The sequence below is a fragment of the Rhizobium sp. P43 genome (assembly GCF_056730705.1).
Genome location: NZ_CM161539.1, coordinates 58,713 through 173,730 on the forward strand (window position 1 = coordinate 58,713; position 115,018 = coordinate 173,730).

Genomic DNA, 115,018 nt, shown 5'->3' on the forward strand with positions numbered 1-115,018 from the left:
AACTGAACCCGTTCGCCAATCTCGATGTGGCCGGTAATGTCCTGCTCGGGCGCGAGTTGCGCCGCAGGCCCTTCGGATTCATCGATCAGGCGGGGATGGTGAAGCGTGTTCAACCGCTGCTCGACATGCTCGGTGCTCGCTTCCAGCCATCGACGCCTGCCTCTGAGCTCTCGCTGGCGGACCAGCAATTGATGGAGATCGCAAAAGCGCTGTCGGTCAATGTCCGGCTGTTGATCCTGGACGAGCCGACCTCAAGCCTGACGCTTGCGGAAACCCAGCGGCTGCTGGAGGTTATTCGGCGCTTGCGTTCGGAGGGAGTAGCGATCCTCTTTATCACCCACCGCCTCACCGAAGTCGAAGAGGTCGCCGACCGGGTGGTAGGACTTCGGGACGGGTGCAATGCCGGCGAGCTGGGCCGAAGCGACATCAATCGCGACGCCATGGTGCGCCTGATGATCGGGCGCGACGTTACGCAATTCTACACACCGCGAGACATTGAGCCCGGTGATGTCGTCCTCAGGACGACGGGCTTGCGCACACAGGCCAATCCCGATGCCGTGGTCGATCTGGAGGTCCGTCGTGGCGAGATTGTCGGACTTGCCGGGCTCGTTGGGGCGGGGCGCACGGAATTGGCCCGGGCCCTGTTCGGGATCGATCCCGTTCAGGACGGAGATGTCGAGATGGCCGGTCTCAGGCTCCAGTCTGGATCGGTTCCGGCGGCGATTGCGGCCGGCATCTGCCTCGTACCGGAGGATCGCAAATCCGAGGGCCTGTTCCTCGACTTTTCGCTGGCTGAGAATGTCGTCATGCCGAACCTCTCAGCCATTGCGCGGGCCGGCTTCGTCGATCGCAAGGCGGAGACGGCAGTTGCCGATCGCTTCCGCCAGCGGCTTTCGATCCGCGCAAGGCGGCTCGATCGGGCTGTCAGCGAACTGTCGGGAGGCAACCAGCAGAAGGTGGTTCTGGCGAAATGGCTCGGTCTCGGCCCGAAGCTGATCATTCTCGATGAGCCGACGCGCGGCATCGATGTCGGTGCCAAGGCGGAGGTCTATCGTTTGATGCGGGACCTGGCGGAAAGCGGTGCTGCCATCCTGATGATCTCCTCCGACATGGAGGAGGTGATCGGCGTCTCGACACGCGTCGCCGTCATGCGTCAGGGCGCAATTGCCGGGGTGCTGTCGCGTGCCGAGGTGACAGAAGAGGCGATCCTCAGGCTGGCAGTTGGATAGGAGATTTCCATGCACAAGAAAGACATCGGACTTGCCGTCCTGGTTCTGGTCGTCGCTGCGATAGTCACGATGGTCAATCCGCGCTTCATTTCACCCATCAACCTTGCCAATACGGCCAATCTGATCGGCCTGTTCGGTTTGTTTTCGATTGCCGAAGCTTTCGTCATCGTGACGGCAGGGATCGAGCTTTCCATCGGTTCGGTGATTGCCCTGCTCGGTGTAATCTTCATCGACCTGATCGCCTCCCATGGTGTGCCCTGGCCTGTCGCGCTCGGCATCGTCATGGTGCTGTCGGTGGTGATCGGATTGCTGCATGGCTGGCTGATCACGCGGCTGAAGCTGCAGCCCTTTGTGGTCACGCTGTGCGGTCTGCTGATTTACCGGGGCATTGCGCGCTTCTATACGCGGGACGGAACCGCAGGCTTTACCTTCGGCACCGATCTGCCGACACTCGAATTCGTGTTTGCGGGCCGCACGGCTGGCGTTCCGCATTCAGTCATCGCCTTTGCGATCTTCGCCATCCTGGCCTGGTTCCTGCTCCATCGGACTGTCTTTGGCCGACATCTGCTGGCCGTGGGTAAGAACGAGGAAGCGGCACGCTATTCCGGCATCGATACCAAACGCGTGATCGTGAGCGCTTATGTGCTCTGTACCTTCCTAACAGGCATCTCGGCGGTATTTTTCGCCATGTATACGAAGTCCGTCCAGCCGTCTTCGCATGGTAACTTCTATGAGCTTTATGCCATTGCGGCGGCCGTCTTGGGCGGATTTTCCTTGAGGGGTGGCGAGGGATCGATCATCGGCGTGGTGCTCGGGGTGATCTTGCTGCAGATGCTACAGAACCTGGTCAACCTGCTCGGCATTCCCTCGTCGCTCAACTTCGCGGTCATGGGTGCGGTGATCCTGATCGGCGTGATTGCCGATACCCAGTTTCAGGCCTATCGACAGAAGCGACATCACTCTGCCACTCGTTCTTCATTCGTGGAAGCTTCGCGGATGCCGTCGCCAAACTCATGATGGCTGTAAGGAATTCTTGATCGACGATGATGACTGCATCAGAGACGCCAGCTGCAATCAAGGGTTCTCTTCGGCAGAATCAATCAGGCGTCTTGCCTGTTTGAGATGCGGTGCGTCGATCATACGACCGGCATATTGGATCGCTCCCTTGCCGGGGTCGGCCGCGAAGGCGTCGATGATGGCTTGCGCTTGTGCCAGTTCCTCCTCGGTCGGCGTGAAGGCCTGGTTGATCACGGGAATTTGGGTGGGATGGATTGCCATCATGCCGCTGAAGCCGTCGAAGCGGGCGCGCTTGGCATAGGCTGTCAAACCATCTGAGTTGCCGATGTCGGGAAAGACCGTGTCGATGGCGGGTATCCCCGCCGCATGGGCGCCGAACAGGGTCAGCGAGCGGGCGAGTTCGTAAGGGGCGGTATAGTGGCCCGTCTCATCGCGTGCGCCAAGCCCGCCGATAGCGGCGGGCAGATCTTCTGCGCCCCAGGTCAGGCCGAGAAGCTGATGCTTGACCGATGCATAGGAGCCCAGTTGGAAGATCGCAGCCGGCGTCTCGGTGGCGATCGGCAGGATGGGGATGCCGGGCGCTTTTGCGCTCAGGGCCTCGACGCTTGAGGCACCCTCCGCTTTCGGGAGCACCAGCCCCTCCGGCGGCACTTCGAGGATCGCTGCGAGATCGTCATCCAGGAGGTCGCTGTCGAGCGGGTTGATGCGGACGAGAAGCGGGATCCTGCCTCTGGCCTGACGGAGGAAATTGGCCGTCGCCAGCCGAGCCGCCGGCTTGGCGTCAGATGTCACGGAATCCTCAAGGTCAAGGATCAGGGCATCGGCGCCGTAGCTTAGCGCCTTTTCCATGCGATCGGGTCTGTCGCCCGGGACAAACAGCAGGGAGCGCAGTCTCATTACGGCCTCCGCGAAACAAGTGCGGAGCGCAGGCAGTGGCAGACCAGTTCGTTGCGCTGATTGAAGAGTTCATGTCTGAAGGTGACGATGCCGGCGGCCGGGCGCGATCTGCTTTCCCGCAAGTCTGCAATTTCTGTTTCGGCCCGCATCGTATCGCCGATGAACACAGGTTTCGGCATGGCGAGTTTGTCATAACCGAGATTGGCGACTAGCGTGCCGAGGGTGGTATCGCCCACCGAAAGGCCCACCATCAGCGAAAAGGTGAAGGTGCCGTTGACGAGGATCTGGCCGAATTCGCTCGCCTTCGCCGCTTCGACATCGAGATGCAGCGGTTGCGGGTTGTGGGTCATCAGCGTGAACAGGAGGTTGTCCGTTTCGGTGACCGTGCGCCGGATCTCGTGAGAGATCCTGTCACCCACTGTCCAGTCGTCAAAATAGCGTCCTGCCATCATACATCTCCTTCGATCCTGACGAGCAGGCTGCCTTCGACCACCTGGTTGCCAAGGCAGGCTTTCAGGTCTGCCACTGTGCCATCGAACGGTGCATGGAGCACCTGTTCCATTTTCATGGCTTCGATGGCGACCAGCGGCTGACCGCGCTTGACCAGGTCACCCTTCGCAACGGATACGGCGATGATGATGCCCGGCATCGGCGCGATGACGGCGCCGTCGCCGGAGCCTCCACCATGACCAGCTTGCCCGGCGCGTGGTGCTGCGAACTCCCAGGCGACGCCATCATGGAAAGCGACGCCGTTTTCCGTTCGGACGGTCGGCTGCGCCGAGTTCACCTGAACCAGATAGGGCCGCTTTCCCACGTCGACGGCTATCTGTCGGTCGACTTCGGCATTGAGGCGAAATCCCGTCAGCATGGTCCAGACCTCCTGCGATTGTTTCGGCAACAGGGCCCTGGCAGCGGCTTGCAAAACCACTTCAGCTGGTTCGTCCGGAGGTACCAGGTCTTTGGCATGTCGCTCGATGAAGCCTGTGTCGACGGCACCAGCCAGGAAGTCCGGATGGCGGAGCGTGCGGGCGAGGAAACCGGCATTGCTGTGCACCGGCCAGATCTCGACCTGGCCGACGGCTTCGCCAACCTTGCGGGCTGCCTCTTGCCGGCTGGCGCCGTGGCTGATGAGTTTGGCCAGCATCGGGTCGTAATGCGCGGTGACCTCGTCGCCCTGTTCGACGCCGCTGTCGATGCGCAGTGTCTCCGGCAGTTGCAGATGGTCGAGACGGCCGATCGACGGCAGGAAACCGGTTGCGGGATTTTCCGCATAAAGCCGGGCTTCCATGGCCCAGCCATGGATCGCGAGCTGATCCTGTTGCAAGGGCAGAGGCTCGCCCGAGGCAATGCGCAATTGCCACTCGACCAGATCCTGTCCGGTAATCGCCTCGGTCACGGGATGCTCGACCTGGAGACGCGTGTTCATTTCCATGAACCAGATGCGGTCAGCGCGCAGGCCCTCGGAGGCGTCGGCGATGAACTCGATCGTACCTGCGCCGACATAATCGACCGCGCGGGCCGCCTTGACGGCCGCCTGGCAGACCGCATCCCGGGTTACGGCATCCATGCCGGGCGCGGGTGCTTCCTCGATCACCTTCTGGTGCCGGCGTTGCAGCGAGCAGTCGCGTTCGAAGAGATGCACGACATTGCCTTTGGTGTCACCGAATACCTGCACTTCGATATGACGCGGCGAGAGGATGTATTTCTCGATCAGTACGCGGTCATCACCGAAGGAAGATGCTGCTTCGCGCCGGCAACTGGCGAGGGCTGTCGCAAAATCCTCCGCCCGCTCGAGGCGACGCATGCCCTTGCCGCCGCCGCCGGCCACCGCCTTGATCAGCACCGGATAGCCGATGGCATCGGCCTCGCGCTGCAGTCGTTCCGGGCTCTGGTCTTCCCCGAGATAACCGGGTGTTACCGGCACGCCGGCTGCGATCATCCGTTGTTTGGCGGCATCTTTCAGGCCCATGGCCCTGATGGCCGCCGGTGGCGCCCCAACCCAGACGAGGCCCTCGGCCATCACGGCTTCGGCAAACTCGGCATTTTCCGACAGGAAGCCATAACCCGGATGGATGGCCCTGGCGCCGCTTTTCTTCGCGGCTTCCAGGATGCGGTCCTGACGCAGATAGCTGTCGCGTGCGGGCGCCGGACCGATCGGCAGCGCCTCATCTGCCTCGCGCACGAAGGCCATGCCGGCATCGACGTCCGAATGGACCGCAATCGTTCGGACGCCGAGCCGCCTTGCCGTGCGAATGATCCGCCGGGCGATTTCACCACGATTGGCGATCAACAAGCTTTCGATCATCCTCGCCTCACATCCGGAAAATGCCGAACTGCGCCCGCTCGGGGATCGGGGCGTTCAGCGTTGCGGAAAAGGCAAGGCCAAGCACGTCACGGGTCTGGGCGGGGTCGATGATGCCGTCATCCCACATCCGGGCTGTCGCGTAATAGGGGTTGCCTTCGTCCTCGTATTTCTGGCGGATCGGCGCCTTGAAGGCTTCGGCCTCCTCAGCCGTCCAACTTTCGGCGTCGCGATGGACGGTCGCCAGGACAGAGGCGGCCTGCTCCCCTCCCATGACGGAGATGCGGGCATTCGGCCAGCTGAACAGGAAGCGTGGCTGAAAGGCGCGACCGCACATGCCGTAATTGCCGGCCCCGAAACTGCCGCCGATCAGCACGGTGATCTTCGGCACCTGCGCGCAGGAGACCGCCGTCACCAGCTTGGCGCCATGCTTGGCGATGCCTTCCGCCTCGTATTTCCCGCCGACCATGAAGCCGGAAATATTTTGCAGGAAAAGCAGAGGGATCCGCCTCTGGCAGGCGAGTTCGATGAAATGGGCACCCTTCAGGGCACTCTCGGAAAACAGGACGCCATTGTTGGCGAGGATGGCAATCGGAATGCCCCAGAGATGGGCGAAACCGCAGACAAGCGTGGTTCCGTAAAGCGGCTTGAACTCCTGCAGTTCGGAACCATCCACGAGACGGGCGATCACCTCGCGCACGTCATAGGGTGTGCGCAGGTCCTGCGGGATCACGCCGTAGAGTTCACTCGGGTCGAACAGGGGGGGGCGCGGCTTGGCCAGCTCGATGTCCACCGTTTTCGGCCGGTTCAGTGTCGCGACAATGTCGCGCACGATCAGAAGCGCGTGTTCGTCGTTCTCGGCCACATGGTCGACCAGGCCGGACTTGCGGCCATGCACATCAGCCCCGCCCAACTCCTCTGCCGAGATCACCTCGCCGGTTGCGGCCTTGACCAGGGGTGGGCCGGCGAGAAAGATGGTGCCCTGATTGCGGACGATCACCGTTTCGTCGGACATAGCCGGCACATAGGCGCCGCCTGCCGTGCAGCTTCCCATGACGCAGGCGATCTGTGGAATACCGGCGGCAGACATCTGCGCCTGATTGTAGAAGATCCGGCCAAAATGATCGCGGTCGGGGAAGACCTCGGCCTGGTGCGGCAGGTTGGCGCCGCCGGAATCCACCAGATAGATGCAGGGCAGGCGGTTTTCCCAAGCGATTTCCTGGGCTCTCAGATGCTTCTTTACCGTCATCGGGAAATAGGCGCCGCCCTTCACCGTCGGATCATGGGCGATGATCATGCATTCGCGACCGGAGACGCGCCCGATGCCGGTGATCATGCCGGCGCCCGGGGCCTCGTCGCCATACATGCCACCGGCGGCCAGTTGCCCGATCTCCAGGAAGGGAGAGCTGGGATCGAGGAGCCGCAACACCCGATCCCGGGGAAGAAGCTTGCCGCGCGCGACATGACGCTGGCGATGGCTTTCAGCCCCGCCGAGTGCTGCGGTTGATACCTTGGACCGCAGTTCCTCGACCAGGGCGCGGTTGCGGGTCGCATTGGCGTTGAAACCTTCGCTGTCGCGGTCGAGTAGGGTCGAGAGTATCGGCATTAGCTTATCCCTCCCGCGCCAATCACTTCCCGGCCGATCAGCATCCGGCGTACCTCGTTGGTGCCCGCGCCGATATCGAGGAGCTTTGCATCGCGCCAGTAGCGCTCGACGGGCCAATCCTTGGTGTAACCCGCACCGCCCAGGGCCTGGATCGCCTGTTCGGCCACCTTCACGGCGCTTTCCGAGGCATAGAGAATTGTGCCGGCCGCATCCTGGCGTGTCGTCTGGCCGGCATCACAGGCCCGCGCCACGGCATAGACATAGGCGCGGGCGGAGTTCAGTGCCACGACCATGTCGGCGATCTTGGCCTGCATCAGCTGGAAGCTGCCGATCGGTTTGCCGAATTGTTTGCGCTCCCTGACATAAGGCAGGACGACGTCGAGGCAGGCCTGCATGATGCCGAGCTGGATTCCCGAAAGCACGACCCGCTCGTAGTCGAGGCCGGACATCAGGACCTTCGCCCCGCCGTTCAGCGGACCCATGACGTTTTCGTGCGGGACAAAGCAGTCCTGGAAAACGAGTTCGGCCGTGGGCGAGCCGCGCATTCCAACCTTGTCGATCTTCTGACCGATCGAGAAGCCGGAGAAATCCTTTTCGACGAGAAAGGCCGTGATGCCTTTCGACCCAGCCTCCGGCTCCGTCTTTGCATAGACCACGAGCGTTTGGGCATAGGGGGCATTGGTGATCCAAAATTTGGTGCCGTTCAGGCGAAAACCGCCCTCGACCCTGTCGGCGCGCAGGCGCATGGAGACGACGTCGGATCCGGCGCCGGCTTCGGACATGGCAAGGCTGCCGACATGGTCTCCAGACATCAGTCCTGGCAGATATTTCGCCTTCTGCTCATGCGAACCCCAGCGTGCGATCTGGTTGATGCACAGATTGGAATGGGCGCCATAGGACAGGCCGACCGAGGCCGAGGCACGGCTGATTTCCTCGCAGGCAACGACATGGTCGAGATAGCCAAGGCCGAGACCGCCGTCCGCTTCCGCAACCGTGATGCCATGCAGGCCAAGCGCGCCCATGGCCGGCCAGAGTTCGACCGGGAAACGATCATGCTTATCGACGTCCGCAGCGATCGGTGCGATGCGCTCGCGGGCAAAACGCGCCGTCGTGTCGCGGATCATCTCCGCCGTTTCGCCAAGCCTGAAGTCCAATTCGTTCATGGGGCTTCCTCTGCGATTTCAGATCATGCGAACCGGAAGGCCGGTCAGATATGCAGTGCGTGGCCCAGCGCCTTGAGCGCTGCCTCCTGCAAGGCTTCGCCGCGTGTGGGATGCGCATGAATGGTCGCAGCGATATCCTCCAGCCGCGCACCCATTTCGATGGCGATGGCGAAGGTCGAGGCAAATTCCGAGACACCCGCACCGACCGCCTGCAGGCCGAGCACGGCATGCGTATCCGCCCGCGCCACGACACGCACGAACCCATGTTCATCCTCCACCGTCATCGCCCGTCCGTTGGCGGTGAAGGGGAACTGGCCGATCTTGACATCGAAGCCGTGGCCACGGGCTTCCTCCGGCAGTAGACCGGCGCTGACGATTTCCGGATCGGTGAAGCAGATGGCCGGGATGCAACGCTTGTCCCAGGCGCGCTTGCGCCCGGCGACGATCTCCGCAACCATTTCGCCCTGCGCCATGGCCCGATGCGCCAGCATCGGTTCGCCGGTCACGTCGCCGATCGCGTAGACCCCGCGCATGGATGTGTGGCAGCGGTCATCGACCTGCAGGAACGAGCCGATCCGGTCGAGATCGAGTTCTTCGAGGCCAGAACCCGTGGTGCGCGGCCGGCGACCGACGGCCACCAGAATGCGATCTGCCGGCAGTTCGCGCCGTCCTTGGGCGGTCTCGACGACCAGCGCCTCGCCCGTTTCGGAAAGCCCAACGGCTCGCGCATCCGTCAGCACCTTGATGCCGCGTTCGCTCAACCTGCGCAGAACCGGTTTGACCAGATCGGCGTCGTAGAGCGGCAGGATCTGCGATGTCGCCTCGACCACGGTGACCTCGGACCCCATTCTGGCGAAGGCGGTACCGAGTTCGAGCCCGATATAGCCGCCGCCGACAACAACTAGGCGCTTGGGCAGCTCCGTCAGGGACAGGGCCTCGGTGGAGGAAATGACCTTGCCGCCGAAAGGTAGGGCCGGAAGCTCCACGGGATCGGAACCCGTGGCGATGACCACGGTCTCCGTCCGGATGACCTGCAGGCCGGTCTCTGTCTCAACCTCCACCGTCTTGCCGTCGCGGAAGTGCGCGTGGCCGTGAACGATCTTCACCCGCGCCTTCTGCAGGAGGCCGGAGACGCCGCCGGTCAGGCGGCCGACGATGGCGTCCTTCCAGGCCATGGTTTTGGACAGATCGATCGAGGCGCCCTCGACGCGAATGCCAAGAGCGTTCTCGCCGGAGGACAGCGCACGGGCCTTGTCGAAGGTCTCTGCCGCATGAATGAGCGCCTTGGACGGGATGCAGCCGATCGTCAGGCAGGTGCCGCCAGGACGGCCCTGTTCCACGATGACGGTATCGATGCCGAGCTGTCCCGCCTTGATGGCGCAGACATAGCCGCCGGGGCCAGCACCGATGATGAGAAGTTTGCAGGAAATCTCTTTCATGGCTCAGCCTTCGATAAAGATCAGCGCCGGCGTCTCCATCAGCACCCGCAGGCGCTGGACGAAGGTGGCGGCGTTCCAGCCATCGACGATGCGGTGATCGAAGCTGGAGGACAGGTTCATCATCTTGCGCGGCACAAACTGCGTGCCATCCCAGATCGGTCGGACGGCAATCTTGTTGACGCCGACGATGGCGACTTCCGGGTGGTTGATCACGGGGGTCGAGACGATGCCACCCAGCGCGCCGAGCGAGGTGATGGTGATGGTCGAGCCGGTGAGTTCGTCTCGTGTCGCCGTGCCGGCGCGGGTGGCTTCGGCGAGCCGGTTCATTTCGGTCGCGCAATCCCAGATGCCGCGTGCCTCGGCGTGTTTGACCACTGGCACCGCCAGACCCGCTGCTGTCTGGGTGGCGATGCCAATATGCACCGCGCCGAAACGGGTGAGCATGCCGGCGTCGTCGTCGAAGGTCGCGTTGACATCCGGTTGCTCGACGACCGCCTTGACCATGGCGCGCATCAGGAAGGGCAGGATCGTGAGCTTGGGCTGGTCGGGCCGGCGTTCGGCATTCATTTTGGCGCGCAGTTCTTCAAGCGCCGTGACGTCCACTTCCTCCACATAGGTGATGTGGGGAATGCGCGAGGTGGAGACGACCATTTTCTCGGCGATCCGGCGCCGAAGGCCGGTCAGCTTGATCTCCTCGCGGGAGGTTTTCTTGGCGAGGCCGGAGACCGCAGGGGCTGGATCGGCACCCCGGGCGAGATAGTGCTCGACATCCTCGCGCAGGATGCGTCCGGCCGGTCCGGTTCCCCGCAACAGGCGCAGGTCGATGCCATTCTCGCGCGCCAGCAGGCGGACCGAGGGTGCGGCGAGCGGCTTGTCGAATTCGGGCGAGGGCTGGCGTGCTGGAGGTGCGGTTGGTGCTGCCGGTTGGACAGACTTGGCCGGCATGCGCGGCGGTTCGGCTGTCGTGATCTCCTGCGGTGGAGGCGTCGGGATGTCTAACGTCTCCGGTGCCGCCGGCTCCTCGCCTGCACCATCCGTCGCAATCCGGATCAGGGGCGCCTTGACCGCGATCGTGTCTCCCACGTCGCCGCCAAGCCAGAGGACGGTGCCGCTGACGGGCGTTGGAATTTCCACTGTCGCCTTGTCGGTCATGACAGCGGCGACCATCATGTCTTCGCGCACATGATCGCCGATCTTCACCATCCATTCGACAAGCTCGGCCTCTGCCACGCCTTCGCCGACATCGGGCATCTTGATCGTGAACTCGCCCATGGCTCAGGCCTCCATGACGTCGATGAGAGCGCGGCCGACCCGAGCAGGTCCTGGGAAATAGTCCCATTCCTGGGCATGCGGATAGGGCGTGTCCCAACCGGCGACGCGCATGACGGGCGCTTCCAGATGGTAGAAGCAATGCTCCTGCACCAGAGCCACGATCTCGCCGCCGAAACCGGAGGTCAGTGTCGCCTCATGCACCACGACGCAGCGACCGGTCTTGGCGACGGATTTGACGATGGCATCGACATCCAGCGGCATCAGGCTTCTGAGATCGATCACTTCGGCGTCGATGCCGGTCTCCTCAGCCGCGGCCAGCGCCACATGCACCATCGTGCCGTAGGTGATCACGGTCACGGCGGAACCTTCGCGGCGGATATCCGCCTTGCCGATCGGGATGATGTAATAGCCTTCCGGCACCTCGCCCAGGTCATGGCGGGACCAGGGCGTCACCGGCCGGTCGTGATGGCCGTCGAAGGGGCCGTTATAGAGGCGCTTGGGCTCCAGAAAGATGACCGGATCCGGATCAGCGATCGCCGCAGTCAGCAGTCCCTTGGCATCATAGGGATTGGACGGGACAACCACTTTGAGACCGCAGACATGGGTGAACAGGGCTTCCGGGCTCTGGCTGTGGGTCTGCCCGCCGAAAATGCCGCCGCCGGTTGGCATGCGCACCACGATCGGGCAGGTGAAGTCACCATTCGACCGATAGCGGATGCGGGCCGCCTCCTGGGTCAGCTGGTCATAGGCGGGATACATGTAGTCGGCGAACTGGATTTCGACGCAGGGCTTCAGGCCGTAGGCCGCCATGCCGATCGCGGCGCCCACGATGCCGGATTCGTTGATCGGCGTGTCGAAGCAGCGGGTCTTTCCATATTTTGTCTGCAGCCCTTGTGTGCAGCGGAACACGCCGCCGAAATAACCGACGTCCTCGCCAAACACGACCACGTCGTCGTCGCGCTCCATGGACACGTCCATGGCGCTGCGCACCGCTTCGATCATCGTCATTCTGGCCATATCAGTATCCTGCCTGCTGGCGCTGGCGGCGCAGGTGCGGTGGCATTTCGGCATAGACGCCCTCGAAGATGTCCCGCACAGAAGGTTTTCCGCCGGCATGCAGCGTGCCGTTTTCCTCGGCCTTGCGCTGGGCGGTGATCACCTCGTCCATGATTTCGGCTTCGGCCTGGACATGCCGTTCTTCCGACCAGGCGCCTCTGTTGATCAGGTGTTTCTTCAGGCGCAGAACCGGATCGCCGAGAGGCCAGGCTTCCGATTCCGTTTTCGGGCGGTATGCGCTGGGATCGTCGGATGTCGAATGCGCGCCGACACGGTAGGTCACATATTCGACCAGCGTCGGCCCGAGATTGCGTCGTGCTCGCTCTGCGGCCCAGCAGGCGACCGCATAGACGGCGAGATAGTCGTTTCCATCGACCCTGAGCGCCGGGATGCCAAAGCCCAGACCACGGGCGGCAAAGGTGCCCGAGCCGCCCCGGGCAATGCCCTGAAAGGTGGAGATCGCCCACTGATTGTTGACGACATTGAGGACGACGGGTGCGCGATAGGTCGAGGCGAAAACCAGAGCCGAGTGAAAATCCGACTCGGCTGTCGAACCGTCACCGATCCACGCGGCGGCAATGCGGCTGTCGTTCTTGATCGCCGATGCCATGGCCCAGCCCACAGCCTGGACATACTGGGTGGCGAGATTACCGGAAATGGTGAAGAAGCCATGTTCCCTAGAGGAATACATGATCGGCAATTGCCGTCCGCGCAGAGGATCGGCCTCGTTCGAGAAGATCTGGTTCATCATCTCGACCATCGGATAGTCATCGGCGATCAGAAGCCCGGCCTGCCGATAGGTCGGGAAGTTCATGTCGCCCTTTTTGAGCGCCTTGCGAAAGGCGCAGCTGACGGCTTCCTCGCCGAGATGCTGCATGTAGAAGGAGGTCTTGCCCTGCCGTTGTGCCATCAGCATCCGGGCGTCGAAGGCCCTGAGCGTCATCATGTGGCGCAGGCCGGTTCGCAGTTCGTCGTCCGTCAGCAGGCCAGCCCAGGGGCCGACGGCCTCACCGTCGCGGTTCAGAACGCGAATGATCGAATAGGCGAGGTCCCGGATATCCTCGGCGGCTGCATCGACCGGAGGCCTCGGCACTGATCCGGCCTTGGCAATCTTGACGTTGGAAAAATCGGGCTGGCCGCCCGGCCGAACGGCAGGTTCGGGGACATGCAGGCTCAGATGCGCTGGTTGCACCATCAGTCTCCTCCCGTGAAACCCGCTCCTCTCCCCAGGAGCAGATCAATCGAGGCGAATGGTAAGCGTCTTGCGAGTGGCAAGCCATGACAAAACTGCGTCCAATTCTTTGGCCAGTTTTGCCATATGTGTTCTGGGACAGCCGATGCCGGCTTTTGCCGTCTAAAGAGATCTGGAACTCTTGCGGAAAGCCTCGGGGCTCACACCCATCCATTTCTTGAAGGCCCGATAGAAGGCGCTCGGCTCCGAATACCCCAGGCGGGCGGCAATATCGCTAATCGTATCCTGCGTGTTCATCAGCATGTCCCGGGCCAGGTCACGGCGGATGTCGTCCTTGATGCCGGCATAGCTTTGTCCTTCGTCATGCAGGCGGTGGCGCAGCGTCGAAGATGACATGCGCATATCGCGGGCCAGATCTGCGAAGCTGCCCCAGTCTGCAGGTCCCTTCTGGTTCAATCGACGCCTGACGGCGGCAGCCGTGCCGGCGTCATAGCGATAGCGGATCAGGATATTGGCGGGCGCTCCCCGAAGGAATTGCCGCAAGGCCTGCTCGTTGCGCGCGATCGGCAAGGCCAGCATGGAGGCATCAAAGCCGAGGCGGCTTACCGGTTGCGAAAAACGAATGGGAGCGCCGAAGAACAGCCGGTGCTCGGCGCTGAGCTTCGGTTCGCTGCAGCGAAAATCCACGAGGCGGATCGGAATGCGTCTGCCCACAAGCCAGCAGGTCAATCCATGCAGGATGATCCAGTAGCTGCGATAGGCGAAGGCGGAGCGGGGTTTTCCGGTTTCGCAAAGCTCGATCACTGCCGTGCCGTCGCGCACCTCAAGCCGACCTGTCGGCTCGCCCAGCACAACATTGAGGAAACGCAAGGCTCGTCGCAAGGCCCGCTCAAGTGTTGGCGCGTGGAGCACGCAATGGCAGAGAAGCGTGAAACTACCACGTGGCATCGGCCTTTCGCCGAGACCGAAACACTCGTCATTCAGCTCCTCGGCAATTGCAAGCCACAGGCGCCCAAAGGTCTGGGTCGAAACCGGCTGGTCGACGACCGGCGGAAGGCCGATCCGGGAGAGGAGCGGTTCAGTCGGCCTGCCGGCGCGTCTCAGGCTGTCGAGTGCCTCCTCGACGAAACCCGTCGAGATCATGTGTCGTTCGGTCTCAGCCATGGTCCTCGTTCGACCTCAAGCGCATCAGTTGCAAAAGTGGCCTCAAGAATGGATCAGTTTCGTCATCGGTTGCAACTGTGAAACGCAGTAGTGTTGATGCCATCGGCAGCTTCAGGCGAGGGCTGAAGGGGAGGAGGGTCGATGCGCATCGAGAATGGCTGTTTCATCGTGACCGGCGGTTGCTCCGGGCTTGGCGCTGCGACGGTGCGCATGATCGCCGAGGCCGGCGGGTGTGTGTTGATTGCTGATCGTGATCGCGATCGAGGCCCATCGCTTGCGCGGGAGCTTGGCGAAAACGTTGCGTTTCTTGAAACGGACGTCACCCGTGCTGAGGATGGCGCCGCGGCAATCGAGGCTGCGACAAAAGTCTTTGGCCCTGTGCGGGGATTGATCAATTGCGCGGGTGTTGCGCCTGCGGAGAAGGTGGTCGGTCGCGAGGGGCCGCATGGGCTGGAGAGTTTCGAACGGACGGTCGGGATCAACCTTGTCGGCACCTTCAACATGATCCGGCTCGCCGCCGCCGCGATCCAGAGAAACGAACCCGATGCCGAGGGTGAACGTGGCGTCATCGTCAATACCGCCTCCGTGGCCGCCTTTGACGGCCAGATAGGTCAGGCGGCCTATGCTGCGTCCAAAGGTGGGATCGCCGCCATGACCCTGCCGATCGCCCGTGAACTCGCACGGTTCGGGATTCGCGTCATGGCGATTGCGCCCGGTGTGTTCCAGACTCCGATGATGGCCGGGATGCCGGAGCAGGTGCGCGAAGGTCTGGCGTCCAGCGTGCCCTTTCCGCCCCGCCTCGGCAGGCCGGCCGAATTCGCATCCCTTGTCCGCCACATCCTTGAAAACACGATGCTCAACGGGGAGGTCATCCGCCTCGATGGAGCCATCCGCATGGGCGCGCGCTGATTGCTGCTTCAGGAGGAGAGATGCGAGTTCAGGATCCAATTGTCATCGTCGGTTCTGCCCGAACCCCGATCGGGAGCTTTCAGGGCGAGCTTAAAGAGATGACCGCAGCTGCCCTGGGCGCCGCCGCCATCCGGGCGGCGCTCGACCGCAGCGGGCTTCCAGCCGAGGCCGTCGAAGAGATCCTGTTCGGCTGTGTTCTGCCGGCTGGCCAGGGCCAGGCGCCGGCACGGCAGGCGGCAATCGCGGCAGGCCTGCCATTCTCGGCCGGTGCTACGACCGTCAACAAGATGTGCGGCTCGGGCATGAAGGCGGCCATGCTCGCCCATGACTTGCTGGTTGCCGGAAGCGCCTCCGTCGCCGTGGCAGGCGGCATGGAGAGCATGACGAATGCGCCCTATCTGCTGGATCGTGCCCGCGCCGGCTATCGGCTCGGTCATGGGCGTGTGCTCGATCACATGTTTCTCGACGGGCTTGAGGATGCCTATGACAAAGGCCGGCTGATGGGCACCTTCGCGGAAGATTGCGCCGAGGCCTACCAGTTTACGCGCGAGGCACAGGATGCCTATGCCGTCGCCTCGCTGACGCGGGCAACAAAGGCTATCGCCGATGGCAGCTTCGAGCGCGAAGTCGTGCCGGTGGTCGCCAAAACCGGCAAGGCGGAACAGGTGATCAGCCGCGACGAGCAGCCGGGAAAGGCAAAGCCGGAGAAGATCCCGACGCTGAAGCCCGCCTTCCGAGACGGCGGTACGGTGACGGCTGCCAATTCCAGCTCGATCTCCGATGGTGCCGCAGCGCTGGTTCTGATGCGGCGCTCGCAAGCCGAGCGTCGGGGGCTTGCACCGCTCGCCACGATCCTCGGGCATGCCACCCATTCGCAGGCGCCTAGCCTCTTTGCCACCGCGCCGATCGGTGCCCTGCAGAAGCTTTCCGATCGCATTGGCCTGCGGCTATCAGAGGTCGACCTGTTCGAAATCAACGAAGCCTTTGCCGTCGTCGCCATGGCTGCGATGCGCGATCTCGATCTGCCGCATGACAAGGTCAACGTACACGGCGGTGCCTGTGCGCTCGGTCATCCGATCGGTGCCTCGGGCGCGCGGATCCTGGTGACGCTGATCGCCGCACTCGAACGCTACGATCTGAAACGCGGCATGGCGGCTCTCTGCATCGGTGGTGGCGAAGCCACGGCGATTGCCATCGAGCGGGCGTGATTGGAGGAGACCCATGATCCTTTCGGAGCTTCAACAGCAGATATTGAACATGACCCGCAGCTTCGCCCGCGAGCGCCTTGCCCCAGGTGCTGCCGAGCGCGACCGCCAGCACCGCTTTCCCCGCGAGGAACTGACCGAAATGGGTGAGCTCGGGCTGCTTGGCATGCTGGTGCCGGAAGCCTATGGCGGCTCGGACACCGGTATGCTGGCCTATGCGATCGCGGTCGAAGAAATTGCCGCCGGCGATGGCGCCTGCTCGACGATCATGAGCGTCCACAGCTCGGTGGGGTGCGTGCCGATCCTGAAGTTCGGGACGGAAGAGCAGCAGCAGCGCTTCCTGCCGAAACTGGCCTCGGGCGAATGGATCGGCGGCTTCGCCCTGACGGAGCCGCAGGCCGGATCGGACGCCTCCAACCTCAAAACCCGGGCACGGCGCGAGGGTGACCATTACGTCATCGACGGTGCCAAGCAGTTCATCACCTCGGGCAAGAACGGCCATGTCATCATCGTGTTTGCCGTGACCGATCCCGGTGCGGGCAAGAATGGGATCACGGCCTTCATCGTGCCGACGGATACACCGGGCTACGAGGTCCTGCGTGTCGAGGAGAAGCTTGGTCTCAACGCATCTGACACCTGCCAGATTGCCTTCAACGGGATGAAAATTCCCGTCGAGAACAGGCTTGGTGAGGAAGGGCAAGGCTACCGCATCGCGCTTTCCAATCTGGAGGGAGGGCGCATTGGCATCGCCGCACAGGCGGTCGGCATGGCGCAGGCGGCCTTCGAGGCGGCGCGGGATTATGCCGGCGAGCGAAAGGCTTTCGGTAAGGCAATTGCCGAGCATCAGGCGGTTGCCTTCCGTCTCGCCGATATGGCGACGCAGATCGAGGCAGCAAGACAGCTCGTCTGGCATGCGGCCTCGCTGCGGGAGGCGGGCATTCCCTGCATTTCACAAGCCTCGATGGCGAAGCTCTTCGCGTCCGAGATGGTCGAGCGGGTCTGCTCGGATGCGATCCAGATCCATGGTGGCTACGGCTATATGCGGGATTATCCGGTTGAGCGGATCTACCGGGATGCCCGCATCTGCCAGATCTATGAGGGTACCAGTGACGTGCAGCGGATGGTGATTGCGCGGAACCTCTAGGACGAGTGACCGGCAAGGGTAACCTCCCGGTCAGGCTCGATCTCAGCGAAAGGATGAAACGGCATGTTCGAGACGATAGCCTTCATTGGTCTTGGCAATATGGGTGGGCCGATGGCTGCCAATCTCGTCAAGGCGGGATATCCGGTGCGCGGGTTTGATCTTTCGGAAGCGGCGAAGGTGGCCGCGAGAGAAAGCGGCATCACGCTCTGCGATACGGCGGCAGAAACCCTGATAGGCGCTACGATCGTCATCACCATGCTGCCTGCCGGTCATCATGTCCTGTCGGTCTGGAGCGAACTCGTCGCGGTCGTCGATCAGGGGACACTGATGATCGACTGCTCGACGATCGACGTGGACAGCGCCCGAAAATGCCATGCGCTTGCCGATGGAGCCGGCTGCCTGTCGCTCGACGCGCCGGTCTCCGGTGGAACGGCCGGGGCAAGTGCTGGCACCCTGACCTTCATGGTCGGCGGGGAGGCGGATGCTTTGGACCGGGGCCGCCCTATGCTGGAAGCCATGGGACGAAGGGTCGTCCAGTGCGGTTCGGCCGGTGCCGGCCAGGCGGCCAAGATCTGCAACAACATGATCCTCGGCATCACCATGGCCGGTGTCTGCGAAGCCTTCGTGCTTGGCGAGAAGCTCGGGCTGTCGCATCAGGCCCTGTTTGACGTGGCCTCGACATCATCGGGCCAATGCTGGGCGATCAGCACGAACTGCCCGGTGGCCGGACCCGTTCCGACATCGCCGGCAAACAGGGACTACAAGCCGGGTTTCGCCGCAGCCTTGATGCTCAAGGACATGCGGCTTTCTCAGGACGCGGCAAAATCAACCGGCACGGTGACGGCGCTCGGCGCCCAGGCCACCGAGCTTTACGATCTGTTCGAAAAGCTGGGGCGCGGGAACGAAGACTTTTCGTCACTGATCAACTATCTTCGCGACCAGTCCGCCTGAAATCCTGCCTGGCGATGGTTCTGATACCAGTACGGTCGATACAGCTGCTGTTGCCGAAGGGGTCCTATCAGAGCCAAGGCCATGTTGTGGCGGTTCGGTTTGGTTCTTCGCGCTCCTGCCCGCTGCGGAGCCAAATTGCATAATCAGGCCATTTTCGTTTAGATCGGAGACATGATTGTCTCCGCCCCCACGACCCAACGCTATGGTTTCGTGCTGATGCCGAATTTCGCGTTGATGTCCTTTGCCTCGGCGACGGAACCGCTGAGAGCTGCCAATCTGATCGCGCAGACGCCGCTTTACGAGGTCAGGTCGCTGTCGGCAGGTGGTCTGCCTGTGCAATCGTCTTCCGGATTTGCCGTTCCGTGTGACGATCTCGCCCGTGAGGGTGTCTCGTGCCATAGCGTGTTCGTGGTTGCCGGTGGCAATCCGGAGGACTGGGCGGAAACCTCTGCCCTCTTGCCGCTGCTGCGCCGGCTGGCCCGGCAGGGGGTGCGCATCGGCGGTATTTCCAGCGGCTCCTTCATTCTGGCCGCTGCCGGTTTGCTGGATGGCCGCGACTTCACCATCCACTGGGAGCATGCTCCGGCTCTGCGGGAAGCCTTTCCGCAGCTTTCCCCGCGCCAGGCACGATACGTTATCGATGGCGACCGGGTGACCTGCGGTGGCGGGGTGGCTCCGCTCGACCTGATGCATGCCGTGATCGGCAGCCGCATGGGGTCGGCTTTCGCCCGTCGCGTCAGCGACTGGTATCTGCATACGGCTGTTGCCGAGCCGACCGCGCCGCAGCGGGGCTCGTCGAGCGAACGCTATGGAACCCATCATCCGGCCCTGATCACTGTGCTCGAGAAGATGGAGACGTCGATCGAACAGCCGCTTGATCGGCTGAGCATGGCGCGTCTTGCAGGTGTGAGCCCCCGCCATCTCGATCGATTGTTTGCAGAGCATCTCGGGGTCAGTTTCCTTCTCTGTTATCGCAAGATCCGGCTCGATCATGCCCGGCGACTGCTGGAGCAAAGCCCGCTCTCGCTCTCTGAACTTGCCTTCGCCACGGGATTTTCGAGCGCATCGCATTTTTCCCGCGCGTTCAAAGAGCAGTTTGGCGTGACGCCAAAATCCGCTAGAGCAAGCAAACGAGCACGCTAGAGACGTGACGAGACGAGGAGGACGCGAAACCATGGCAAAACGCGGGAAAGAACTGGCGAACCCTGCCAAGCCGGTGCTGGTCCAGGATCCCCATGCCGTGCGTGAGCCGCGTGCCAACAACCTGGAAATGGCGATCGGCCATGAGGTGAGGACCTATCGCAAAAAGCTTGGCATCACTGTCGCAGACATGGCAGCGGCCACCGGCATGTCCGTCGGCATGCTCTCGAAGATCGAAAACGGCAATATCTCGCCGTCGCTGACCACCCTGCAAGCGCTCTCCAAGGCGCTCGGCGTGCCGATCACCGCCTTCTTCCGGGGCTTCGAGGAGCCGCGCAGTGCAAGCTTCGTCAAGGCGGGCGAGGGGGTCAATCTCGAGCGTCGCGGAACCCGTGCCGGGCATCATTACAGTCTGCTCGGCCATATCGAAAACAACACGTCGGGCGTGACCGTCGAGCCATATCTGATCACGCTGAATGCCTCCTCGGATGTCTTCCCAACCTTCCAGCACGAGGGCATGGAGTTCCTCTACATGCTGGAAGGCGAGGTCGTTTATCGCCACGGCGACAGCCTCTACCGGATGGAAGCCGGCGACAGTCTGTTCTTCGACGCGGATGCGCCACATGGGCCGGAGGAACTGGTCAAGCTGCCGGCACGCTATCTCTCCATCATCTCCTACCCACAACAACGATAGTTGCTCTCGGAGAAAAATTTATTCCCTGAAATTGATTTTTGCCGCTGCGCCTGTTAGCTCTGTCTCCAGCAAAACTGGAGACCTCGGCCATGTGCGGCATTGTTGGCTTATTCCTCAAGGACAAGCGCCTGGAACCCCGGCTTGGGGATCTGCTGTCGGATATGTTGATCACCATGACCGATCGCGGGCCGGATTCGGCCGGCATCGCGATCTATGGCGGTGCGGCTGCCGGTAAGGCCAAGGTTACAATCCAGTCAGCCGACCCGGCGACCGATTTTGCGGGCCTTGATGTAGATCTGGCGAAAGCCGGTCTCGACGCCATTGTTACGATCAAAAGCACCCATGCTGTGGTCGAAATCGCAACCTCCAGATTGGGCGATGTCAGGGCGATCCTGGCAGAGATACGCCCGCATGTTCGCATCATGGGGTCGGGCGAAAGCGTTGAGATCTTCAAGGAAATCGGCCTGCCGAAGGATGTCGTCTCGCGCTTCGACGTGCGTTCTATGGGCGGCACGCATGGCATCGGCCACACTCGCATGGCTACCGAAAGCGCGGTCACCACGCTCGGCGCGCACCCATTCTCGACGGGTGCGGACCAGTGCCTCGTGCACAATGGCTCGCTGTCCAACCACAACAATCTGCGCCGCGAGCTGGTGCGCGAGGGCATGAGCTTCGAAACCCAGAACGACAGTGAAGTGGCCGCTGCCTATCTGACCGCCGAGATGGCCAAGGGCAAGGATCTTGGTCAGGCGCTGACCGGCGCGCTCGATGATCTCGACGGCTTCTTCACCTTCGTCGTCGGCACCAAGTCCGGCTTCGGCGTCGTTCGCGATCCGATCGCCTGCAAGCCCGCCGTCATGGCCGAGACCGACCAGTATGTCGCCTTTGGTTCCGAGTACCGCGCGCTGGTCAACCTCCCAGGCATCGAGACCGCTCGCGTCTGGGAGCCGGAACCGGCAACCGTCTACTTCTGGGATCACGAAAAAGCCGCCTGACGTCCGGCCCTCACGATACGAAAGCTGTCACCATGCCCGTCTTCGATCTCTCCCAAACCCCCTTGCGGGAGCTCAACAGCGCCCTGCACACACTCGGCGCCGGCGCAAACGATACCGCGTTCGAAGTCGTCAATCCGCGCGGTCACCATGCCGTTGCGGTCGGTATCGATGCTCCTGTCACCGTCGAGGTGCGGGGCTCGGTCGGCTACTACTGCGCCGGCATGAATGACGGCGGCACCGTCACCATCCATGGCTCTGCCGGTCCGGGTGTGGCCGAAAACATGATGTCCGGGACCGTCATCATCGAGGGCGATGCGTCGCAATATGCCGGGGCCACCGGGCGCGGCGGCCTGCTCGTCATCAAGGGCAATGCCGCCTCGCGCTGCGGCATTTCGATGAAGGGCATCGATATCGTCGTCAGAGGATCGATCGGGCATATGTCCGCCTTCATGGGGCAATCCGGCCATCTGGTTGTCTGCGGCGATGCGGGGGAAGCGCTGGGCGACAGCATCTACGAAGCCAAACTCTTCGTCCGCGGTACGGTGAAGAGCCTCGGCGCCGATTGCATCGAAAAGGAAATGCGTCCCGAACATCTCGCAAAACTCGCGGAGCTGTTGGGTAAGGCGGGGATTACCGACATCAAGCCGGAAGAGTTCAAACGCTATGGTTCGGCCCGCAAGCTCTACAACTTCAACATCGACAATGCCGACGCGTATTGAGGCGAGGAAAAGCCATGAGCTACCACAACCCGTTTACCCCGCCGCGCAAGTCCGCGACCTTTGATGACCATACGCTGGCAGAAATCCGCCGCGCGGCGGCAACCGGCATCTACGATATCCGGGGCGGCGGCACGAAGCGCAAGGTCCCGCATTTCGACGACCTGCTCTTCCTCGGCGCCTCGATCTCCCGCTATCCGCTCGAAGGTTATCGCGAGAAGTGCGACACATCCGTCGTTCTGGGCACGCGCTTTGCCAAGAAGCCAATCGAGCTGAAGATCCCGATCACCATCGCCGGCATGAGCTTTGGCGCGCTCTCCGGCAACGCCAAGGAGGCGCTGGGGCGGGGTGCGACGCTTGCCGGCACCTCGACCACGACAGGCGACGGTGGCATGACGGACGAGGAACGCGGCCATTCCGAAAAGCTCGTCTACCAGTATCTTCCCTCCCGCTATGGCATGAACCCGAGGGATCTGCGTCGTGCCGATGCTATCGAAGTGGTTGTGGGCCAAGGGGCGAAGCCCGGCGGCGGCGGCATGCTGCTCGGCCAGAAGATCTCCGATCGTGTCGCCCAGATGCGCAATCTGCCGATGGGCATCGACCAGCGCTCCGCCTGCCGCCACCCCGACTGGACAGGCCCCGATGATCTCGAAATCAAGATCCTCGAACTGCGGGAGATCACCGACTGGGAGAAACCGATCTATGTAAAGGTCGGCGGTGCTCGCCCCTATTACGATACGGCACTTGCCGTGAAAGCGGGTGCCGATGTGGTGGTTCTCGACGGCATGCAGGGCGGAACGGCTGCGACCCAGGACGTCTTCATCGAACATGTCGGCATGCCGACACTCGCCTGTATCAGACCTGCCGTCCAGGCCCTGCAGGACCTCGGTATGCATCGCAAGGTCCAGTTGGTGATCTCGGGCGGTATCCGCTCCGGCGCCGATGTGGCGAAGGCCCTGGCACTCGGTGCCGATGCGGTGGCGATCGGTACGGCAGCCCTCGTTGCGATCGGCGACAACGACCCGAAATGGGAACAGGAATACCAGAAGCTCGGGACGACGGCTGGGGCCTATGACGACTGGCATGAGGGCAAGGATCCGGCGGGTATCACGACACAGGATCCGGAACTCGCCGCCCGCCTTGATCCGGTCGCCGCCGGTCGCCGTCTCGCCAACTATCTCAAGGTCATGACGCTGGAGGCGCAGACCATCGCCCGCGCCTGCGGCAAGAACAAGCTCACCAATCTTGAACCGGAGGATCTCTGCGCGCTGACGATGGAGGCGGCCGCCATGGCGCAAGTGCCGCTCGCCGGCACCAGCTGGTACCCCGGCAAAGGAGGCTTCTAAAACCTGATGGCCGCATCCGACTCCCACGGATGCGGCCATTTCCTTTCAACCAATGTGTCTCAATCCATAAAAACAGGGGAACGACGTGACACAGGACCTTGCAAGCTTCGCTGCCGAGCGCGGCATCAAATACTTCATGATCAGCTTTACCGATCTCTTCGGCGCCCAGCGCGCCAAGCTGGTGCCGGCAGAAGCGATCGCCGACATGCAGAAGGATGGCGCAGGCTTTGCCGGCTTCGCCACCTGGCTCGACCTGACGCCGGCTCATCCCGACCTCTTCGCCATTCCCGATGCCTCCTCAGTCATCCAGCTGCCCTGGAAGAAGGACGTTGCCTGGGTCGCGGCTGATTGCGTGATGGACGACAAACCGGTCGAGCAGGCGCCGCGCGTGGTCCTGAAGGCGCTGGTCGCGGAGGCTGCCGCGCATGGTCTGCGGGTCAAGACAGGTGTCGAGCCTGAATTCTTCCTGATTTCGGCTGATGGCGAAAAGATCTCGGATGAATTCGATACGGCCGAAAAGCCCTGCTACGACCAGCAGGCCCTGATGCGCCGCTACGACGTCATCGCTGAAATCTGCGATTACATGCTGGAACTCGGCTGGAAGCCCTATCAGAACGACCACGAGGATGCGAACGGCCAGTTCGAGATGAACTGGGAGTATGACGACGCGCTCAAAACCGCTGACAAGCATTCCTTCTTCAAGTTCATGGTGAAGTCCGTTGCGGAGAAGCATGGCCTTCGCGCCACCTTCATGCCGAAGCCCTTCAAGGGGCTGACCGGCAATGGCTGCCATGCGCATATCTCGGTCTGGGATCTCGACGGCAAGGTGAACGCCTTTGCTGACAAGGAAATGCCGTTCGGCCTTTCGGCCAAAGGCAAGACCTTCCTTGGCGGCATCATGAAACATGCCTCCGCGCTGGCCGCGATTACCAATCCCACCGTCAACTCCTACAAGCGCATCAACGCCCCGCGCACCGTCTCCGGCGCCACCTGGGCACCGAACACGGTGACCTGGACCGGCAACAACCGCACCCATATGGTGCGCGTCCCAGGCCCCGGCCGTTTCGAGCTTCGTCTGCCGGATGGGGCCGTGAACCCATACTTGTTGCAGGCAATCATCATCGCGGCGGGTCTGAGTGGCCTGAAAAGCAATGCTGATCCGGGCCCGCATCACGACATCGACATGTACCGCGATGGCCACCTGGTGAAGGATGCCCCACGTCTGCCACTCAACCTGCTCGATGCGCTGCGTGCCTACGAGAAGGACGAGGATTTGCAGGCCGCCTTGGGACACGCCTTTTCTGCCGCCTATCTCAAGCTCAAGCACGGTGAATGGACCAGCTATTGCTCGCAGTTCACGGCCTGGGAGCATCAGACGACTTTGGACGTGTAAACGTCAGCCGAGAGTGGAGGTGGATGTGGTATTCCGTTGACAGTCTCGACTTGCCGAGGTCGCTAAATCTTCGTACTCCGTGAGGCCTATGCCGCAGGAAAGCCGGAGATGACAGCCAGTATCAGGACGATAGCGAAGGTTGCCGAAACATCGGTCTCTTCCGTGTCACGCGTTCTGAACAACAGTGGCTATGTCTCTCCGGAGGTGCGCCAAAGGGTAGAGACGGCGATCCGGGATCTCAACTATGCGCCGAGCAAGGGCGCCCGGATGTTGCGTGGGGAAGCCAGCCGGATGATCGGCCTGATGCTGCCATCCATAGACGTGCCCTTCTTCGGTATCCTCGCCAACACCATCGAACGCGAGCTTTTCGAGCGCGGCTATCACACCCTGATCTGCAGTTCCGCCGAGAACGAAGAGCACGAGGCACGCTATGTCGCGATGCTCAGAGCGCAGCGCGTCGAAGGCGTGATCGTCGCGAGCGCCTATGGCGGGACCGCGCATCTCAAGCCCCTGGCGGATTCCGGCATTCCGATCATCGCGATCGACCGTGAGCTTGAAGACATATCAGATGACGCCATCATGGCTGACCATGTGGAGGGTGGGTGCATCATGGCCCAGCACCTCATCGATCTTGGTCACCGAAAGGTGGCCGTGGTCGGAGCGCCCGGTCACAGCCAACCGATCCAGCTCCGACTGCAGGGCATTCGGCAGGTCTTGCATCGCCATGGCCTCTCGCCCGTCACAGAGGCGATCGGCGAGGATCACAGTTTCGCGGCCATCTATGCGCTTGCTCGGAAGGTTCTGGACGATCATGGCGACATCACAGCAATCATCGGAACGACGGATATCGCGGCCATTGCGGTCATCCATGCTGTCCGAGACAGTGGCCGCAGCGTGCCACAGAACTGCTCGGTGATCGGTTTCGACGATCTGCCGGAAGCGGCCTACGTTTTACCGAGACTGACGACGGTGGCGCAGCCGATCCGTGATGTCGCGCTGGAGGCCACCCGAAGGCTGGAGGAGCGTCTTGGGGATCGTCAGCAGTCGCTTGATCATCGACCCGCATCAGTGACGCGCCTGCCCGTTGAATTGATTGTCAGGGAATCCACCGCACCTGCTTCGGTCAAGGGCTGAGACCGTCCGACCGCCGCCAGTTATGCAGTTGTCGAAAAGTCCTGGCCAATTTCAGCCAGCAGGACGGACATGTCGGGTATGCCATCCGTCGCGGTTGTGCCACCGAGACAATGAACCGCTGCACGGTGGGCGACGATCGATGTGGTTTCGATCGGCCAGCCCTCATGCAGCCCGTAAAGGACAGCCGCGCAAAAGGCATCGCCGGCACCCACGGGGCTGACGATCTTCGCCGGATCCACGGGGAAGGCGGGGGTCACAACGGGGGCTTGTCGTGGCGTGAGCCAGATGGAGAGCTCCGGTGCATGGATGACGACGCCTCTGGCGACGCCGCCATCCAGAAGCCTCTGACCGGCCGCCTCCAGCGCCGACATCAACAGCCCGCCCGCCTCATCGCGAACGGTCATCCCGGTTGCGCGCCCGGCTTCGGTCTCGTTGACGATCACGTAGTCGCAATGGGGCAGGGCGGCAGCGACTTGCGCGGCAAAGGCGGGATCCTCGCTCGAAACGAAATCGACGCAGGTGACGAGGCCTGCTTCGCGCGCCGCTTTCAGCAGACGGGCCGCTCCAGAGGAGCCGGCGTCATCCAGGCGGTCCAGGGCCGGTAGCAGCATCAGGTAGCCCAGATAGAACATCCGATGACCGCTTGCGGCATAGGCTCTGGGATCGATCGCATCCTCGGACAGGAGATCATTGGAGCCACCGTGATAGAAGAAAGTTCGGCTCTGTCCCGGCACATTCATGACATGGGTATGTGCCGTTGCGTGACCCTTCAGCGTCCTCAGGCCCGTCATGTCGATGCCGAGCGAGGCGTGGCGATCGCGTACATAGTCGCCGTCCCTGTCCTCACCCACGGCGCCTGCGACCGAAAGCCGACCCTTGAAGCCGAACGAGGCTAGGTCGGTCACCACATTGGCTGCGCCACCGCCGACGCCGAGGTCCTGATGCAGGATATGGGCAAGGCTTCCCTGTTCCGGCCAGTATGACAGCGTGTGGATGCGATCGACGATGAAATTGCCGACGCAGACGATGCCGCCCTTCTCTCCGGTTTCCCGTCCGTTTCGAACCTCCTCCCCGGCTCTCATCAGACACTCCCTTCGTTCCAGAGCGGTCGGAGCGGAGGCTCGTCCTCTTCGATCTCGGCGAAACGACCGATGGGTTCGAGGAAATAGTTGTCCGTCCGGTCGTCGTTGACCTCACTGACTTCGCCGACCAGAACGGGCCCCTTTCCTGTCGCCCCGTAGAAGCGGTGATAGAGCCCGGTCGGAATGGTCACGCTTTGGCCGGGATGCAGCACCAGGGGCTCCCAGGTGCGCAGGTGCCGGGCAAGGCCATCGACCAGCACCTGAACATCGGCATCGGTGGTCTTTCCCGTCTGATCGGCGGCGCAGAATTCGATGACGAGATCACCACCGGCGCGGTTGATGATATCCTCCTGCTTGGCCTTGTGCAGATGTGCAGGTGTCAGCTGGCCTTCCTGGATGAAGAGCAGTTTTTCCGCATAGCTGCGTTCGCCTTCCACGCCGAGGATACCGTTGCGCAGGCAGAAGAGCACGAGCCCCTGGTCGGCAAAACGGCCCGAGCCGAAGTCTGTGACATCCCAGCCGAGCTGGCGGCTGCGAAGATATTGTGAGGCCTCGGGATTGGCGGCGAAGTCTGCCAATGTCCATTTTCCCCACACTGGCAGCGACCAGCGCCAGGTCTCGAGCATTTCGATCGCAAAGCGCAATGCTGCGTTGATCTCCGAGCGTTTCATGGCCGTGCCTCAATCGTAGTCGACGGTGACGACGCGGTTTTCGAGACCAGACCTTAGCGCTGCGGTCAGCACCGCATGATGGTCTGCAGCTTCGGCAGGGCTTGCGCAAGGGAAGCCGTTTGCCCTCCCGCCGGCCAGTTCGTCCATGAAGGCCGCCCACATCTGTTGGATCGCATCGGCAAAGCCGAATTCGAAGATCTTGCCGGTAATGGCTGGAAATACCGAGCCATAGCCAAGGTCTTCCGTATTCCACGACTGCGTCGTGCCCTGGTAGTCCATCCATTGCCACTGGCGAGGGTTTTTCGTCGAGAAGAAGGCGCTCTTCTGCATGCCGAGAATGCGGATGTACCAGGTGTTGGACTCGCCGGGTGCAATGCGCCAGGTCTTGAGGACCATCGGGAACTCCTGATCCGCGGTCACTACGCGGCTGCTGATCGTCGCATTGTCCCAGGTGGTGCAGGGAACCCGGTTGCCCTTGCCGTCCGGCCGCTCGGTCACCCGCTTCACGAGATTGGCGTGCAAGGTCTCGGGCCGCCAGCCAAGGCGCAGCGGCACATGCAGGACATGCATTCCGAGATCCCCCATGCAGCCATAGGCCCCGTTGACATGCTCCATGCGCTTCCAGTTGATCGGCTTGTTCGTGTCGATGTCGGAGGAGTGCAGAAAGCCGGCCTCGACTTCCAGGATGTCGCCCATCTCGCCGCTTTCCGCCATGGCGATGACTTTCTGCGCACCTGGGAAGTAGGGCATCTCCGATGAACAACGGACGATCAGTTCCGGGTGCTTTGCAAGCTCCGCCATGATGGCCTGGTTCTGCTCCCGGTCCATGCCGAAGGGCTTTTCGCCCAGCAGGTGTTTTCCGGCCTTAAGGATCTCCACATAGAACTCCGCATGCAGAGCATGCGGTACGGCGCAATAGATTGCGTCGACCTCCGGGTTGGCGAGCAGTTCGCGGTAATCGGTGGTGGTTTGCCGCACCGACGGGAGGTGCGTCGTGAACCATGCCATCAGGTCCGGATTGGTGTCGCAGACAGCGATGATTTCCGGCCGTGCCTTTGCATCGCTCAGATGCATCCAGCGCGCGGCAGCACTGGCAAATTCTCGCCCCATCAGGCCGCAGCCGATGACGCCGAAACGAAATGTCTTCATGATCTTCCTCCTCCCGTCGCGCAACCTCAGGCGAGGTGGCGTGACGCCTCTTCCGCCGCTGCAGCGTCATGGACAATCGCCATCAGCGCACGCGTCATGCCGCCGGGATTGGCGTGCTGGATGACATTGCGTCCATAGACGATGCCTCGGGCTCCCTGCTCCATCAGGGCCTTGGTGCGCGAGAGGATCTCCTGATCGGAGACCTTGCCACCGCCGCGCACCAGAACCGGCAAACCTTGAGCGATTTCGATGACGCGGTGGTATTCGGTCACGTCGTCGCAAGGGTCAGCCTTGATGATGTCCGCGCCGAGTTCTGCAGCCTGGCGGACCAGCGGCAGGATCTTGTCGATGGCGCCATCGACCATGTAGGCGCCCTTGGAATTGTCCTGCATCACCAGCGGCTCGACCATCAGCGGCATGCCGTAGATCTCGCATTCGCGTTTCAGGCTGTTCACGTTGCGCACGCAGGCGCGATAGACCTCGGGCTGGTTTGGCAGCATCAGCAGGTTGACGACGACACAGGCGGCATCAAGGGCAATCGCCTGTTCGACCGGGCGGTCGATGATTTCGGAAAACAGCGCGCTCGGAAGCGGGTTGCCGTAGATGTTGGCGACGTCGGTGCGCAGCACCAGGGCGGGGCGGGCCTTGCCGGGAATGGACTGCAGCATGGGCGCCGTACCCGGCGGCAACTGGATCGCGTCGGGTCCTGCAGCGGCGATCACGTCTATCGCCGAGCGCATGTTCTCGATGCCGGCGAGGAAGGTCCGTTCGTTGAACATGCCATGGTCGATCGCCACGTCGAAGCAGTTTCCGGACGTGCCAAAGAGGCGGTTGAGCCGCGCAAGTTTCATCGATTTCCTCCCGATGTGGTAACGTTTCCACAAAGGCTATTGCGACCGTCAAACGCTGTCAATAAGTGAAGCAGTCACGAGACCGCGCAAGGTCGTGGACATGTGTCGATGGGATCGATCCTGCCCGGGACTATCGAGAGCAGCGGAAAACGATATTGGGCAGGGCGACAAGGCCTTGCTGTGCGAGATCGGGACGGTGAGATTTCTTCCGTCTCGCTGCCGAAGGATAATGCGGTAAGGGGTGTCGTCCATCGCTTGGGTCAAAGCGGGGTCTGCCAGCAAATGCAGCCAGGAACTGTCTCCCTGTCCCGCCCTGGAGCATATAACCCCCAAGATGAGCCCGCGTTAACTCATTCTCTACCATGTCGATTAGATCAGGTTTAGGAATTCGATCATCTGTCTATGTCGAAATGATGAATTAAAGGACCTTAAAATCCATTGTAAATCAATGTATTATGTGTTTTGCAGATGGCTCGGCGGCGGGCTTAAACGGCTTTTCCACCCCTCGCGCTCTTAGCAATTTGCTAAGAAGTCACCCCCTAATTCTCAGGCGTTCCTGTTAGGGGGATCGCCGCAGATGAAGCTGCGGGCGAATGAGAAATGGGGTTCTGCACATGACGTGCGCTGCGTTGCCTGCAATCATTGCGGGCCTTTTTGGTGTGTTTCTGCTGTGGCTGCCGATCAGCCTCCAGGCGCAACTGGTGCTCAGCCTGACCATTCTGGCGCTGATGCTCCTGTTCATGATGCGTCCGCAGAACAAGACATTTCGCGTGATGACTTTCGTGTTCTCGGCCGTGCTCGCCCTGCGCTATGCGTTCTGGCGCACGACGGAGACACTTCCTGATATCAACGAGCCCTGGAACTTCATTCCGGGCATCATTCTCTATGCGGCGGAAATGTATTGCCTGGTGATGCTGGCGATCAATTTCTTCATCGTCGCCGACCCGCTGGACCGCAAGCCAGCGCCGCGTCTTGCCGATGACGACAAGCCGACCGTCGACGTCTTTGTCCCGTCCTACAATGAGTCCGCCGACCTGCTGGCGCTGACGCTGGCTGCGGCCAAATCGATGAACTATCCGGCGGACAAGCTGACCGTCTATCTGCTCGATGACGGCGCCACCGATGCCAAATGCAACCAGTCCGATCCGCGCGCCGCCATCGCTGCCCGCCGCCGCCGCGAGGAGCTGCAGGCGCTGTCGACAGCGCTTGGCGTCCGCTATCACGCCCGTGCCGAAAACAGCCATGCCAAGGCCGGCAATCTGAACGCAGGTCTCGCAATTTCGACCAGCGAGCTTGTGGTCGTCTTCGATGCCGACCATGCGCCTGTGCGCGAATTCCTCAACGAGACGGTGGGCCACTTCAAGAACAACGAAAAGCTCTTCCTCGTTCAGACACCGCACTACTTCCTCAATCCTGATCCGCTGGAGAAGAACCTGCAGACCTTCGGCAAGATGCCGTCGGAAAACGAGATGTTCTATTCCGTCGTCCAGCGCGGCCTCGACAAGTGGAATGCCTCCTTCTTCTGCGGCTCCGCTGCGGTCCTGCGCCGCAAGGCGCTGAAGGAGACCGGCGGCTTCTCGGGTCAGTCGATCACCGAAGACTGCGAAAGCGCGCTGGCCCTTCATTGCCGCGGCTGGCACAGCCTCTATGTCGACAAGCCGCTGATCGCCGGACTGCAGCCGGAAACGCTTGTCTCCTTCATCGGACAGCGCGTTCGCTGGGCCCAGGGCATGCTGCAGATCCTGACACTGAACCGTCCCTTCCTGCAGCGCGGTCTCTCCGCCGCACAGCGCATCTGCTATGCCGGAACCAACCTCTTCTGGCTCTTCCCGCTGACGCGGCTGACTTTCATGTTCTCGCCGCTCCTCTACATCTTCTTTACGCTGCAGATCTTCGAAGCCAACATCACCGAATTCATCTGCTATTCGGTGACCTATCTCATCTCGTCCTTTGCCATGCAGAGCTACCTTTTCGGGCGCGTCCGCTGGCCCTGGGTCTCCGAGCTCTATGAATATGTGCAGTCGGTGATGCTGTTCGGCGCGATCCTGAGTGTCGTGAAGAACCCGCGCAAGCCGACCTTCAACGTCACGTCGAAGGGCCAGACGCTGGATGAAAGCAAACTCTCGCCGCTGGCGCGCCCCTACTTTCTGATCTTCTTCCTGCTCTTTGCTGCCAGCTGCTATGCGATCTGGCGTTACACAACGGAAGCCATGCCCTCCGAACTGCTGCTGATTGTCGCCGGCTGGAACATCATCAACATGGGTATTGCCGGTGCTGCCCTCGGCTCCGTCTCGGAACGGCGCGAGCGTCGACGCAACCAGCGCCTCAGCGTTCGCCGTCATGCGATCCTGCACTCCGGCGGCACAAGCCACGCCGTCATCATCGCGGACGTGTCGAGCGGTGGCCTTGCGCTGCAGTTCATCGACGGACAGCCGGTAAACGGTCTCGAGAAGGGCGAGGAGGCTGTCATCGAGATCCGCCGCCACGGCCGCGGCATGCGTATTCCGCTGGTCTGCCGCAGCGTGCTGCGCCGGCAGGACGAGACGAGCTTCGGCTTTGCCTTTGCCGAGCGCACGCCCGAAACCTTCATCGCGATCGCCGAGATGATGTATTGCGAACAGCAGCCGCTGCAGGATCGCTGGAACCGTGTCCAGAAGCACAAGGGCTTCTTTACCGGCACCTTCCGCTTTGCGCTCTGGACGATCACCGAGACGCTGCGCGGCTTTACCTACGCCCTGCGTCTGGTCCGCGAAACGACGGAAATCTCGCATCCTGACGCGCCGCTGATCATCAAGGCATCAAGCGCGGCGTCGGACCCGGGCGCGACCTATCCTGCAGCTTTGAAAGGGTCGGCCTATGCATAACCTGGAAATCCTGCGCCGATTGTCTGCAGCCGCGATCCTCGTGTGTCTGTCGGCAAACGCTTCTCGCGCCGGCGATTTCGTCCCGGCAGACCTTGGTGCGGCAAGTGTCCAGAGCACGGTTCAGGCCGGTTCGGATATTCCCCGCCAGATGGTCGCCTTCCGCCAGTCGGCAACAGCCATGCGTCTGGAAGGCGAAGATGCGCCGAGAGAACTCACCTTCTATCTCTCGCCGGATCAGGTGACGACAGCCGGCATCCTCAGACTGAGCTACACCAATGCCGTCTCGGTCATGCCTGACGATGCCGTGCTGGATGTCGAGTTGAACGGCAAGCCTCTCGCAGCCTTGCCGATCCGATCGCCCAACGGGCCGGCGACCCATGATATTCCGGTTGCGGCCAAGGATCTGACCGTCGGCTGGAACCAGATCCGTCTGCGTGCGAAACAGCACCACCGCATCGATTGCAGCGTTCAGGCGACGTACGAACTGTGGACGCAGATCGATCCGCTGGTCAGTGGCTTCCTGACCAGCGCACGTCCGAAGGATGGCGATTTCGCCAGCCTTCTGTCGGTCGGCCGAAATGGCGACGGGGCCACGGAAATCCGCGTGATTGCCGGACAGGATGCTCCCCAGACGACACTTCGCGACAGCCTGTCGCTCGTGCAGACCCTGGCACTGGTGCTCGGCCGTGAGGATCTGAGTGTCAGCGTCGGCGATGTCGGAGGCAGCGGACCGGGCATAGACCTCTATCTCGGCGACCCCCTGGACGCGAAACTGCCGCAACCCGCACGCGACGCCCTTGCCGCCGCACCGCGCGGTCTCTTCGTCCGACAGGGCGAAAACGGTCGCTACGTCGTGACCATGCGCGGTTCAAACAAGAGCGAGTTCCAGTCGCTGCTGCTTGCCGCTGTCAACGGCCCGCTGCTTCCGCTGATCCGCACAAACAAGCTCGCCATGGCGCAGACGCGGATCGATGGCGAGAGCCCGGGCACTCACTCGCTGTCGAGCATCGGCTATCAGACGACACCTTTTGCCGGTCGTCTTTTCCAAACGAGCTTCGATGTCGTTATGCCCGCCGATTTCTATCCGGGCGACTATGCGACGGTCGATCTCAATCTGAATGCTGCCACCGCGCCGGGGCTCGCCCCCGGAACGCAACTGCTCGTGCGTGTCAATGAGCGTGCAGTAGCCAGCCTGGTGCTCTACGATCCCGAGGGCACGACGCTCAAGGACAAGCCGCTGGAACTTCCGCTGCGCGCCTTCCATCCCGGTGTGAACCATGTTCGCGTTCTGGCCGAGTTGCCGCTTGCCTCCGACCTCGCCTGCGATCCGGCTCAGCGCGAGGAAGCGCGGTCTCGCTTCCTGCTGCTCGAAGAAACCACGGTGACGATACCGCCCCTGGCCCGCGCCGGTCGTCTTCCAGACCTTGCAGCCTTTGCCGGGACGTCTTTCCCCCTGAAGGGCTCTGCTGCCTTCGATCTCTATGTCGATACGGCGACACCCGCACGGCTTGGGTCTGCGCTGACCCTTCTGACGCGGCTCGCCCTGTCGGCAGGTCATCCCCTGCCGGCCGAACTGAAGATCGGCCGCCCGGATCCGCGCCAGTCGACGAATGCCCTGATTGTCGGCGCCGGTGATGAGCCGCTGGAACTTGCCGAACTCGCCGGGCAGAAGGGCGATCGCCTACCGTTCTCTGCAACCGATGATCTGGTCACGGCTTCGGTTACGGCGGGCGACCAATTGTCGGACTCGCAGGCCCTTCTCGACGCTTTCCAGGTGGAAACGCGGCTTCAGCATGGTCAGCTGTCGTTGAAGAGCCGCGTCTCCGACTGGGTGGCAACGGCCTCGACAACCATCAATCGTTGGCTGGCCTACAAGGATATCGGACGCGAAGACGTCAAGGTCGATCCCCGGGACAAGCTGATCAGCGTGAGACAGGTGGCTTCCTCTGAGAGTTCGGCCGTCTGGACCTATGTCAACGCGACCGATGAAACCCTGCTCCAGCAAGGCGTCGCAGCGCTGACGAAGCCGGCAACCTGGACGGCCCTCGAAGGAGAGGAAGCGGTGATCCGCCGCTCGGACCTCGAACTCGTGAACCGCTATCCCGAAAGTTACAGCTTCTTCCCGATCACCGATACGAGCCCCGCCAATCTGAGACGCCTCGCGGCTGCCTGGCTCTCCGACAACTTCATCATCTATGTCGGCCTTGTTCTGGCGCTGGTGGGCGGCTTCGGCTGGTGGGTTGGTTATGTCGTGCCGCGCAAGGGCGTGAGGACAGTCGAATGAAGAAGACAATCAATACGAGGCTGTTGGCCGGCACCATCCTCGCCACGCTGTTCGTCGCATTGCCGGCCAGCGCGACGTCGCTTCTGGTCCCCGAAGCGACCACCGCCATGGCACAGCCTTCGAACGGCACAGAAACCGGCGAAGCGAATGCGCAGACGACGCCAGCGCCCGACACGGTCGATCTGGCCGCGCTCTATTACTATGCCCGCAATGGCGAGGCGGAGCGTGTCGAAGCCGAGACCCGGCGCCTGGAACTCAAGTTTCCCGGCTTCATGCCCCCGGCGGACCTCTATGCTCCGGATGCTGGCGACCACGTCGATGAGACCACGCTCTGGCAGCTCTACGAGCGCGATGACTATGCCGGCATCGAGCAGGAGATCAGCCGTATCGCCGCAAGCCATCCGGGCTGGGAGCCGTCGGAGGATTTCCGCAGCAAGCTCGAGCGGCGGAAACTGAGATTTGCCATGACGCGGGCCAACGAGGCGAAGGACTTCGTGACCGTCATTCGCCTTGGTGCAAAGCTCGACCCTGCGCAGGAAACCGAGATCGACCTGCTCTGGATGATGCTCGATGCTTTCAGGGCAAACGAGATGCAGGAGGGGCTGACGACGGTCTATCGCGGGATACTCTTCCGCGCGCCGGAGAAGGCGTTTTCCGATGAGCTGGTGCTCACCACCCTGCAAAAGGCGATGGAGGACATTCCGGCAGCCGATTTGCGCGAGGCGATCCGGGTGCTCTCTGCTGATCCAGAACTGGCCCTCTCCATGCGGTCGCTGAGCCTCGATCTGATGCGCCGCGAACTGGGCGACTTCGCCTCCGGTGTTGCGGGCGCGCCTCAACCGGGCCCCGAGGTGATTGCCGCCGTGAGGACGGCCGCCGACACGGAGCAAGCACCGGAAGACCTCGCTCTGATGGGCTGGTACATGCTGAAAATCGAGCAGCCGGACCAGGCGGCAAACTTCTTCCAGCGCATGCTGCAGAAGAAGACGACGCCGGAAGCCGTCCGCGGCATGGCGCTCAGTCTTTCCCACCAGTCGAAGGACGAGGAAGCCTACGCCCTTGTGACAGCGCAGCTCGACCTGCTTGACGGTGAGGATGCCTTCCTGCTCGATCAGCTTTCTTTCCCCTTCAAGGGTGAGGGCAAGACCGACATCGATGAGCGCGTCGTGAGCCGCTATTCGGAAGCGATCCAGAAGACGGAATCCTCCGATCACGCCCGCCTCATCGGCTGGTATGCCTATAACTCGCGCCAGTTCGAGCCGGCCCACGCCTGGTTTGCAAAGGCCTTCGAATGGAAGGCCGAGGCCGACAGCCTGAAGGGGTTGGCCCTCACACTGACGCGCCTAGGCGAAAAGAAGGCCCTTGCCGAGCTGCGGGAACAGCATGGCGAGACCTATCAAACGGTTTTCGCCGAGCTGAAATCAGCAGCGGAACCGCGCGAGCGGGCCGGGAAATCGGTCTCGGCACCCGCAGGCGTTCAGGCCGGCTATCTCTCGCGGCTGCAGAAAAAGGACTATGGTGGCTGCGTTGCCGAGTTGCGGCGGCTTGAAGCAAAGACGGCTTTGCGGCCGGATGCGCAGGTGGCCAAGGGCTGGTGTCTTCTGGGTCTCAACCATCTGGCCGAAGCGCGTCAGGCGTTTACGGCCGGTCTCGCGGGCGGTGGCGGCAAGGCGGATGATGCCGCCTATGGCCTTGGCCTCACCTTGCTTCGCGCCAATCTGACCGATGATGCCGAGGCCCTGCTGATGCAGCGCGGTCTGACGCCGCTGCGCGACCGGGAACTGCGCGCCGAGCTTCTCTGGCAGCGGGCGCGCGCCGCCTTCGATCGCAAGCAATACCGCGTCACCCTCGAAGCGCTGAACGCCCGCCTGCAGATCATGCCGGAGCCGGTGGGTATCAGCCAGATGCGCGCCTGGAGCCATTACCACCTTGGCAATCTCTCACAGTCGCGCGCGATCTTCGCCCAGCTCAACCAGGTCATGGCCGACCCGGCGAATGCCAGGGGCATCGCCGCCATCAACGAACGCATGGGGATCAACCAGTGAAGCGAAACATGTTTGCGGTCCTGGTACTGCTTGGCCTCAACGGCTGCACGACCGTCGACGATCCGCTCCTTGAGGGGATGACCGGCAGCATGCCTGTATCGACCGGCAACCGCGAGCTCCCGGTGCATCTGGCATCCGCCTCCCTGACCGGGCTCGGCGAGGCACCTTTGAGCCTTCGGCAGACCACTCTTGATGGCGTGACGACACAGGTCCTCGTCTACAGCAACATGACCACCATTTCCGGCGAAAACGCTCTCACCGTATCAACCCGGTCATCGTCGAAGGCTTCCTTCGGGAAGGGGCCGGATCGCCGCGAGATCACGGATACTCTGAGGCGCGACTTTCCCGGTGTTGCCATGGCCATCGATCCCGTGATTCGTCGCAATGCCTATGGTTCCTATGGCGTCGCCACGGGGAAACTGGGCGCCGAAGGCGGCTGCGTTTCTGCCTGGCAGATGATTGGTCAGGACCGCGATGCGGGGCGAGATGAGCCCTTGCAGGTTCGCCTTCGCTATTGCCATCCGAGCCTGGCCCCGGATGTGCTCGCCGACCTCTTGGTCGGATTGACGCTGCGAGGTTCGGCTTCAACCCCGCCTCCGCCCTTAAGCTATGCCTATTCCACGCCGAGCCTTGCAGCTGCTTCAGCCACAAGGGCGTCGACTGTCGCCATCACCCCTCAGGTGAATGAGAGCAAAGACGCAGCCTCTGAGCCTTTGCAGGCCGATAGAGACGAGCCGTCGGGTCCGGCTGTCAGCATCCCGATGCCTGGATGAACCGTGCATCCACAGGGCGCTCGCCAATCTATGCGCCTGCCCGGACCAGGACGAAATCGTGCTTCACCTCCCAGAATTCCTCGGTGAAGCCGTAGTCGGCAGCGCGTTTTGAATCCCTTCCACGGCAGGCGCGTGCTCGCTGGATCTATTCCAGAGCCCCGATCTTTGCCTTCCGTTGGATGCGCCGGCGGTCGCGAAGAAAACACTCGCTGGGTAGATAGCCGGTCGGATCCAAGCGTTTCTTCTCTGCAACATCTGAGAGAAAATGCGGGTCGTGGGACGTAGTGATGATTGGTGAGACGCAGAGACTTGGTCCGCTTCGACTTACCCTGTTACGCAGTGTGAACCGGTAATGGGGAGCATGCACTATGAAGAAGTTACTGCTGGTTAGCAGTTTTGCCTCACTTTTTTTGGCTGGTGGCACACTGGCGGCTGACGCCGTGTCAGAGGCACCGTCTTTGCCGTCTCTGGCACAGGTGCAGCCTTTGGGAAAATCGCCACGACTTTTCAACAACATCAGGTTTTCATCTGAAGGCATTTTTACGTGGATAGACCAGAAGGCTGGTCAGCCTGCGCGCCTCAACCAGCAGGGTAAAGGTGTACGTCTCGGTCTTAGCACCGATATTGGCGACGCCGGATTTGCGGAAATCAGCGGACGTTTTTCAAGCGAAGAATGGAATTCCCGCGTGGTGTCATTTCCGCTTGATCTTAACGGCGACGGGCAGACACGCGGAGTTGACGGTATGATCGGCTTCAAGCCGATGGAACATCTGCGCATTGGTGTCATCGGAGGTGTGGGCGATGGCGATTTGGGCTACAGCTTTGCCGTTGCACCTTCACGAAATCCAAGTTCGAGCTTTGGGAGCTATCTCGGCGCCTTTGCTGGCGGTTCGCATGAACTCGGCGACCTCGGCCTTCATGTGGATTTGAGTTATCTGAACGCCAAAAACAAACAGACTTACGCTCCCACAAACTCGGTCCAGGAGGCGCGCTGGAATGCCGAGTTCATGGCACTGCAATTCGGTGCCAGTTACAATCTGACTCCAAAGCTGAAGATTGCCGGCTCGTTAGCGCTGCATCACGTCCTCTCGCAGACGGTAGCGCCAGCGGAGACACCGCTTGATACATCCTGGGGCTCTGCCCAGCTGCGAATGGGCTATATGCTCACCGACCAGCTTGAGCTTAACGCCAAGGGGGTGACCTGGTTTGAAAACAGCAAATACGACTACCGGCGTGTATCGCTCGGCATGTCCTATCGGTTTTGAGGAGGCCTGACATGATCCGGAAATTGATGATGCGCCATTCGGCATGGCCGCTCATTGTCGCCCTTACAGGCGCCTCGCTCTCACCAGCGTCGGCATTTGGGCAGTCCTCTTCTCCGCCCGCCACTAGCGCCACGGGTTCGGCGGTGCCGGGCGGGGCAGCTGGAGCGGGCGCAGGCAGTGGCGTGGGGAATGCCGCCGCCGCAGTCGGTGTCAGCGCAGCACAACCTGTTGTCGTTACCGGTGTCACCGACGATGAGCCGAACCAATCAAGTCGGAATCCCTCGTCGTCTCCGTCTTCCCGCCCTCCTGGCGCAGCGAGCGGTTCTGCAGCCGGTAGCGGTTCTGCCGCCGGGGTCGGTGCAGCCGGTGTAAGCCTCGGGTCATTGACAACAGTGGGGGTCGTCGGAGCGGTAGCTGCAAGCGGCGTGATCGCTACTTCGGCGTCGGGCAGCGACGAATATCCAGAACTGTCCCCACAGCAGCGCTCCGAAAGACTGGAGCTTTACAACAAACGGACATCCCAGATTCCCGATAGCAGCAAGGTTCTACAAGCTTCGATCGAGAACCTGATCAAGGACCAGGTCCAGTTTGCCCAGTTCCTCACGGACGATGCGTTCGCCAGATTGTGGATCACGAAGAACATCCCGCAGCCGATCCAGGCTGGCGGCGGTACAACCACGCCGCCCAGCTCGGTGGTGCCGGGCAGCGGCAGCACGATCGTGCTGCCCGTCAGTGGCGGTGGACCGGTGGTGGTGGGAGGCGGCGCGCAACTTCCAGGGCTTGGCGGTAGCGTGCTACCGGGCAGCGGCGGCAATCCGCCCGCCAACGGCGGCGGCGCAATCAAACCAGGAGACGATTGGGACAAGATCAACGATCCGGTGGTTATGCCCCCAATCCCCGTATTCCTGCCGGGTCTCGGCAGCTGATCGGTCCTGATCGGCGCCAACAGTGCAAAAGCCCCCGGAAGCATCCGCCTCCGGGGGCTTGTGTTCGTGGGGTCAGGTCAAGCGCTCCCTGGCTCCAGCCCAAGCCAGCGGGCCTCTTCAGTGCCTTTCGTGTTGTGACGAGCGACATCAATCTGCAGAACTTTGCTGCTAGTCCATTGTTCGCTCTCCTGAAGCGAGCCGTCCGCTGGACCCGTTGCGAAACAAAGGTGGTGCCAAAAACTATGGCTAGTCCAGCCCGATCGGGATGCGTTTAACTATTGTCGCAGCCACCTGGAAGGTTCCTGGCACTATGCCTTCCAAGCGGTCTGAGCATTCACAATCGGTCACCAGACGTGTTTCTGCGACCCACAAGCACGAAATCGTGCTTCACCTCCCAGAACTCTTCCGTAAAGCCGTACTCCGCAGCCCGGGCCGCATCCTTGCGACGATCGAACCTTGCGAGCAGGCTCTCCTTCACGCCGAAGACCGCATCCGAATGGATGTAGGGATCATCCGGATCGAAGATGTGGGTGACGAGCGTCTCAAAACCCTCGGCCTTGATGATGTAGTGCAGATGCGCCGGGCGATAGGGATGGCGGCCAAGCTTGCCGAGGAGCTGCCCAACCGGGCCGTCATCGGGGATCGGGTAGAATTTCGGCTTTACAGCGCGGAACCAGTAGTGGCCATCCGGCCCTGTACGAAAGACGCCGCGCAGGTTGAAATCGGGCTGGATGCCTTTCTGCTGGACGTCGTAAAAGCCCTCGTCATTGGCCTGCCAGACATCGATCACGGCATCTGCGATCGGCTTGCCCTCCGTGTCGAGAATATGGCCTTCGATGACCATATCCTCGCCCTTGCTGTCCAGGCAGATATTGGCGCCCATCGGCAGTTCAGGGGCATCGGCCACGTGGAAGGGGCCCAGCACCGTGCTTTCCGAGGCGCCCGAGGGTTTGCGGTTGTTGACCGCATCGACCAGCATCGAGACGCCAAGCACGTCTGACAGCAGGATGAATTCCTGGCGCCATTCGTTGCACATCTGGCCAGTGCGGGTCAGGAAGAGGATCGCCTCCATCCATTCGTCCTGCGTCGGTTCCAGTTCCTTGACCGCCTCGTGCAGCTTGCGGGTGATGACCTCCATCACCTGCTTCAGCCGCTCGTCTTTGGCGTTGGCGTTGCGGCCGGTGACGACCTCGACGGAGGTCTCCTCAGTGAAGTAGCCCTTTTCATGCGCGTCCATGATGTCTCCTCACCGTGCCAGAATGGTTTTCAGGACGCGCCGCAGCTCGCCTTCGGGGTCCTTGACGGCGGCTTCCGCCCGCCAGGCGACGTGGTGATCCGGGCGGACAAGAAGTGCGCCGGAATCGCGGATTTCACGGGCGCGGGCCCAGTCGCCGGAGAAGTCCTGCCAGGTCTGGCGGGGGCCGATCTTGTGGACCGCGATAGGCAGACCGAATTCCTTCGACAATGATTTTGCGGCAGATACCCAGCCATCGCCGCCGATGCCGGTAAGAACAGTGAAGACGCCATGGCCGGTCAGGTCGAGGCTTGAGACCTTTTCACCTTCTGGGCCGAAGAGCCAGGCATGCGGCAGGCGGGCGCCGGGCCAGCTGGTCGGCTGGTGATGCAGCTCGGCGTCCTTCTCAAAGGCCGGTTCCGGCTGGCCGTCGGTGACGATGGCGCTGGACTTGTAGCGCTGGTTCATCTCCACGCCATGGGCGTCGAACTCATAGACCTTGGCGGCGATCGCCTGGCGGATCGCCTCACGCTGCTTTTCCGCATCTGATGTGTCGTTGCAGCGCGCATCCATGTTTTCCTGCATCTTCACGGGGTCGACGGAATCGAGCAGGCCGAGCGCCTTGAAGATCGGGCCGAATTCCTCGATCGACTTGTTGGCACGGGTGACGATCTGCTTGGCGACCGGGGCGCGCTCGGCTTGGTAGCTGTCGAGCAGGCCCATGCCGGCCTGGCCGCGGATGACGGCGGCGAGCTTCCAGGCAAGATTGAAGGCATCCTGGATCGAGGTGTTGGATCCGAGACCGTTCGACGGCGGATGGCGGTGGGTGGCGTCGCCCATGCAGAAGACGCGCCCGCTCGACATCGTGGTGGCGTACATGTTGTTGACGGTCCAGGTGGAGACCGACTTGATCTTCGGCTGCAGGTCCTGGACGCCGACGAGATCGCGCACGACCTTGGTTGCGAAGGCATCATCGACCGCCGGTGCCGGCTGGTTGATGTCGTAGCCCCAGACGATCAGCCACTCGTTCCAGGGGCGGACCATGCGCACGAGGCCCATGCCGATGCCGCCGACATCGGCGCCCGGCTGCAGCACCCAGTAGAGCACCGAGGGGCGGTGGGCGACGTAGCGCGAGAGATCGCATTCGAAGAGGATGTTCATCGAGCCTGCGACGCCCATCTTGCCTTCGAAGGTGAGGCCGGCATGTTCGGCAACCTTGGAGTTGCCGCCGTCTGCCCCGACCAGGAATTTCGAGCGGATCGTGATGTCCTTGCCCGTCAGTCGATCACGGCAGGTGGTGGTGACGCCGTCTGCATCCTGCATATGGCTCACATATTCTGTCGACATGCGCGACTGCGCGCCGCGCGAGCAGGCTGTCTTGAAGAGCAGGGGCTCCATATAGGTCTGCGGTAGGTCGTTCATGCGGCCGGGCGAGGACAGGAGATGTTCGGCGCGCGACAGCGGATGGTTGCCCCAGCTCTGCATGCGGCCGATTTCTTCGCCGGCGACCGCCGTGCAGAAAACGTTCTGGCCCATCAGGTCCTGTTCGGTCGCGAACATGTAGGCCTCGTCCTCGACGTCGCGGCCGAGATCGCGCAGAACCTCCATCGTGCGCTGGTTGGTGATGTGGGCGCGCGGCGTGTTGGCGAGCCAGCGGTAACGGTTGATGACCATGGGCTCAAGGCCATAGCTCGCGAGCAAGGCGGCGGTTGCCGAGCCGGCCGGCCCGGTGCCGATGATCAGGACGTCGGTGGTGATGTCAGCCATTTGGCCCTCCCTTTGTCGTTTGTTCAAGCGATCCACCCCTCAAGGTGCGGCGGACCGGAAAGAGTTCGATGCCGGTGCGGTCGGTGATCAGGCCCCATATCCCGCGTGGCGCAAACAGCATGGTGATGATGGCGATGGCGCCGAGCAGCAGCAGGTACCAGGACCCGTAGCTCGACAGCGCATTCTGCATCAGGAAGAAGATGATGACGCCGAGGATTGGCCCTTCGATGGTGCCAATGCCGCCGATGATGACGATGAACAGCACATAGGCCGTCCAGTCGGTGAGCGAGAAGGCGGCATCCGGAGAGATGCGGGCCTTCTGCAGGTAGATGAGCGCGCCGACGACGCCGGTGATGAAGGCGGTCGAGAGGTAGATGATGAGCTTCAGCCTGCGGGCATCGACGCCGAGGGCCCGGGCCGCCGTCTCGTTGTCGCGCACGGCGGCAAGGCCAAGACCCTGCTTGGAGCGCAGAAGGCGGTAGACGAACCAGATGGTCAGGACGAGGACCACCAGCGCCAGCCAGAAGGCGATGGCGTCGGCTGCTGCTGCGGTCCGCATACCGAACCAGTCTTCGAGCAACGACACACCAAACATCTCGCGCGTCGCGTCACGTGGAAGTGAGGTGCCTGTGCCGCCGCCAAGCGCTTTCCATTGGGCAAACAACAGGCGGCCCACTTCGGCGATAACCCAGGTGCCGATGGCGAAATAGGGGCCGTAGAGGCGGAAGGCGAAGAAGGCCGTCGGTATGGACACGAGGACGGCAAAAAGGCCGGCGAGGGGGATGGCCAGGATCGGATCGACACCGAGCAGGATGACGAAGCCGAACAGCGCATAGGCGCCACAGCCGACATAGAGCTGCTGGCCGACAGAGATCAGGCCTGCGTATCCAGCGAGCAGGTTCCAGCTCTGGGCGAGCGCAAGCATGGTGAGGATGAAGAAGAGGTCCTGCACCACGCCGCGCGAGACGACGAAGGGGGCCGCTGCCAAGAGCAGCACGAAGAGGATGGCTGCAAGCGCGAACAGCGAGGAAAGCCGGGTGCGCGTCTCGACCCGCCAGGATGGCGTCGGGCGCATGACCTTAGACAGGGTTTCTCTGTTGGCGTTCATCGTCACCTCAATCGACAGCGCGGGGGAAGAGACCCCGCGGGCGGAACAGCAGGACCAGCAGGAAGGCGATGTGGCCCGAGAGGATCTGCCATTCCGGGTTGATGGCGGCTCCGAGCGTTTGTGCGACACCCAAAATGATGCCGCCGGCAAGCGTGCCCCAAAGTGAGCCGAGCCCGCCGATGATGACCGCCTCGAAGGCATAGATCAGGCGCGCCGGTCCTGCGGTTGGATCGAAATTTGCCCGGGTGCCGAGATAGAGGGCGGCGATCGTGACGATCACCATGGCAAGGCCGGTGGCGATGGCAAAGATCTGGTTGGGACGAATGCCCATTAGGCCTGCCGTCACCACGTCGTCGGAGGTTGCGCGGAAGGCGCGGCCCAGCGCCGTCCTGTAGATCAGCTGGTTGAGGCCGACGATGACCAGGATGGCAGAGGCGAAGGTGAGCAGCGGCATGACGCCGGCATTGATGCCGCCGAGTGAGAGCGATGCCTGTTCCAGCGCGCCTGCCGGGATCCGCTGGCTGTCGGCGGTGAAGGCCTCGAGCAAACCGTTCTGGATGACGATCGACAGGCCGAAGGTGACGAGCAGCGGCGGCAGGATGTCCTTGCCGAGCGTCCGGTTCAGCAGATGATATTGCAGCAGGTAGCCGATCCCGAACATGAGAGGGCCGGCGATCAGGGCCGCGACGAAGGGATTGAGCCCCAGCGTGGAGACCAGCAACAGGATCAGGAAGGCCGAGAAAACGATCAGGTCGCCATGGGCAAGATTGACGAGCCGCATGATGCCGAAGACGAGCGACAGGCCTGCGGCGAAGAGGGCATAGAGCCCACCGAGCAGGATGCCCTGGAGAATTGTATCAAGCCAGTTCATGGGGTTCCGCTCCGAAATAGGCCGCGTGGATATCGGCGCGGTCGAGATCTTCGGGACGCCCTTCAAGGGTGACCCGACCTTCCATCATGCAATAGACGCGGTCCGCGACCTTGAGCGCCTGGGCGATGTCCTGCTCGACGATGACGATCGCCGCACCCGTTTCCCGGATGCGCGGGAAGGCGGCATAGATGTCCTTGATGACCACGGGTGCGAGGCCGAGGCTGAGCTCGTCGCAGAGCAGCACTTCCGGATTGGACATCAGCGCCCGGCCGATTGCGACCATCTGCTGCTGCCCGCCGGAAAGCGCCGTCGAGGGATTGCGGCGCCGCTCCTTGAGGATCGGGAAAAGCTCGTAAACTGTTTCGAGCGACCAGGGCCCGTCGATTTTACGGCCGTGGCGACCGACGAGCAGGTTTTCCTCGACCGTCAGCGAGGGGAACAGCCGGCGTCCTTCGGGAACGAGCGCGATGCCGCGGGCCATGACGTCGGGTGCGGCGAGCGCGCCGATCGGCTGGCCACGATGCAGGATGGTTGTGGGTTCGTTGCGCAACACGCCTGCTATCGAGCGCATCAGCGTCGACTTGCCTGCACCGTTCGCGCCGATGACGGCGATTGTTTCGCCGGGATTGAGGATAAGATCCACGCCGAACAGGGCCTGGAAATCGCCATAGAAGGCGGTGAGGTTCTTCGTTTCGATGAGGCTCATGGTTCAGACCTCCATGCCCAGATAGATTTCGCGCACTTCGCGTGAATTCATGATGGTCTGCGGATCGCCATGGCCGATGACCCGCCCAAAGTTCAGGACGAGGATCTTCTCGGCGACTGCGTTCAGCGCATGCAGCACATGCTCGATCCAGATGATCGTCATGCCGCGCTGGTGCACGCGTTTGATCGTGGCAACCAGCTGCCGGCACTCGCCTTCGGTCAGCCCGCCGGCGATCTCGTCGAGCAGGAGAAGCTTCGGCCTTGTGGCAAGGGCGCGGGCGAGCTCCAGCCGCTTGCGCTCCAGCAGAGTGAGGCTGCCGGCGGGGCGGTTGGCCTTGGCGATCAGGCCCGTTTCGACCAGGATCTCGGCGCAGAACTCGGCGACGTCGGTCTCGCTGCTTTCGCTGCCGAAGGCGCCGGCGACGAGCAGGTTTTCATAGACAGTCAGCCGCTCGAAAGGCTGGGGGATCTGGAAGGTGCGGCCCATGCCGGCAAAGCAGCGCTGCATCGGCTGTACATTCGTCACGTCTCGGCCATCGAAATGAACCCTGCCCTTGGCGACGGAGAGGTTGCCGGTGATCAGGTTGAACAGCGTCGACTTACCGGCGCCGTTCGGTCCGATGATACCCAGCGCCTCGCCGGGCTCGACAGAAAAGCCGATATCCTCGGCGACCACGAGGGCCCCGAAGGATTTCGACACACCATTCAATTCCAGGATCGGCATTGTTCAGTCCCTTCAGACTCTGACGCACTCATGCGGGGCACCCCCCTCTGTCCTGCCGGACATCTCCCCCTCAAGGGGGGAGATTGGATCGCCGCACCGACTTCTTTTCTTCTCGAGGTCCGCCGGTCTCGACGTCTGTTGGCATGGCGAAGGTCCAGCCTCCCGGTGATCTCCCCCCTTGAGGGGGAGATGGTCGGCAGACCAGAGGGGGGTATCCACGGCAGACCAAAATCAGTCTGCTGCAATCAGCCCAACGCCTCCATCTTGCCGCCGAGCGGGATGTTCGGTGCCTGGCCGTTCTCGACGACGACCAGATCGTAACCGCCACCGGATTTCAGCCGCCACTGGCCACCGACGAGCGGGGTCTTGGCGACATTCTTCTGGGCGAAGGGCGGCAGGTTGGCGTTGTTCCAGGCGATCGGGCCGACCAGCGTGTCGAGCTTGGTCTCGCCGATTGCCTTGGCCACGGCATCGCCATCCGTCACGTCTTCCGCACGCTTCATGACGTCGACCGCCAGTTCGAACAGCGCATGGGCAAAGCCGATCGGCTGTGTCCATGGGCGGCCGGTCGCTGCGGTGAAAGCGGTCGCAACGTCGGCAGCCGTCTCGCCTGTCAGCGATGACTTGAAGGGATGAGACGGCGTCCACCAGACTTCGGTCGAGAGGTTGTGGCCGGCATCACCAAGAGCTTCCACGGTCTGCGGGAAGAGCAGCGCCTTGCCGATCGAGGCGATCTTGGGTTTGAGGCCCTGCTGCTTGGCCTGGTTCCAGAAGGTCGTGAGGTCTGGCGGGATCATCACGCCGGTCAGGATCTCGGTCTCGGCCTGCTTGAAGGCGTTGATCTGGGCGGAGAAATCGTCCGTCAGGTTCTGGTAGCGGCCGGTATCGGTCAGGCCATAGCCGAGCTTTTCGAGCACCGGCGGGAAGCCGACGACCTTGTCGCCCCAGGCATTGCCGTCGCCGTCGTTTGGGAAAAGACCGCCAACCTTCTTGTTGGTCTCGACCTGGCCCCACATGCCGGTGAAGACGGCGATGATGTCCTCAAGCCCCCAGAAGAAGTGGTAGGCGTAGTTGAAGGGCTTCCAGCTGGCGGGGTCGCCGGGATTGCCCTGCTGGCCGATAAACCAGGGCTGCCAGGGGGCAACCGTCGACAGGCAGGGGATCTGCTCGGCTTCGCAGGTGGTGGAGACCGGATTGGTGGTTTCCGGGGTCGAGGAGACGAGCATCAGGTTGATCTCATCGTCTACGATCAGTTCCTTGGCGACTTCGGCAGCGCGGTTCGGATTGGACTGGCTGTCTTTGACGATAACTTCGTAGTTCAGGCCCATCTTCTTCGTCGTGGCGAGGAAGCTGTCGATGACGAACTTGTCGGCCTCACCGAAGGCAGCAAGTGGCCCGGTCTGCGGGCTGACATAGCCAAGCTTGACCGCCGCTGACTGCGCAATCGCCGGGGCCGCAAGGCCCGAGGTCGCCAGCACGGCGCCGCCGGCTGCCGTCGTCTGCAGGAATTTGCGTCGCGTGAACATGTTTCCTCCCATCATCATCTCTCCTCCCAAAGAGCGCGCAGCGCGCGAAATGTCGTCTCGGTTAGTCGGGCCTGACGCCCTCCCAGGCCTGTTGCAGAAGTGTGCGGATCGACGCACGGTCGATCGGACGCGGGTTCCAGTAGGGATTTTCCGTGGCGATATCGGCAGCACGATCGAGATCGGCTTCATCAAGCCCGAAATCCCGAAGCGACAACGGCGCGCCGATCGACTTGGCAAAGTCCCAGAGACCGCCGCCGATCGAGCCGCCGAAGAGTTGGGCGGCTGCCGCAAGTTCCGCTTGCGCCGCCTCGGCGTTGAAGGCGGCCGTATGCGGCAGCATGACCGCGTGTGTTTCGGCATGCGGCGTGTCGAACGAGCCGCCCAGCGTGTGGCAGATCTTGTGGTGCAGCGCCATGCCGACGGTGCCAAGCACGGTGCCGCACAGCCAGGCGCCATAGAGCGCTTCTGCCCGCGCATCTGGGTCATGAGGGCTCTTCACCAGAACCGGAAGGCTATCCCTGAAGGCGCGTAATCCGTCGAGCGCCATCAGCGTCGAAACCGGGTTGCGATCCTGGGCATAGAGGCCCTCGACCGCATGGGCCATGGCGTTGAGGCCACTCGTGACGCTCATGCCGATGGGTAGGCCGAGGGTCAGGTCCGGATCGTAGATGACCACTTCCGGCAGGATGCTGGCGTGCCGGACGGTGGTCTTGCGACCGCCCTCGGTCTGGCCAAGGATCGGGGTGACTTCTGAGCCGGCATAGGTCGTAGGAATGACAACCTGCGGCAGATCGGTGCGATAGGCAATCGCCTTGCCAAGCCCCGTGGTGGAGCCGCCGCCGAGTGAGACGACACAGTCGGCTTCTGTTTGCTTGACGACCTTCAGTGCAGTCTCCGTCACATCAACGGGCGTGTGCATGACTGCGCCGGAGAAGATGCCAACGGAGAGGGCTCCGAGCCGATCGGACAGGGCTTCGGCATCCGCCTTCTGGTGGGGTGTCGAGAGGACCAGCGCACGGCGGCAGCCGAGGGATTCGACGGCGCTATTGACCTCTGCGCTGCAGCCGGAGCCGAAGAGGATTTTGGCCGGGCTGCCGGCATAGGTGAAGCTCTTCATTTGCCCCTCCCGGGTCGTGCGCGGACCATGACGAACCTGATGCTGATGCGCGAGGCGGGTTTTCCGTCGATCACCGTGTGCTCGAAGGGATGCACCAGTTCCGGTCGGACGCCGAACAGCGCATCTTCGCCGAGCCTCGGATCCTCCGCGTCGTAGATATGTGTGGTGATCGTCTCGAAACCCGGTGCGCGCACGACGAAATGCAGATGCGCGGGACGGTGCAGCGGATAGCCCGCCTGGGCGAAGAGCCGTCCGACCGGCCCGTCACCGGGAACGCCGTATCCGGCCGGACGGACCGTGCGATAGTGGAACTTGCCGTCCTGATCGGGGCGGAACAGGCCTCGCAGATTAAATTCCGGCTGTAGATCCGGCTGCTGGTTTTCGTAGTAACCTTCCGCGTTCGCCTGCCAGGTGATGATCTCGGCCGTGGTGACCGGCAGGCCGTCCAGATCCTCGACCCGGCCCTCGACCAGCAGCGGGTCGCCTTCGCCGTCGAGCGAGATCGAGCTTCCCAGCGTGCGCTCCGGGGTATCAGTCCGGAAGAACGGGCCGCGGATGGTATTGGGCGTGGCGCCGGACGGGCGGCGGGAATTGATCTCTTCAACAAGCGCGGAGGCGCCAACGAGATCGGAGAACAGCACCCATTCCTGGCGGCGCTCGTCCGAGGCGTGGCCGACTTCGGTCAGAAAGTCGAGAACCTTGCGCCATTGCTCCGGTGTCGGGCGGAATTCCTTGATGAGATCGTGGACATGGCAGACCACGGCAGAGAGCAGGCGCGCGGTTGCATCATCTGTAGTGCCGAAGCGGCTTGTGAAGGCGTCCTTGGACGTCGCTTCGTCGAAGGCGATGAGGTCTGCGGCCCGCGACATGCATCTCCTCCCAAATCCGCATTACTGGTCGAGAGGAAGCTATCAGGGCTCAGATGCATGATTGATGATTTGTTTCGGAGACAATATAACAATCCGTTATGAAGTTCGACGAGCGACATCTCATCCAGCTGGCTGCCGTGGTCAAAACAGGTGGCGTGACCGAAGGTGCTGCCCTCCTGGGGCTCGCGCAGCCGGCGGTATCGCGCACCCTTTCGATGCTGGAAAAGCGTGTCGGCGAACCGCTTTTCATCAAGGGTCGGCGCCCGCTGCAACCCACGCCGCTCGGGATTGCGCTGGCCGAACATGGGCTTGCCATGCTCGCGGCGTCGCGCAAGGCCTCCGACCTGATGGAAAGCTTCCGGGTCGGCAAGAGCGGCGTGGTGCGTGTCGGCGGCAGTCCGTTCTTCATGGATTCGCTGATTGCCGGCATGTGCGCCGAGTTCCAGGCGACTCATCCTGATGTGCGGATCGACCAATCCTATGGCTATTTCCCGGACCTACGCGCGGCGCTTAAAGCCGATCAGATCGATCTGGCGATCTGCCCGATCGACATTCTCGACGAGGGCTCGGGACTTGCCTTCCAGCAGATCCTTCCGGGTCGTAACGTCATTGCCTGCCGCGTAACCCATCCGCTCCTATTGAAACGCCGTGTGCAGCCGTCCCATCTCCTCGACTATTCCTGGGTGGCGCCGCCGCCGGGCAGTCCTCTGTTGGCCGACCTCAGAGCACTGCTCCTCTCCTTCGGTGCAACGGAAATCCGCATCCGCTATTCCGGCGGGTCGCTGGCGAGCGTCGTCAATTATCTGAAGGGTGCCGATGCGCTGACCGTGATGCCGCATAGCGTGGTCTTTGCACAGCGCAAGGAAAAGACGATCACGGCGCTGCCGATCAACATTCCGCATCCGGAGCGTGCGCTGGCGATCCTCAGGCGTGTTGATGCGCCGCGGTCTCCGGCGGTCGAGCAGTTTTCATCCTTCGTGCGGTCGAGCTTCGAAAACCTGCGCCACCTGATCAAGCGTCATGAAGAGGCGGTCGTCTGGGGAAGCTGACGGGCCCGCTCGAGCGGGCCCGCCTAGGTCGTGTCCTCAGGCCAGCGCTTCCATCTTGCCGGCGGTCGGGATGTTCGGTGCCGTCTTGTTGTCGACGATGATGAGGTCGAAGGTGCCATCGTCCTTGCGCCGCCACTGACCGCCGACCAGCGGCGTCTTGGTGACGTTTTTCGCCGCAAAGGGCGGCACACCCTGGCCGTTCCACTCAACGCGACCGACGATCGTGTCGACGTTGGAGGAGGCGATCGCGGCAGCCACAGCTTCGGCATCCGTCACGTCGTCGACGCGACCCATGACATTGGTTGCCATCTCGAAGAGCGAGTGGATGAAGCCGATCGGCTGTGTCCAGGGGCGACCGGTCTTGGCGGTGAAGTCGGCGGCAAGTTCGCCGGCGCTCTGGCCCGTCAGCGATGACTTGAACGGATGCTGCGCCGACCACCAGACTTCAGAGGAGAGGTTGTGGCCGACCGGGCCCAGAGTCTCGACCGATTGCGGGAAGAGGATCGCCTTGGCGACGGTAACCGCCTTCGGATTGAAGCCCTGCTGCTTGGCCTGGTTCCAGAAGGTGGTGAAGTCCGGCGGAATGACGACACCGGTGATGATGTCGCATTGGCCGTCCTTGAAGGCATTCACCTGGGCGGTAAAGTCGTCGGTCAGGTTCTGGTAGCGACCGGGGTCGAGCAGATCGAAGCCGGCCTGGGCAAGGCCCGGTTTCAGGCCGACATTCGGATCACCCCAGGCATTGCCATCGGCATCATTGGGGAAGAGGCCGCCGACTTTCTTGTTCGTGTCGAGCTGGGCCCACATGTTGGTGAAGACCGCGATGACGTCTTCCAGGCCCCAGAAGTAATGGTAAGCGAAGTCGAACGGTTTCCAGCTTGCTGGATCGCCGGGATTGCCCTGCTGGCCAATGAACCAGGGCTGCCAAGGCGCCTTGGTGGAGATGCAGGGAATGCCTTCGGCCTCGCAGGTGGTGGCGACCGGATTGGTGTTTTCCGGGGTCGAGGCGACGAGCATCAGGTTGATCTCGTCGGAGAGGATGAGCTCCTTCGCCACATCCGCTGCCCGGTTCGGGTTCGACTGGCTGTCCTTGACGATGATCTCAAAGTTCTTGCCCGCCTCGGTCGCAAGAAAGGACGCGATGTTGTAGGCGTCACTCTCGCCGAAGCTTGCCAGCGGCCCGGTCTGCGGGCTGACATAGCCGAGCTTGATCTTAGCTCCTTGGGCGATCGCCGGTGCGGCAAGGCCCCCGAAACCATAGGCGAGACCGGTGGCGGCCCCTGCCTTCAGCAGTTTTCTGCGCGTAATCATGCTGTCCTCCTCCCAGTTGTTCGTTCAAAACTAGGCCGCGACGCGGCGAAATGGTCGACTGCCCTCCGCTAGATCCCGAAGCATGGCTTCGAGCGCTTTGACTTCCATGTCCGAGGCCTGATGTGTGCGGCCCGGAAACAATTCGCAGCGAAGCCTCGCTCGCGCCCTCCCAAGCGCTTCCGAGGCTTCGGCAAAGGCGGAGACCGGGATCCAGGGATCCTGATCGGAGCCGGTGAGATAGACGGGCATGCCGTCGAGATCGCGCGTCGAGCGCTCATCCTGCGCCTGGCCGACGCGGCAGCCGGTGAGATTGACCATGGCACCGTTCCAGGGACCAAAAGCCATGGCATATTCAAGCGACAGGCAGGCGCCCTGGCTGAAGCCGCCGATGAGCAACGGCTTTTCTCGGCCGCCAGCCTGTCGCAGGGCTCCCACCAGCCCATCGAGATAGTCGAGAGATGCTTTCAGTTCGCCTCGGGTGGTCTCGGTCAGTGCATCCGTGGCACGAGACGCGTACCATGTGTTGCCGGTTGCCCGCGGCAGGCAGAAGGAGACGCCCGGTACGGCAAGCCGCCCGACGACCTGCTCAATCATGTCCTCGGGCGATTGGGTTCGCCCGTGGATGAATACGCAGAGCACATCAGCCTGCGCCGGAGCTGAGCCCGCGGTCAGCGGCTCGCCGTGAATGGCCATGATCGCCTCCGGATCAGAAGTTGGCGGGTTCCAGACCGGCGATCAGTTCCTCGCGGCGATCCTCGAACCATGGCGGGAAGACCAGCGTGGTGCCGATGGCGTCGGCTGGCTCGTCCAATGCCCATCCTCCCTCAACCGACCACGCGATCTCGAAGAGCGCACCGCCCGGCGAGCGAACATAGCAGGACTTGAAATAGTTGCGGTCCTTCTGGTCGGAGACGTCGGTAAAGCCGAGACCTTCAATATGAGCCTTGAGCTTTAGCTGGTTCTCTTCATTGCCAGTGTTGAGCGCGAGGTGGTGAATGGTGCCGCCCGACAGTGTCCAGGTCCCTTGCGGTCCGGTTGGCTGGTGCAGGACCTCGACCATGCTCGCGGGGCCGCCATTGTTCGGCACCGAGAACATCAGCCCTTCGTCGCTGTCGGCCTCTTTCTTCATGCCCATGCCGATCGTCAGGAAGTCGTCCATCGATGTGCGGTCGAAGACCGCGACGGCCGCGCCATAGATGCCACGGATGCCGTGAGCGGCGCCTACGCCATTTGCCTCGCTCGTGATGGGCGTTCGGGTGTCGGCCGGGCTCTCGACCAGTTCGTGGTCGATGCCGCAGGGGTGAGCGAGCGCCACGCGGGTGATGCCGAAGCGGCTGGTCTTGGTTGCGGGAATGCCGCGCGCGTTCAGCCTGTCGATCCAGAAGTCGGCGGAGCCGACCGGGATTGCGAGCTGGATGATCTTCGACTGGTTGGTGCCACGCTTGCCGTAAATGCCGGGCTTCTTGAAGGGGAAGGTGGTGACGATGGTCGAAGGGTCGCCGTTCTTGGCGCCGTAATAGAGATGGTAGACCGGGATCGTGCCGTCGAAGAGCACAGTGCGCTTGATGGAATGGAGCCCAAGCGTCTTGGTGTAAAAATCATAGTCCTCCTGAGCACCGTCGGTGCTCAGCGTGAGGTGATGGTAACCCGAGATGAACGACATTCTTATCTTCCTCCAGATGCTGCGCGGGCAGGCATGGAGCCGATCTCGAACGCACGGGGCCTCCTGTGGCGATGGACGCCACACCCGTCATGCCTCAGCCCGATCGGATCCTCCCAATGTGCTGACTATAGAGCGGCACGCGCCGTCTGTTGATAAAATTGCTTATGTTCGATATAGCAGATTGCTATGAAGATCGATGAGCGCCATCTGGTCCAGCTTGCGGCGGTTGCCGAAACCGGCGGCGTGACCGAAGGCGCTGCGCTGCTTGGCATGACGCAGCCGGCGGTTTCGCGCACGCTTTCGATGCTGGAGCGTCGCGTTGGCGAGCCCCTCTTCATCGCAGGCAAGCGGCCACTGCAACTGACGCCGCTCGGCCAGCAGCTCGCGATCCAGGGACGTTCGATCCTCGCAGCCTCCCGCAAGGCGGTCGAAATCGTCCGAAGCTTCCAGTCGGGTACGGCCGGTCGCATCAAGGTGGGCGGGGTTCCCTTCTTCATGGACGCCGTGATCTCGCAGATGATCGCCAGCTTCCAGGTTCGTGAACGCGATATCCTGGTCGAACAGTCCTATGGAAATCTGCCGGATCTGCTGACAGAACTCGACTCCAGCCAGATCGATATGGCGATCACACCGATCGGCAGCACGGACCTGAAGAGCGATTTCGAGTTCCAGCCGATCCTGCCGGGGCGCAATGTGTTGACGTGTTCGGTGGGGCACCCCTTGCTGAGAAAACGGCGGCTCAGCATCGAAGACATCATGACCTATCCTTGGGTGGCGCCGCTTCCCGGTTCGCCGCTGGTTCTCGACCTGCACAATATCCTGATCACGCTCGGGATCAGCGAGCTTCCAGGTGCGTTATTCCGGCGGCTCGTTGCTGTCGGTCGTGAACTACATTGCCTCGACCGATGCGCTGGCGATCCTGCCACATTCGGTCGTCTTTTCCTTCAAGGGCGAGAACAAGATCTCGATTGTGCCCGTCGATATCCCGCAGCCGGAGAGGACGCTCGGCATCATCACCAAACGCAAGACCTATCCCAACCCGGCCTGCCGCAAGTTTCAGGATCACATCGTTCGGGAGTTTACGGATCTCAAGAAGGTCATCGAGCGGCACGAGCGATCGATTGTCTGGGGCGAGGGGCCCTTCCTTCCGGAGCGGGATCGCTGATCGACTGTCGCTCCCATCCTCGGTGCCCCGCAAAAAAATGTTCTGGAGACTGTAATGAAACGCAGTCTGAGCCGTCTAATCCATGAAACCCTATCGAATCAGCGGGACGATGAATGAGCAGCAAAGACCAAAGGCCTGAAACGACGGGTGCGCAATGGACGAAGCCGCGGCGCTTCGATCGCAACCTGATCGTTATCGGCGCCGGATCTGCCGGGCTCGTATCCGCCTATATCGCGGCTGCCGCCAAGGCGAAGGTGACGCTGGTCGAGGCGCACAAGATGGGCGGCGACTGCCTCAACTTCGGCTGCGTTCCATCCAAGGCTCTGATCAAAAGTGCCAAGGTGGCACATCAGATGCGTCATGCCGATCACTATGGCCTCGAGGCGGTCGAGCCAAAAGTTCCATTCTCTGCCGTCATGGAGCGGATCCACAAGGTGATCGCGGAGATCGAACCGCATGACAGTGTCGAGCGCTATACGGGGCTCGGCGTTGAGGTGCTTGAGGGCTATGCGAGGTTGATCGATCCCTGGACGGTCGAGATCGCGCTCAACGACGGCGGCATGCAGCGGCTGACGACGCGGGCGATCATCATCGCGACCGGGGCGCAACCCTTCGTTCCACCGATTCCGGGTTTGGCCGAGATCGGCTATCTTACTTCGGATACCCTCTGGGAACGTCTTCGGGATCGATCGTCCGTGCCTCAGCGGCTCGTGGTTCTCGGTGGCGGGCCGATCGGCTGTGAGCTCGCGCAGAGTTTTGCCCGGCTCGGGTCAGAAGTCACGCAGATCGAGATGGCGCCGCGTTTGATGATGCGCGAGGACGAGGATGCCGCCGCCTTGGTCGAGGCGTCGCTGAAGGGTGACGGGGTGAATGTCCTGACCCGGCACAAGGCCGTGGCCTGCGGAACGGATGCCGGCGGCAAGTGGATCGAGGTCGAGCATAACGGCGCGGTTCGCCGCATCGGTTTCGACGAGATCATCGTCGCCGTCGGGCGGGCGCCGCGGCTCAAGGGGTTCGGGCTGGAAGAACTCGGCATCAAGGTCGATCGGGTCGTCGAGACCAACGATTATCTGCAGACGATCGTTCCCAACATACTCGCCGCCGGTGATGTGGCGGGGCCCTATCAGTTCACCCATGTCGCCGGGCATCAGGCCTGGTTCGCGGCGATCAATGCGCTGTTCGGCGATCTCAAGCGCTTCAAGGCCGATTATTCAGTCATCCCCTGGGCGACCTTCACCGATCCCGAAGTCGCTCGTGTCGGATTGTCGGAGGCCGAGGCGAAGGAGAAGAAGATCCCGCACGAGGTTACGCGCTTCGGCATCGACGATCTGGACCGGGCGATTGCCGACAGCTCGGCGCATGGCTTCGTCAAGGTGCTGACCGTGCCTGGCAAGGACAGGATCCTAGGCGCCACGATCGTTGGCGAGCATGCGGGCGATCTGCTTGCCGAGTTCGTCTTCGCCATGAAGCATGGCCATGGGCTCGGAAAGATCCTCGGCACGATCCACATCTATCCGACGCTGGCAGAGGCCAACAAGATGGTGGCCGGGCAGTGGCGGCGCGCCCATATCAATGGTTTCATGCTGTCGTTGCTTGAACGCTTCCAGACCTGGAGGCGTGGATGATCGATGCCAAGCTTTTGCCACTGCAAAAGGCGGTACTGCAGCCCGTTGCGGCCTTTCTGGCGCATCGCGGGGTTCGGGCGGACCAGATCAGCATTGTCGGCTTTTTCGCCGGGCTCTTCGCCTTCGTGGCGCTCTGCTTCGGATCCTTTCTGGCGGCACTTCTGCTGATCCTGCTCAATCGGGCGCTTGACGGTCTCGATGGTGCCGTGGCCCGGATCCAGGGACCAACGGATCGCGGTGCCTATCTCGATATCGCCTTCGACATGGTCTTTTATGCGCTGATCCCGCTTGGATTCGCGATCGCCTATCCGGCCGAAAACGCCCTGCCGGCTGCAGTTCTGATCGTCTCCTTCGTCGGTACCGGGTCCTCTTTCCTCGCCTTCTCAGCGGTTGCCGCAAAGCTCGGGCGCCAGGCGCCGGAATTTCCGACCAAGGGCATATACTATGCCGGTGGTCTAGCCGAAGGCTTCGAGACCATCGCTGTTTTCGTTGCCATGTGTCTTTTGCCTGGTAGTTTCCCGGTCATTGCCTATGGTTTTGCTGCGCTGTGCGGGCTCACGACCGTCATTCGCTGGCGCCAGGGATGGGTCGCCTTCTCAAAGGAGACGCGATGATCGCCCAATCCGCCGGTTCAATTGACCTCATGCAAACGGTAGAGTGTGTTGCGAATGGTCAGTCGAGCCCGATGCAGGAGCATGCGCCTATGGCCTTCGACGACGTTGAACAGGGCGCAGACCTCTGCTGGATCAAGCTCTTGCTGGCCCCGAAGGATCAGGACCGCACTTTGCGCCGGCGGCACAGTCTCGATCACCTCTGCGATACGCCGCTCCCTGCCTATGCCCGGCGGTCATTCGCGAAACAATCGCCTATAAAGTCCAGCCGCATTCTACCCCTTCAAGCCATAGTGACCATGCAATATCGGTCGCTTGCCACCCTTGGGTCTCACGGTGCGACTCATCACGTGCCCGGAGGTATTTATGATTGATCGTAAGTCTTCACGTCCGGGCGTTTCTTTATCGGATTCGAATGGTGCCGATGCCGCAGCCGTACCGCGCCGCAACCCGGTTTTGCGATTTGCGCCGGTGCTTGTCGTTTTGGCCGGCCTCGGTCTTGGATATGCCCTGGGTTTTCAGGACTATCTCAGCCTCGGCTTTCTCGCTGAACAAAGACAGGCTCTCAGGGCCTATGTGGATAGCAACGCCTTGTGGTCGGCGATGCTTTTCCTTGGCGTCTACATTGCGGCTGTCGCTTTCTCCTTTCCCGCAGCGTCGGTCTTGACCATCTTTGGCGGCTTTCTATTCGGCTGGATGATCGGCGGTGCCCTGGTTGCCGTCGGCGCCACGATCGGGGCGTCTATCCTGTTTCTTGCGACCCGCTCGGCCTTTGGTGGATTTCTGCGGCATCGCGTCGATGGCGTCGTGAAGAAACTCGCGGACGGCTTCCGCGAAAATGCCTTCGGCTACCTTTTCGTCATCCGTCTGGCGCCGGTTTTTCCTTTCTTCGTGGTCAATATCGCGGCCGCTCTCTTCGACATAAGCCTCGGTCGCTTCATTGCGGCCACCTTCTTCGGCATCCTGCCGGGTACATTCGCCTATGCCTATCTCGGGCAGGGGGTCGATAGTGTGCTCGTTGCCGCACAGGAGAGCGGCCAGGAGGCCAGGATTTCCGATCTCGTGACCCCTGAGATCACGCTTGCCTTCTTCGCACTGGCGCTTGTGGCGCTGATCCCCACTGTCGTCCGGCAGTTCCGAAAGCGCGGTCCTCAATGATGACCGCTCAAGGCAACCGGCTGGAAAGGGAGTGAGCGATGCGTCGGGGATACCGGGCCTTCATCGAGCAAATGCGGATCACAGTTCAGCTCACTGAGAAAGCCGGAGGCGAAGAGGACGTCTCGCCTCACGATGAAATTCTCGCCGCTTTCGTCACAAGCCAATCCAAGTATGCAAGTCCATGGTGAAATCCATTTGCGCTCGAAAGCGTAGCCTAGACAAAGCAAACCACATCACTGAGTTCATCACCGTCGATTCAAGGGAGAAGCGCAAATCATGCGATTGATGACAGGAATTTTCGCTGCAAGCCTCATGGTTGCCGCAAGTGTTCCGGCGAAGGCTGTCGGTCCCAATCTTGCCGATTGGGCGGCAATCGAGAAGGCCGCTTCTGGCCAGACGGTCTATTTCAACGCGTGGGGCGGATCGGAGAACATCAACGCCTATCTCGAATGGGTTGGCGCCGAGATGCAGTCGCGCTACGGCGTGACCGTCGTGCAGGTGAAGCTCGATGATACGGCAAGCGCCGTCGCTAAGGTGATCGCCGAGAAAGCAGCCGGCAAGGACGAGGGCGGTTCCGTCGATCTGATCTGGATTAACGGCGAGAACTTCGTGTCGATGAAGCAGCAGGATCTGCTGCTCAGCCCGGGCTGGGCGACCGCCCTGCCGAACTGGCGCTATGTGGACTTCGAAAACCAGCCGACCATCCTGACGGACTTCACGGAGCCTACGGACGGGCTGGAAAGTCCCTGGGGTGGGGCGAAGATGGTGTTTTTCTACGACAGCGCCCGCACTGACGCTGCGGCCCTGCCTGATAATGCGGCGCAGTTACTCGACTGGGCCAAGAAGAATCCGGGGCGTTTCTCCTATCCGGCGCCTCTGGATTTCATTGGCTCGTCGTTCCTCAAGCAGGTCCTCAGTGAGGTCATCGCTGATCCCGCGAAACTCGCAAAGCCGGTCGACGAAGCGACATTCGAGCGCGATGTGGAGCCGCTGTTTGCCTATCTCGACCAGTTGCACCCGGTCGCCTGGCGACAGGGCAAGGCGTTCCCGCAGAACTATCCGGACATGAAGCAGAAGCTGGCAGATGGCGAACTCGACATCATCTTCGCCTTCAACCCTTCAGAGGCCTCGGCGGGCATCAAGGCCGGAGAGCTGCCGGACACGGTCCGTTCCTTCACCTTCTCCGGTGGCACTCTTGGCAACACACATTTCGTGGCGATACCCTACAATGCCAATGCGAAAGAGGGTGCACTTCTGACAGCGAATTTTCTGATTTCGCCTGAAGCACAGCTGCGCAAGCAGGACCCGACCTATTGGGGAGACCCCACCGTTCTTTCGATGACAAAGCTGGCGGAAGCCGATCGGGCAGCCTTCGCCGCGCTCGATCTCGGAGCCGCCACGCTTCCGCCCGATCAGCTCGGACCCGTGATTGCCGAGCCGCATGCCAGCTGGATGGAGCGCATCGAAGTTGAATGGCGCAGGCGTTATGCCAGCGGCAATTGAGGCGTAATGCGTTCCGCGAATTCCTCCAGTCTGGCTGACCGAGCGACCGCGCTTTTTTCTCGAAGCGCGGTCTTCCTCACTCTTGGCCTATTGTTGCTGCCAATCACCTTCGGCATTCTTGGCACCGTTCTGCCGGCCTTCGGTTATCTGCCGGCGCTTGGAGGTCTGGGGCTCAGCCTTGACCCTTTCCACGCTCTTTTTGCGATGCCGGGGCTTTTTACTGCAGCGCTGCTCAGCCTGGCCACTGGCCTTGCCGCGACGGCTCTCTCCCTTGTCATCGTGCTCGTCTTCATCGCTGGTTTCGCAGGAACCTCCGTTCTCGCGCGGATCCAGCATCTCCTGTCGCCGCTGCTTGCGGTTCCCCATGCCGCTGCTGCGTTCGGTCTTGCCTTTCTCCTCGCACCCTCCGGCTTCCTCATCCGGCTGGTTGCGCCAGTGTTCGGGATTGATCGGCCGCCGGATGTCCTGATCCCGCATGATCCCTGGGGGCTGGCCATGATTGCGGGTCTCGTGATCAAGGAAACGCCGTTCCTGTTTCTGGTCCTGTTGGCCGCGTTGCCGCAGGTTGATCTTCATGCCGCCCGTCGTCTCGCTGCCTCTTTCGGCTATGGGCGGATCGCGGGCTTTGTCTATCTGCTCTGGCCGGCGCTCTATCGGCAAATCCGTTTTGCCGTCTATGCCGTTATCGCCTACTCCTCCTCTGTCGTGGATGTCGCGGTCATACTCGGACCAAATCTGCCAGGCACGCTTGCCACCCGGCTGGTGCAGTGGATGAATGATCCTGACCTTTCGGTGCGCTTCCTCGCCTCGGCGGGTGCCGTGCTGCAGCTTGCGGTAACGCTTGCGGCGCTGTTGATCTGGTTCGGTCTGGAAAGATCGGGCTCCGTGCTGCTACGGCTTTTGTGCGAGCGGGGGCATCGTTTTGTGCGCGATCGCCTCGTTCGTCTCTTGTCGGTCGTCGCAGTGGGCATCATTGCAGCCAGTGTGTTTGCCGGGCTTGTCATTCTGGCAGTCTGGTCATTTGCCGGTCTCTGGCAGTTTCCGGATCTGCTGCCGCAGGACTTCACATTGCGGAGCTGGATGTCAGCGATGCCGCGGATTATCGATCCTCTGGTCACGACGCTTGTGATCGGCGTCGCATCGACCCTGATTGCAGTGGCTCTGTGCATCGGCTGTCTGGAGCGGGAGATCCAGACCGGGCGAAATGGTGGCGACCGAAGCCTGCTGTTTCTTTATCTGCCGCTCATGGTGCCTCAGATCGCCTTTGTCTTCGGTCTGCAACTCCTGTTCATTGGCAGCGGCAGTCGATACAGGCTCATGGCCCTCATCCTGGTTCACTTGGTGTTTGTGCTGCCTTATGTTTTTCTGTCTCTGGCGGACCCTTGGCGCGCCATGGATCGCCGCTACGAGATTATTGCCACCGCGCTTGGACGGTCACGGATCTCGGTTCTCCTCTCGATCCGGTTGCCGATGCTGATCCGGCCAATTCTTACCGCTCTTGCCGTAGGCTTTGCCGTCTCGGTCGGCCAGTATTTGCCGACGCTTCTGATTGGTGAGGGGCGACTGGCGACCATCACCACCGAGGCTGTTGCGCTCGCCTCCGGCAACAATCGTCGCGTCATAGGAGTCTACGCCCTGCTGCAGACCATCTTGCCCTTTGTCGCCTTTGCGCTGGCGGCGCTCTTGCCGGCAGTCCTTCATCGCAACCGCCTTGAGATGAGGGTCTGACGATGGTGCCGTTCCAAGCCGCGAGGGGCCTTTACCTCGGAAACATCATCATCAGCCTTGGCGAAAGCCCCCTGATCTCGGTGACAGCGACCGTCCCGCCGGGGTCCATTTTCACGGTGATGGGCCCTTCCGGTTCGGGGAAATCGACACTCTTGTCCTTTATCGGCGGCTTTCTGGATCCCGCCTTTCGCGCCCAGGGGACCGTTTCGGTTGATGGCGTCGACCTTCTGGCACTACCTCCAGAGCAGCGAAGAGCAGGTGTTCTGTTCCAGGATCCGCTGCTATTTCCGCATATGTCTGTCGGCTCGAATATCGCCTTTGCAATTCCCGCAGAGATTTCCGATCGAAAGCTCAGAAGACGGATGGCTGCCGAGATCCTGAAGGAGATGGAACTTCCCGGTTTCGAAGATCGCGATCCTGCGACGCTTTCGGGCGGTCAGAAGGCCCGCGTGGCGCTTGCCCGTGTTCTCGTGTCCCAACCTCGGCTGCTGCTTCTCGACGAGCCCTTTTCAAAGCTAGATATGGCGCTTCGGAGCCAGATGCGTGCGCTCGTCTTTGCACGCGCCCGCAGTGCTGGCCTCCCGGTGATCCTCGTGACACATGACGAGGCGGATGCAGAGGCCGCAGGCGGCGCCGTGCATCGGCTCGGCGGAGAGGATCCTGACGATGGTTGATGGCGGCAAACCCACAAGCGATATTCTGCTCCTCGGCGGTGGCCATACGCATGTTGAAGTGATCCGGCGGTTGGGGCTGCTGCAGCTCGGTGCCAGGATCACGCTGGTTTCTCCCGGCAGATATGCCCCTTACTCCGGCATGCTGCCGGGATACATCGCCGGGGTGTACGGCTTTCATGACTTTCATATCGATCTTGCCGCGCTCTGCGCCCGCTTTGGTGTCGCCTTTCAGGAAACTGCGGCGACGCACATCGATCCCGATCGTCGGGTGGTGCGGCTCGCAGATGGATCAGACCTTTCCTATCGGCAGCTTTCGATCGATATCGGGTCAACGCCCTCACTGCCATCCGGGGTAACCGGTGGCATTTCTGTCAAGCCGATCGCCAGCTTTACCGATCGTCTTGAACGTCTTGATCGCCTGGTTGAGGATGGTCGCCCCCTGAGGCTTGTGGTTGTCGGGCAGGGCGTGGCCGGGGTCGAGGTCGCCTTTGCCTTGAGACAGCGATTTGCCGGTAGTGCTGTCCAGATTGCACTTGTTGGCCGATCCATCGAGCCCTTGCGTGAGCGAAGCGTCCTGGCCCGAAGGCTGATACGGCGGCAGATGAGGCTGGCAGGCATCGAGCATCATGGCGGCTTCGACGTCGTCGGATTGGTCGACGGCGCGTTGGTTGCTCGTGACGGCCGGCGGCTCGGCGCCGACGAGGTCATCTGGACGACCTCGAGTGGCTCTCAAGGCTTTCTGCGTGAGAGCGGTTTATTGCTCGATGAGGCAGGTTTCATTCGGGTCGATGAGAGATTGCGTTCTCTGTCGCATCCCGATGTTTTTGCAGCTGGAGATGTCGCTTCGCTGGCTGACCCGCGCCCAAAGGCCGGCGTCTTCGCTGTTCGCCAGGGGCCCATCCTGGCGGAGAATATTCGGCGCAGCTTGCAGGGAGAGCCACTTCTGGCCTACCGCCCGCAGCGATCCTGGCTGGCCCTGATATCCTTGCCGGACGGGCGTGCCATCGCCGACAAATGGGGCCTTGCCGTATCAGGCCGCTGGGTTGCCCGATGGAAGGACCGGATCGATCGGCGCTTCATGGAGCGTTACCGGACAAATACCCTTTCATAGCCATGAGCCCTGCGACGGTATGGATGAGACGGAACCCGGTCCTGTCGCTCCAATTTTCTGGTCGTGATTGACATCCTGTATACAATGTGGCTTTGTTGTCCCGATCAGGAGGAGCTGTCATGTCCAAACCCACTTTCCCGTTGAACGCCTGGTATGCTGCGGCTTACGATGTCGAATTGAAGCGGGCTTTGCTGCCGCGGACGATCTGTAACAAGCCAGTTGTCCTGTATCGCAAGGAAAATGGCACGCCCGTAGCGCTTGCCGATGCCTGTTGGCACAGGCTCGTGCCGCTGTCGCTGGGGCGGCTCGAAGGTGACAATGTCATCTGCGGCTATCACGGTCTCGAATTCGACGAAACCGGGCGCTGTGTATACATGCCGTCGCAAGACACCATCAATCCGTCGGCTTGCGTCAAGTCTTATCCGATTGCCGAAAAGCATCGCTTCATCTGGATCTGGCCGGGCGATCCGGCACTTGCCGATCCGGCACTCATTCCCGACATGCATTGGAACCAGGATCCGAACTGGGCGGCGGACGGCAAGCTTATCGAGGTGAAGTGCGATTATCGCCTCGTTGTCGATAATCTGATGGACCTGACGCACGAGACTTTCGTGCATGGCTCGTCGATCGGAAATCGCGCGGTCGCCGAGGCGCCGTTCGAAGCCAGCCATTCGGATCGATTCGCATACATCACCCGCTGGATGGAAGACATCGACCCGCCGCCGTTCTGGCGCAAGCAGTATGGCCGGCCGGGCAAGGTCGATCGTTGGCAGATCATCCGCTTCGAGGCGCCTTGCACCGTGACGATCGATGTTGGTGTTGCTGAAGCAGGTACAGGTGCAAAGCAAGGTGACCGCTCGAAGGGCGTCAACGGCTATGTGCTCAATACGATCACCCCATCGACGGACAAGACCTGTCTCTATTTCTGGGCCTTCGCTCGGAACTACGACCTTGGAAATCAGGCACGCACACACGAGTTGCGCGAAGGTGTCGCCGGCGTCTTCCGGGAGGACGAAGAGGTTCTGGAGGCCCAGCAGCGGGCGATTGATGCCAATCCCGATCACCAGTTCTACAATCTCAACATTGACGCCGGATCGATGTGGGCGCGCAAGCTGATTGATCGGATGATCGATGCCGAACTGAAGCCGCAGGCCGGGCCGCATGCGGTGGCTGCGGAGTGATGGCATGACGGCTGACAGCGAACACGCTCCCAAACAGCAGACGGCAAAGGCGCTCTCTGGGCTCCGAGATCTGATCCTGGCAGGTGAGGTTCAGCCCGGGGAACGCTTGTCAGAGGTTGCTCTCGCCGAGCGCCTGTCGGTCTCGCGCACCCCACTTCGGGCAGCTCTGCAGCGGCTTGAGCAGGAGGGCCTTGTCGCCCTCATCCCCTCGGGCGGCTACGCCGTGCGTTCCTTCAGCCGGCAGGAGGTGATCGACGCCATCGAGCTCCGGGGCGTGCTGGAAGGCACTGCTGCGCGTCTGGCTGCTGAGCGTGCGACAACGCCCGAACGGATGAGCGCCATTCGTGACGTTGTCGCTGATCTCGATACGGTGCTTGCGGCTGAACCGTCCGCCATGGACTTCGAGCGGTACGAAGCTCTGAATGGCATGTTCCATCGCCTGCTCTGGGATCTCGCCGGCAGCGATCTCTTGCGACGGGAGATCGAGCGCATGACCAGCCTGCCATTTGCCAGCCCAAATGCCTTCGTCAACACCGAGTCCGATGTGCCTGCCTTTTACAGGTCACTGGTCGTCGCGCAGGCGCAGCATAAGGCGATCATTTCCGCAATCGAGTTGCGCGAGGGTGCGCGGGCCGAGGCGCTGGCGCGGGAGCATGCGCGGCTCGCTCGGCAGAACCTCGACTTCGTGCTGGAGGAGCAGCCCGATTTGCGCCGGAAAGTCCTGGCGCTTGCCCTCATGGCGGGCTGATCGGGTCATTAATAAGATATCTGGGAGGACTTCATGCGTTCCAAGCTGGAATGGCGCCCTGCGCGCGTCACATCAATTGAAACTCCGGCAGAGGATGTCCGGGCAGTGACCTTCGCGGTCGAAGGCCTGCGGCAGATGTTTGATCCCGGGTCGCATACCAACATCAAGGTCATCATTCGCGGCGAGCCGGCGATCCGCACCTATACGGTGCTGCCAAGTGCGCCCGGTACGTTGAAGATCGCGGTCAAGCTGCATCCCAACAGCAGGGGTGGATCGGCTTTCGTCTGGAACATGGCCGTTGGTGATCTGACGGAGATGACCGAGCCGGAGAACCGTTTCGAGCTGTCCTGGCGCGCCTCGCGCTATCTGTTGATTGCCGGCGGCATCGGGATCACGCCGATCTACGGGATGGCGAAGGCGCTGGTGGCGCGCGGGCATTCGGTGCGGCTGATCTATGGCGCCAAGAGCCGAGTGCAGATGGCCTTCGTCGATGAGCTTCGGGCCTTGCTCGGCGATGGTCTGCAAACCTTCATCCAGGATGATGGTCAGGCCTTCGACCTTGCAGCGGAGTTTGCAGCTCTGCCGGTGGATGGGGAGGCCTATATCTGCGGGCCGCATGGACTTCTTGAAGCAGCACGCAACACCTGGCGCGAGAGCGGTCGGTCGATGAGCCGGTTGCGTTTCGAGGTTTTCGGTGACAGCGGGCGTTTCGCGGAGCAGCCTTTCTCGGTCGCGGTTCCCAATTACGGCCGAACCGTCGAGGTGCGCGCCGACCAGACCTTGCTGGACGCGCTGATGGAGGCCGGGATCGATATGGTTTATGACTGTCGCCGGGGCGAATGTGGGCTTTGCGCGGTCAGCATCGTTGATGCGTCCACGCCCATCGATCACCGCGACGTTTTCTTCTCCCCGGAAGAACGGCACGAGGGTGAGAAGATGTGCGCCTGCGTCTCGCGCGCCGTGGGAGGCACAATCACCATCGACACCGGTTATCGGCAGGAGGCGCTGCGCGCCTGACGGATGTCGATTGCTGTTTACGTCGCGACAATATGGTAAAATCGACGTATTGCGATTTCGCGTTGGCATGATGCTTGCTAAGCTGGTGACGAGTTGGCGGCTAGGGTTCCGGCGCTTTATGCGTGTCTGGTCCGAGAGCTGCCGCTGACAGGGAGAGAAATCCCGTCAGGCGCACGGCGGGACAAAAGCCCGGGAGACCTCGTAAGCCAAGGGATTGGCATGCGCGAGTGTCGCCGTCCCTCAGTGAGGGATACATGTCGTCATCGATCGGTTCTTCTGAACCCATTCTTTCCATTCGCGCCCTGCAGGTTCGTTTGAGCCGTGATCGGCAGACGAAGACTGTCCTGGATGGCATTGATCTGGATGTGGCTGCAGGTGAAGTCATCGCCTTGGTGGGCGAGAGCGGGTCGGGCAAATCGACGATCGGCTTGACCTTACAGGGATTGCTTCCGGCCGAAGCTCGACCTGAATTGTCCGGCAGCGTCCGTCTCGTCGGCCGCGAAATCATTGGCGCCAGTCCGACCGAAATGCGGGAGATCCGGCGTCAGCTGGTGCGCTCGGTGCCGCAGGATCCGATGGGTGCGCTCAATCCCACCATGACCATCGGGCAGCAGCTGCGGGAAACCGGATTGTCCGCTGAGGCTATTCTCGAATGGCTCACGCGCACCGGTTTGCGCGATGCCGAACGAATAGCCGCTGATCTGCCCCATCGTCTTTCGGGCGGGCAGCGTCAGAGAGTACTGATCGCCATGAGCATGGCTGCGCAACCGCGCCTGCTCATCGCTGATGAACCGACCACCGCTCTTGATGTCACCGTGCAGGCACAGATCCTCACTCTGCTGAAGGACATGGCGCGAGACAACAATACGGCAATCCTCTTCATCACTCACGATCTGGCCGTTGCCGCTGAACTGGCTGATCGTATTCTGGTTCTCTTCGGTGGACGCGTGGTGGAAGTGGGCGATACGCGGGATTTGATAGCGGCACCCGCACATCCCTATTCGGCCGGTCTTCTGTCAGCGCGTTTTGATCTCGGGACGCCGCGTGATCGACAACTGAAGGCTCTGGCAACGGAAGCGGTTGGCATGCCGCCAACGGGTCCTCATTGTGGCTACGTCCTCCGTTGTCCATTGGCGGAACCTGACTGTGCGCAGACGCGTCCAAGACTTGAGCATCAGGAAAACCGTAGGCTGGTTGCCTGCCTAAGGCCGGACAAGGTGCCCGATCTTCTTCAGCAGGTGCGCAGCGCACCGGCCTGGCCAGAGGGGCGGTCTGGTTCGCGCTATGCACTTGAATTGTGCGGCATCGAGAAGAGTTTTGCCTCGAAACGAGGCGTCTTCGGCATGGGCCAGCAAACGCAGGTCCTGGCGGGGATAGACCTGCAGATCCGGGAGGGGGAATGTGTCGCTCTCGTTGGGGAGAGCGGATCCGGGAAATCAACGCTGCTCCGGATCGCCTCAGGGCTCGTCAAGCCGGACGCGGGCTCAGTGATCTGGTTGGACGATCGCTCTCCCCAGGTTGTTTTTCAGGATGCTGTCGCCGCGCTGACCCCCTGGCTGTCGGTGGGTGAGCAGATTGGCGACCGCCTGCGCAATCAGGGCCTTTCTCATGTGGAGCGGCAATGGCGGGTGGATGAAGCATTGAAGCTTGTAGGTGTCGATCCCGCGCTCGCCTCGGCTCTGCCCAGCGAATTGTCCGGTGGTCAGTGCCAACGTGTCACGGTGGCCCGGGCCATTGTCGAGCCGCCGCGTCTCCTGCTGTGTGACGAACCCATCAGCGCCATGGATGTCTCGCTGGCAGCCCAGACACTGAACCTTCTCGGCAGTCTTCGCCGCAGCATGGGAATGGGCATGCTCTTCGTCACGCATGATCTTGCAGCCGCGCGCCTGATTGCCGATCGCATCGCGGTTCTCGAAAAGGGGCGTCTTGTCGAAATCGGTGAGCCCGAGCAGATCATCACCACCCCCCAGGCGCCCTATACCAAGACCCTTGTCGGCGCAGTGCCGCGCATCGTGATTTGAGCGAGATCGACATGTTTTCATCCGCCTCGACCTCCAAACATGCTTCGTTCAAGCTATGGAGCTTGCTTGCCAGGATGGGCCGCGTCGAACGGATTGGGCTGCTTGGTGTGGCCTTGATTACGCTGATTGCGGTGTTTGGCCCGCTGCTTGCGCCCCATGATCCGATGTTGCGCGTCGCCGAAGCCTATCGTTCGCCGGATACACTCTATTGGTTCGGCACGGACGAAATCGGTCGTGATCTCTTTTCGCGGGTGATCCTGGGTATCCGCTACACTTGGCTCCCTGGTCTCTTAATCATCGCAATCGCCTTGCTGATCGGGACCGTGGTCGGTGTCTTCGCCGGTATGGTCGGCGGTTGGGTCGATCTGCTGTTCCAGCGTATCATAGAACTCTTCATCGTTTTGCCCTCGACGTTGATTGCGCTGGCGGTGGTGGCGGCCCTCGGTCCGGGGCTCGTGAACACCATGATCGCCATTACGATTTTCTGGTGGCCCTGGTATGCGCGGCTGGCACGCGACGAGGTGCGTCGCATCCGGTCTCGCGCCCATGTCGAAGCGGCTATGCTTTCGGGCGTCAGCGGACCTCGGCTGATGTTCCGGTATCTGCTGCCCGGAGCCTTTCCGGCCCTTGCGGTGTCTGCGACGCTCGATGTCGCCAACATTATCCTGACCCTGTCGGTCATCTCGTTTCTGGGCCTGGGGCTGCCGGCCCCAGCGCCGGAACTGGGCGCGATGACCGCCCGGTCCATCGACAGCCTCACCACCCATTGGTGGCTTCCGATCCTTCCGGCGCTGGTCATCTTCATCATGTCAATGTCTTCAAACCTCGCCGGCGATGGCCTGCGGTCGGCGTTGCGAGGGAGCTGAACATGTTTGTCTACCTCACGAAGCGCCTTTGTGGTCTGGCGATTGTGCTGGCTGTGATGAGTTTTACGATCTTCTGCCTGCAGGCCATTATCCCGGCTGATCCTGCACGCGCCCTGGCCGGTCCCTCGGCTCCGGCCGAGACGGTGGCGCAGCTGCGGACGACGCTCGGGCTCGATCAGCCCCTGCTGGTGCAGTATGCTGATTTTGTCGGTCGGCTGCTTAAGGGTGATCTCGGCACTTCCATCCGCACCCGTCAGCCGATCACCGAAGATGTGCTGAAATATGGGCCGGCGTCGCTTGAGCTGATCTTTGCAGCACTGTTTTTGGGTGTCGCGATGGCCTTCCTGCTCGCCTATGTGCAAGCGACCTTCAAGAGGTCTGGCATGGTGAGGCTCGGCATGCTGGCTGCCGGCTCGCTGCCGATCTTCCTGACCGCACTGCTGCTCACCTATCTGTTCTGGTTCCAGCTGGACTGGTTCCCGGGCAATGGTCGTCTCGATATCCGCCGCTTTTCCGGTCCAACCGGTTTCTTCGTGCTCGACGGGATTTTGCTTGGGCGTCCGGAAGTGTCTCTCAATGCGCTCTGGCATCTCGCCTTGCCGGCTTTCACCCTGGCGATCCCGATTGCGATTGCCGTCGGTCGAGCGCTCAATTCATCGCTGGTCGATGTGATGCGCCAGCCTTACATACGCACGGCCCGGGGAAAGGGGCTCAGCGAAAGTCGGATTTTCCTGCGCCATGGTCTGCGCAATGCAGCCTCCGCACCGTTGACGATGCTCGGGCTCCAGGTCGGCCTGATCTACGGCAATTTGCTGATCGTGGAGCGCATCTTTTCCTGGCCGGGACTTGGTCTTTACACGGTGCAGTCCTTTGCGACCTCGGATCTGCCCGCGGTTCTCGGGGTGGCGATGGTGTTCGGCACCTTCTACATCGTCTGGATGATGGCGATCGAGATCCTTCAGTCTGCTGCGGACCCGCGGATCACTCTTTAGTTCAGAGGCTCGGAAACATAAGAGGAGCCTAAATTGATGTTATTTTCTGCATTTGTGCCCAATTTGCGATCACGTCGAACGACAAAGAGGCGGTCGGTCGCCGTGGGCAAGAGCCTGTGACGGGGAAACGGATGGCGACAAAACATACATTAGCGAGCCAACGATTGGCATGTCTCTTGCTAAACTCGGAGTTGAGACTGGTGGCTAGGGTTCCGGCGCTTCAGGCGTGTCTGGTCCGAGAGCCGCCACCGGCCAACGAGACAGTTGGTCGGATGCACGGCGGGACAAAAGCCCGGGAGACCTCGTAAGCCAAGGGATTGGCGACGATGGTCGTCAATCCCTTCAACAGGGAGTTTTGTAATGTCTTCCATAGTAAAGTCATTTGCCTCCAATCTTGCTCGGATCGCTCTTACGGCATCGATCCTGGCTGTTCTTTTGCCCACCGCGAAAGAGAGCAGGGCAGAGGAGATCCTGCGCATTCCGCTGGCCACGGATATCGATTCCTTTGATCCCGACAATGCCTTCGAAATGGATGGCCTGTCCGTGATCAATAATGTCTACGAAGGTCTCGTCGAATATGTGCCTGGTGGTGCCGAGATCCGCGGATTGCTTGCTCGGGACTGGACGATTTCCGAAGACGGGCTGACTTACACCTTCAATCTCATCGAAGGCGCCACCTTTCACGATGGTACTCCCTTCAACGCGGCTGCGGTGAAGGCCTCGTTTGAACGCCGTCGCGATAGCGAACTCATTCTCAGCTACTTCCTCTGGAACCTGAAGGATATTGCAGCACCTGATGAAAAGACGGTCGTCCTCACGCTCGGCGTCCCTCAGCCCTCGCTGCTCGACAGTCTCGCCAGCCCGTGGGGTCCGAAAGTGATCAGCCCCAAAGCCCTGGCTGACAATGGGGGCGGAAAGGCAGCCGGGACTTGGCTCGACACAAATGCAGCGGGAACAGGCCCCTTCACGCTTACGAGGTTCGAGCGGGGACAGGGCTATGAACTGCAGCGTTTCGATGGCTACCATGGCACGGCCCCCTTCTTTTCGGCCATTGAGCTGCCGCTTGTGCCCGATATCGGCCAGCAGTTGCTGAGCCTTCAGGTTGAGGAGACCGATGCCGTTCCCGCCAATTATCCCTGGGCACAACTGGCCGTGCTCCCTGCGGGCCTGGAGGTTACAGCCGCCAAGAGTACCTCCTCTATCATGGGATTCGTTAAACCCACCGGGCCGCTGAATGACGCCTCGATCCGCACTGCGGTCCTGACTGCGATCAACCCACAAAACTGGGTCAAGGATGCCTTCGGAGCCTATGGCCATGTGGCCAAGTCGGTCTATCCGGACGTGATGCTGGAGCCGACGAAGCCGATTGCATTCCCAACAGACATCGAGGCTGCGAAATCAGCCGTGGCTGCCAAGGGCGAAGTCACTCTGACGATTGGTATCAGCACCGAAGACGCCAACGCGCTTGGCCGCGTCGGTGACCTTCTCGTAGCGCAGCTGGCCGGCATCGGCGTCAAGGCGACCGTGACCATCATGCCTGCAGGCGCCTCGTTCGCGCTCAAGGATAATCCGGACGGTCCAGACATCTACTTGACGAAGCTGACACCCGATGCGCTGCATCCGGAAAACCAGTCAGGCATTTTCTTTGCGACCGGTGCGCCCATCAATTTCTACGGTCGTGGATTGCCCGAGGCCGATGCCTTGCTGCAGCAGGCTGGCGCACTGACCGATGTTGCGGCACGCAACGCCCTCTACGAGCAAGCCGGACATCTCTATTTCGATCAGGGACTGTTTATTCCTCTGGTGACGGTTGACGATGTTGTCGTTCATCCCGAGGGCCTGACGGATCTGAGCCTCAGGGCGGCGTTCGCGCCGGGCAATATCGATTTTGGCACGGTTCGTTGGGTCGATTGAGAAACAGAGGGTCGACCTTTGTCTGGTCGACCCTCCCACGTCTGCGGAGGCAACATGTTCCCACGTATCCAACAGGTCGAGCGCAATCTGGAACTCGCTCGCGCGCCTTTTGTCCCGAAGCTTCGGATCTCGCATATCAACGACTATCTCATCTGCTTCTATGACGGCCGCGACATTGCCGAGTATCCAAGTTGGCTGCATAGCAATATCGACATGCAGCTCGGGCTCTGCAACTACGTCCTGCATCGCGGCGACAAGGCGATTATCTTCGATACGATGCTTTACAAGGAGCATATCCTGGCGATCGATGCCTATGTCCGCGACATGGGCATCAAGCATGTCACGGTCATCAATTCGCATTGGGACTGCGATCATGTTGCCGGCAATTTTCTCTACAAGAACTCGGAGATCATTGCGACGAACCGGACCCGCTGGAAGCTCCAGTCAGGGGCGCAGCTGCTGGTCACCGGCGAGATCTGGTCTGCGGCCGGCGATCCCAACTATCCGGGCGTTGAAGAGGTGATCTTGCCGAACCGCACGTTCGACGGCCGAATGACGGTCTGGCTAGAGGATCTCCAGATCGAGCTGATCGAAACCTTCATTCACCAGCTTGGTCACCTCGTCGCCTATCTCCCGAAGGACAAGATCCTGCTTGCCGCCGACGCTGTAGAGGACACAGTGCCCTTCAACTCCGCAACGATGACGGCCGAAATGCCGGTGCAGATCATGACCTGCAAGTCGCTGCTCGCCATGGATGTCTCGCGGGTCTACCCGTGCCACGGACGCTTCGAGGTGATTGATGGCGGTGGCTATACGCAAGAGATCACGGCGGCGATGCTGGACTACAACATCCAGCTTCTCAGGCGTAAGGACGAGCCGGATTACCTGACTGCGCCGCTTGAGAGCTTTATTCAGCCCTGGCTCGATCGCAGGGTTCTCGGGATGCACGAGCCTTACCGCTCGCTCCACGAAAACAATGTCTCGCTTGTTGACAAGATCTATGGCCGAAGCTCGATGCCTGCCATTCCTGATTGAAGATGCCGTTTTTCTCGGGCGGAGGCCCTGGTTAAAGTCCCAGGATCGTCAGGGCTGCGAGCACAAGAACGGCGAGGAATGCCGTTTCAGCAACGAGCAGGCCGATTGCGCGACCGCCGATCTTGAAGACCTCGGGCAGGGATGTCTTGACGCCGACGGCGGCGATGGCAACGAGCAGCGCCCAGCGCGATAAGGCGCCTGCCCAGTCGGCAATCATGGGCGGGATGGCTACAACCGAATTGAGAGTTCCGAGCAGAAGGAACGCAACCACGAAACCTGGAAGCAGGGGCGGGCGCTTCACGTCGCCGGAAACAGTCTTGCGAAACGCCAGTGCAGCCAGAAGCACGACCGGGGCGAGCATGGTCACACGGATCAGCTTGACGAAAACGGCTGTCTCGCCGGCGGGCACCGAGACGGAAAAGCCGGCACCTGCAACCTGCGCCACGTCGTGAATTGTAGCCCCGAGGAAGATGCCCGTCTGATGATCATCCAGGCCGACGAGACTGGCGACGATCGGATAGAATATCATCGCGAGTGTTGACAGCATCGTCACCCCGATCACCGTGAACACCATCTGCTGGTCGGCTTCCTTCGTACGGCTTCCAAGGGTGGCGGAGATCGCAAGCGCGGCGGAGGCACCGCAGATGGCCACGGCGCCACCGGTCAGCACACCGAAGGCGGTGCTCTGGCTCAACAGTTTCGAAGCAAGAATGCCAAAGGCTATCGTCAGGACCACAGCGGCGACGATCATGCCAATGACCGGGCCGCCCAGGTCTGTGAACATTGCGACACTGACCCTCAGACCGAGCAGTGCAATGCCGACCCTGAGGACGGTGCGCGAGGCGAAATCCAAGCCTGCTGCGATCTTTGGGTCCTCCGCCAGGAAATGCAAGGCGAGACCGATCAGGATCGCGAGCAGCATGGCTGGTGCGCCGTAGTGTTCTGACAGGAAGGCGGAGGCGAGCGCGATCAAGACCGTCACGGAGAGCCCCGGAAACAGCCTTTGCCAGCGGTCCCGGAAGGTCACGGATTGACGTTCCCGCTCCGGATCGGGCGAGACGGTTGACGGCTCTGGCATAGGTCACCTCTGGAGAAATTGCCGTGCGGGTCGTCGCCTGGTCGGCTGCCGCAGGCGCAGGAGGGGATGCGCAGAACTTCCGCGCACCCCCGATTTTATCAGTTCAGATCGGCCGCACGTTCAGCGTCAATCTTCTTCTGCGCTTCGGCAACGGCTGCCGTGAACTCTTCGAACACTTCGGCGCCGCCGGTGACATTGGTCTTGAACCAGTCAAAGACGGGAGCAACAGCCGTCTTGAAGGCTTCCTTTTCGGCAGGTGTCGGCACGTAAATCTCGCCGCCGGCCTTGGCGAAGTCCTGATAGGCGGCGATTTCCTTGCGCTTCGGCGAGGCGAAGGTCGCCTGCTGCAGGGCTGCAAAGCCATCGACGACGATCTGCTTCTGCTCCGGCGTCAGGCTCTGGAAGCGGTCGTTCGACATCCACCAGAAGGCGCCCATGTAGCTGTGGCCGTCGAGGGTGAGGTATTTCAGACCGGCATCCGGGAACTTCATCGACATGATGTCGGTAATGCCGTTAGCCGTGCCTTCGACAACGCCCGTCTGCAGCGAGGTGAAGAGTTCCGGCCACGGGATCGGGGTCGGCGCGGCACCCACTGCGGTTGCAACCTGCTGCGGCAGATCGGCAGGCACCGTGCGCATCTTCAGACCCTTCAGATCATCCGGGGACTTCACCGTCTGCTTGGTGTTGGCATAGTTGCGCCAGCCGCCGGTGTTGCCGATGGTCATCAGACGGATCTTGTTGTCGCTGTCGGTAAGCGCGCGCTCACGCAGCTTGCGGGTGAAATCACCCGTCAGCACGGCTTCTGCCACGCGGTCGTCGCTCATCAGATAGGGGAGGTCGAGAACCTGGATATAGGGGAATAGGCCGGCAGCGCCGCCCGAGGTCGAGATGTAGACGTCCAGCGAACCGTCAGCGATGCCCTGGAGGCATTCCTCGCCGGTGGCGCAGAGCTGGGTGCCCATGAAGATCTCGACGGCAATCGCGCCGTTCGAGGCGTTTTCGATATAGTTCTTGAAGACGACGAGGCCGTCATAGTCCTCGTCGTTTTCGTTGGAGTTGGCGGTTGCCCGCAATGTAATGTCGGCTGCTTGTGCGACACCGGTGATGGTCAGTGCGCTTGCCAGCAGCAAGGTCTTGAACATGGACTTGAGCATTCTGGTTCCTCCCTTTTTCTCAAGTTAGTCAACGAAGCCCGCAAGACGCGGGAGCGTGAGGGTCAAAGCGGGTACGTAGGTGATCAGAAAGATCACGACGATTTCCGCCAATAGGAATGGCATGACGGCCTTGGCGACCGTCTCGACCTTCAGTCCGGAGACGGAAGATGTGACGAAGAGCACAAGGCCCATCGGCGGGGTCAACAGTCCAACAGTCAGGTTCACCACCATGATGATTGCGAAGTGAACCGGATCGACGCCGAGTTCGATGAAGATCGGTCCGAGGATCGGCCCCAAGACGATGATTGCCGGGCCCGCATCGAGGAACATGCCAACGACAAACAACAGGATGTTGACAAGGAAGAGCAGGATCAGCGGGTTGTCGCTGAGGCTCAGGAACAGATCTGCCAGCAGCTCCGGCGTATGGGCGAGCGATGCGACCGTCTTGAAGGCCATGGCAGCACCAATCAGCAGCAGGACGACGGCGGAAGTCATGGCCGCGCGCATCAGGATGCCCGGAATATCCTTGAACTTCAGCGTGCCGATGACGAAAAGGCCGAGAAAGAAGGCGTAGCCTGCAGCGATGGCAGCCGCTTCCGTCGGTGTAAAGACGCCACCCAGGATGCCGCCCATGATGATGACAGGCGTCAGTAGCGGCCAGAAGGCGCCGATCATCGCCCGACCGCGCTCGCGCCAGGAGGCGCGCTTGGTGGCGGCCGGTAGATCGTAGTGGTTGGCGAGTAGGCGGATCATCACCATCAGACTGACGCCGATGAGGATGCCGGGCACGATGCCAGCGAGGAAGAGGGCCGCAACGCTCTCGCCCATGACATAGGCATAGATGATCATGATACCGGAGGGCGGGATGATCGGGCCGATGATGGCGGATGCTGCGGTGATGCCGGCCGCGAAGCGGCGGGTATAACCTTCCTTTTCCATGGCCGGGATCAGCATGGCGCCAAGGGCGGAAACATCTGCAACGGCGGATCCGGAGATGCCGGCAAACATCATGGAATCCACCACATTCACCTGGGCGAGACCGCCGCGCATATGGCCGACCATGGACTGAGCGAAGCGAACGATCCGGACCGTGATGCCTGCGCGGTTCATCAACTCGCCGGTCAGCATGAAGAAGGGGATCGCCATCAGCGGGAAGCTGTCCATGCCCGCATAGATGTTGCGGTAGAGGAGCACGATGTCGCGCTCCTGGCCGTTCCACCAGAGGATCAGGGCTGGTGCTGCGATCAAGCCAAAGACGATCGGCAGACCGAACATTAGGAAAACAATAAAAAGCGGGAGGAAGAGGCTCAGCATCATTCGGCTCCCAGCTGTCCGGCGATGCGGATCGGCATCAGCTCGCGGTCATGCCCTGTCAGCTTGAGAAGTGCACGCAGGATAAGCTCGATGTTGACGACGAACATCAGTGTCACGCCAACCGCCAGCGAGGCCATCATCCAGCCGCGCGGCACCTTCATCCAGGTCGAAAGGTCTAAGGAAGTGGGAACGGCGATTGCCGACATGGCGAACCGTCCGCCGATCCCGGTGACCTCGCTCCAACCGATCTGCATGCCAACATAGAGCACAGTTGCGCTCAGAAGCAGGAAGGCGAATGCGATCATGATCGACAGGAGGCCCGGCAGGTTATCGAGGATCAATCCAATCGCGACAAAGCCACCCTGGCGAAAGGCTGTCGGGACGAGCAGACCGGTCATCCAAAGCATTAGGAAGCGGGCGGCCTCTTCGCTCCAGGGCAGGGCGTTGCCCAGAACGTAGCGGAAGAAGACCTGCATCAGCATGAAGAACAGCATGATGCCGAGTGCGCCGGCACCAAGCCATAGTCCGACCGTCAGCACGGCGGCGTTAAGCCGGCCGAGCAGATTGGTCAGGTTCGAAAGTGCCGTCATGTCTCCACCCAATCCTCATCATCGGTTTCTTCGGCAAGACTATCGAGAACTGTGCCTCGCCGTCCAAACACGGCTGTTTCCGTTTCAAGCCGCAGCGGAGTAAAATCCTCCTTGCGGACGTGTTGCGGATTGCCCCCTGTTGTCCCACCGATGCATGCAGGGCACGCACCGACGATATCCTCCCAAATTCACATCAGACGGCGAAGCGTCCGAAGCGTCCTCCCGAGAAACACAGTGGCTCTCCCTGCCGATGTGCGACCCTTAACACCTTGCCGATGATGATCGTGTGATCGCCGGCGTCGTGCTGCGCCTGTTGCGCGCATTCGAAACGCGCGAGCGTGCCCGGCAAAACCGGAACGCCTTCATCGTTGAACCTGATTTCGATCCCGTCGAAGCCATTGCCGCCACGTGTGAAGGCGGCGCTCAGATGATCCTGTTCCGCGCTCAGCACGTGGATTGCGAAATGTCGGGCGCCGGTAAACGCGCCATACCGAGATGAACTCTTGGCCGGTGACCAGAGCACCAGTGGCGGATCGAGCGAGACCGAGGCAAAGCTGTTCACCGTCATGCCGATCGGACCGTCCGAGGTCATCGCCGTCACCACGGTCACACCCGTCGTGAAGCTGCCGAGCGCGTTGCGGAAAGCGCGGTGGTTGTCGCCGCCAGGAACAAAGACGGCTTCCAACGCATGAATGTCATTGGCGGCCATCATCAGGCGACCTCCTGTCCGATTGCAAGCGTGTAAAGCTCAAACCATGTCTGCCGATCCATCTCGAACTTGGTCGCGTCAGCGATCTTTGCGATGCGATCGAGGGAATTCGTGCCCATGACCGGCAGGATGGTTGCGGGGTGGCGCAGCAGCCAGGCCACGGCAACAGCCGTTTCATCGACGCCATGCTCCGCGCCGATGCGCTTCAGGGCTGCGAGAAGTTCCGGCTTTGTGCCGTCGAGAAGGCGCCCGCCACCCAGCGGCGACCAGGCCATGGGCGGCACCATGCGCTCTTGCAGATAGGCGAGGTCGCCATTCACGAAGGTGTCGGTCGCGAGAAGGCTCATCTCGATCTGGTTGGTGACAAGATTGTTCTCCATCGACGACTGCAGGAGCGAGAAATCCCAGGGTCGGAAGTTGGAGACGCCGACGGCGTGGACCTTGCCCGATTCGATCAGGGCATCGAGCGCCGGGCCCGTTTCATCGGGATCGATCAGCGGATCGGGGCGGTGGATCAGCAGCAGGTCGACATGGTCTGTGCCCATGTCTTTAAGCGAGGCTTCGACCGAGGCGGTGATGTGTGCGGCCGAGGTGTCGTAATACTTGACGCGTGCTGCCGCATGGCGACCGACCGGCGCGACGATGTCGCATTTCGTGACGATCTCGAGCTTGTCGCGCAGGCTGGGGGAGGCCTTCAGCGCGTTGCCGAGGATCGCTTCTGCGGTGTAGCCGCCATAGATGTCGGCCTGGTCCATGGTGGTGATGCCCTGGGCGAGGCAAGCCTCGATCTTGGCCTGCACATGCTTCGGGGAGGTGTCGGCATCGTCGCCGATGCGCCACATGCCGTACACGAAGCGGCTGAAGGTAAGATCAGGGGTCAGATTGACGCGCTGCATCAGCGACGAACTCCATTTCCAAGAGGTGTGGCGGGCGTTTCCGAGGGAACGCGGCCGTAGGCGTGGGGAAGCGAGACGGTCTTCAATTCCGGCAGCACCTTGGTGCCGAAGTGAACCGCTTCGTCGATATGCGGATAACCTGACAGGATGAAGGCGCGGATGCCCATCTTCCGGTATTCTTCCAGCTCCGAGAGGATCTGGTCCGTCGAGCCGACGAGTGCTGCACCGCAGCCCGATCGGGCACGGCCGATGCCGGTCCACATGTGCGGCTCGATATAGCCGAACTGGTCGGCGAGCTCACGAGCGCGGGCCTGATGGGCGACGCCCAGCGAAATCGAGTCATGGGCGCGGTCGCGGATCAGCTTGCCGTATTCATCGTCGAGCTTGGAGACGATGTATTCGGCGTATTCGCGCGCTTCCTTCTCGGTGTCGCGCACGATCATGTGGACGCGCAGACCGTAATCCAGCGTGCGGCCATGGGCTTCGGCACGGGCATGCACGGCCTTCATGCGCTCGGCGAGCTGTTCCTTCTTTTCCGGCCACATCAGATAGACGTCGCATTGGGCGCCACAGAGCTCCAGCGCATCGGGGGAGTAGCCGCCGAAATAGAGGAGGGGGCCGCCGTTCTGTTGATATGGGCGGGCGGGCTCGGTCGAAACGCCCTTGAACTGGTAGACCTCTCCCTCGTGGTCAATCGTGTCGCGTGTCCAGGCCTGGCGCAGGATCTCGACGACCTCGTGGCTGCGCTTGTAGCGGAAGGCGCTGTCGGCGACTTCACCCGGAAAATCCGAGCTGATCACGTTCAGCGTCAGTCGGCCTTTCAGCATGTGGTCGAGGGTCGCCACCGTGCGCGCCAGCATGATCGGCTGCATCTCGCCGCAGCGGATGGCCGCGAGCATGTTGATTTTGGACGTGATCGGCGCGCAGCCGGCAACGAAGCTCAGCGTGTCCTGGCCGACCTGATAGGACGAGGGGCAAAGGATGTTGCGAAAGCCCAGCTGCTCGGCCTTCTGAACGATGTCGGAGCAATGCTCCCAGCTGGAGCGCAGGGCGCCATCCGGCACGCCGAGAAACTGATAATCGTCAGAGCAGAGGGCGGCGAACCACGACACTTCCGCGCCATCGAGATCGGCCGATGTGACGGGTACGACAGTCATTGAGGTCTCCTCCAAGGCTCCAACTTTCCTCTTGCCTAACACCCGATTTGATGTAGATCAATAGTGTATCAATTTTTTCTCGGCGATACCGAAGTGCCACAGAACCCGACGACGCAGCCGCCCGGCAGCCTTCCCATCTATGTCCAGATCACCGAGCTTCTGGTGCGTGATATCGCGGCGGGGCGCCTCATTGATGGGGAAAAGCTGCCGCCCGAGCGGGAGATGGCGGAAGAGCTCGGGATTGCCGTTGGCACGCTGCGCAAAGCCCTGGCAGAGCTGCAGAATCGCGGTCTTCTAGAGCGCATCCAGGGGTCCGGCAATTATGTCCGGGCGATCTCCGATCCCAAGTCTGTTTATGCGATGTTCCGGCTGGAATTGCTCGCTGGCGGCGGATTGCCGACGGCCGAGATCCTGTCCATCGCCCGCCTCCAGAAGCCTTCCGAGTTGCCAAGTTTTGGCACGTCCACTGAGGCGCATCGTATTCGCCGGCTGCGCCGTCTTTCCGGCAAGCCCGCAGCACTCGAGGAGATCTGGCTCGACGGCTCCTATATCGATGCAATCGATCCCGAGGCCGTGTCGGAATCCCTTTATCTCTTCTACCGGACGAAGCTTTCGCTCTGGATCGCCAGGGCGGAAGACCAGATCGGCCTCGACCATGTGCCTGACTGGGTGCCGGACACCTTCGGCCAGAAGGCTGGGGCACCCATCGTTCACATTCAACGCATCAGCCAGGACCCGGACGGCGTGCGCGCCGAAGTCTCGCACACCTGGCTCGACCATACCGTCGCGCGCTATGTCTCGCGGCTGAAATAAAGGGGCCGCGAGCGCGGCCCAACCCAGGAGGAAAGAGTGGCAGGATTGAATTACGGGATCATCGGTTGCGGCATGATGGGGCAGGAGCATCTGCGCAACATCGCGCTACTTGAGGACGCGTCGGTCGTTGCGATCTTCGAACCGGATGCCGGCATGCGGGCGCTTTCTGCTCAGGCGGTGCCAGAGGCTGAGATGGTCGGTTCGATCGAAGAACTGCTGGCCGTCGAGGCTGTGAACTGCCTGCTGATTGCCAGCCCCAACTATCTGCACCTGGAGCAGCTGGAAAAGATCGCCGCGATCCGGCCGCTGCCGGTTCTGGTCGAAAAGCCCCTGTTCACCGATCCCGCCGATGCACCCCGGCTTGCCGCTCTTCGCGCGGCGTATCCGGCGCCGATCTGGGTGGCCATGGAATATCGCTACATGCCGCCGGTTGCCCGCATGATCGACGAAGCCGAGGATGCCACCGGTGGTATCCGCATGCTGACGATACGCGAGCATCGCTTTCCGTTCCTCGAAAAGGTCGGCGACTGGAACCGCTTCAACCGCAATACCGGCGGGACGCTGGTCGAGAAATGCTGCCACTTCTTCGACCTGATGCGGCATATCCTGAAATCCGATCCGGTGCGCGTCATGGCCTCCGGCGGGCAGTCGGTGAACCATCTGGACGAGGTCTATCATGGCAAGCGTTCGGACATCTGGGACAATGCCTATGTCATCGTCGATTTCGCCTCCGGGGCGCGTGCCATGCTCGAACTCTGCATGTTTGCCGAAGGGGCACGCTATCAGGAGGAGATCTCGGCTGTCGGGCCCAAGGGCAAGATCGAATGCCTGGTGCCCGGTCCCGGGCGCTTCTGGCCGGAGCATCTCGGCGAGCCGCCGATTGCCCAAGTGATCGTTTCGCCGCGTGACCCGAAGGGGCCGCGCATGGTCGAGATTCCCGTCGATCCACACTTGCTGGAGGCTGGCGACCATAATGGCTCGACTTTCTACCAGCACCAGCGTTTCCAGAAGGTTGTTCGTGGGGAACAGTTGGTCGAGGTTGCGCTTCAGGACGGCTGGTGGGCGGTTGCCATGGGGCTTGCGGCACAGAGGTCGGCGGAAACGGGGCAGGCTGTTACCTTTCCTTTGTCTTTCTCCCCCGAGGCGCGCTGACCCCGGAGTGGCGGCAGCACCGATCTGATTGCGGTCGGGGTCGAACAATTTTCCGGCTGCTGCGTTCGGCTCTTCGTGCACCACGAGGAGACATCGCCTTGAGCCAATATCGTTTCGGCCCCGTGATCGAAGATGACGGGGTTCTGTTCCGGCTATGGGCGCCACGTTGTGAGGCTATTTCGCTTGAGGTCGATGGTGGCTCTCCCCTGGACATGCAACGGCGGGATGGAGGGTGGTTCCATCTGAAGATTTTAGGCGCCGGCGCTGGCACGAGATACGCGTTCCGGCTTCCCGATGGTCAGTTGGTCCCCGATCCTGCAAGCCGATATCAGCCGGAGGATGTCTTCGAGCCGAGTGAGGTGGTCGATAGCACGACGTTTCGGACCTCCGAGCCTATTTGGCACGGGCGTCCCTGGAGTGACATGGTCATCTATGAGCTGCATGTCGGGACGTTTACGGAGCAGGGGACTTTCAGCGCCGCGATCGAGAAACTCGATCATTTGACCGGGCTGGGCATCACGGCCATCCAGCTCATGCCGATCGCAGACTTTCCCGGCCGTTGGAACTGGGGCTACGATGGTGTTTTGCCCTACGCGCCGGACAGCCGCTATGGTCGCCCCGAGCATCTGGCACTGTTCACCCAGGCTGCCCACAGGCGGGGCATCTCGGTCTTTCTAGACGTCGTCTACAATCATTTCGGTCCGTCCGGAAATCGCATTCCTGCCTATGCTCCCCTGTTTTCTCCCCATCATCAGACGCCATGGGGTGATGGTATCAATTTTGATGACGAGCAAAGCGAGGTGGTGCGCGCGTTTCTGATCGAAAATGCCCTCTATTGGATCGAGGAGTACGATCTCGATGGCCTCCGGCTTGATGCGGTGCATGCGATCCGTGACGACACCAAACCGCATTTTCTCACGGAGCTCTCAGAGCGCGTACGGGCGCGCTTTGCCGATCGCTACATTCATCTCATCGTCGAGAACGAAGAGAGTGATCCGGGTCTTCTGGAGCGAGACCAGAGCGGGCGAGCCAGCCTCTTTAATGCCCAGTGGAATGACGATGTGCATCATGCGCTGCATGTGGCGACCACAGGCGAGACATTTGGCTATTATGCAGATTATCAGGATAGCGGTGCGGCTCTGGCGATGGCGCTTGCAGAGGGGTTTGTCTACCAGGGCGATGTGATGCCCTACCGAGGTGAGCGGCGGGGTCGTCCTAGCGCTCATCTGCCACCTGCGGCTTTCATTTCCTTCCTTCACAATCACGATCAGATCGGCAATCGGGCCCAGGGTGACAGAGTGATGGCCGCTCTGCCCGAACAGGTTCTCGCCTTCGCTGTCTCGCTCATGCTGCTGTCGCCACAAATCCCCATGTTGTTCATGGGCGAAGAATGGGCTTCGCAGACGCCGTTCCCCTATTTCTGCGATTTTGACGATACGTTGAACAGCGCGGTGCGCGAGGGCCGTCGCAAGGAACTCTCGGCACTGCCGGGTTTTGACGGTGATGATCTACCCGACCCGACGGCGCATGACACATTCTGCTCGGCACGCCTCGATTGGGCAAAGGTGGCGTCAGAGCAGGGGGGCATATGGGTCGATCGCTACCGACAGCTGATCGCTCTTCGGCGTGAACGGGTCGTTCCCTTGCTGTCGGGCATCAAAGAGGGAGGCCGTTATGCTCTGGATGCTGGCGCCATCCGTGTCGATTGGCCGCTTGAGGACGGCCGCCACTATGTGCTTGTGGCCAATCCCTCGGCAGAGGCGGCGATTACAAGCCTCGAAAGTGATCTGTTCGATGTCGTCTATGCACAGGGAGACCATCAACCGGATCGGCTTGGACCCTGGGCGCTCGTCTTTGGCATTTGTTGATCACACGCCAATCGCGTATGCGATCTACCGGGTGGTCAGGCACCCATCCTGTCTGCCAGATGCATGACCTCAAGCGCTGATTTTGCAACCATATCGGCGCCGATATTGCCGAAGGCGCGCGGGTCCTTCATGACGGCCGGCCCTCCGACCGCAATCTTCATCCCTCCGAGGCCGCGGTGTGACTGAACCCGACGAATGGCGGAAGCGCATTCATCGACTTCATCGACACGACCGACCGATATGCCGAGAAGGCTGTAGGAGGAATTCGACAAGCGCATGTAGAGGCTATCGTTGAGCTCGAGATCGGCGCCGCCGTCGACTTCCCAGCCCATGTCTCGGAAACAGGATGCAACAATCGACACGCCGATTGTGTGCATCGCCCCCTGCGTTCGCGCGAGCAGCACGCGGCGAGCCTTCTGGCGCTCACGAATCGTCTGACTACGGTTCTGCGAGAGATGGTTGACGATCATCCCCAGGCGCGTCGAAGCCACGGCAACCTGAATGAAGTCTGTTTCGTCGTTGCACCACAGGCGTCCCAAGTGCGCCGCCACGGGAGAGAAGAGCTGTATGGCAAGGGTATGCATCGGCAGATCGCTGCGCTGCAACTCCTCGATCATCTCGCGGTGGCCACGCGGATCGGCTTGAATCAAGGCCTGCGTGAGCGCCGCTCGATAACCGATCGCCTTCTCGGTGCCCGGCAGTTCCCGAGCCTTCGGGTCCAGTTCGGGATGCAGATGAATATCGAGCTCCGGCGGTGTCTCGCCGTCCCGCAGTTCAGAGGTCAGCTCCGTGTGGCTCGCGCTCACCAGCCGAGGCACAGCTCCCCGGATCGCGCTTTCAAGAATGCGCTGTTCGAGGCTTGTCAGCTTTGCATCGGCTCTGGACGTTCCAGACTTACCGTCGGCCCCGGTCGGAGGTTCCTCCGGGGGTCTCCCGTTCCTGTCACCCGCCATGTCACCCTCCCGGTCGTCGGTTTGGGCGGTTCCGCTCATCCCAACGTAACACTACTGCATTCCTGCGCTCTCGCCAAACCTCACGTAGTCTTATACGCGGCGAATCCCTCTTTGGTTTAGCATTAGCGGTCTTCCGCACGGTGAAGTCGTGTGGACAAATCCTGTCCCGCTCGTCCCGAGCGGCGAATCTCGTTTGTTTGACGCGGACCACCCAAGCCGTTTCGCGCTGCTGCGGCAATGTGGCGGGCAGTCAGTTTAGCTTCCTCATACATATCATCAGGGCTTGCCTGCGCAATGAAGGTGTCGGGTAGCGTCAGGGTGCGGACGGCGCAACGTCCGTCGAGCAGACCGCGATTGGCCAGATGGTGCAGGACCAGGGCGCCGAAGCCGCCAGTGGAGCCTTCTTCGACAGTCACCAGAACGGCGTGACTGTTGACAAGCTCTGTCAGCAGCGTGGCGTCGAGAGGCTTTGCAAACCGTGCATCCGCAACCGTCACGGAGGTTCCCTCCAGTGACAGCAGCCGACGGGCCTTCAGACAGTCAGCAAGTCGGGTGCCGAAGGACAGGATTGCAACGTCGCTCCCGTGTTCGATCACGCGGCCGCGGCCGATCGGCAGTATCTCGCCTTTTTTGGGTAGCGGCGCGCCCGTGCCCTCGCCGCGTGGATAGCGAAAGGCGATGGGGCCCTGATCGTGGGCGGCTGCCGTCGCCACCATATGCACCAGTTCAGCCTCGTCGCTCGCCGCCATCACCGTGAAGCCTGGGAGATTGGCCAGGTAAAGGACGTCGAATGCACCGGCATGGGTGGGGCCGTCGGCTCCGACCAGTCCGGCCCGATCGATCGCGAAACGGACAGGAAGCTGTTGGAGGGCCACGTCATGGACGATCTGATCATAGGCGCGCTGCAGGAAGGTCGAGTAGATCGCACAGAAGGGCTTCATCCCGCTTGCTGCCAGACCAGCGGCGAAGGTCACCGCGTGCTGTTCGGCAATGCCAACATCAAAGGCACGATCGGGGAGGGCCGCATGGAACCTGTCGAGGCCCGTGCCGGCGGCCATGGCTGCGGTGATTGCCACAATTCGCTCGTCTGCCTTGGCTTCCTCGATCAAGGCATCAGCGAAGACCCTTGTGTAACTCGGCGCCTGCGCTGGCGTCTTGGTCTGGGTGCCGGTTGCGACATCGAAGGGATTGACCCCGTGATATTTGTCGGCCGCCTGCTCTGCCGGTGCGTATCCGGCACCCTTTCGAGTGACGACATGCAGGAAAACCGGTCCCGCCGGCTCGTCCCTCAGTTCGGCAAGCAGCGGAAGCAGGAGGTTGAGATCGTGACCGTCGATTGGGCCGTGGTAATCGAAGCCGAAGTTCTGAAACAGGTTGTTCGCATTCGCCCCGGCATTTTGTCGGATGTCAGCCAGATGCTGGGAAAGGGCACCTGTTGACCCTGAGATCGACATGTCGTTGTCATTGAGAATGACAATCAGGCGCCGACCCGAGGCCCCCACATTGTTCATCGCCTCAAAGGCCATGCCAGCGGACATTGCGCCGTCACCGATGATGCAGACAACGTGACCTTCTTCTCCCTTCAGATCGCGGGCCGTGGCAAAGCCCATGCCGGCCGAGATCGATGTGGAGGAATGGGCTGCACCGAAGGGGTCGTAGATGCTCTCATGGCGGCGGGTGAAGCCAGACAGGCCGTTCTTTTTGCGCAGTGTGCGCATGCGATGCCGGCGGCCGGTGAGAATTTTATGCGGATAACATTGGTGACTGACATCCCAGATGATCGTGTCGCGGGGCGCCGAAAAGGTGGCATGGATGGCCACCGTCAATTCGATAACGCCCAGGCTTGATCCAAGATGTCCGCCCGTTTCGGAGACAATCCGCAGCGTTTCTCCGCGCAACTCCTGTGCGAGGCGACAGAGAGCGATGGTGTCCATCTCCTTCAGATCGTCAGGAGAGCTCACCTGGTCAAGCAAAGGGGTGGCGACATCATTCGCAAAAGAAAAACCCACGGTGCTCTCCTCCCACGAAAGAGCCCAATTCTCACGGGTCCGTTGTCGATGCGAGTGCCGGATTGGCGCTTGTGGACGGCGGTTGCCGAAGAATGGTGCAATCACCGTATATTCGGAGAAGACGAGCGATATGTAAACTTTTTTTTACACTTTTGCTGAGAATTCCGCCGGGCAGGGGCTGCCCGGCGGCGTTTTTCTGCATTTTCAGGGGGTCGGATGCGCCTTCAGATAGGCGATGACATCGGCAATTTCCTTCGGATCCTTCAGGCCCGCGAAGGCCATGCGGGTGCCTTTCACGACGCCGCGCGGATTTTCCAGATAGGCGGCAAGCGTTGCATCATCCCAGACCTTGCCGGCACCGTAATCCACCATTGCCTTGGAGAATTTGAAGCCTTCGACGACGCCTGGCTGGCGACCAACCACACCCTGCAGGGACGGACCGACCTTGTGTTTGGTGTCGGCGACGTTGTGACAGGCGCTGCATTTCTTGAAAACGGTTTCACCGGCTGCTACGTCGCCCTCTTGGGCGAAGGCGTTGTGAGACAGCAAAACGGCTGCAACGGTGAATGTGGCTGCAATTATCCTCGACATGTGTATCCTCCAATGGCATCGCGGATTTAACTAGATGTAATGCTGACTTGAATTTCGACCAGTCGGTTGATTGCCGAATGATCGAGTTTCTTTCCTGTTCCCCTTGGGGCCAGGTTTTACGCCATAAAAACTATACGCAAAATAACAGGGAGCCGGATCATGGCTGCAATCATCTTTCTCGTGATCGTCCTCGCAGCGGCATCAAGCGGCGCGATGTTCAAACCCGGAGAATGGTATGAAAACCTGCGCAAGCCGAGCTGGACCCCGCCCAAGTGGGCCTTTCCCGTTGTTTGGACGATCCTCTACGTGATGATCGGCTATGCAGGCTGGCTCGTTTGGAGCCTCTCCGGCTGGTCGCTGGCCATGGCGGTCTGGACAGTTCAGATCGTGGCGAACGCGCTCTGGTCCTATTTTTTCTTTGGTCTGCGGCGAATGGATCTCGCGCTCATTGACGTCTCGGTTCTCTGGCTGTCCGTCGCGAGTTTCATCGTGGCCGCCTGGTCCGTGGCGCCGCTGGCATCCGCCTTGTTTGTCCCCTATCTCGCATGGGTGACGGCGGCCGCCATGCTCAATAATTCGGTTCGCCGTCTCAATCCGGGGGCCTGAGCGCAAGCCGGATCCGAAGATCCGCCAGGAAAGCAAGCAGCGAGACTGAGAGCAGCAGCGCCATCCAAACGACATCCGCCTGGCGCATGGCAAGAGCGAAGGCTGCGAGCAGAGCGCTACCCGATATGGCATTGGGTGTGAGGAGTGCCAGGGTTCGCCGCGGATCGGGTGACCTCCGCGTTGCGATTAGGGTGACGGACCAGAGCACAAGGATTGCGACGCCACTGATCCAGCCGGAACTGAAGAGCTCGTTCAGCCATCCTGTCATCGCTGCCCCGCAGGGATGCCGAACAATTGTGCGAGATCCTTGAGGAAGACCCGTATATGCGCCAGCGGGTCTCGCCGCACGAGTTTCTTATTAAGGTAGGATTCCCAGGTCAGTCGCTGCACATCCGGATCCGCACACATGGCGACAAACTTCTCGCGAAGGCGGTCGTTGCGATACCATATTTTTTGCATGATCCCGAGGATCATGAAGACGCGTCCATGGGCGCGCATAAAGGTGCGGCGGGCTTCGGCAAGCGCCCTTCCATCTCCGGCGACCAGTGAATGGTGCACCGCGTCGGCTGAAAGCCGACCGCAGAGCATGGCGTAATAGATGCCTTCACCGGACGACGGCGCAACGGTTCCAGCGGCGTCGCCGGCAAGCAGGACGTTTCGACCGTTATCCCATTTCTTCATCGGCTTCAGGGGAAGGGGGGCGCCCTCTCGACGGATGACACGACAGTCGCCGAGCCCGGCTGAGATCTTCAGAGCTCGTGTCGCGTCACGGATGTTGTGGCCCTTGACGGCGGTGCCAGTGCCGATGCTGGTATGTCCGCCATGGGGAAAGACCCAGCCATAGAAATCGGGAGAGATGCGCCCGTCGTAGATCACATCGCAGCGGTCTGCCTTGAAGATGGTTTCATCGGCTCCGGACGGGCTCTCGACGATCTCGTGATAGGCGAAGACATAGGGTGGCTTTTTTGAAGCCGGAAACATCAGGCGCCGCACGGCGGAATTGGCACCATCGGCGCCGATCACCCGTCGCGCCCGGACATTGATCAGGTCTGGAACTGCATCCTTCGCCGTGCCCGACATCGTCAGTTCGAGCATACCGTCAGTTCCCTCGATCAGCCCATCGAGCTTTCCCGAAAGTCTTTCGGCGCCGGCTGCGGCAGCGCGTTCGCGGAGATAAGGATCAAATGTGGCGCGATCGACCATTCCGACATAACCGATGTCGCCGATCGTCATATCGACGCGCTTTCCCGAGGGCGCAATGATCCGAGCGGCATTTGCGCGTGCCACCAACTGCGCTTCCGGAATGGCGAAGTCAGCCAAGGCCCTGGAAGGGATCGCGCCGCCACAGGGCTTGATGCGATTGTCCGGGTCCACCAAAAGCACGCTGTGCCCTTTCTGGGCCAGGCTCTCCGCAGCCATGGCGCCACACGGACCGCCGCCAACCACAACCACGTCGTAGATCTTGGACATGCATCTCTCCCCGCCGGAAACCCGGCTCCAGGCTTCATTCTCCAGGCATGATGGCGACATCCGGCAAACGTGCGGATTGTCCCGCTGACCGGCGACCGATGCGTGTTGCGACAAGCGCGGATATCAGAAACAGGCTGGCCTCAATCGAAAAGACGGCCGCGAATGCAAGCGCGTCGCTTGTCGTCAGGAAGCGACCGAGATCCAGAGCCACGGTTCCCAGCACGCCGCCAAGGCCGAAGGCGATGGCCTGCGCTGCGCCCCAGACGCCCATGCGCATGCCATAGTTTGATTTGCGACCCTGACCCGCGAGGATCATCATTGTGCCTACGGCTGCCACTGCAAAAGCGCCATTGGCGGCACCGAGCAGGAAGATATTGATCTCCAGGGGCCAGTTCGGTGCGGATTGGGTCGAGAGTGCAAGAGCGCCCAAGGCGAGCGCCGAACCAAAGCATCCCCATGTGATGAAATGGCGGGGAAGGTTGGGAAGACGCTTCCCGAACATCGCGCCGGAAAGGCCGACCAGGATCATGCCCAGGAGCACGCCGGCATGCTGGGTGCCGGAAAGGCCTGTTGTTTCTCCCGGCGTCATGCCGAAGAGCAGGCCCGCATAGGGCTCAAGTATCAGGTCCTGCGTGGCAAAGGCCAGCATGGACAGGAAGATGAACAGCGTAAACAGGCGCGACTCCCGATCGTCGAGCACGTCCTGCAGGCTTTCCCGGAAACTCGATACCGCGCTCTGCTCCCCCGATGCTCCGATTGTCGGCCTCGCTTCCATTCCGATGACACCCATGATGCCGATCAGGAAGGCGACGACACCGGTTGCTGCTGTCACGGCGACCAGGCGCTCATGCGAATAGGGATCGAGCTGCGAACCGACGACGATCGAGGTCACGATGATCCCCGTGATCATCAGCATCCAGGTGATCGTTGCGGCTGCAGCGCGTCTTTCAACGGCTGTCTTCATCGCAATCAACGCAAGCAAGGAGGTTCCCGAGGCACCGATGCCGATCCCGATGAGGATGTAGGCTATGATAGCGGCCATAAGCCCGGCGAAGAATGACTGCTCGAACAGGAGCGTCGTTGCTGCCGCTGCCGTTCCGGAGATCGCGAGAAGTGCAAGGCCCCCAAGGATCCATTCGGTTCGGGATCGGCCCGTATCCGACTTATGGCCCCAGAGGGGGCGGGTGATCTGAACGCCATAATGCAGGCCGACCAGGAGGCCGGGGATGACGGCGGCTAGACCGAGTTCAACAATCATGACCCGATTCAAGGTCGATGTGGTCAAGACGACGATCGCACCCAGTGCTGCTTGAACAAGTCCCAGCCGAACAATCGCAAACCAGCCGAGACCTTTCTCGGAAGAGCGGGGGCTTGATCTGTGTTTTGTCGATGCGTCGCGCATCATGTCATTCCCCATCCTGAGGGTTATGTTGACGGCGGAAGCGAGCCGAGGGCGACGGCTGCCGCCATCATGCCGGTCACATAAAGGCCCACACCGACAGCCGAGTACCAGACCGCCTTGCCTTCCGGATCACGAAGGAAGCGGATCATGCAGAGGAGCTGCAGCACCAGGGCGAGACCCACCAGCAGGGCGCCCGTCGTGAGCTGAGCCTCCACGAGCAAAAGAATGACGGCGGCTTGAGGAACGGCCATCACAAGACAGGCGATCCGCGCGGCGTTGAGGGCCCCGTGCAACACTGGCAGCGTATCCACCCCCATTTGGGTGTCGCCCTTGATCGACTTGAAATCATTGAGTGTCAGTATGCCGTGCGCGCCGATGCCGTAGAGAAGGGCAACCAGAATGGTCCGCGTCGATGGCGCGTGCCCCAAGGCGGCGGTCGCTGCCGTGATCCAGGGCAGGGTTTCATAACTCAGCCCTACGACCCCGTTGCCGAGCCAACCATTCTGCTTGAATCGGAAAGGAGGGGCACTGTAGCCCCAGGCCAGCATCAGGCCAACGAGAGCGGCGGTAAAGACAAGGGGACCAAGCAGCGCGGCAACCGCCATGGAGAGCACCGACATCGCAATCGCGATGCCAAGCCCCCATTGGCCCGGCATGCGGCCCGAAGGGATCACGCGCTGCGGCTCATTAATGGCGTCCACGTGCCGATCAAACCAATCGTTCACCGCCTGGCTTGTGCCACACAGAAGCGGTCCGGCAAGAAGAATGCCGAGCGCAATCGCGAACCAGCGGTCACTGACTGCGGCACCCGATGCAATCGCGCCGCAGGCAAAGGCCCACATCGGCGGAAACCATGTGATCGGCTTCAAAAGTTGCACCACCGCCCCAGGGGACGGGTAAGAGGCTGCCGGAACATGAGAAGGGATCTGAGCCATGGGAGGAGGCTAGCCCCCACCCCCGAATGTGTCAACTCAAATTGACAGTTTTGGCTGCCGGTTACGCTTGACGGCTGCCGCCGGGACGATAGTCCTCAAGGCCGTGGCGCCGCAGCTTGATATATAGGCTTTGGCGTGACAGGCCCAGAATCTCGGCGGCATAGGCGCGGTTGTTGCTGGTCTGGTCGAGAGCCGCTTCGATGCAGATCTTCTCGATGACATCAAGCGATTCCCGTATCAGATCCTTGAGGGGAACCTTGCCGACAAGGGCCGAAAAACCCTCCGCCTGATCGGGAACGCCTGGAGCAGGGATCGTCAGTCGCTCGCTGCCTGCGGGCTGCGAAATCACGACCAATTGGACTGTGTTGTTTGTCGGATTCAGTCTGGCAGAGATGCTGACGGCGTTCTCACCTGACAGATTATCGGTCAGGGTCGAGGTGAAGCCACGCACGGACGGTTCGTCCAGCAGACGCGTGTAGAGAACCCGAATGTCGATGGCAGCATTGGTGAACCACGAGCTGATATTGCGGCCGAGAACCTGCGTCAGGGACGGTGCATGGATGAGATCGAGGAACAAAGTGTTTGCCGCCAGCACTACGCCTTCGGCATCCGTCACCAAGGCCGCTTCCGGCAGATCCGAGATCTCTATGGCTGTTCCGCCCGTCGGCCGTTCCGTACGCTGACGTTTCGTCTCCTGATCCTGATCGGCGGGCCAAAGCGCCAGCAGCACATTGGTGATGCCGTTTTCGCGGTAAGACCGGATCGTCAGGGAAACGGGCTCGCCCTTTGCAAGCCTGGCGCCATCCAGATTGACGGGATTGGGGCTGTGGCGGGCCTCACTGATTGCATCTCCGACCCGGTCCCGATCATCCCTGACAAAAAGATCACGGATCGACTTGCCGGACAGTGGCGCGCCTGTGGAGGAAAGGAGCGTACTCGCAGCCGGATTGGCATCGAGTATCGTTCTGCGTTCTCCATCGAGCATGACATAGGCGACACTCGCGACTTTGAAGGCGGTGCGATACCGGGTCTCCGCCTCCTTCAGTTCGCGATAGTCCGCCTCCAGTTCCATCTGCGTCTGAACCAGACGCTGCTGGTCAAGCATTTGCTGTCTGAGATCGCGGCCGACAACGATGGTGTAGGGGAAATCCTTCGCGGTGTAGGCCGAGTAGACAACCGGCAGGTCAGGCTTGCCGCTGCATTTGTGGTTGACCTGGTAGCCACGCACCGGGTGATGGCTCGTATCGGCCGACAGCATGGAGTCGATCTTCGGCACCGACTCGATTGTCACGCAGTCCTGAAGGCGCCTGCCGATGGTCTTTGACAGGCCGTAGTCAGACAGATCGCCGCTGGCGAAATAGACTTGCGAGATGACCGCAGACTGATCGACGAGGAGGACCACATCGGCCCCCAGGCTCAGCAGCGAGCCCAGAGAATCCAGATCAAGGGTCTTCAGCAGGCTGTCTGCGACTGCGAAGCCATTCGTACCGCTATGACCGTTCAGTGGCTTCATGGAGTGAGCCAATCGATTCCGCTGTGTGTAACCACTGCTGTTCGGCCTGCGGCGCGAGCCTGCTGGCTGATTCTTTCCAATTCATAGTAACTTTCGCAGATCTTCACGGCGGAGTAAACGCTGTCACAGATGCAGTCAATCCCCAAACCTACAAGAAAATCAACGGAATCCAGTGCTGCTGCGCCGCCGACAACGAGCGGTAGACGTGGTCCTTGACGCAGCTCTCGCACATCCAGAACGAGGGTTTTGAACTCGGTTGCAAGCCGAATGTTGCTCCAGCCGATGCAGACGATGTCGCTGGTCTCGAGAGCGCGCGGGAGAGCCGGCGTTTTCGTCGCTTCCGGCTCCATCACCTGACTGGCCCAGCCCAGGCTTTCAAACAGCAGTCCGATCAGATGTGGCATCAGCGTATGCTGCTCGCCGACTGGTGTGAGGATCAGAGCACCTGGAGCATTGATGTTGCGCTCGGCCTCGCGAAGATCGAGCGACATCGAGACTGCCATGGCCTGCAGGCGGGAGGTGCCGATCGTCACGTCGATAAAATCGCAGTCGTCGGACACCCATTCGCGGCCGAGCATCCTTGCGATGGTCTCAAGAAACAGCACCTTGACGTAGTAGGGGCGGCCGAGCGGCAGTTCGTGTTCGATGAAGGCGCGCAGCGACGCAAGGCGCGTGCGCGGGTCCAGAACGAGAATACGAAAATCGGCGAGCGCCTTGGCATAAAGGCGGTCGTGCTCCAGACCCCGATCGTAACGCGTCGACAGTTTTTCGGCGGTCATCGAAGCCACCGTTCCTTCGATCAGGCGGCGAAGCTTTTCCCCGTCGCTCTGGGTTAGGTAAGCGCTCTTGCCTTCCACTGCAACCTTTTTGAAGGCTGTTTGCCCCTGTAAGCCTGAGGGAGTAGTGCCGTTCGGCCTCTCGTTTCCACTGTGAAGTGATCCGTCCATCATCCCGCGCCGTGCCCTCCGTCCGCGAAATCAGCCCAATGTAGCGTCGGGCGAGGGCAGCAGGTCTCCCGTCAGACGAGTTCCGACAGAATGAACGTAGTTTCCACTTCTGTAAATCAAAATATACGTCAATCTAAGTTGACACTTGGTTTGTGGGAGGCGTAGTCTTTGGTCAATCCCGATTAGCCCGGGGAGGGGATGGGGAGAAGGGATGACTGCGATGCGCATAACCAAACCATCGACATCAGGCCGCGCCCTCTACACAGCGGACGAGCGTCGCAGACGTGACGAAACTGTCTGGACGCTGGTGCAAGGCATCCTCGCTCCCGTGCAATTCCTGGTTTTCCTTGTCAGCCTTGGCCTTATCCTGCGCTTCCTCGTGACTGGAGAGGGGCTGTTCGCCGCCCAGGTTTCAATCGTCATCAAGACCCTGACGCTCTACGCGATCATGATCACCGGCTCGATCTGGGAGAAGGTCGTGTTTGGCCGCTATCTCTTTGCAAGGCCGTTTTTCTGGGAAGACGTCTTCTCGATCCTGGTGCTTGCGCTGCACACTGCCTATCTCGTCGCGCTGTTTACGGGCGCGCTTTCCTCAGGCGAACTGATGGCGCTCGCGCTTGCCGCCTATGTCACCTATGTCATCAATGCCGGGCAGTTTCTCTGGAAGCTGCGTCTGGCCCGTCTCGACCAGGCTGCAAGGGCGGGATCATCGGTAACGCTTGGCAATGCTTCCTCGCTTTCGGGGAGCGCGTCATGAACCAGCCGCTCGTTTCCTGTTCGACGCCGTCTGCCACGATCCGCCAGCGTGGCCAGCATGAGGTCTTTTGTGGCCTGACATCGATCATCTGGCTGCACCGCAAGGTGCAGGATGCGTTTTTTCTCGTGGTCGGATCGCGCACCTGCGCCCACCTTATTCAGTCCGCTGCCGGCGTGATGATCTTCTCGGAGCCGCGTTTTGCAACGGCCATCATGGAAGAGCGTGATCTCGCCGGCATGGTCGACATGCATGACGAGCTCGACCGCGAAGTCGCCCGCCTGCTTGAGCGCCGTCCCGATATCCGCATGCTGGTGCTGGTCGGCTCCTGTCCCTCCGAGGTCATCAAATTCGATCTCAACCGCGCCGCCGAACGGCTTGACCGCAAATATGGCTCCAGGCCACGGGTGCTCTGCTATTCCGGCAGCGGGATCGAAACGACCTTTACCCAAGGTGAGGACAACTTCCTGGCGGCCCTCGTGCGTGATCAATCGACCCATGGGGCGAGCGACAAGGTCGCGAAGCTCGTTGTCGCCGGCTCCATCGCCGATGTGGTGGAAGACCAGTTTGCCCGGCTGTTCGACGAGATGGGCCTTGAGGATGTCGTTTTTCTGCCCGGCCGCAGCAGTGAGCGTTTGCCGAAGATCGGTCCGAACACGCGTTTTATCCTGGCCCAACCCTATCTGGGCGCCACAGCCGCAGCGCTCGAAAGCTTGGGTGCGACCCGCATCAATGCGCTCTTCCCGCTCGGGGAAGAAGGTACGACCGCCTGGCTGAAGGCGATTGCCGACACCTTCGGCGTTTCTCCGGCCCGGTTTGCCACTTTGACCGAGGCGCCGCGCCGGCGAGCCCGCGAGGCGACCGCCCATTATCGGCCCATGCTCGAAGGCAAGCGGATCTTCCTCTTCCCCGACAGCCAGATGGAGCCGTCGCTCGCCCGGTATCTCAGCCGCGAGCTGGATGCCGAGATCATCGAAGTCGGCAGCCCCTATCTGCATCGCGAACACGTCGCCGGCGAACTCGCCATGCTGCCGCCGGGCGTCTCGATCTCGGAAGGTCAGGATGTCGAAATCCAGATCGACCGCTGTCGTGCGGCCAAGCCCGATCTCGTCGTTTGCGGCATGGGTCTTGCCAATCCCTTCGAGGCGCAGGGCATCGTCACCAAGTGGTCGATCGAATTCGCCTTCACGCCGATCCAGGGCTATGAGCAGGCCGGCGATCTCGCCGAACTCTTTGCCCGTCCTCTAACGCGCAAGGCGATGATCGCGGGCGACCGCTCCGGCAGCCGGAGGGTCGCATCATGAAACTCACCATGTGGACCTATGAAGGACCGCCGCATGTGGGTGCCATGCGGATCGCCGCATCGATGAAGGGCGTGCATTATGTGCTGCATGCGCCGCAGGGCGACACCTATGCCGACCTGCTCTTCACCATGATCGAGCGACGCCCTTCGCGTCCGCCGGTCACCTACACGACCTTCCAGGCGCGCGACCTTGCCGGTTCGACGGCCGATGTGTTCAAGACCGCCTGCCGCGATGCCATCACGCGTTTCCAGCCGGACGCGCTTCTGGTCGGCGCCTCCTGCACGGCCGAATTGCTGCAGGATGATCCGGCGGGGCTTGCCCGTACTCTTGACGTCGAAATTCCTGTCGTGCCGCTGGAACTGCCTTCTTATCAGAAGAAGGAAAGCTGGGGGGCGGCTGAGACCTTCTATCGTCTGGTCCGCAGCTTTACCCTTGGCCGCGAGCGCCCGGCGAATATCGCGCCCAACAGCTGCAACATCCTCGGCCCCTCGGCGCTCGGTTTCCGCAACCGCGACGACGTGACGGAAATCTGCCGACTGCTCGCTGCCAACGGCATTGATGTCCGGGTCGTGGCGCCGCTCGGGGCCACTGTCGACGATCTCGCGCGTTTGCCGGAGGCTGCCTTCAATATCGTGCTCTATCCCGAGATCGGGGAGAGTGCCGCGCGCTACCTGAAGAAGCAGTTCGGCATGCCTTTCGTCTCGACGGTGCCGATCGGTGTGGGTGCGACACGCACCTTCCTCGCGGAAGTCCGGGCGCTGGCTGGCCTGTCAAACGATCAGCCCATCGGCGAGGCCGAGGATCGCGCCACCTGGTATGCGCGCTCGGTCGACAGCAATTACCTCACCAACAAGCGCGTTTTCGTCTTCGGCGACGCGACCCACGCCATTGCCGCCGCCCGCATCGCTGCCCGAGAACTCGGCTTCAAGGTCTGCGGCCTCGGCACCTATATGCGCGAGTTCGCTCGTGAAGTGCGCGAAGCTGCGGAAGAATTCGGGGTCGAGGCCCTGATCACCGACGATCATCTCGATGTCGAGCAGGCGATCATCGATGCCCGTCCGGAACTGGTTCTCGGTACGCAGATGGAGCGGCACATTGCCAAGCGGCTGCGGGTTCCCTGCGCCGTCATTTCGGCGCCCGTCCATGTCCAGGATTTCCCGGCCCGCTATTCGCCGCAGATGGGCTTCGAGGGTGCGAATGTCATCTTTGACAGCTGGGTCCACCCGCTGATGATGGGGCTCGAAGAGCATCTCCTGCAGATGTTCCGGGACGATTTCGAGTTCAACGATCAGGCTCAGGCCTCGCATCTGCATGCCCATGCGCCTTCGGCAAAGCCGGCGGCTGCGGATGACGAGACCGATGGCGAGACGCTTGTCATGACCGAGGCGCCCTCTGCTGAGGCTGTCTGGACCCTGGAAGCCGAGCGCGAGCTGAAGAAGATCCCCTTTTTCGTGCGCGGCAAGGCCCGCCGCAACACCGAACTTTTCGCCGCCCGCAAGGGTATTCGCCCGATCACCGTGGAGACGCTGTATGACGCGAAAGCCCATTTCGCCCGCTGACAGCACCCCGGTCCGGGTGGTGTTCGTGACGCTCGACAATCACATTGTCGCAGCCGTCGATGATGCGCGCCGCAGCCTCGCCCAGGACCTGCCAGGTCTGACGCTCTCCGTGCATGCCGCGACCGACTGGAACGACAATCCAGCCAGCCTCGAAGCCTGCCGTGCGGCAATCCTTGCCGGCGACATCATCATCGTTTCGATGATCTTCGTCGAAGAGCATGTGCGCGCCATCGCCGACGTGCTCGAGGCCCGGCATCGCGAGTGTGATGCCATGGTCTGCTGCATGTCGGCTGGCACGGTCATGAAGTATACGACCATGGGTCGTTTCAAGATGAGCGAAGAGCAGAAGGGCCCTCTGGCACTTCTGAAGAAACTGCGCGGCAAAAGCTCGCGTGGCGGCAAGGATAGCGGCCGCACCGCTGGCGAGCGTCAGCTTGCCATGCTGCGTCGCCTGCCGCAGCTGCTGCGCTTCATCCCCGGCACCGCGCAGGATGTGCGCAACTATTTCCTGACGCTGCAATATCGCATCGCCGCCTCGGACGAAAACATCGCCAACATGGTGCGCCTGCTGGTCGGCAAATATGCCCGGGGGGAGCGCAAGGGGCTTCAGGGCCGGGTGACCGTGGGCGATCCCGTCGAATATCCCGACATGGGTCTCTATCATCCGCGCCTGAAGCCCAGGGTGGCAACGCAGCTTTCGGCCCTGCCGTTCAAGCCCGGCGCCCGTGGGACCATCGGCCTGCTGCTGATGCGGACCTATATCCTGTCCGGCGATACCGGCCATTACGACCGCGTCATCCGCGAGCTCGAAACCCGCGGCTTCAACGTTGTCCCGGTCTTCTGCAGCGGGCTCGACATGCGTGGCGCAATCGAGCGCTACATGATGGGCGGCGCGACTGGCGTTAAGATCGATGCGCTCTGCTCGCTCACCGGTTTCTCGCTTGTCGGCGGGCCGGCCTATAGCGATGCGAGTGCTGCGGCTGCTCTCTTGCAGACGCTCGACGTTCCCTATTTCTCGGCCTTCGTCACCGAATTCCAGACGCGTGAGGCCTGGGCGCAGTCGGGCCAGGGCCTGACGCCGATTGAAACCACGCTGATGGTGGCGATCCCGGAACTCGATGGTGCCATCGGCTCCATGGTCTTCGGCGGACGCTCCGATGGTGCCGCCAAGGCCAAGGCCTGCATCTGCTCGCGCCAGCTCGATGCCTGCCCCTCGGGGCGCGCCTGCATGCAGCCGGACGAGGAGCGCGTGACGCTGCTCGCCGACCGGCTGGCGGCGATGGTCGATCTGCGCCGTGCGGCCCGCGCCGAACGCCGCCTTGCGGTCACGATCTTCAACTTCCCGCCGAACAGCGGCAGCATCGGCACCGCTGCCTTCCTTTCGGTTTTCGAAAGCCTGTTCGAGACGATGACGCGGCTGAAGGCCGAGGGTTACGATGTCGACGTGCCCGAGGATGCCGAGGCGCTCAGGCTTGCGATCCTCGAAGGCAATGCCGCGCTTTATGGTGCCGAGGCCAATGTACACACGGTGGTTTCGGTCGATGACCACGTGCGTGGTGAGCGGCATCTCGCCGACATCGAAGCGCAGTGGGGGCCGGCGCCTGGCCGGGTCCTGAGCAATGGCCGTGGCCTCTTCGTTCTGGGTCGCCAGTTCGGCAAGCTGCTCGTCGCGATCCAGCCGCCCTTCGGCTATGAGGGCGATCCAATGCGGCTGTTGTTCGAGGGCGGCTTTGCTCCGAACCACGCCTTCGCGACCTTTTACCGTTACCTGCGCGAAACCTGGAAGGCCGATGCCGTCCTGCATTTTGGCACGCATGGCGCGCTCGAATTCATGCCCGGCAAACAGGTCGGGCTGTCGGCAAGCTGCTGGCCGGATCGGCTTCTCGGCGCTCTGCCGAATTTCTATCTCTATGCGGCCAACAATCCCTCCGAGGGATCGATTGCCAAGCGCCGTTCGGCCGCGACACTCATCTCCTATCTCACGCCGCCGATCACCCATGCGGGGCTCTACAAGGGCCTCAGCGAACTCAAGGCGAGCCTCGACCGCTACCGGCAGGCAGCCCCAGATGCGCTCGTCGACCGCGAACGCCTGTTCGAACTGATCCAGGTGCAGGCGGCGCAGCTAGAGCTTGGTCGCGACAGTCTGGCCCAAACCCAGGCCGAGGTCATCCAGTCGCTCGTGGCTGAAATGACCGAGCTTGAGTATGCTCTGATCCCGCATGGCCTGCATGTGGCCGGTCGCGGCATGGGACGCGACGAGCGGCTCGACATGCTGGAACATGTCGGCGCCGGCATGTCCGCCGTCGTCAGCCATACTGATCGCCAGGCATTGGTTCTTGCGATTGCCGATGGTGATGATCTCGCCGTCGCGCAGGTGGAAAAGGTAGCTTCGCCGGAGCTTAAAGAGAGCATCGCACGCCTGAGGGCGATGAACAGCGAGCTCGTCACCAATCGCGAACTCGATGGCCTCGTTTTGGCGCTCGACGCGCGCTACGTGCCACCGTCGCCGTCGGGCGACCTGCTGCGCACACCCGAACTTCTGCCCACCGGCCGCAACATTCACGGCTTCGATCCCTTCGGCATTCCGAGCGCTTTTGCGGTGCAGGATGGCGAGCGCCAGGCGGCACGGGTGCTGGAACGCTACATGCAGGCTGATGGTCGCCTGCCGGAGACGGTCGCCGTCGTGCTTTGGGGCACGGACAATCTGAAGACGGGCGGGGCGCCGCTGGCCCAGGCCATGGCGCTGATGGGCGCAAGGCCAAGGCTCGATGCCTATAACCGCGTCTGCGGTGCCGTTCTGATCCCGCTCGAAGAGCTGAAGCGTCCGCGGATCGATGCCGTGATGACTCTCTCGGGCATCTTCCGCGATCTTCTGCCGATCCAGGCGAGTATGCTGGCCGAGGCGAGCTATCTGGCCGCGACGGCGGACGAGCCGGTGGAGATGAACTTCATCCGTAAGCACGCGCTTTCCTATTGCGAGAGCCATGGCTGCGATCTCGAGGCTGCCGCCTACCGGGTTTTCTCCAATGCCGATGGTGCCTACGGCGCGAACGTCAACATGCTGATCTCGTCGTCTGCCTGGGACGATGACGCCGAGATCGCGCAGACCTACAGCAATCGCAAGAGCTTCGCGATCAACCACAAGGGCAAGACGAGCCATCAGGCCGATGTGCTCGACAGCATGCTCGAACATGTCGATATGGCCTATCAGAACCTCGATTCGGTCGAGATCGGCATCACCACGATCGAGCATTACTTCGATACGCTCGGCGGCCTGACCAAGGCGGTCTCGAAAGCCAAGGGCGGCGCGACGCTGCCGGTCTTCATTTCCGACCAGACGCAGGGCGAGGGCCGCGTGCGCACGCTCGGCGAACAGGTGGCGCTTGAAACCCGCACCCGCACGCTGAACCCGAAATGGTTCGAAGGCATGCTGAAGCATGGCTATGAGGGCGTGCGCCATATCGAGGCGCAGGTCACCAACACGCTCGGCTGGTCGGCAACGACCGGTGGCGTCGATCCCTGGGTCTATCAGCAGATCACCGAAACCTTCGTGCTCGATGACGCCATGCGCCAGCGGCTGGCGACGCTCAATCCGGCTGCCACCGCACGGGTCGCCAACCGGCTGATCGAAGCGCATGAGCGCAATTACTGGCAGCCGGATGCAGAAACGCTCGCCGCCCTGAAACAGGCCGGAGAAGAATTGGAAGACCGTCTCGAGGGGCTGGTCAGGGAGGCTGCCCAATGAACATCTATACCCATGGCAAGATCGCCGAACGCGAGGCGCGCATCGCCGAAAAGCTCCGGGAACGCTCGGATGGCGAGGGCAGCGTGCAGGTCCATCTCGACCCGACCATGGAAATCGACGGCGCCAAGGTCTTCGCCATCTATGGCAAGGGCGGGATCGGCAAATCGACGACCTCCTCCAATCTCTCGGTCGCCTTTTCCAAGATCGGCAAGCGCGTGCTGCAGATCGGCTGCGACCCGAAGCATGATTCCACCTTCACGCTCACCAAGAGCCTGATCCCGACCGTGATCGACGTTCTGGAAAAGGTCGATTTCCATTCCGAGGAACTTCGCCCTGAAGATTATATGGTGGAGGGCTATAACGGCGTGCAGTGCATCGAGGCCGGCGGTCCGCCTGCTGGTACCGGTTGCGGCGGTTATGTCGTGGGACAGACGGTGAAGCTTCTCAAGGAGCATCACCTGCTCGATGACACGGATGTGGTGATCTTCGATGTGCTCGGCGATGTGGTCTGCGGCGGCTTTGCCTCGCCGCTGCAACATGCCGAACGCGCGGTCATCGTCGCCGCCAATGACTTCGATTCCATCTTCGCGATGAACCGCATCGTGGCCGCCATCAAGGCGAAGTCGAAGAACTACGATGTGCGCCTCGGCGGCGTGATCGCCAACCGTTCGCGCGAGACGGACCAGATCGACCGCTACAACGAAGCGATCGGCCTCAAGCGCCTCGCCCATGTGCCGGATAGCGACCATGTGCGGCTCAGCCGGTTGAAGAAAAGCACGCTGTTCGAGATGGGCGACAGCCCCGAGATCCTGGGCATCCAGAAGGAATATATGCAGCTTGCCGAGCGCCTCTGGGCTGGCACGCCGGCACTCGAAGCCGAACCGATGAAGGACCGGGAAATCTTCGAATTTCTCGGCTTCGAGTGAGGTTGCCATGAGCCAGGCCGACTACATCAGACGCACCGGGGAAATCGAACATTACTTCGATCGCACCGCGCTCGATGCCTGGAAGCGTCTGACCGGCGACCAGCCGGTGAGTGGCATTCGCGCGACGGTCCGCAAGGGGCGTGAGGATATGCGCGGCACGCTTGCCTCGTGGCTGCCGAAGGATCTGACGGGTTGGCGCATCCTCGATGCCGGCTGCGGCTCGGGTGTTCTCTCCTTCGAGTTGATTGCACGCGGCGCAGACGTCGTCGGCATCGATCTCTCGGCGCAGATGATCGCCCATGCCCGCCAGAGGGCGCATGATCTCGAAGCCTCCCATGGCCGGTTCAAGGGTTCGGTCACCTTTCACAGCGGCGACATGCTCGATCCGCGTCACGGTCGCTTCGATGCGGTGGTCGCAATGGATGTGCTGATCCATTACCGTCCTGCAGACGCCGTGCGCGTGCTTCACACGCTGGCAGAGCGCACCTCCCGGCAGATGATCTTCACGCTGGCGCCGGGATCCCGCCTGCTGCGGGCCATGCTGGCTGCCGGAAAGGTTTTCCCGCGCGGCAATCGCGCACCGGCGATCTATCCGGTCGATCCGTCACGGCTGGTCGCCGAGATGTTGCATCATCCCGAGTTGTCCCACTGGCAGGCGGGCCGTACCCACAAGGTCGCCGTCGGCTTCTATACCTCCCAAGCCATGGAGGTGATCCAGTCATGACGATCGCTGCCGCCAACCGCAAAATGATCTCGTTCTGGCAGAAGCTTGGAACGCGCTTCATGCCGTTTGCGGATGCAGCGACGGCGGAGATGCCGCTGTCGAGGCTGTTGCGGCTGGCGCTGTTTCAGGTCTCTGCCGGTTGCGTGCTCGTTCTCCTGACCGGCACCCTGAACCGTGTCCTGATCGTCGAACTCGGCGTCTCCGTTGCGCTGGTCTCTGCCGTGGTCGCCATTCCGGTTCTGGCCGCCCCTTTGCGTCTTCTCTTCGGTTTCCGGTCAGACACCTATAAGTCCGTGCTCGGTTGGCGGCGGGTGCCCTATGTCTGGCTCGGCAGCCTGCTGCAGTTCGGCGGCCTTGCCATCATGCCCTTTGCCCTGCTTCTCCTGCAGTCGCAGACTGTCGGGCCTGAATGGGCGGGGGCAGCGGGTGCAAGCCTCGCCTTCATCCTCACCGGTTTCGGCATGCATATGTCGCAGACGGCGGGTCTTGCTTTGGCCAGCGATCTGGTGCCGGAGGAGAAACGGCCGCGGGTCGTGGCGCTTCTCTATTTCATGCTGTTGGCGGGCATGATCGGCGCTTCCAGCTTCTACAGCGTCTTCCTGGTCGATTTCTCGCCGAAGCTTCTGATCCAGGTCATCCAGGGAACGGCGCTCTTGACCATCGTGATTAATGTCATCGCGATCTGGAAGCAGGAGCCGCGCGACGTGCGCCGGACGGCTGTCGACCGGGACCTTTCGAGCTTTTTCGACGCGCTTGATGATTACCGCAGTGCTCCCGGCGTGATGCGGCTGCTGGTGGCCGTTGCGATCGGTTCTGCTGCCTTTTCGATGCAGGACATCCTGCTTGAGCCCTATGGCGGCGAGATCCTGGGTCTGTCCGTCGGTGAGACCACGCGTCTGACCGGGCTTTGGGCCTTCGGAACCATGATGGGTTTTGCCTGGGCAGCCCATAGTCTGCAGCATGGTGCACAGATGTACCGGATTGCGGCGCGCGGACTGCTGATCGGGATCTGCGCCTTCTCCGCCGTCATCTTTGCCTCGCCGCTTGGCGTCAACGGGCTCTTCCATCTTGGCGCTTTCGGCATCGGTCTTGGTGGCGGACTGTTTGCCGTCGGGACAATGCTGGCGGCCATGGGCATTGCGGAGCGCTCCGACAGCGGTCTCGTCGTCGGTGCCTGGGGTGCCGTGCAGGCAACCGCCATCGGGGCGGCCATGCTGGCCGGTGGCGTGATCAAGAACACCATCAATGCGCTGGCGCTGAACGGTTCGCTGGGCGAGGCCATGATGACGTCGGCCGCTGGCTATCTCGTCGTCTACGGCTTTGAAATCATTCTCCTCTTCCTGTGCCTGGCGGTTCTCGGTCCGCTGACCGGCCGGCGCTATCAGAGGGATTACTTGCAGGGCATGCGTTTTGGATTGGCGGAGCTGCCCGGCTGAGGCCGGCGGGAACGCTTTACACTGGAGGGTCTGATATGACCGGGTCGCTGGTTGGAAATATCGATGTTGCACAAGTCGTGCTTTATGTGTTCTGGCTCTTTTTTGCCGGCCTGATCTGGTATCTGCGCCAGGAAGACCGCCGGGAAGGTTATCCGCTCGAAGAGGATGTCTCGGGCCGCTACAACAAGAGCCCCTGGCTCTTCGTGCCGCCGAAGAAGACCTTCCTGCTGCCGCATGGTCAGGGGATCAAGCAGGTCCCGGATCTGAAGCGCGACACCCGCACGTTTTCAAGCCGCCGCATTGCGCCGGCCCCCGGCTATCCGTCAGAGCCCGTCGGCAACCCGCTGCTCGCCGGCATCGGTCCGGGTTCCTGGGCCGAGCGATCTGACAAGCCTGACGTTACCGCCCATGGTGATGCTCGCATCGTGCCGATGCGCGTGGCGGACGGTTTCGGGATTGCCGAAGGTGCGATGGATCCGCGCGGTCTGTCCGTTCTCGGCTGCGACAAGCAGGTGGCGGGTACGGTCAAGGACGTCTGGGTCGATCGGGCGGAACAGCTGATCCGCTACTACGAAGTCGAACTTGCTGGCGGCGGGCGCACAGTACTTCTGCCGAACAACTTCGTCGTCTTCCAGACCGGTCGCGGCAATGTCCGTTATCTCTACGTACATGCGGTGACCGCCGCACAGTTTGCCGATGTTCCGGCAACCGCACGTCCTGAACTCGTGACGCTGCTCGAGGAAGACAAGATCGCCGCCTATTTTGGCGCCGGCCTCCTCTATGCGGATCGCTTCCGTCAGGAGCCGCTGCTGTGAACCAGTTCGTCATCAGAGAACACGAGATCGAGCCGCTGCCGGGGCTTCCTGGCGTGCCTCCGGTCGGCGAAGTTATCCTCTGGCAGGGGCGGCCCTCGTCTGCCCTTGTCGCCCGTCATCTCCTGAAGATCCGCTGGATCGTCGGTTACTTCCTGGTGCTCGCCGGCTGGGCGTTGCTTGCCGGGTTGAATGACGGTCAACCTGCTGGCGGGATCCTGTTCTCGGTCGCCGTGCTCACGGCTCTTGCCGGTGTGCTCATCGGTATGATCGAGCTGTTTGCCTGGGCCGTCGAAAAGACCACCCTCTACACGATCACGACCGAGCGCATCGTCATGCGTTTCGGTGTCGCGATCTCGATGACGCTCAACCTGCCCTATCGGCAGGTGGACGGGGTTGCTTTGGCGCGGCTTGGCGAAAAGGCCGGTATGATTGCGATTGCCCTTCTGCCGGAGCAGCGCCTGTCCTGGCTTATCCAGTGGCCGCATGTGCGGGGTTTCCGATTCTCGCGGCCGGAGCCGAGCCTGATCTGCCTCGCGGATGCCGACGAAGTGGCGAAGGTCCTGTCGGCAGCAATCGGTCAGTATCGTGGTGCGCGGGCCGAGCAGCCGCGCCTCGTGGTCACCACACCGAACGGAAGCGCCATGCCGCCGTCCGTTGTCGCAGCGGAATAGGAGCGCGTCATGGGATCGGCTTCGCATCTTGGCTATTGGGCGGACCGCAAGGGCAAGACGCCGAACCGTGTGCCGCGCGGGCTGTTCTTCGGTCTCATCGGCCTGCTCGCCTTCACGGCGGCCGCCATCATCTTCGGCCAGACAACGGGGCTTGGTCTGGTCAAACAGCAGTTGGGCGCGCCTGTCGCCATGCGCGATCTGATGATCACGCGCAGCTCTTCCGATTTCGTCGTGGTCACCGACGTGGCCACTGGTCGCGAGATCGCCAATTACGGCCCGCAGTCCGGCGGCTTCGTGCGCGGATCGCTGCGTGCGTTCGAACGCATGCGTCAGGTGGCCAAGGTGCCGTTCGACACACCCTACCGGCTGATCAAATGGGAAGCCGGCGCCGTCAGCCTGTCGGATATTGGCACCGGCGAGCGGATCTATCTGGATGCCTTTGGCCCCGACAACGTGGCCGCATTCGAAGCCCTTCTGGGCTCACAGGGAGGAGAAAACCAATGAACCCGGTCTTTGCCTTGATGCGACGGAAGGAGACGGTCGATTGCACCGTCGAGATCAACAACACCTTCGAGGCGCTTGGAGCGCATTTGAGGTTTGACAACGGGGTGGTGGTCCATCCCGGTGACGAGGTGCTTGTGCACGGCGCGCCTGTCCAGATCCCCTATGGTTCCAGCCAGAATTTTCGCCGCAAGGCGACGATCACGCGGGCGGGTTTCCTGGAGCGGGCCTGGATCCGCGCAACGGGCGATCTCGACATGATGGAATTGTGCGAATTCAGCTTCACCGAGAGGGCACTGTCATGAACAACCACGTTTCGCCGGTTGATCTTTCCGATCACGAGCCGACCGTCGAGGAGCGCATGGCCGGGGTCAACGACACGACCCGCAGTGCGCTCGTCTCGACCATGCTGACCCCGCGTTTCTACACCACCGATTTCGACGAGATGGACAAGATCAATGTCGAGCCTGTCCGCGCCGAATGGGATGTCTTGATCGCGCAGATGAAGAGCGATCCGAACCGCGGCCACTTCAAGCGCAACGAACAGTGGGACGATATCGATATCGATGCCCTGCCGGACGATCTTCGCGAAGAGTTCATCGACTTCCTCGTCTCCTCGCTCACCTCCGAATTCTCGGGCTGCGTGCTCTACAAGGAGATGAAGCGGCGCGGCAAGAACCAGGAGATCTGCGAGCTCTTCGGCTATATGAGCCGCGACGAATCCCGCCATGCCGGTTTCATCAACGATGCGCTGAAGGAATTCGGCATCGGCGTGAACATGGGCTTCCTGGCCAAGGCGAAGAAGTACACCTTCTTCAAGCCGAAGTTCATCTATTACGCCACCTATCTGTCCGAGAAGATCGGTTATGCCCGCTACATCACGATCTTCCGGCATCTCGAAAAGCATCCGGACAAGCGGTTCCATCCCATCTTCAAGTGGTTCCGTGAATGGTGCAATGACGAGTTCTCGCATGGCGAGGCCTTCTCGCTGATCATCCGCTCCGACAAGCAGCTGATGGAGGGCGTGAACAAGTATTGGATCAAGTTCTTCCTGCTTGCCGTCTTCGCCACCATGTATGTGCGCGATCACATGCGGCCCGCTTTCCACAAGGGGCTCGGCGTCGATATCGACGATTACGACATGAAGGTCTTCCGGCTGACGAGCGAGATCTCGCGCCAGTGCTTCCCGCTCGTACTCGATCTCGACAATCCGGCCCTGCATGAAGGCTTCCGCCGGATGGAGCGGATCAACCGCAAGGTCATGGCGGCCGATGCCAAGGGTGGCGTGACGGGCAAAATCGCCAAGGGCTTCTGGTCTGCAGCTGCGGCCGTCAACTTTGTCAGGATGTATGCCATCCCGACAAAGTCCAACGCCATTCCCGCGACCTCGCGTCTCCAGCCGGTCTGGTGAGGAGATCATCATGACACTCACGCACCCGCTCGCCGTCGTTCTTGTCGCCATCTCCGTGTGGTGGCTTTCGACCGGGCTGGTGCTTGCCATGGTCAACCGGTCAGATGGACCACGGGCGAGGAGCTTCGTGCTCATGGCGCTGATGACCGTTGTCGGCGCCTTCGGCTTCGCCCTCATGCTCTGGGGCGCACAGGAACCGACAGTGCTCGGTTCCTATGTCGGCTTCTTCGGCGCCCTGCTGGTCTGGGCCTGGCACGAGGCAGCGTTCCTCACCGGTATTCTGACAGGGCGGCGAACGGGGGAATGCCCTCCGGGGCTCACCGGCTTCAGCCGTTTCCGGGCCGCCTGGGAGGCCGTCAGCGATCACGAGATCGCCATTCTCGTAACGGCGATCGCTCTGTGGTTTGCGCTTCAGGGATCCGCCAATCTCTTTGGACTTGCCGCCTTCGGTCTGCTGTGGGGCATGCGGATTTCCGCCAAGCTGGTGATCTTTCTCGGTGCGCCGCATGCCGTCAGTGAGTTGATGCCCAAGGGAATCCGGCATCTGAAGAGCTATTTCAAGACCGATCGGATGACGCCCCTGTTTCCGATCTTCCTGGCGATCGCGGCCGGCCTCTTTGCCGTGCTGGTCGTCGGCGCCAACCGGGCAACCCAGGCCCATTCGGTCGTCGGCCATACACTGCTGGCAACCTTCATGGCACTCGCCATCGTCGAACATCTCGTTCTCGTTCTTCCCGTTTCCGACACGGCGCTGTGGCGCTGGGCCATGGCGCGGCAGGACCGGGTCAATCTCACCATTCGCCCTGCGGCGGACGGTATTTCCGCACTCAAGGAAGGCGGGCCTGTGTCCGGGCCACGCACTCCCTGGACAACACTTGGACAAGATACGATCGGGAAGAGGAAAGACTGATGGATATTCTCCAGCACATGGAAGAGGCGCTCGCCGGACTGCATACCGCCGGCAATTACCGCGTTTTCGCGGACCTTGAGCGTCACTGCTCGGCCTTTCCGAAAGCCGCGTTTCACAATGCCGATGGAACAGTGCGTGACGTCACCGTCTGGTGCTCGAACGATTATCTCGGCATGGGGCAGAACCCTCTCGTCACCGATCGGATGATCGAGGTCGTGCGCAAGTGCGGCGCCGGTGCCGGCGGCACGCGCAACATTTCCGGCACGAACCACTATCACGTCTTGCTCGAGCGCGAGCTCGCCGATCTGCATGGCAAGGAAGGTGCGCTGATCTTCACCTCAGGCTATGTCTCGAACTGGGCAGCCCTCGGGACCCTGCTTGCCAAGATCCCGGGCATCATCTGCTATTCTGACTCGCTCAATCATGCCTCGATGATCGAAGGCATCCGGCATTCGCGCTGCATCAAGCGGCAGTTCCGCCACAACGACTACAAGCATCTGCGCGAGCTGATGGCGGCGGATGATCCGGCAGCGCCGAAGCTCGTTGCCTTTGAAAGCGTCTACTCGATGGATGGCGATATCTCGCCGATCAAGGAGATCTGCGATGTCGCCGACCAGTTCGGCGCCATGACTTATCTCGACGAGGTTCATGCGGTCGGCATGTACGGTCCGCGCGGCGGCGGGGTTGCAGAACGCGAAGGCCTGATGGACCGATTGACGGTCATTGAGGGTACGCTCGGCAAGGCCTTCGGCGTCATGGGTGGTTACATCACCGGTCCGGCTGTTCTGGTCGATTTCGTCCGCTCCTTCGCTTCCGGCTTCATCTTCACGACGGCGATCCCGCCGGCGCTGGCGGCAGGCGCCACTGCGTCGATCCGTCATCTCAAGGACAGCCCGTTCGAGCGCCATATGCATCAGGCGACGGTTGCCAAGGTCCGGCGCGCGCTGGATGTGCGCGGGATCCCGCATATGCACAATCCCAGCCACATCGTACCGGTCATGGTCGGCAATGCGGCGAAGTGCAAATGGATCTCCGACGTGCTGCTCGATGACTTCGGCATCTATGTGCAGCCGATCAACTATCCGACGGTTGCCGTCGGCAAGGAGCGTCTGCGGATCACGCCCACCCCGCTGCATACCGATGCCGACATCGAGCATCTGGCCGAAGCGCTCTGTTCGCTGTGGTCGAAATGTGCTCTTGCGAGATCGGTTGCCTGACCGGCGCAAAGGGCTTATCGGCACGGCGCAATGATGAGTATGGAACCGCACAGGATGACGGACAGCATATACATTCCGGCGATCGCCGGTGACGGGTCGCTCTATCCGATCGAAAAGATGCAGGCGCATCGCGACGGACAGTTGCATCTGGCTGTGTCCGTTTTCGTCTTCGACGGGGATCTGCTGCTTATCCAGAAACGGGCTTCGACGAAGTATCACTGTGGTGGCCTCTGGGCCAACACCTGTTGCTCGCATCCCCATTGGGATGAAAGCGTCGAGGATTGCGCCGAGCGGCGGCTGACCGAGGAGCTCGGTTTCACGGTTCCGCTCACCCGTCACCAGACCGTCGAATATGCTGCTGACGTCGGGCAGGGGCTGAGAGAGCACGAACGCGTCACTCTTTTCAGCGCCCAGGTGGATAGCCGCACGCTGGCAGTCGCGCCTGTCGAAGGCGAGGTCGAGGAGACACGCTGGATCGGATCTCGGGAGTTGATGCGGGAAGTGCGCGAGCGTCCGCAGGACTTTACGCCCTGGTTCCGCATCTATCTGCAGCGGTTTCCCGGCCTGAGCTTTGCCGAGGCGGCCTGAATTCCTTTTTGAAACCCACCCATAGACTTACTCACCTTGCGAACCGGCACCGATGCTTATCAGCCTCTGTGCCGGTTTTTCGCGTGCATCGCGCCGTCGCGGGCGACGCCAGACTTTGGTGTTATGGGTCGAGGTAAAATCCTGGCAACAAAAAAGGGGAGCCCGAAAGCTCCCCTCCACTTGCGGCCTGCCTTGGGAGGCCGTCAGTCATTCGCGGTCTTGGGCTCGGTCGGCAGTAGCGCGGCTGCCGTCTGAGAGGATGTCGTCACCGGCAGGGCACTGCTCTGGCCAGCCGGGGCCATGCGTTGGGTGGTGCCGGGCTGGTAGGTGGTGAAATCAGGCACGTCCGTCGGGCCCTTCTTCGCCAGCGAGTCTACGTAGTCCTGCAGCATGGAAACGCCATAGAGCGGTTTCTGCACACCGGCATGGCAGGTGGCGCAGCCGACCTTGAAGACATCACCCTCGGGTCCCTTGCGGTTGTCTGGGAAGACCGGTGTCAGGCCGACCATGTAGTTAGCATTGATATCGCGTGTCATGCGGATGCCATGCCAGGCGGTGACGCGCTGCGGCGGGCTTTCATCCCAGGCATTGAAAGCACGGCTGTTGTGGCAGGTCGTGCAGTTCACGCCGAGGGATTCCGACATATGCATCATCAGCGACCAGGTCGCTTCTGTTTCCTTCGTGCCGGCGAGGTTGGTGCCTGTCGGCAGAGCCGTCGTCGAGTGAACACGGATTTGCTCGGCTTCGAGCAGGTAGTCCTTCAAGACGTTCTGCGGCAGGGAGGAATTGCCGGCGAACTTGGCCACGACATTCTGGCCAGCCCGGTTCTGCGTCATGCCGCCGGCCGGTTTCGGCTCGAGATCCTCATACCAGTAGTTGGCGGGGACCGCCTGGCCACGGTGACAGGTGTAGCAGGTGGCGCCAACCTGACCCACATGGGCCGTCCAATCGACATTGATCGCCTGAGTCATCTGGATCATGCGACGGGACACGACCTTCTGATAGACCTCGTCGGAGGCGAGGTTTTCAGGGTTATGGCAGTAATTGCAGCCCGCTTCGGGTGCGATCCACTCCGTGATCGAGGCCATGAACTGATTGAACTGATCATCCGAGAGGTCGCCGAGAACCTGAACATTTTCATAGAGATCGCGGGCCTTGTCTCCGGCCGGATCTGCCTCCCAGGGGGCCGGCGGTACGACATTTGCCGCACGCAGTTCCTCCTGATTTTCGACATCCCGGTGGATGAACATGCCTGTGCCACGGAAACCAATCTGTTCCGTTTCGACAGGCGGTGCGTCCCAACCGGCCCCGACGAAGCTTGCGATCGTCAGGAGCGTGCCGGCTGATACGGCGAAGGGAATCCAGAGTTTCATCGTCGTTCTCCTTAAAGCGCCGGGTCGATGACACCGGGATAGCCCGGCAGCGGGGAGACGATCCCGTGGTTGATGCCCCAGAGGTACCAGTTATCAACGACGGTGCCTGTGAGCAGGATGCCGATGCCGCCGGTAATGGGCGTGAGGATTGCGAACCACCAGGCCCAGCGGTGGACGGATTCCATGGTGGCGTTGAAGCCCATGGTCCAGCGCCAGAAGAGGGCTGCGCGTTCAGAAGCCGTGCCGCGATCGGTGATCTGCTCCAGCTCGCGTTCGCCGCCATACTTGCCGACGGCCAGGATCGTTGCGCCATGCATCGCAAAGAGCAGAACGGAGCCATAGAGGAAGACGATCGAGAGACAATGGAATGGATTGTAATACAGGTTGCCGTAGCGGATCGAGAAGGCGGCGGTCCAGTCAAGATGCGGGAAGATGCCGAAGGGCACGGCTTCCGAGAAGTTGCCCATCAGCAGCGGGCGGAAGAAGCCCAGAACCAGGAACAGCCAGATCGCGGCGGCGAAAGCCCAGGCGACATGGGTGCCCATCTCCAGCTGGCGTGCGCGGCGATAGACGCGGACCCACCAGAGCAGGATTGAGGTGGTCAGGAAGAAGCCGGCGATCAGCCACCAGCCGCCTTCCGCGAGCGGTGGCAGAACCTTGAGGCCGTATTGCGCCGGCGGCGGTTCGAGGCCGAGCCAGAAGAGCTGGCGGACGAACTGGGTCGGATCCCAGCCGACCGAGGCCAGCATATTGAGACCGATGATCTCGAAGGCGATGAAGCCGAAGACCAACGACAGTGTGCCGAGCCAGCCGAGATAGATCGGGCCAATCTGGGCGTTGCCGATGATGCCGAACAGCCGGACGAAGAACGGTTTGCCGGTGCGCGGGCTGTCACCTGCGGGAAGGGGCATGCCCTCTTCCGCTGGTCCACTGACCTGGATCGGCGTGATGATGTTTTGATACTGTGCTAAGAACATGGTCCGATCCCCCTTAGTTCCAGATCGGCAGCGTGAGCCACCAGTTCCACCATTGCGGCCAGCCCTGATTCCAGAACGGCCCGCTGATGACGATGCAGACGGCGCTCCAGAAGCCCGCGTTCAGCGCCAGGATCAGGCCGAGGCGGTGGATGCCCAGCGTGCCGATCGAGTAGCCGATGATGTCGCGGAAGAAAGTGTCTTCGTATTCAGGCGTTTTGACTTCGGCCTGCTTGCCGGCTTCGGTGATCGATGCACCCGGATTGGCGGCGGACAAGATCAGGCCGCCATGCAGGGACAAAGCCAGCGTCGTGGTGAAGAAGAAGGTCACCGCGATCATATGCGCCGGATTGTAATGGAAATGCAGATATTGGTAGCCGACGTTCGAGACCCAGTCGAGGTGGCTGAAGATGCCGTAGGGGAAGCCATGGCCCCAGGCGCCGAGCAGAACCGGACGGAAAACGACGAGCGTCGCATAGGCGAAGATTGCAAATGAGAAGGCGAAGGGCACGTGGTAGCCCATGCCGAGCTTGCGGCAGATTTCCACCTCACGCAGGGCCCAGGATATGAAGGCACCGAGCGCGCAGACGGTGACGATTTGCCATAGTCCGCCTTCCTTCAGCGGCGCGAGCGCCAGGCCATAGGAGAGGTCGGGCGGCGCGATCGAGATGCGCCAGATGTTCCAGGTCGGGCCAATGGCCGCACCATAGATCAGAAGCGCGGTCCCGAGGATCGCAAAGAAAGCCGTGGTGACGCCGAAGAAGCCCACATAAAATGGACCTACCCAGAAATCAAAGAGATCGCCTCCGAGCAGCGTCCCGCCTCGTACGCGATATTTGCGTTCAAAACTCAGCAGCGCCATGTTCGTTTCCTCCAGAGGTGATCAGCCAGGCGGCTTTGTCGGGTCATGCCGTTTGGCGGCGGGCGAAACCTTAAGTGTCGCCCGCTGCCGTCTTGAGGCTTCAGCCAATGAGCCTGTAATCCACACCTTCAGAGAGGGATTGCTCCAGGGAGCTGGTCGTGAGGGGTTTGCCCTCCAGCCAGTTGAAGCGTTCCGTGCTCAGCAGGATGAAGTGGATCAGGATCGCAAGCGTGAACAGGAATACAGACAGTGCAACCAGCGCTTTGCGCGGGTCGAACATAAGCCAGACTCTCCACATATCGCGTCCTCCTCAGGTCAACATCGGCAGAAGCGTGAGAGCCGTCTGGTTAATGCCCTCGAGAGAGCTGTAACCTTCCGGACCCGGAATCCAGGGACGCCACATCCAGACCAAGATATGCGCGACGATGGCAATCGCCGTGAATATCATGAAGCCTTGGATGAAGAATCCATGGACCTCGCGCGCTTCGCTTTCGGTCAGACCCGAAAGTGAAACATTTGATGTTTCAGCCATCAAATTCACCTCCTAGTCTCGAACACCGCGGCGCCCCCGCGGCGGGGTTTCGGCAGGCCGTGTTAGGAACCTGCCGGGTTCTGCCGGTGTCGAGAACACCGGCAAAGGGATGGGGTTACGCGTGGAAGGCGTAACCGGCAGCTGCATAGGCCGAGGACCTTGCCTCAGCGAAAACGGATTGTGCCGGCCGCTCTGCAGCGTCTTCGGCATGGCCTGTCAGGCGTGACGTGATGGCCGCGAACAGGCAGAGCGGATAGAGGAGCAGGTAGAGACGCCGCATGTTCTGGCGCTCGGACTGGCGCTCACGTGTGCGACGCAGCTCCTGATCGGATCGAGTTGCAGTGATCATGGCTTCACCTCCAATGGTCCCCTCAAGGGGTCTCGTACCGGCA

General features: G+C 61.6%; 103 protein-coding genes, 1 pseudogene and 2 riboswitches (1 of these 106 running past the window's edge). Of the genes and pseudogenes, 55 read left to right on the plus strand and 49 right to left on the minus strand.

The annotated features are described in order from the left end of the window. Both AC1PUL_RS00290 and AC1PUL_RS00295 read left to right on the plus strand, forming a co-directional pair. Positions 1–1,229 carry the 3' portion of a sugar ABC transporter ATP-binding protein gene (locus AC1PUL_RS00290; RefSeq protein ID WP_480466064.1) on the plus strand. It extends 271 nt beyond the left edge of the window, so the window shows 1,229 of its 1,500 coding nt (coding positions 272–1,500); its start codon lies off the left edge, out of view; its stop codon occupies positions 1,227–1,229. A 9-nt stretch (positions 1,230–1,238) separates the two neighbouring features. Beyond that, positions 1,239–2,246 (plus strand): ABC transporter permease, encoded by a 1,008-nt coding sequence (locus tag AC1PUL_RS00295; protein WP_480466065.1) that lies wholly within the window; start codon positions 1,239–1,241, stop codon positions 2,244–2,246. 57 nt (positions 2,247–2,303) lie between these two features. On the opposite strand, the gene AC1PUL_RS00300 is transcribed toward AC1PUL_RS00295, so the two are convergent. From AC1PUL_RS00300 to AC1PUL_RS00345, 10 genes are all read right to left on the minus strand, one after another. Further along, on the minus strand, positions 2,304–3,143 hold the full coding sequence (locus tag AC1PUL_RS00300; RefSeq protein WP_480466066.1) for an HpcH/HpaI aldolase/citrate lyase family protein: 840 nt from the start codon (positions 3,141–3,143) through the stop codon (positions 2,304–2,306). Beyond that, positions 3,143–3,592: a MaoC family dehydratase gene (locus tag AC1PUL_RS00305; RefSeq protein WP_480466067.1), complete on the minus strand. Its 450-nt coding sequence runs from the start codon at positions 3,590–3,592 to the stop codon at positions 3,143–3,145. The genes AC1PUL_RS00300 and AC1PUL_RS00305 overlap by 1 nt, the downstream gene beginning before the upstream one ends. Next, on the minus strand, positions 3,592–5,448 hold the full coding sequence (locus AC1PUL_RS00310) for an acetyl/propionyl/methylcrotonyl-CoA carboxylase subunit alpha (RefSeq protein WP_480466068.1): 1,857 nt from the start codon (positions 5,446–5,448) through the stop codon (positions 3,592–3,594). Before AC1PUL_RS00310 ends, AC1PUL_RS00305 begins: the two co-directional genes overlap by 1 nt. Positions 5,449–5,455: 7 nt before the next feature. Then, complete coding sequence (locus AC1PUL_RS00315; RefSeq protein ID WP_480466069.1) at positions 5,456–7,051, minus strand: carboxyl transferase domain-containing protein; 1,596 nt, start codon at positions 7,049–7,051, stop codon at positions 5,456–5,458. After that, positions 7,051–8,214, minus strand: a complete 1,164-nt coding sequence (locus AC1PUL_RS00320; protein ID WP_480466070.1) for an isovaleryl-CoA dehydrogenase — start codon at positions 8,212–8,214, stop codon at positions 7,051–7,053. The genes AC1PUL_RS00315 and AC1PUL_RS00320 overlap by 1 nt, the downstream gene beginning before the upstream one ends. Positions 8,215–8,258: 44 nt before the next feature. Further along, the gene (lpdA, locus tag AC1PUL_RS00325) at positions 8,259–9,653 is read right to left on the minus strand and encodes a dihydrolipoyl dehydrogenase (protein ID WP_480466071.1); all 1,395 of its coding nucleotides are present in this window, start codon (positions 9,651–9,653) and stop codon (positions 8,259–8,261) included. A gap of 3 nt (positions 9,654–9,656) precedes the next feature. Next, entirely contained in the window at positions 9,657–10,925 is a 1,269-nt protein-coding gene (locus AC1PUL_RS00330; protein ID WP_480466072.1) for a dihydrolipoamide acetyltransferase family protein, read from the minus strand. 3 nt (positions 10,926–10,928) lie between these two features. Further along, the gene (locus tag AC1PUL_RS00335) at positions 10,929–11,942 is read right to left on the minus strand and encodes an alpha-ketoacid dehydrogenase subunit beta (RefSeq protein WP_480466073.1); all 1,014 of its coding nucleotides are present in this window, start codon (positions 11,940–11,942) and stop codon (positions 10,929–10,931) included. A gap of 1 nt (position 11,943) precedes the next feature. Next, on the minus strand, positions 11,944–13,176 hold the full coding sequence (locus AC1PUL_RS00340; protein WP_480466074.1) for a thiamine pyrophosphate-dependent enzyme: 1,233 nt from the start codon (positions 13,174–13,176) through the stop codon (positions 11,944–11,946). Positions 13,177–13,335: 159 nt separating this feature from the next. Beyond that, entirely contained in the window at positions 13,336–14,337 is a 1,002-nt protein-coding gene (locus tag AC1PUL_RS00345) for an AraC family transcriptional regulator (RefSeq protein ID WP_480466075.1), read from the minus strand. 141 nt (positions 14,338–14,478) lie between these two features. On the opposite strand from AC1PUL_RS00345, the gene AC1PUL_RS00350 reads away from it, so the two are divergent. The 11 genes from AC1PUL_RS00350 to AC1PUL_RS00400 all read left to right on the plus strand — a co-directional run bounded on the left by AC1PUL_RS00350 (position 14,479) and on the right by AC1PUL_RS00400 (position 25,964). Beyond that, positions 14,479–15,246, plus strand: a complete 768-nt coding sequence (locus AC1PUL_RS00350) for a 3-hydroxyacyl-CoA dehydrogenase (protein ID WP_480466076.1) — start codon at positions 14,479–14,481, stop codon at positions 15,244–15,246. Positions 15,247–15,266: 20 nt separating this feature from the next. Then, positions 15,267–16,454, plus strand: coding sequence for an acetyl-CoA C-acyltransferase (locus AC1PUL_RS00355; protein ID WP_480466077.1), 1,188 nt, complete (start codon positions 15,267–15,269; stop codon positions 16,452–16,454). A gap of 13 nt (positions 16,455–16,467) precedes the next feature. After that, the gene (locus AC1PUL_RS00360; RefSeq protein ID WP_480466078.1) at positions 16,468–17,595 is read left to right on the plus strand and encodes an acyl-CoA dehydrogenase family protein; all 1,128 of its coding nucleotides are present in this window, start codon (positions 16,468–16,470) and stop codon (positions 17,593–17,595) included. Between the two features lie 63 nt (positions 17,596–17,658). After that, a complete protein-coding gene (gene mmsB, locus AC1PUL_RS00365) occupies positions 17,659–18,546 on the plus strand; it encodes a 3-hydroxyisobutyrate dehydrogenase (RefSeq protein ID WP_480466079.1) in 888 nt (295 codons plus the stop codon). A 171-nt stretch (positions 18,547–18,717) separates the two neighbouring features. Next, a complete protein-coding gene (locus tag AC1PUL_RS00370) occupies positions 18,718–19,689 on the plus strand; it encodes a GlxA family transcriptional regulator (RefSeq protein WP_480466080.1) in 972 nt (323 codons plus the stop codon). A gap of 31 nt (positions 19,690–19,720) precedes the next feature. Then, the gene (locus AC1PUL_RS00375; protein WP_480466081.1) at positions 19,721–20,380 is read left to right on the plus strand and encodes a helix-turn-helix domain-containing protein; all 660 of its coding nucleotides are present in this window, start codon (positions 19,721–19,723) and stop codon (positions 20,378–20,380) included. An 89-nt stretch (positions 20,381–20,469) separates the two neighbouring features. Further along, positions 20,470–21,375, plus strand: a complete 906-nt coding sequence (locus AC1PUL_RS00380; protein WP_480466082.1) for a class II glutamine amidotransferase — start codon at positions 20,470–20,472, stop codon at positions 21,373–21,375. A gap of 32 nt (positions 21,376–21,407) precedes the next feature. After that, entirely contained in the window at positions 21,408–22,094 is a 687-nt protein-coding gene (locus AC1PUL_RS00385) for a protein GlxC (protein ID WP_480466083.1), read from the plus strand. Positions 22,095–22,108: 14 nt separating this feature from the next. After that, a complete protein-coding gene (locus AC1PUL_RS00390; RefSeq protein ID WP_480466084.1) occupies positions 22,109–23,437 on the plus strand; it encodes an FMN-binding glutamate synthase family protein in 1,329 nt (442 codons plus the stop codon). Between the two features lie 85 nt (positions 23,438–23,522). Continuing rightward, positions 23,523–24,830 carry a type III glutamate--ammonia ligase gene (gene glnT / locus AC1PUL_RS00395; protein ID WP_480466085.1) on the plus strand — a complete coding sequence of 436 codons (1,308 nt, stop codon included), beginning with the start codon at positions 23,523–23,525 and terminating at the stop codon, positions 24,828–24,830. A gap of 108 nt (positions 24,831–24,938) precedes the next feature. Further along, entirely contained in the window at positions 24,939–25,964 is a 1,026-nt protein-coding gene (locus AC1PUL_RS00400) for a LacI family DNA-binding transcriptional regulator (RefSeq protein ID WP_480466086.1), read from the plus strand. A gap of 20 nt (positions 25,965–25,984) precedes the next feature. Here AC1PUL_RS00400 and AC1PUL_RS00405 read toward each other — a convergent pair whose 3' ends face one another. The 4 genes from AC1PUL_RS00405 to AC1PUL_RS00420 are packed head-to-tail and all read right to left on the minus strand — an operon-like array spanning position 25,985 to position 29,717. Continuing rightward, positions 25,985–27,046 (minus strand): carbohydrate kinase family protein, encoded by a 1,062-nt coding sequence (locus AC1PUL_RS00405; RefSeq protein WP_480466087.1) that lies wholly within the window; start codon positions 27,044–27,046, stop codon positions 25,985–25,987. Beyond that, positions 27,046–27,717: a D-lyxose/D-mannose family sugar isomerase gene (locus AC1PUL_RS00410; protein ID WP_480466088.1), complete on the minus strand. Its 672-nt coding sequence runs from the start codon at positions 27,715–27,717 to the stop codon at positions 27,046–27,048. Before AC1PUL_RS00410 ends, AC1PUL_RS00405 begins: the two co-directional genes overlap by 1 nt. A 9-nt stretch (positions 27,718–27,726) precedes the next feature. Further along, positions 27,727–28,869 (minus strand): Gfo/Idh/MocA family protein, encoded by a 1,143-nt coding sequence (locus tag AC1PUL_RS00415; RefSeq protein ID WP_480468439.1) that lies wholly within the window; start codon positions 28,867–28,869, stop codon positions 27,727–27,729. Between the two features lie 23 nt (positions 28,870–28,892). After that, on the minus strand, positions 28,893–29,717 hold the full coding sequence (locus AC1PUL_RS00420) for a class I fructose-bisphosphate aldolase (RefSeq protein ID WP_480466089.1): 825 nt from the start codon (positions 29,715–29,717) through the stop codon (positions 28,893–28,895). 614 nt (positions 29,718–30,331) lie between these two features. On the opposite strand from AC1PUL_RS00420, the gene bcsA reads away from it, so the two are divergent. The 6 genes from bcsA to AC1PUL_RS00450 all read left to right on the plus strand — a co-directional run bounded on the left by bcsA (position 30,332) and on the right by AC1PUL_RS00450 (position 39,874). Continuing rightward, a complete protein-coding gene (bcsA, locus tag AC1PUL_RS00425; protein ID WP_480466090.1) occupies positions 30,332–32,581 on the plus strand; it encodes a UDP-forming cellulose synthase catalytic subunit in 2,250 nt (749 codons plus the stop codon). Beyond that, positions 32,574–34,865, plus strand: a complete 2,292-nt coding sequence (locus AC1PUL_RS00430; protein ID WP_480466091.1) for a cellulose biosynthesis cyclic di-GMP-binding regulatory protein BcsB — start codon at positions 32,574–32,576, stop codon at positions 34,863–34,865. The genes bcsA and AC1PUL_RS00430 overlap by 8 nt, the downstream gene beginning before the upstream one ends. After that, entirely contained in the window at positions 34,862–36,910 is a 2,049-nt protein-coding gene (locus AC1PUL_RS00435; protein WP_480466092.1) for a hypothetical protein, read from the plus strand. Before AC1PUL_RS00430 ends, AC1PUL_RS00435 begins: the two co-directional genes overlap by 4 nt. Before the next feature lie 8 nt (positions 36,911–36,918). Further along, entirely contained in the window at positions 36,919–37,683 is a 765-nt protein-coding gene (gene bcsN / locus AC1PUL_RS00440) for a cellulose biosynthesis protein BcsN (RefSeq protein WP_480466093.1), read from the plus strand. 368 nt (positions 37,684–38,051) lie between these two features. Then, entirely contained in the window at positions 38,052–38,948 is an 897-nt protein-coding gene (locus AC1PUL_RS00445) for a hypothetical protein (protein ID WP_480466094.1), read from the plus strand. A 425-nt stretch (positions 38,949–39,373) separates the two neighbouring features. Then, positions 39,374–39,874, plus strand: a complete 501-nt coding sequence (locus AC1PUL_RS00450) for a hypothetical protein (RefSeq protein WP_480466095.1) — start codon at positions 39,374–39,376, stop codon at positions 39,872–39,874. Between the two features lie 334 nt (positions 39,875–40,208). Here AC1PUL_RS00450 and AC1PUL_RS00455 read toward each other — a convergent pair whose 3' ends face one another. The 9 genes from AC1PUL_RS00455 to AC1PUL_RS00495 all read right to left on the minus strand — a co-directional run bounded on the left by AC1PUL_RS00455 (position 40,209) and on the right by AC1PUL_RS00495 (position 49,795). Then, complete coding sequence (locus AC1PUL_RS00455; protein ID WP_480466096.1) at positions 40,209–41,111, minus strand: intradiol ring-cleavage dioxygenase; 903 nt, start codon at positions 41,109–41,111, stop codon at positions 40,209–40,211. 9 nt (positions 41,112–41,120) lie between these two features. Next, complete coding sequence (locus AC1PUL_RS00460; RefSeq protein WP_480466097.1) at positions 41,121–42,875, minus strand: FAD-dependent oxidoreductase; 1,755 nt, start codon at positions 42,873–42,875, stop codon at positions 41,121–41,123. Next, positions 42,868–43,983, minus strand: a complete 1,116-nt coding sequence (locus AC1PUL_RS00465; RefSeq protein WP_480466098.1) for a branched-chain amino acid ABC transporter permease — start codon at positions 43,981–43,983, stop codon at positions 42,868–42,870. The genes AC1PUL_RS00460 and AC1PUL_RS00465 overlap by 8 nt, the downstream gene beginning before the upstream one ends. 7 nt (positions 43,984–43,990) lie before the next feature. Next, positions 43,991–44,854 carry a branched-chain amino acid ABC transporter permease gene (locus AC1PUL_RS00470; RefSeq protein WP_480466099.1) on the minus strand — a complete coding sequence of 288 codons (864 nt, stop codon included), beginning with the start codon at positions 44,852–44,854 and terminating at the stop codon, positions 43,991–43,993. Further along, positions 44,841–45,560, minus strand: coding sequence for an ABC transporter ATP-binding protein (locus AC1PUL_RS00475; protein ID WP_480466100.1), 720 nt, complete (start codon positions 45,558–45,560; stop codon positions 44,841–44,843). Before AC1PUL_RS00475 ends, AC1PUL_RS00470 begins: the two co-directional genes overlap by 14 nt. A 3-nt stretch (positions 45,561–45,563) precedes the next feature. Continuing rightward, on the minus strand, positions 45,564–46,283 hold the full coding sequence (locus tag AC1PUL_RS00480) for an ABC transporter ATP-binding protein (RefSeq protein WP_480466101.1): 720 nt from the start codon (positions 46,281–46,283) through the stop codon (positions 45,564–45,566). Between the two features lie 245 nt (positions 46,284–46,528). Continuing rightward, positions 46,529–47,809 (minus strand): ABC transporter substrate-binding protein, encoded by a 1,281-nt coding sequence (locus AC1PUL_RS00485; protein WP_480466102.1) that lies wholly within the window; start codon positions 47,807–47,809, stop codon positions 46,529–46,531. Positions 47,810–47,870: 61 nt separating this feature from the next. Beyond that, positions 47,871–48,926, minus strand: coding sequence for a maleylacetate reductase (locus tag AC1PUL_RS00490; protein WP_480466103.1), 1,056 nt, complete (start codon positions 48,924–48,926; stop codon positions 47,871–47,873). After that, positions 48,923–49,795: a dioxygenase family protein gene (locus AC1PUL_RS00495; protein ID WP_480466104.1), complete on the minus strand. Its 873-nt coding sequence runs from the start codon at positions 49,793–49,795 to the stop codon at positions 48,923–48,925. The genes AC1PUL_RS00490 and AC1PUL_RS00495 overlap by 4 nt, the downstream gene beginning before the upstream one ends. Positions 49,796–49,893: 98 nt before the next feature. Here AC1PUL_RS00495 and AC1PUL_RS00500 point away from each other — a divergent pair, with 98 nt between their 5' ends. Continuing rightward, complete coding sequence (locus AC1PUL_RS00500; RefSeq protein WP_113458611.1) at positions 49,894–50,844, plus strand: LysR family transcriptional regulator; 951 nt, start codon at positions 49,894–49,896, stop codon at positions 50,842–50,844. Between the two features lie 36 nt (positions 50,845–50,880). Here AC1PUL_RS00500 and AC1PUL_RS00505 read toward each other — a convergent pair whose 3' ends face one another. Genes AC1PUL_RS00505 through AC1PUL_RS00515 form a run of 3 tightly spaced genes read right to left on the minus strand, consistent with a single transcriptional unit; the run spans position 50,881 to position 53,818 of the window. Next, complete coding sequence (locus tag AC1PUL_RS00505) at positions 50,881–52,155, minus strand: ABC transporter substrate-binding protein (RefSeq protein ID WP_480466105.1); 1,275 nt, start codon at positions 52,153–52,155, stop codon at positions 50,881–50,883. Positions 52,156–52,185: 30 nt separating this feature from the next. Beyond that, complete coding sequence (locus AC1PUL_RS00510; protein WP_480466106.1) at positions 52,186–52,848, minus strand: alpha/beta hydrolase; 663 nt, start codon at positions 52,846–52,848, stop codon at positions 52,186–52,188. A 13-nt stretch (positions 52,849–52,861) separates the two neighbouring features. Next, positions 52,862–53,818, minus strand: coding sequence for a VOC family protein (locus AC1PUL_RS00515; RefSeq protein WP_480466107.1), 957 nt, complete (start codon positions 53,816–53,818; stop codon positions 52,862–52,864). Between the two features lie 186 nt (positions 53,819–54,004). Between AC1PUL_RS00515 and AC1PUL_RS00520 the strand changes: the two are divergent. The 3 genes and pseudogenes from AC1PUL_RS00520 to AC1PUL_RS00530 all read left to right on the plus strand — a co-directional run bounded on the left by AC1PUL_RS00520 (position 54,005) and on the right by AC1PUL_RS00530 (position 57,222). Further along, positions 54,005–54,983: pseudogene (locus AC1PUL_RS00520) on the plus strand (LysR family transcriptional regulator). A gap of 113 nt (positions 54,984–55,096) precedes the next feature. Continuing rightward, positions 55,097–56,608 carry a dihydrolipoyl dehydrogenase family protein gene (locus tag AC1PUL_RS00525; RefSeq protein WP_480466108.1) on the plus strand — a complete coding sequence of 504 codons (1,512 nt, stop codon included), beginning with the start codon at positions 55,097–55,099 and terminating at the stop codon, positions 56,606–56,608. Beyond that, positions 56,605–57,222, plus strand: a complete 618-nt coding sequence (locus AC1PUL_RS00530) for a CDP-alcohol phosphatidyltransferase family protein (protein WP_480466109.1) — start codon at positions 56,605–56,607, stop codon at positions 57,220–57,222. Before AC1PUL_RS00525 ends, AC1PUL_RS00530 begins: the two co-directional genes overlap by 4 nt. A 17-nt stretch (positions 57,223–57,239) precedes the next feature. Here AC1PUL_RS00530 and AC1PUL_RS00535 read toward each other — a convergent pair whose 3' ends face one another. Then, a complete protein-coding gene (locus AC1PUL_RS00535) occupies positions 57,240–57,446 on the minus strand; it encodes a sigma factor-like helix-turn-helix DNA-binding protein (protein WP_480468441.1) in 207 nt (68 codons plus the stop codon). Between the two features lie 139 nt (positions 57,447–57,585). Here AC1PUL_RS00535 and AC1PUL_RS00540 point away from each other — a divergent pair, with 139 nt between their 5' ends. The 13 genes from AC1PUL_RS00540 to AC1PUL_RS00600 all read left to right on the plus strand — a co-directional run bounded on the left by AC1PUL_RS00540 (position 57,586) and on the right by AC1PUL_RS00600 (position 73,167). Next, a complete protein-coding gene (locus tag AC1PUL_RS00540; protein WP_480466110.1) occupies positions 57,586–58,377 on the plus strand; it encodes a TVP38/TMEM64 family protein in 792 nt (263 codons plus the stop codon). 276 nt (positions 58,378–58,653) lie between these two features. Continuing rightward, complete coding sequence (locus AC1PUL_RS00545) at positions 58,654–59,880, plus strand: ABC transporter substrate-binding protein (RefSeq protein WP_480466111.1); 1,227 nt, start codon at positions 58,654–58,656, stop codon at positions 59,878–59,880. Positions 59,881–59,886: 6 nt separating this feature from the next. Then, positions 59,887–61,608 carry an ABC transporter permease gene (locus AC1PUL_RS00550; RefSeq protein ID WP_480466112.1) on the plus strand — a complete coding sequence of 574 codons (1,722 nt, stop codon included), beginning with the start codon at positions 59,887–59,889 and terminating at the stop codon, positions 61,606–61,608. A 2-nt stretch (positions 61,609–61,610) separates the two neighbouring features. Further along, positions 61,611–62,282, plus strand: a complete 672-nt coding sequence (locus AC1PUL_RS00555) for an ATP-binding cassette domain-containing protein (RefSeq protein WP_480466113.1) — start codon at positions 61,611–61,613, stop codon at positions 62,280–62,282. Beyond that, the gene (locus tag AC1PUL_RS00560; RefSeq protein ID WP_480466114.1) at positions 62,221–63,393 is read left to right on the plus strand and encodes an FAD-dependent oxidoreductase; all 1,173 of its coding nucleotides are present in this window, start codon (positions 62,221–62,223) and stop codon (positions 63,391–63,393) included. The genes AC1PUL_RS00555 and AC1PUL_RS00560 overlap by 62 nt, the downstream gene beginning before the upstream one ends. 119 nt (positions 63,394–63,512) lie before the next feature. Further along, positions 63,513–64,574, plus strand: a complete 1,062-nt coding sequence (locus AC1PUL_RS00565) for an aromatic ring-hydroxylating dioxygenase subunit alpha (RefSeq protein WP_480466115.1) — start codon at positions 63,513–63,515, stop codon at positions 64,572–64,574. A 4-nt stretch (positions 64,575–64,578) separates the two neighbouring features. Further along, a complete protein-coding gene (locus tag AC1PUL_RS00570) occupies positions 64,579–65,322 on the plus strand; it encodes a GntR family transcriptional regulator (protein WP_480466116.1) in 744 nt (247 codons plus the stop codon). 33 nt (positions 65,323–65,355) lie between these two features. Next, on the plus strand, positions 65,356–66,339 hold the full coding sequence (locus AC1PUL_RS00575) for a PDR/VanB family oxidoreductase (protein ID WP_480466117.1): 984 nt from the start codon (positions 65,356–65,358) through the stop codon (positions 66,337–66,339). Positions 66,340–66,428: 89 nt separating this feature from the next. Then, a riboswitch (guanidine-I (ykkC/yxkD leader) is annotated at positions 66,429–66,537 on the plus strand. A 56-nt stretch (positions 66,538–66,593) separates the two neighbouring features. Further along, positions 66,594–68,360: an oligopeptide/dipeptide ABC transporter ATP-binding protein gene (locus AC1PUL_RS00580; RefSeq protein WP_480466118.1), complete on the plus strand. Its 1,767-nt coding sequence runs from the start codon at positions 66,594–66,596 to the stop codon at positions 68,358–68,360. Between the two features lie 11 nt (positions 68,361–68,371). Further along, positions 68,372–69,226, plus strand: coding sequence for an ABC transporter permease (locus tag AC1PUL_RS00585; RefSeq protein ID WP_480466119.1), 855 nt, complete (start codon positions 68,372–68,374; stop codon positions 69,224–69,226). A gap of 2 nt (positions 69,227–69,228) precedes the next feature. Beyond that, on the plus strand, positions 69,229–70,218 hold the full coding sequence (locus tag AC1PUL_RS00590; RefSeq protein WP_480466120.1) for an ABC transporter permease: 990 nt from the start codon (positions 69,229–69,231) through the stop codon (positions 70,216–70,218). Between the two features lie 193 nt (positions 70,219–70,411). After that, a riboswitch (guanidine-I (ykkC/yxkD leader) is annotated at positions 70,412–70,519 on the plus strand. Positions 70,520–70,578: 59 nt separating this feature from the next. After that, complete coding sequence (locus AC1PUL_RS00595) at positions 70,579–72,132, plus strand: ABC transporter substrate-binding protein (protein WP_480466121.1); 1,554 nt, start codon at positions 70,579–70,581, stop codon at positions 72,130–72,132. Positions 72,133–72,186: 54 nt separating this feature from the next. Then, a complete protein-coding gene (locus AC1PUL_RS00600; protein ID WP_480466122.1) occupies positions 72,187–73,167 on the plus strand; it encodes an MBL fold metallo-hydrolase in 981 nt (326 codons plus the stop codon). Positions 73,168–73,198: 31 nt separating this feature from the next. On the opposite strand, the gene AC1PUL_RS00605 is transcribed toward AC1PUL_RS00600, so the two are convergent. The 7 genes from AC1PUL_RS00605 to AC1PUL_RS00635 all read right to left on the minus strand — a co-directional run bounded on the left by AC1PUL_RS00605 (position 73,199) and on the right by AC1PUL_RS00635 (position 80,065). Further along, complete coding sequence (locus tag AC1PUL_RS00605; protein ID WP_480466123.1) at positions 73,199–74,245, minus strand: YeiH family protein; 1,047 nt, start codon at positions 74,243–74,245, stop codon at positions 73,199–73,201. Between the two features lie 98 nt (positions 74,246–74,343). Beyond that, positions 74,344–75,399, minus strand: coding sequence for a TRAP transporter substrate-binding protein (locus AC1PUL_RS00610; protein WP_480466124.1), 1,056 nt, complete (start codon positions 75,397–75,399; stop codon positions 74,344–74,346). Between the two features lie 24 nt (positions 75,400–75,423). Further along, entirely contained in the window at positions 75,424–76,713 is a 1,290-nt protein-coding gene (locus AC1PUL_RS00615) for a TRAP transporter large permease (protein ID WP_480466125.1), read from the minus strand. Next, positions 76,713–77,303: a TRAP transporter small permease gene (locus AC1PUL_RS00620; RefSeq protein ID WP_480466126.1), complete on the minus strand. Its 591-nt coding sequence runs from the start codon at positions 77,301–77,303 to the stop codon at positions 76,713–76,715. The genes AC1PUL_RS00615 and AC1PUL_RS00620 overlap by 1 nt, the downstream gene beginning before the upstream one ends. A gap of 193 nt (positions 77,304–77,496) precedes the next feature. Further along, positions 77,497–78,015: an NADH-dependent FMN reductase SmoA gene (gene smoA, locus AC1PUL_RS00625; protein WP_480466127.1), complete on the minus strand. Its 519-nt coding sequence runs from the start codon at positions 78,013–78,015 to the stop codon at positions 77,497–77,499. Further along, positions 78,015–78,908, minus strand: coding sequence for an aldo/keto reductase (locus AC1PUL_RS00630; RefSeq protein ID WP_480466128.1), 894 nt, complete (start codon positions 78,906–78,908; stop codon positions 78,015–78,017). The genes smoA and AC1PUL_RS00630 overlap by 1 nt, the downstream gene beginning before the upstream one ends. Further along, positions 78,908–80,065 carry an LLM class flavin-dependent oxidoreductase gene (locus AC1PUL_RS00635; RefSeq protein ID WP_480466129.1) on the minus strand — a complete coding sequence of 386 codons (1,158 nt, stop codon included), beginning with the start codon at positions 80,063–80,065 and terminating at the stop codon, positions 78,908–78,910. Before AC1PUL_RS00635 ends, AC1PUL_RS00630 begins: the two co-directional genes overlap by 1 nt. Before the next feature lie 63 nt (positions 80,066–80,128). Here AC1PUL_RS00635 and AC1PUL_RS00640 point away from each other — a divergent pair, with 63 nt between their 5' ends. The 3 genes from AC1PUL_RS00640 to treZ all read left to right on the plus strand — a co-directional run bounded on the left by AC1PUL_RS00640 (position 80,129) and on the right by treZ (position 83,898). Further along, a complete protein-coding gene (locus AC1PUL_RS00640; RefSeq protein WP_480466130.1) occupies positions 80,129–80,878 on the plus strand; it encodes a GntR family transcriptional regulator in 750 nt (249 codons plus the stop codon). 36 nt (positions 80,879–80,914) lie between these two features. Next, entirely contained in the window at positions 80,915–82,030 is a 1,116-nt protein-coding gene (locus AC1PUL_RS00645) for a Gfo/Idh/MocA family protein (RefSeq protein ID WP_480466131.1), read from the plus strand. A 98-nt stretch (positions 82,031–82,128) separates the two neighbouring features. Next, complete coding sequence (treZ, locus tag AC1PUL_RS00650) at positions 82,129–83,898, plus strand: malto-oligosyltrehalose trehalohydrolase (RefSeq protein ID WP_480466132.1); 1,770 nt, start codon at positions 82,129–82,131, stop codon at positions 83,896–83,898. 35 nt (positions 83,899–83,933) lie between these two features. Here treZ and AC1PUL_RS00655 read toward each other — a convergent pair whose 3' ends face one another. The 3 genes from AC1PUL_RS00655 to AC1PUL_RS00665 all read right to left on the minus strand — a co-directional run bounded on the left by AC1PUL_RS00655 (position 83,934) and on the right by AC1PUL_RS00665 (position 87,451). Further along, the gene (locus AC1PUL_RS00655; RefSeq protein ID WP_480466133.1) at positions 83,934–84,851 is read right to left on the minus strand and encodes a cobalamin B12-binding domain-containing protein; all 918 of its coding nucleotides are present in this window, start codon (positions 84,849–84,851) and stop codon (positions 83,934–83,936) included. Positions 84,852–84,973: 122 nt separating this feature from the next. Continuing rightward, the gene (locus tag AC1PUL_RS00660; RefSeq protein ID WP_480466134.1) at positions 84,974–86,860 is read right to left on the minus strand and encodes a 1-deoxy-D-xylulose-5-phosphate synthase; all 1,887 of its coding nucleotides are present in this window, start codon (positions 86,858–86,860) and stop codon (positions 84,974–84,976) included. Positions 86,861–87,064: 204 nt separating this feature from the next. Beyond that, positions 87,065–87,451 carry a c-type cytochrome gene (locus AC1PUL_RS00665; protein ID WP_480466135.1) on the minus strand — a complete coding sequence of 129 codons (387 nt, stop codon included), beginning with the start codon at positions 87,449–87,451 and terminating at the stop codon, positions 87,065–87,067. A gap of 159 nt (positions 87,452–87,610) precedes the next feature. Between AC1PUL_RS00665 and AC1PUL_RS00670 the strand changes: the two genes are divergently transcribed. Then, positions 87,611–88,057, plus strand: coding sequence for a TspO/MBR family protein (locus AC1PUL_RS00670; protein ID WP_480466136.1), 447 nt, complete (start codon positions 87,611–87,613; stop codon positions 88,055–88,057). Here the strand turns inward: AC1PUL_RS00670 and AC1PUL_RS00675 are convergent. The 6 genes from AC1PUL_RS00675 to AC1PUL_RS00700 form a co-directional block, all read right to left on the minus strand. Beyond that, on the minus strand, positions 88,041–88,325 hold the full coding sequence (locus AC1PUL_RS00675; RefSeq protein ID WP_480466137.1) for a hypothetical protein: 285 nt from the start codon (positions 88,323–88,325) through the stop codon (positions 88,041–88,043). The genes AC1PUL_RS00670 and AC1PUL_RS00675 overlap by 17 nt on opposite strands. Then, a complete protein-coding gene (locus AC1PUL_RS00680; protein WP_480466138.1) occupies positions 88,322–89,527 on the minus strand; it encodes a geranylgeranyl diphosphate reductase in 1,206 nt (401 codons plus the stop codon). The genes AC1PUL_RS00675 and AC1PUL_RS00680 overlap by 4 nt, the downstream gene beginning before the upstream one ends. Before the next feature lie 34 nt (positions 89,528–89,561). Beyond that, positions 89,562–90,944 carry a BCD family MFS transporter gene (locus AC1PUL_RS00685; RefSeq protein WP_480466139.1) on the minus strand — a complete coding sequence of 461 codons (1,383 nt, stop codon included), beginning with the start codon at positions 90,942–90,944 and terminating at the stop codon, positions 89,562–89,564. Between the two features lie 8 nt (positions 90,945–90,952). Next, entirely contained in the window at positions 90,953–91,864 is a 912-nt protein-coding gene (gene chlG, locus AC1PUL_RS00690; protein WP_480466140.1) for a chlorophyll synthase ChlG, read from the minus strand. 61 nt (positions 91,865–91,925) lie between these two features. Beyond that, positions 91,926–93,377: a transcriptional regulator PpsR gene (ppsR, locus tag AC1PUL_RS00695; RefSeq protein WP_480466141.1), complete on the minus strand. Its 1,452-nt coding sequence runs from the start codon at positions 93,375–93,377 to the stop codon at positions 91,926–91,928. After that, positions 93,374–94,234, minus strand: a complete 861-nt coding sequence (locus AC1PUL_RS00700) for a cobalamin-binding protein (protein ID WP_480466142.1) — start codon at positions 94,232–94,234, stop codon at positions 93,374–93,376. Before AC1PUL_RS00700 ends, ppsR begins: the two co-directional genes overlap by 4 nt. Positions 94,235–94,535: 301 nt before the next feature. On the opposite strand from AC1PUL_RS00700, the gene bchF reads away from it, so the two are divergent. From bchF to idi, 15 genes are read left to right on the plus strand one after another with little or no spacing between them, the layout of a single operon-like run. Continuing rightward, positions 94,536–95,081 carry a 2-vinyl bacteriochlorophyllide hydratase gene (gene bchF, locus AC1PUL_RS00705; protein WP_480466143.1) on the plus strand — a complete coding sequence of 182 codons (546 nt, stop codon included), beginning with the start codon at positions 94,536–94,538 and terminating at the stop codon, positions 95,079–95,081. Beyond that, positions 95,078–96,382, plus strand: coding sequence for a ferredoxin:protochlorophyllide reductase (ATP-dependent) subunit N (locus tag AC1PUL_RS00710; protein WP_480466144.1), 1,305 nt, complete (start codon positions 95,078–95,080; stop codon positions 96,380–96,382). Before bchF ends, AC1PUL_RS00710 begins: the two co-directional genes overlap by 4 nt. After that, the gene (bchB, locus tag AC1PUL_RS00715) at positions 96,379–97,941 is read left to right on the plus strand and encodes a ferredoxin:protochlorophyllide reductase (ATP-dependent) subunit B (protein ID WP_480466145.1); all 1,563 of its coding nucleotides are present in this window, start codon (positions 96,379–96,381) and stop codon (positions 97,939–97,941) included. Before AC1PUL_RS00710 ends, bchB begins: the two co-directional genes overlap by 4 nt. Continuing rightward, positions 97,913–101,686: a magnesium chelatase subunit H gene (locus AC1PUL_RS00720; RefSeq protein ID WP_480466146.1), complete on the plus strand. Its 3,774-nt coding sequence runs from the start codon at positions 97,913–97,915 to the stop codon at positions 101,684–101,686. Before bchB ends, AC1PUL_RS00720 begins: the two co-directional genes overlap by 29 nt. Then, positions 101,683–102,612 (plus strand): ferredoxin:protochlorophyllide reductase (ATP-dependent) iron-sulfur ATP-binding protein, encoded by a 930-nt coding sequence (gene bchL / locus AC1PUL_RS00725; protein ID WP_480466147.1) that lies wholly within the window; start codon positions 101,683–101,685, stop codon positions 102,610–102,612. Before AC1PUL_RS00720 ends, bchL begins: the two co-directional genes overlap by 4 nt. A gap of 7 nt (positions 102,613–102,619) precedes the next feature. Beyond that, positions 102,620–103,336 (plus strand): magnesium protoporphyrin IX methyltransferase, encoded by a 717-nt coding sequence (gene bchM, locus AC1PUL_RS00730; RefSeq protein WP_480466148.1) that lies wholly within the window; start codon positions 102,620–102,622, stop codon positions 103,334–103,336. Next, positions 103,333–104,772, plus strand: a complete 1,440-nt coding sequence (locus tag AC1PUL_RS00735; protein WP_480466149.1) for a BCD family MFS transporter — start codon at positions 103,333–103,335, stop codon at positions 104,770–104,772. The genes bchM and AC1PUL_RS00735 overlap by 4 nt, the downstream gene beginning before the upstream one ends. Positions 104,773–104,807: 35 nt before the next feature. After that, positions 104,808–105,587 (plus strand): photosynthetic reaction center subunit H, encoded by a 780-nt coding sequence (gene puhA, locus AC1PUL_RS00740; protein ID WP_480466150.1) that lies wholly within the window; start codon positions 104,808–104,810, stop codon positions 105,585–105,587. Next, positions 105,584–106,258, plus strand: a complete 675-nt coding sequence (gene puhB, locus AC1PUL_RS00745; RefSeq protein ID WP_480466151.1) for a photosynthetic complex putative assembly protein PuhB — start codon at positions 105,584–105,586, stop codon at positions 106,256–106,258. The genes puhA and puhB overlap by 4 nt, the downstream gene beginning before the upstream one ends. Before the next feature lie 9 nt (positions 106,259–106,267). Continuing rightward, positions 106,268–106,762 (plus strand): photosynthetic complex assembly protein PuhC, encoded by a 495-nt coding sequence (gene puhC, locus AC1PUL_RS00750; protein WP_480466152.1) that lies wholly within the window; start codon positions 106,268–106,270, stop codon positions 106,760–106,762. After that, complete coding sequence (locus tag AC1PUL_RS00755) at positions 106,759–107,064, plus strand: hypothetical protein (protein WP_480466153.1); 306 nt, start codon at positions 106,759–106,761, stop codon at positions 107,062–107,064. Before puhC ends, AC1PUL_RS00755 begins: the two co-directional genes overlap by 4 nt. 56 nt (positions 107,065–107,120) lie before the next feature. After that, positions 107,121–108,170: a magnesium-protoporphyrin IX monomethyl ester (oxidative) cyclase gene (acsF, locus tag AC1PUL_RS00760; protein ID WP_480468443.1), complete on the plus strand. Its 1,050-nt coding sequence runs from the start codon at positions 107,121–107,123 to the stop codon at positions 108,168–108,170. 10 nt (positions 108,171–108,180) lie between these two features. Further along, positions 108,181–109,080, plus strand: a complete 900-nt coding sequence (gene puhE, locus AC1PUL_RS00765; protein ID WP_480466154.1) for a putative photosynthetic complex assembly protein PuhE — start codon at positions 108,181–108,183, stop codon at positions 109,078–109,080. Continuing rightward, positions 109,080–110,297 carry a 5-aminolevulinate synthase gene (hemA, locus tag AC1PUL_RS00770; protein WP_480466155.1) on the plus strand — a complete coding sequence of 406 codons (1,218 nt, stop codon included), beginning with the start codon at positions 109,080–109,082 and terminating at the stop codon, positions 110,295–110,297. Before puhE ends, hemA begins: the two co-directional genes overlap by 1 nt. Positions 110,298–110,351: 54 nt before the next feature. Beyond that, on the plus strand, positions 110,352–110,885 hold the full coding sequence (gene idi, locus AC1PUL_RS00775) for an isopentenyl-diphosphate delta-isomerase (protein WP_480466156.1): 534 nt from the start codon (positions 110,352–110,354) through the stop codon (positions 110,883–110,885). Between the two features lie 203 nt (positions 110,886–111,088). Here the strand turns inward: idi and pufC are convergent, their stop codons facing one another. From pufC to AC1PUL_RS00805, 6 genes are all read right to left on the minus strand, one after another. Next, positions 111,089–112,258, minus strand: coding sequence for a photosynthetic reaction center cytochrome PufC (gene pufC, locus AC1PUL_RS00780; protein ID WP_480466157.1), 1,170 nt, complete (start codon positions 112,256–112,258; stop codon positions 111,089–111,091). 11 nt (positions 112,259–112,269) lie between these two features. After that, positions 112,270–113,235 (minus strand): photosynthetic reaction center subunit M, encoded by a 966-nt coding sequence (pufM, locus tag AC1PUL_RS00785; RefSeq protein WP_480466158.1) that lies wholly within the window; start codon positions 113,233–113,235, stop codon positions 112,270–112,272. 13 nt (positions 113,236–113,248) lie between these two features. Next, positions 113,249–114,094, minus strand: coding sequence for a photosynthetic reaction center subunit L (pufL, locus tag AC1PUL_RS00790; protein WP_480466159.1), 846 nt, complete (start codon positions 114,092–114,094; stop codon positions 113,249–113,251). Positions 114,095–114,194: 100 nt separating this feature from the next. Beyond that, positions 114,195–114,392: a light-harvesting antenna LH1, alpha subunit gene (pufA, locus tag AC1PUL_RS00795; RefSeq protein ID WP_480466160.1), complete on the minus strand. Its 198-nt coding sequence runs from the start codon at positions 114,390–114,392 to the stop codon at positions 114,195–114,197. Positions 114,393–114,404: 12 nt separating this feature from the next. Next, entirely contained in the window at positions 114,405–114,626 is a 222-nt protein-coding gene (pufB, locus tag AC1PUL_RS00800; protein WP_006724822.1) for a light-harvesting antenna LH1, beta subunit, read from the minus strand. 115 nt (positions 114,627–114,741) lie between these two features. Next, positions 114,742–114,975, minus strand: a complete 234-nt coding sequence (locus tag AC1PUL_RS00805) for a hypothetical protein (protein WP_480466161.1) — start codon at positions 114,973–114,975, stop codon at positions 114,742–114,744. Positions 114,976–115,018: the final 43 nt, after the last annotated feature.

Coding starts and splice junctions, on each gene's coding strand:
- AC1PUL_RS00335 (WP_480466073.1), bottom strand. CDS start 11,942: ATGGCCAGAATGACGATGATCGAAGCGGTGCGCAGCGCCATGGACGTG.
- AC1PUL_RS00655 (WP_480466133.1), bottom strand. CDS start 84,851: ATGGCGGGTGACAGGAACGGGAGACCCCCGGAGGAACCTCCGACCGGG.
- AC1PUL_RS00515 (WP_480466107.1), bottom strand. CDS start 53,818: ATGTCGTTCATCTCGGGTTACCATCACCTCACGCTGAGCACCGACGGT.
- AC1PUL_RS00615 (WP_480466125.1), bottom strand. CDS start 76,713: ATGCTGAGCCTCTTCCTCCCGCTTTTTATTGTTTTCCTAATGTTCGGT.
- AC1PUL_RS00590 (WP_480466120.1), top strand. CDS start 69,229: ATGTTTGTCTACCTCACGAAGCGCCTTTGTGGTCTGGCGATTGTGCTG.
- AC1PUL_RS00500 (WP_113458611.1), top strand. CDS start 49,894: ATGAAGTTCGACGAGCGACATCTCATCCAGCTGGCTGCCGTGGTCAAA.
- AC1PUL_RS00475 (WP_480466100.1), bottom strand. CDS start 45,560: ATGAGCCTCATCGAAACGAAGAACCTCACCGCCTTCTATGGCGATTTC.
- AC1PUL_RS00545 (WP_480466111.1), top strand. CDS start 58,654: ATGCGATTGATGACAGGAATTTTCGCTGCAAGCCTCATGGTTGCCGCA.
- AC1PUL_RS00555 (WP_480466113.1), top strand. CDS start 61,611: ATGGTGCCGTTCCAAGCCGCGAGGGGCCTTTACCTCGGAAACATCATC.
- AC1PUL_RS00565 (WP_480466115.1), top strand. CDS start 63,513: ATGTCCAAACCCACTTTCCCGTTGAACGCCTGGTATGCTGCGGCTTAC.
- AC1PUL_RS00455 (WP_480466096.1), bottom strand. CDS start 41,111: ATGGACGCGCATGAAAAGGGCTACTTCACTGAGGAGACCTCCGTCGAG.
- AC1PUL_RS00720 (WP_480466146.1), top strand. CDS start 97,913: ATGACGCGAAAGCCCATTTCGCCCGCTGACAGCACCCCGGTCCGGGTG.
- AC1PUL_RS00390 (WP_480466084.1), top strand. CDS start 22,109: ATGAGCTACCACAACCCGTTTACCCCGCCGCGCAAGTCCGCGACCTTT.
- AC1PUL_RS00510 (WP_480466106.1), bottom strand. CDS start 52,848: ATGGCCATTCACGGCGAGCCGCTGACCGCGGGCTCAGCTCCGGCGCAG.
- AC1PUL_RS00340 (WP_480466074.1), bottom strand. CDS start 13,176: ATGGTGCAACCAGCGCATCTGAGCCTGCATGTCCCCGAACCTGCCGTT.
- AC1PUL_RS00300 (WP_480466066.1), bottom strand. CDS start 3,143: ATGAGACTGCGCTCCCTGCTGTTTGTCCCGGGCGACAGACCCGATCGC.
- AC1PUL_RS00330 (WP_480466072.1), bottom strand. CDS start 10,925: ATGGGCGAGTTCACGATCAAGATGCCCGATGTCGGCGAAGGCGTGGCA.
- hemA (WP_480466155.1), top strand. CDS start 109,080: ATGGATATTCTCCAGCACATGGAAGAGGCGCTCGCCGGACTGCATACC.
- AC1PUL_RS00805 (WP_480466161.1), bottom strand. CDS start 114,975: ATGATCACTGCAACTCGATCCGATCAGGAGCTGCGTCGCACACGTGAG.
- puhE (WP_480466154.1), top strand. CDS start 108,181: ATGACACTCACGCACCCGCTCGCCGTCGTTCTTGTCGCCATCTCCGTG.
- idi (WP_480466156.1), top strand. CDS start 110,352: ATGACGGACAGCATATACATTCCGGCGATCGCCGGTGACGGGTCGCTC.
- ppsR (WP_480466141.1), bottom strand. CDS start 93,377: ATGAAGCCACTGAACGGTCATAGCGGTACGAATGGCTTCGCAGTCGCA.
- AC1PUL_RS00635 (WP_480466129.1), bottom strand. CDS start 80,065: ATGACTGTCGTACCCGTCACATCGGCCGATCTCGATGGCGCGGAAGTG.
- AC1PUL_RS00405 (WP_480466087.1), bottom strand. CDS start 27,046: ATGAGAGCCGGGGAGGAGGTTCGAAACGGACGGGAAACCGGAGAGAAG.
- bchL (WP_480466147.1), top strand. CDS start 101,683: ATGAACATCTATACCCATGGCAAGATCGCCGAACGCGAGGCGCGCATC.
- puhA (WP_480466150.1), top strand. CDS start 104,808: ATGACCGGGTCGCTGGTTGGAAATATCGATGTTGCACAAGTCGTGCTT.
- AC1PUL_RS00380 (WP_480466082.1), top strand. CDS start 20,470: ATGTGCGGCATTGTTGGCTTATTCCTCAAGGACAAGCGCCTGGAACCC.
- AC1PUL_RS00490 (WP_480466103.1), bottom strand. CDS start 48,926: ATGAAGAGCTTCACCTATGCCGGCAGCCCGGCCAAAATCCTCTTCGGC.
- AC1PUL_RS00435 (WP_480466092.1), top strand. CDS start 34,862: ATGAAGAAGACAATCAATACGAGGCTGTTGGCCGGCACCATCCTCGCC.
- AC1PUL_RS00620 (WP_480466126.1), bottom strand. CDS start 77,303: ATGACGGCACTTTCGAACCTGACCAATCTGCTCGGCCGGCTTAACGCC.
- AC1PUL_RS00540 (WP_480466110.1), top strand. CDS start 57,586: ATGATTGATCGTAAGTCTTCACGTCCGGGCGTTTCTTTATCGGATTCG.
- bchF (WP_480466143.1), top strand. CDS start 94,536: ATGACTGCGATGCGCATAACCAAACCATCGACATCAGGCCGCGCCCTC.
- AC1PUL_RS00420 (WP_480466089.1), bottom strand. CDS start 29,717: ATGAAACTTGCGCGGCTCAACCGCCTCTTTGGCACGTCCGGAAACTGC.
- mmsB (WP_480466079.1), top strand. CDS start 17,659: ATGTTCGAGACGATAGCCTTCATTGGTCTTGGCAATATGGGTGGGCCG.
- AC1PUL_RS00755 (WP_480466153.1), top strand. CDS start 106,759: ATGAACCCGGTCTTTGCCTTGATGCGACGGAAGGAGACGGTCGATTGC.
- AC1PUL_RS00610 (WP_480466124.1), bottom strand. CDS start 75,399: ATGCTCAAGTCCATGTTCAAGACCTTGCTGCTGGCAAGCGCACTGACC.
- pufM (WP_480466158.1), bottom strand. CDS start 113,235: ATGTTCTTAGCACAGTATCAAAACATCATCACGCCGATCCAGGTCAGT.
- AC1PUL_RS00445 (WP_480466094.1), top strand. CDS start 38,052: ATGAAGAAGTTACTGCTGGTTAGCAGTTTTGCCTCACTTTTTTTGGCT.
- AC1PUL_RS00605 (WP_480466123.1), bottom strand. CDS start 74,245: ATGCCAGAGCCGTCAACCGTCTCGCCCGATCCGGAGCGGGAACGTCAA.
- AC1PUL_RS00465 (WP_480466098.1), bottom strand. CDS start 43,983: ATGAACGCCAACAGAGAAACCCTGTCTAAGGTCATGCGCCCGACGCCA.
- pufC (WP_480466157.1), bottom strand. CDS start 112,258: ATGAAACTCTGGATTCCCTTCGCCGTATCAGCCGGCACGCTCCTGACG.
- AC1PUL_RS00560 (WP_480466114.1), top strand. CDS start 62,221: ATGCAGAGGCCGCAGGCGGCGCCGTGCATCGGCTCGGCGGAGAGGATC.
- bchM (WP_480466148.1), top strand. CDS start 102,620: ATGAGCCAGGCCGACTACATCAGACGCACCGGGGAAATCGAACATTAC.
- pufA (WP_480466160.1), bottom strand. CDS start 114,392: ATGTGGAGAGTCTGGCTTATGTTCGACCCGCGCAAAGCGCTGGTTGCA.
- AC1PUL_RS00665 (WP_480466135.1), bottom strand. CDS start 87,451: ATGTCGAGGATAATTGCAGCCACATTCACCGTTGCAGCCGTTTTGCTG.
- AC1PUL_RS00400 (WP_480466086.1), top strand. CDS start 24,939: ATGACAGCCAGTATCAGGACGATAGCGAAGGTTGCCGAAACATCGGTC.
- AC1PUL_RS00360 (WP_480466078.1), top strand. CDS start 16,468: ATGATCCTTTCGGAGCTTCAACAGCAGATATTGAACATGACCCGCAGC.
- AC1PUL_RS00320 (WP_480466070.1), bottom strand. CDS start 8,214: ATGAACGAATTGGACTTCAGGCTTGGCGAAACGGCGGAGATGATCCGC.
- acsF (WP_480468443.1), top strand. CDS start 107,121: ATGGCCGGGGTCAACGACACGACCCGCAGTGCGCTCGTCTCGACCATG.
- AC1PUL_RS00680 (WP_480466138.1), bottom strand. CDS start 89,527: ATGTCCAAGATCTACGACGTGGTTGTGGTTGGCGGCGGTCCGTGTGGC.
- AC1PUL_RS00675 (WP_480466137.1), bottom strand. CDS start 88,325: ATGACAGGATGGCTGAACGAGCTCTTCAGTTCCGGCTGGATCAGTGGC.
- AC1PUL_RS00410 (WP_480466088.1), bottom strand. CDS start 27,717: ATGAAACGCTCGGAGATCAACGCAGCATTGCGCTTTGCGATCGAAATG.
- AC1PUL_RS00575 (WP_480466117.1), top strand. CDS start 65,356: ATGCGTTCCAAGCTGGAATGGCGCCCTGCGCGCGTCACATCAATTGAA.
- AC1PUL_RS00345 (WP_480466075.1), bottom strand. CDS start 14,337: ATGGCTGAGACCGAACGACACATGATCTCGACGGGTTTCGTCGAGGAG.
- AC1PUL_RS00350 (WP_480466076.1), top strand. CDS start 14,479: ATGCGCATCGAGAATGGCTGTTTCATCGTGACCGGCGGTTGCTCCGGG.
- AC1PUL_RS00480 (WP_480466101.1), bottom strand. CDS start 46,283: ATGCCGATCCTGGAATTGAATGGTGTGTCGAAATCCTTCGGGGCCCTC.
- AC1PUL_RS00485 (WP_480466102.1), bottom strand. CDS start 47,809: ATGTTCACGCGACGCAAATTCCTGCAGACGACGGCAGCCGGCGGCGCC.
- AC1PUL_RS00570 (WP_480466116.1), top strand. CDS start 64,579: ATGACGGCTGACAGCGAACACGCTCCCAAACAGCAGACGGCAAAGGCG.
- AC1PUL_RS00525 (WP_480466108.1), top strand. CDS start 55,097: ATGAGCAGCAAAGACCAAAGGCCTGAAACGACGGGTGCGCAATGGACG.
- smoA (WP_480466127.1), bottom strand. CDS start 78,015: ATGATGGCCGCCAATGACATTCATGCGTTGGAAGCCGTCTTTGTTCCT.
- AC1PUL_RS00430 (WP_480466091.1), top strand. CDS start 32,574: ATGCATAACCTGGAAATCCTGCGCCGATTGTCTGCAGCCGCGATCCTC.
- AC1PUL_RS00585 (WP_480466119.1), top strand. CDS start 68,372: ATGTTTTCATCCGCCTCGACCTCCAAACATGCTTCGTTCAAGCTATGG.
- chlG (WP_480466140.1), bottom strand. CDS start 91,864: ATGGCTCAGATCCCTTCTCATGTTCCGGCAGCCTCTTACCCGTCCCCT.
- AC1PUL_RS00670 (WP_480466136.1), top strand. CDS start 87,611: ATGGCTGCAATCATCTTTCTCGTGATCGTCCTCGCAGCGGCATCAAGC.
- AC1PUL_RS00460 (WP_480466097.1), bottom strand. CDS start 42,875: ATGGCTGACATCACCACCGACGTCCTGATCATCGGCACCGGGCCGGCC.
- AC1PUL_RS00505 (WP_480466105.1), bottom strand. CDS start 52,155: ATGATTACGCGCAGAAAACTGCTGAAGGCAGGGGCCGCCACCGGTCTC.
- AC1PUL_RS00385 (WP_480466083.1), top strand. CDS start 21,408: ATGCCCGTCTTCGATCTCTCCCAAACCCCCTTGCGGGAGCTCAACAGC.
- AC1PUL_RS00630 (WP_480466128.1), bottom strand. CDS start 78,908: ATGCAGCGCGTCAATCTGACCCCTGATCTTACCTTCAGCCGCTTCGTG.
- AC1PUL_RS00370 (WP_480466080.1), top strand. CDS start 18,718: ATGATTGTCTCCGCCCCCACGACCCAACGCTATGGTTTCGTGCTGATG.
- AC1PUL_RS00310 (WP_480466068.1), bottom strand. CDS start 5,448: ATGATCGAAAGCTTGTTGATCGCCAATCGTGGTGAAATCGCCCGGCGG.
- pufB (WP_006724822.1), bottom strand. CDS start 114,626: ATGGCTGAAACATCAAATGTTTCACTTTCGGGTCTGACCGAAAGCGAA.
- AC1PUL_RS00530 (WP_480466109.1), top strand. CDS start 56,605: ATGATCGATGCCAAGCTTTTGCCACTGCAAAAGGCGGTACTGCAGCCC.
- AC1PUL_RS00595 (WP_480466121.1), top strand. CDS start 70,579: ATGTCTTCCATAGTAAAGTCATTTGCCTCCAATCTTGCTCGGATCGCT.
- AC1PUL_RS00495 (WP_480466104.1), bottom strand. CDS start 49,795: ATGTCGCGGGCCGCAGACCTCATCGCCTTCGACGAAGCGACGTCCAAG.
- AC1PUL_RS00355 (WP_480466077.1), top strand. CDS start 15,267: ATGCGAGTTCAGGATCCAATTGTCATCGTCGGTTCTGCCCGAACCCCG.
- AC1PUL_RS00295 (WP_480466065.1), top strand. CDS start 1,239: ATGCACAAGAAAGACATCGGACTTGCCGTCCTGGTTCTGGTCGTCGCT.
- AC1PUL_RS00550 (WP_480466112.1), top strand. CDS start 59,887: ATGCGTTCCGCGAATTCCTCCAGTCTGGCTGACCGAGCGACCGCGCTT.
- AC1PUL_RS00735 (WP_480466149.1), top strand. CDS start 103,333: ATGACGATCGCTGCCGCCAACCGCAAAATGATCTCGTTCTGGCAGAAG.
- AC1PUL_RS00470 (WP_480466099.1), bottom strand. CDS start 44,854: ATGAACTGGCTTGATACAATTCTCCAGGGCATCCTGCTCGGTGGGCTC.
- bchB (WP_480466145.1), top strand. CDS start 96,379: ATGAAACTCACCATGTGGACCTATGAAGGACCGCCGCATGTGGGTGCC.
- lpdA (WP_480466071.1), bottom strand. CDS start 9,653: ATGAAAGAGATTTCCTGCAAACTTCTCATCATCGGTGCTGGCCCCGGC.
- AC1PUL_RS00580 (WP_480466118.1), top strand. CDS start 66,594: ATGTCGTCATCGATCGGTTCTTCTGAACCCATTCTTTCCATTCGCGCC.
- bcsA (WP_480466090.1), top strand. CDS start 30,332: ATGACGTGCGCTGCGTTGCCTGCAATCATTGCGGGCCTTTTTGGTGTG.
- puhC (WP_480466152.1), top strand. CDS start 106,268: ATGGGATCGGCTTCGCATCTTGGCTATTGGGCGGACCGCAAGGGCAAG.
- AC1PUL_RS00315 (WP_480466069.1), bottom strand. CDS start 7,051: ATGCCGATACTCTCGACCCTACTCGACCGCGACAGCGAAGGTTTCAAC.
- pufL (WP_480466159.1), bottom strand. CDS start 114,094: ATGGCGCTGCTGAGTTTTGAACGCAAATATCGCGTACGAGGCGGGACG.
- bcsN (WP_480466093.1), top strand. CDS start 36,919: ATGTTTGCGGTCCTGGTACTGCTTGGCCTCAACGGCTGCACGACCGTC.
- AC1PUL_RS00710 (WP_480466144.1), top strand. CDS start 95,078: ATGAACCAGCCGCTCGTTTCCTGTTCGACGCCGTCTGCCACGATCCGC.
- AC1PUL_RS00685 (WP_480466139.1), bottom strand. CDS start 90,944: ATGGGGAATGACATGATGCGCGACGCATCGACAAAACACAGATCAAGC.
- AC1PUL_RS00600 (WP_480466122.1), top strand. CDS start 72,187: ATGTTCCCACGTATCCAACAGGTCGAGCGCAATCTGGAACTCGCTCGC.
- AC1PUL_RS00375 (WP_480466081.1), top strand. CDS start 19,721: ATGGCAAAACGCGGGAAAGAACTGGCGAACCCTGCCAAGCCGGTGCTG.
- AC1PUL_RS00305 (WP_480466067.1), bottom strand. CDS start 3,592: ATGGCAGGACGCTATTTTGACGACTGGACAGTGGGTGACAGGATCTCT.